Origin of the sequence: Pseudomonas bohemica, from assembly GCF_002934685.1 — a bacterium.
Lineage (GTDB): Bacteria > Pseudomonadota > Gammaproteobacteria > Pseudomonadales > Pseudomonadaceae > Aquipseudomonas > Aquipseudomonas bohemica.
The window spans coordinates 229,589-344,931 of the sequence record NZ_NKHL01000121.1; the positions used below are offsets into that span (position 1 = coordinate 229,589).

101 protein-coding genes and 4 pseudogenes (1 of these 105 cut by a window edge) are annotated in these 115,343 nt (G+C 58.4%); 48 read left to right on the forward strand and 57 right to left on the reverse strand.

All coding sequences use genetic code 11. From position 1 onward, the window contains the following. Positions 1 to 129: 129 nt before the first annotated feature. From CE491_RS28580 to CE491_RS28595, 4 genes and pseudogenes are all read left to right on the forward strand, one after another. Positions 130 to 1,005, forward strand: a pseudogene (locus CE491_RS28580) (transposase); the annotation flags it as partial. Positions 1,006 to 1,231: 226 nt separating this feature from the next. Beyond that, positions 1,232 to 2,746 (forward strand): IS21 family transposase, encoded by a 1,515-nt coding sequence (gene istA, locus CE491_RS28585; RefSeq protein WP_110951672.1) that lies wholly within the window; start codon positions 1,232 to 1,234, stop codon positions 2,744 to 2,746. A gap of 20 nt (positions 2,747 to 2,766) precedes the next feature. Beyond that, a complete protein-coding gene (gene istB / locus CE491_RS28590) occupies positions 2,767 to 3,522 on the forward strand; it encodes an IS21-like element ISPsy14 family helper ATPase IstB (RefSeq protein WP_110951673.1) in 756 nt (251 codons plus the stop codon). A gap of 114 nt (positions 3,523 to 3,636) precedes the next feature. After that, positions 3,637 to 4,155, forward strand: a pseudogene (locus CE491_RS28595) (transposase); the annotation flags it as partial. A gap of 314 nt (positions 4,156 to 4,469) precedes the next feature. Here CE491_RS28595 and CE491_RS28600 read toward each other — a convergent pair. From CE491_RS28600 to rpmH, 22 genes are all read right to left on the reverse strand, one after another. After that, positions 4,470 to 7,367, reverse strand: coding sequence for a DEAD/DEAH box helicase (locus CE491_RS28600; protein WP_110951674.1), 2,898 nt, complete (start codon positions 7,365 to 7,367; stop codon positions 4,470 to 4,472). A 747-nt stretch (positions 7,368 to 8,114) separates the two neighbouring features. Continuing rightward, complete coding sequence (gene glmS / locus CE491_RS28610; RefSeq protein WP_110951676.1) at positions 8,115 to 9,965, reverse strand: glutamine--fructose-6-phosphate transaminase (isomerizing); 1,851 nt, start codon at positions 9,963 to 9,965, stop codon at positions 8,115 to 8,117. 9 nt (positions 9,966 to 9,974) lie between these two features. Further along, on the reverse strand, positions 9,975 to 10,742 hold the full coding sequence (locus CE491_RS28615; protein WP_110951677.1) for a DeoR/GlpR family DNA-binding transcription regulator: 768 nt from the start codon (positions 10,740 to 10,742) through the stop codon (positions 9,975 to 9,977). A 267-nt stretch (positions 10,743 to 11,009) separates the two neighbouring features. After that, entirely contained in the window at positions 11,010 to 12,377 is a 1,368-nt protein-coding gene (glmU, locus tag CE491_RS28620) for a bifunctional UDP-N-acetylglucosamine diphosphorylase/glucosamine-1-phosphate N-acetyltransferase GlmU (protein WP_110951678.1), read from the reverse strand. 125 nt (positions 12,378 to 12,502) lie between these two features. Beyond that, positions 12,503 to 12,928, reverse strand: a complete 426-nt coding sequence (locus tag CE491_RS28625; RefSeq protein WP_110951679.1) for a F0F1 ATP synthase subunit epsilon — start codon at positions 12,926 to 12,928, stop codon at positions 12,503 to 12,505. Positions 12,929 to 12,972: 44 nt separating this feature from the next. Continuing rightward, positions 12,973 to 14,349 (reverse strand): F0F1 ATP synthase subunit beta, encoded by a 1,377-nt coding sequence (gene atpD, locus CE491_RS28630; RefSeq protein ID WP_110951680.1) that lies wholly within the window; start codon positions 14,347 to 14,349, stop codon positions 12,973 to 12,975. 28 nt (positions 14,350 to 14,377) lie between these two features. After that, positions 14,378 to 15,238, reverse strand: a complete 861-nt coding sequence (gene atpG, locus CE491_RS28635) for a F0F1 ATP synthase subunit gamma (protein WP_110951681.1) — start codon at positions 15,236 to 15,238, stop codon at positions 14,378 to 14,380. Between the two features lie 50 nt (positions 15,239 to 15,288). After that, positions 15,289 to 16,833: a F0F1 ATP synthase subunit alpha gene (atpA, locus tag CE491_RS28640; protein WP_110951682.1), complete on the reverse strand. Its 1,545-nt coding sequence runs from the start codon at positions 16,831 to 16,833 to the stop codon at positions 15,289 to 15,291. Between the two features lie 21 nt (positions 16,834 to 16,854). Further along, entirely contained in the window at positions 16,855 to 17,391 is a 537-nt protein-coding gene (locus CE491_RS28645) for a F0F1 ATP synthase subunit delta (protein ID WP_037016920.1), read from the reverse strand. Positions 17,392 to 17,403: 12 nt separating this feature from the next. Then, positions 17,404 to 17,874: a F0F1 ATP synthase subunit B gene (locus CE491_RS28650; protein ID WP_062386210.1), complete on the reverse strand. Its 471-nt coding sequence runs from the start codon at positions 17,872 to 17,874 to the stop codon at positions 17,404 to 17,406. A gap of 57 nt (positions 17,875 to 17,931) precedes the next feature. Next, a complete protein-coding gene (gene atpE / locus CE491_RS28655) occupies positions 17,932 to 18,189 on the reverse strand; it encodes a F0F1 ATP synthase subunit C (RefSeq protein ID WP_002555987.1) in 258 nt (85 codons plus the stop codon). 137 nt (positions 18,190 to 18,326) lie between these two features. Next, complete coding sequence (gene atpB / locus CE491_RS28660; protein WP_110951683.1) at positions 18,327 to 19,196, reverse strand: F0F1 ATP synthase subunit A; 870 nt, start codon at positions 19,194 to 19,196, stop codon at positions 18,327 to 18,329. A gap of 16 nt (positions 19,197 to 19,212) precedes the next feature. Continuing rightward, positions 19,213 to 19,620, reverse strand: coding sequence for a F0F1 ATP synthase subunit I (locus CE491_RS28665; protein WP_110951684.1), 408 nt, complete (start codon positions 19,618 to 19,620; stop codon positions 19,213 to 19,215). A 147-nt stretch (positions 19,621 to 19,767) separates the two neighbouring features. After that, positions 19,768 to 20,640, reverse strand: a complete 873-nt coding sequence (locus CE491_RS28670) for a ParB/RepB/Spo0J family partition protein (RefSeq protein WP_110951685.1) — start codon at positions 20,638 to 20,640, stop codon at positions 19,768 to 19,770. Positions 20,641 to 20,649: 9 nt separating this feature from the next. Next, on the reverse strand, positions 20,650 to 21,444 hold the full coding sequence (locus CE491_RS28675) for a ParA family protein (RefSeq protein WP_110951686.1): 795 nt from the start codon (positions 21,442 to 21,444) through the stop codon (positions 20,650 to 20,652). A gap of 18 nt (positions 21,445 to 21,462) precedes the next feature. Continuing rightward, positions 21,463 to 22,107, reverse strand: a complete 645-nt coding sequence (gene rsmG / locus CE491_RS28680) for a 16S rRNA (guanine(527)-N(7))-methyltransferase RsmG (RefSeq protein ID WP_199885285.1) — start codon at positions 22,105 to 22,107, stop codon at positions 21,463 to 21,465. After that, positions 22,104 to 24,002: a tRNA uridine-5-carboxymethylaminomethyl(34) synthesis enzyme MnmG gene (gene mnmG, locus CE491_RS28685; RefSeq protein WP_110951688.1), complete on the reverse strand. Its 1,899-nt coding sequence runs from the start codon at positions 24,000 to 24,002 to the stop codon at positions 22,104 to 22,106. The genes rsmG and mnmG overlap by 4 nt, the downstream gene beginning before the upstream one ends. A gap of 523 nt (positions 24,003 to 24,525) precedes the next feature. After that, positions 24,526 to 25,896 carry a tRNA uridine-5-carboxymethylaminomethyl(34) synthesis GTPase MnmE gene (gene mnmE, locus CE491_RS28690; protein WP_110951689.1) on the reverse strand — a complete coding sequence of 457 codons (1,371 nt, stop codon included), beginning with the start codon at positions 25,894 to 25,896 and terminating at the stop codon, positions 24,526 to 24,528. Positions 25,897 to 25,974: 78 nt separating this feature from the next. After that, on the reverse strand, positions 25,975 to 27,654 hold the full coding sequence (yidC, locus tag CE491_RS28695; protein ID WP_110951690.1) for a membrane protein insertase YidC: 1,680 nt from the start codon (positions 27,652 to 27,654) through the stop codon (positions 25,975 to 25,977). A 2-nt stretch (positions 27,655 to 27,656) separates the two neighbouring features. Beyond that, a complete protein-coding gene (yidD, locus tag CE491_RS28700; protein ID WP_110951691.1) occupies positions 27,657 to 27,902 on the reverse strand; it encodes a membrane protein insertion efficiency factor YidD in 246 nt (81 codons plus the stop codon). After that, positions 27,895 to 28,296, reverse strand: a complete 402-nt coding sequence (rnpA, locus tag CE491_RS28705; protein ID WP_110951692.1) for a ribonuclease P protein component — start codon at positions 28,294 to 28,296, stop codon at positions 27,895 to 27,897. Before rnpA ends, yidD begins: the two co-directional genes overlap by 8 nt. 16 nt (positions 28,297 to 28,312) lie before the next feature. After that, positions 28,313 to 28,447, reverse strand: coding sequence for a 50S ribosomal protein L34 (gene rpmH, locus CE491_RS28710; RefSeq protein ID WP_002551315.1), 135 nt, complete (start codon positions 28,445 to 28,447; stop codon positions 28,313 to 28,315). A gap of 585 nt (positions 28,448 to 29,032) precedes the next feature. Here rpmH and dnaA point away from each other — a divergent pair. The 11 genes from dnaA to CE491_RS28765 all read left to right on the forward strand — a co-directional run bounded on the left by dnaA (position 29,033) and on the right by CE491_RS28765 (position 45,456). After that, complete coding sequence (gene dnaA, locus CE491_RS28715) at positions 29,033 to 30,568, forward strand: chromosomal replication initiator protein DnaA (RefSeq protein ID WP_110951693.1); 1,536 nt, start codon at positions 29,033 to 29,035, stop codon at positions 30,566 to 30,568. A 35-nt stretch (positions 30,569 to 30,603) separates the two neighbouring features. Next, positions 30,604 to 31,707 carry a DNA polymerase III subunit beta gene (gene dnaN / locus CE491_RS28720; protein ID WP_110951694.1) on the forward strand — a complete coding sequence of 368 codons (1,104 nt, stop codon included), beginning with the start codon at positions 30,604 to 30,606 and terminating at the stop codon, positions 31,705 to 31,707. A 14-nt stretch (positions 31,708 to 31,721) separates the two neighbouring features. Beyond that, a complete protein-coding gene (gene recF, locus CE491_RS28725) occupies positions 31,722 to 32,825 on the forward strand; it encodes a DNA replication/repair protein RecF (protein WP_110951695.1) in 1,104 nt (367 codons plus the stop codon). 4 nt (positions 32,826 to 32,829) lie between these two features. Next, entirely contained in the window at positions 32,830 to 35,247 is a 2,418-nt protein-coding gene (gene gyrB / locus CE491_RS28730; RefSeq protein ID WP_110951696.1) for a DNA topoisomerase (ATP-hydrolyzing) subunit B, read from the forward strand. Positions 35,248 to 36,180: 933 nt separating this feature from the next. Beyond that, complete coding sequence (locus tag CE491_RS28735) at positions 36,181 to 37,341, forward strand: outer membrane beta-barrel protein (RefSeq protein WP_234407703.1); 1,161 nt, start codon at positions 36,181 to 36,183, stop codon at positions 37,339 to 37,341. Positions 37,342 to 37,425: 84 nt separating this feature from the next. Further along, positions 37,426 to 37,953 carry a polysaccharide biosynthesis/export family protein gene (locus CE491_RS28740; protein WP_110951697.1) on the forward strand — a complete coding sequence of 176 codons (528 nt, stop codon included), beginning with the start codon at positions 37,426 to 37,428 and terminating at the stop codon, positions 37,951 to 37,953. A 2-nt stretch (positions 37,954 to 37,955) separates the two neighbouring features. After that, complete coding sequence (locus tag CE491_RS28745; RefSeq protein WP_110951698.1) at positions 37,956 to 40,184, forward strand: GumC family protein; 2,229 nt, start codon at positions 37,956 to 37,958, stop codon at positions 40,182 to 40,184. A 91-nt stretch (positions 40,185 to 40,275) separates the two neighbouring features. Further along, the gene (locus tag CE491_RS28750; protein ID WP_110951699.1) at positions 40,276 to 41,667 is read left to right on the forward strand and encodes an undecaprenyl-phosphate glucose phosphotransferase; all 1,392 of its coding nucleotides are present in this window, start codon (positions 40,276 to 40,278) and stop codon (positions 41,665 to 41,667) included. A gap of 58 nt (positions 41,668 to 41,725) precedes the next feature. Further along, the gene (locus CE491_RS28755) at positions 41,726 to 43,084 is read left to right on the forward strand and encodes a lipopolysaccharide biosynthesis protein (RefSeq protein ID WP_110951700.1); all 1,359 of its coding nucleotides are present in this window, start codon (positions 41,726 to 41,728) and stop codon (positions 43,082 to 43,084) included. A gap of 80 nt (positions 43,085 to 43,164) precedes the next feature. Then, complete coding sequence (locus CE491_RS28760; RefSeq protein ID WP_110951701.1) at positions 43,165 to 44,106, forward strand: glycosyltransferase family 2 protein; 942 nt, start codon at positions 43,165 to 43,167, stop codon at positions 44,104 to 44,106. Between the two features lie 48 nt (positions 44,107 to 44,154). After that, complete coding sequence (locus CE491_RS28765) at positions 44,155 to 45,456, forward strand: hypothetical protein (RefSeq protein ID WP_110951702.1); 1,302 nt, start codon at positions 44,155 to 44,157, stop codon at positions 45,454 to 45,456. Here the strand turns inward: CE491_RS28765 and CE491_RS28770 are convergent. Then, positions 45,435 to 46,478 carry a glycoside hydrolase family 5 protein gene (locus tag CE491_RS28770; RefSeq protein WP_234407704.1) on the reverse strand — a complete coding sequence of 348 codons (1,044 nt, stop codon included), beginning with the start codon at positions 46,476 to 46,478 and terminating at the stop codon, positions 45,435 to 45,437. The two genes, CE491_RS28765 and CE491_RS28770, sit on opposite strands and share 22 nt — an antisense overlap. Before the next feature lie 212 nt (positions 46,479 to 46,690). Between CE491_RS28770 and CE491_RS28775 the strand changes: the two genes are divergently transcribed. Next, positions 46,691 to 47,413, forward strand: a complete 723-nt coding sequence (locus tag CE491_RS28775; RefSeq protein ID WP_110951704.1) for a WecB/TagA/CpsF family glycosyltransferase — start codon at positions 46,691 to 46,693, stop codon at positions 47,411 to 47,413. Between the two features lie 119 nt (positions 47,414 to 47,532). On the opposite strand, the gene CE491_RS28780 is transcribed toward CE491_RS28775, so the two are convergent. Next, positions 47,533 to 48,648 (reverse strand): acyltransferase family protein, encoded by a 1,116-nt coding sequence (locus CE491_RS28780; protein WP_199885286.1) that lies wholly within the window; start codon positions 48,646 to 48,648, stop codon positions 47,533 to 47,535. A gap of 272 nt (positions 48,649 to 48,920) precedes the next feature. Here CE491_RS28780 and CE491_RS28785 point away from each other — a divergent pair, with 272 nt between their 5' ends. Together CE491_RS28785 and CE491_RS28790 are read left to right on the forward strand one after the other, a co-directional pair. After that, positions 48,921 to 51,563, forward strand: a complete 2,643-nt coding sequence (locus CE491_RS28785; protein WP_110951706.1) for an MGH1-like glycoside hydrolase domain-containing protein — start codon at positions 48,921 to 48,923, stop codon at positions 51,561 to 51,563. 90 nt (positions 51,564 to 51,653) lie between these two features. Then, positions 51,654 to 52,841 carry an MFS transporter gene (locus tag CE491_RS28790; protein WP_110951707.1) on the forward strand — a complete coding sequence of 396 codons (1,188 nt, stop codon included), beginning with the start codon at positions 51,654 to 51,656 and terminating at the stop codon, positions 52,839 to 52,841. A 183-nt stretch (positions 52,842 to 53,024) separates the two neighbouring features. On the opposite strand, the gene CE491_RS28795 is transcribed toward CE491_RS28790, so the two are convergent. Genes CE491_RS28795 through glyQ form a run of 4 tightly spaced genes read right to left on the reverse strand, consistent with a single transcriptional unit; the run spans position 53,025 to position 57,418 of the window. Continuing rightward, positions 53,025 to 53,795, reverse strand: coding sequence for a lysophospholipid acyltransferase family protein (locus CE491_RS28795; protein WP_110951708.1), 771 nt, complete (start codon positions 53,793 to 53,795; stop codon positions 53,025 to 53,027). 56 nt (positions 53,796 to 53,851) lie between these two features. After that, on the reverse strand, positions 53,852 to 54,403 hold the full coding sequence (gene gmhB, locus CE491_RS28800) for a D-glycero-beta-D-manno-heptose 1,7-bisphosphate 7-phosphatase (RefSeq protein ID WP_110951709.1): 552 nt from the start codon (positions 54,401 to 54,403) through the stop codon (positions 53,852 to 53,854). Positions 54,404 to 54,419: 16 nt separating this feature from the next. After that, positions 54,420 to 56,474 (reverse strand): glycine--tRNA ligase subunit beta, encoded by a 2,055-nt coding sequence (gene glyS, locus CE491_RS28805; protein ID WP_110951710.1) that lies wholly within the window; start codon positions 56,472 to 56,474, stop codon positions 54,420 to 54,422. Beyond that, positions 56,471 to 57,418, reverse strand: coding sequence for a glycine--tRNA ligase subunit alpha (glyQ, locus tag CE491_RS28810; protein ID WP_081564596.1), 948 nt, complete (start codon positions 57,416 to 57,418; stop codon positions 56,471 to 56,473). The genes glyS and glyQ overlap by 4 nt, the downstream gene beginning before the upstream one ends. Positions 57,419 to 57,499: 81 nt before the next feature. Between glyQ and CE491_RS28815 the strand changes: the two genes are divergently transcribed. Both CE491_RS28815 and CE491_RS28820 read left to right on the forward strand, forming a co-directional pair. After that, positions 57,500 to 58,054, forward strand: a complete 555-nt coding sequence (locus tag CE491_RS28815; protein ID WP_110951711.1) for a DNA-3-methyladenine glycosylase I — start codon at positions 57,500 to 57,502, stop codon at positions 58,052 to 58,054. A 228-nt stretch (positions 58,055 to 58,282) separates the two neighbouring features. Continuing rightward, positions 58,283 to 59,170 (forward strand): lysophospholipid acyltransferase, encoded by an 888-nt coding sequence (locus CE491_RS28820; RefSeq protein WP_110951712.1) that lies wholly within the window; start codon positions 58,283 to 58,285, stop codon positions 59,168 to 59,170. 116 nt (positions 59,171 to 59,286) lie between these two features. On the opposite strand, the gene CE491_RS28825 is transcribed toward CE491_RS28820, so the two are convergent. The 5 genes from CE491_RS28825 to def form a co-directional block, all read right to left on the reverse strand. Next, positions 59,287 to 59,580, reverse strand: a complete 294-nt coding sequence (locus tag CE491_RS28825; RefSeq protein WP_199885295.1) for a tetratricopeptide repeat protein — start codon at positions 59,578 to 59,580, stop codon at positions 59,287 to 59,289. Positions 59,581 to 59,614: 34 nt separating this feature from the next. Next, the gene (gene trkA / locus CE491_RS28830; protein WP_110951714.1) at positions 59,615 to 60,988 is read right to left on the reverse strand and encodes a Trk system potassium transporter TrkA; all 1,374 of its coding nucleotides are present in this window, start codon (positions 60,986 to 60,988) and stop codon (positions 59,615 to 59,617) included. 72 nt (positions 60,989 to 61,060) lie between these two features. Beyond that, a complete protein-coding gene (gene rsmB / locus CE491_RS28835) occupies positions 61,061 to 62,380 on the reverse strand; it encodes a 16S rRNA (cytosine(967)-C(5))-methyltransferase RsmB (RefSeq protein ID WP_110951715.1) in 1,320 nt (439 codons plus the stop codon). Next, positions 62,377 to 63,336, reverse strand: coding sequence for a methionyl-tRNA formyltransferase (gene fmt / locus CE491_RS28840; RefSeq protein WP_110951716.1), 960 nt, complete (start codon positions 63,334 to 63,336; stop codon positions 62,377 to 62,379). Before fmt ends, rsmB begins: the two co-directional genes overlap by 4 nt. A gap of 134 nt (positions 63,337 to 63,470) precedes the next feature. Continuing rightward, complete coding sequence (def, locus tag CE491_RS28845; RefSeq protein WP_110951717.1) at positions 63,471 to 63,977, reverse strand: peptide deformylase; 507 nt, start codon at positions 63,975 to 63,977, stop codon at positions 63,471 to 63,473. A 155-nt stretch (positions 63,978 to 64,132) separates the two neighbouring features. Here def and CE491_RS28850 point away from each other — a divergent pair, with 155 nt between their 5' ends. From CE491_RS28850 to CE491_RS28860, 3 genes are all read left to right on the forward strand, one after another. Next, entirely contained in the window at positions 64,133 to 65,158 is a 1,026-nt protein-coding gene (locus CE491_RS28850) for a LysM peptidoglycan-binding domain-containing protein (RefSeq protein WP_110951718.1), read from the forward strand. A gap of 124 nt (positions 65,159 to 65,282) precedes the next feature. Further along, a complete protein-coding gene (gene dprA, locus CE491_RS28855) occupies positions 65,283 to 66,395 on the forward strand; it encodes a DNA-processing protein DprA (RefSeq protein WP_110951719.1) in 1,113 nt (370 codons plus the stop codon). Between the two features lie 39 nt (positions 66,396 to 66,434). Continuing rightward, complete coding sequence (locus CE491_RS28860) at positions 66,435 to 66,992, forward strand: L-threonylcarbamoyladenylate synthase (protein WP_110951720.1); 558 nt, start codon at positions 66,435 to 66,437, stop codon at positions 66,990 to 66,992. A 239-nt stretch (positions 66,993 to 67,231) separates the two neighbouring features. Here the strand turns inward: CE491_RS28860 and CE491_RS28865 are convergent, their stop codons facing one another. Further along, positions 67,232 to 68,209: an NADPH:quinone reductase gene (locus CE491_RS28865; protein ID WP_110951721.1), complete on the reverse strand. Its 978-nt coding sequence runs from the start codon at positions 68,207 to 68,209 to the stop codon at positions 67,232 to 67,234. A 226-nt stretch (positions 68,210 to 68,435) separates the two neighbouring features. Here CE491_RS28865 and hemF point away from each other — a divergent pair, with 226 nt between their 5' ends. Further along, positions 68,436 to 69,359: an oxygen-dependent coproporphyrinogen oxidase gene (gene hemF / locus CE491_RS28870; RefSeq protein WP_110951722.1), complete on the forward strand. Its 924-nt coding sequence runs from the start codon at positions 68,436 to 68,438 to the stop codon at positions 69,357 to 69,359. Next, positions 69,356 to 70,183, forward strand: coding sequence for a shikimate dehydrogenase (gene aroE / locus CE491_RS28875; RefSeq protein WP_110951723.1), 828 nt, complete (start codon positions 69,356 to 69,358; stop codon positions 70,181 to 70,183). Before hemF ends, aroE begins: the two co-directional genes overlap by 4 nt. A 111-nt stretch (positions 70,184 to 70,294) precedes the next feature. On the opposite strand, the gene choX is transcribed toward aroE, so the two are convergent. Next, complete coding sequence (gene choX, locus CE491_RS28880; protein ID WP_110951724.1) at positions 70,295 to 71,221, reverse strand: choline ABC transporter substrate-binding protein; 927 nt, start codon at positions 71,219 to 71,221, stop codon at positions 70,295 to 70,297. Positions 71,222 to 71,259: 38 nt separating this feature from the next. Continuing rightward, entirely contained in the window at positions 71,260 to 72,765 is a 1,506-nt protein-coding gene (betC, locus tag CE491_RS28885) for a choline-sulfatase (protein ID WP_110951947.1), read from the reverse strand. A 114-nt stretch (positions 72,766 to 72,879) separates the two neighbouring features. On the opposite strand from betC, the gene CE491_RS28890 reads away from it, so the two are divergent. Further along, the gene (locus tag CE491_RS28890; RefSeq protein WP_110951725.1) at positions 72,880 to 73,830 is read left to right on the forward strand and encodes a choline sulfate utilization transcriptional regulator; all 951 of its coding nucleotides are present in this window, start codon (positions 72,880 to 72,882) and stop codon (positions 73,828 to 73,830) included. Between the two features lie 156 nt (positions 73,831 to 73,986). Next, positions 73,987 to 74,319, forward strand: coding sequence for a DOPA 4,5-dioxygenase family protein (locus CE491_RS28895; RefSeq protein WP_110951726.1), 333 nt, complete (start codon positions 73,987 to 73,989; stop codon positions 74,317 to 74,319). Positions 74,320 to 74,445: 126 nt separating this feature from the next. Here the strand turns inward: CE491_RS28895 and CE491_RS28900 are convergent, their stop codons facing one another. The 3 genes from CE491_RS28900 to trpB form a co-directional block, all read right to left on the reverse strand. Beyond that, entirely contained in the window at positions 74,446 to 74,934 is a 489-nt protein-coding gene (locus CE491_RS28900; RefSeq protein ID WP_110951727.1) for an anti-virulence regulator CigR family protein, read from the reverse strand. Between the two features lie 126 nt (positions 74,935 to 75,060). Beyond that, positions 75,061 to 75,873, reverse strand: coding sequence for a tryptophan synthase subunit alpha (gene trpA / locus CE491_RS28905; protein ID WP_110951728.1), 813 nt, complete (start codon positions 75,871 to 75,873; stop codon positions 75,061 to 75,063). Beyond that, a complete protein-coding gene (gene trpB / locus CE491_RS28910) occupies positions 75,873 to 77,093 on the reverse strand; it encodes a tryptophan synthase subunit beta (protein ID WP_110951729.1) in 1,221 nt (406 codons plus the stop codon). The genes trpA and trpB overlap by 1 nt, the downstream gene beginning before the upstream one ends. Positions 77,094 to 77,216: 123 nt before the next feature. Between trpB and CE491_RS28915 the strand changes: the two genes are divergently transcribed. Further along, a complete protein-coding gene (locus CE491_RS28915; protein WP_110951730.1) occupies positions 77,217 to 78,116 on the forward strand; it encodes a LysR family transcriptional regulator in 900 nt (299 codons plus the stop codon). Here the strand turns inward: CE491_RS28915 and CE491_RS28920 are convergent, their stop codons facing one another. Beyond that, positions 78,117 to 78,443 carry a DUF883 family protein gene (locus CE491_RS28920; RefSeq protein ID WP_110951731.1) on the reverse strand — a complete coding sequence of 109 codons (327 nt, stop codon included), beginning with the start codon at positions 78,441 to 78,443 and terminating at the stop codon, positions 78,117 to 78,119. It abuts the gene before it with no gap. Positions 78,444 to 78,621: 178 nt separating this feature from the next. Here CE491_RS28920 and CE491_RS28925 point away from each other — a divergent pair, with 178 nt between their 5' ends. Together CE491_RS28925 and CE491_RS28930 are read left to right on the forward strand one after the other, a co-directional pair. Beyond that, complete coding sequence (locus CE491_RS28925) at positions 78,622 to 78,837, forward strand: dodecin (protein ID WP_110951732.1); 216 nt, start codon at positions 78,622 to 78,624, stop codon at positions 78,835 to 78,837. A 142-nt stretch (positions 78,838 to 78,979) separates the two neighbouring features. Then, positions 78,980 to 79,204, forward strand: coding sequence for a DUF1161 domain-containing protein (locus tag CE491_RS28930; RefSeq protein ID WP_110951733.1), 225 nt, complete (start codon positions 78,980 to 78,982; stop codon positions 79,202 to 79,204). A gap of 166 nt (positions 79,205 to 79,370) precedes the next feature. Here CE491_RS28930 and CE491_RS28935 read toward each other — a convergent pair whose 3' ends face one another. Further along, a complete protein-coding gene (locus tag CE491_RS28935) occupies positions 79,371 to 80,372 on the reverse strand; it encodes an LLM class flavin-dependent oxidoreductase (protein WP_110951734.1) in 1,002 nt (333 codons plus the stop codon). Between the two features lie 288 nt (positions 80,373 to 80,660). On the opposite strand from CE491_RS28935, the gene CE491_RS28940 reads away from it, so the two are divergent. Both CE491_RS28940 and CE491_RS28945 read left to right on the forward strand, forming a co-directional pair. After that, positions 80,661 to 81,092, forward strand: a complete 432-nt coding sequence (locus CE491_RS28940) for an OsmC family protein (protein ID WP_110951735.1) — start codon at positions 80,661 to 80,663, stop codon at positions 81,090 to 81,092. A 134-nt stretch (positions 81,093 to 81,226) separates the two neighbouring features. Then, positions 81,227 to 81,460, forward strand: coding sequence for a DUF1161 domain-containing protein (locus CE491_RS28945; protein ID WP_110951736.1), 234 nt, complete (start codon positions 81,227 to 81,229; stop codon positions 81,458 to 81,460). An 89-nt stretch (positions 81,461 to 81,549) separates the two neighbouring features. Here the strand turns inward: CE491_RS28945 and CE491_RS28950 are convergent, their stop codons facing one another. Next, positions 81,550 to 81,966 (reverse strand): PA0061/PA0062 family lipoprotein, encoded by a 417-nt coding sequence (locus tag CE491_RS28950; protein WP_110951737.1) that lies wholly within the window; start codon positions 81,964 to 81,966, stop codon positions 81,550 to 81,552. A gap of 108 nt (positions 81,967 to 82,074) precedes the next feature. On the opposite strand from CE491_RS28950, the gene CE491_RS28955 reads away from it, so the two are divergent. Further along, positions 82,075 to 83,142 (forward strand): aminopeptidase, encoded by a 1,068-nt coding sequence (locus CE491_RS28955; protein WP_110951738.1) that lies wholly within the window; start codon positions 82,075 to 82,077, stop codon positions 83,140 to 83,142. 91 nt (positions 83,143 to 83,233) lie between these two features. Here the strand turns inward: CE491_RS28955 and CE491_RS28960 are convergent, their stop codons facing one another. Continuing rightward, the gene (locus CE491_RS28960; RefSeq protein WP_110951739.1) at positions 83,234 to 83,884 is read right to left on the reverse strand and encodes an HAD family hydrolase; all 651 of its coding nucleotides are present in this window, start codon (positions 83,882 to 83,884) and stop codon (positions 83,234 to 83,236) included. 33 nt (positions 83,885 to 83,917) lie between these two features. Then, complete coding sequence (locus CE491_RS28965; protein ID WP_110951740.1) at positions 83,918 to 84,466, reverse strand: gamma carbonic anhydrase family protein; 549 nt, start codon at positions 84,464 to 84,466, stop codon at positions 83,918 to 83,920. A gap of 54 nt (positions 84,467 to 84,520) precedes the next feature. Between CE491_RS28965 and prlC the strand changes: the two genes are divergently transcribed. Continuing rightward, entirely contained in the window at positions 84,521 to 86,608 is a 2,088-nt protein-coding gene (prlC, locus tag CE491_RS28970; protein WP_199885287.1) for an oligopeptidase A, read from the forward strand. After that, entirely contained in the window at positions 86,605 to 86,892 is a 288-nt protein-coding gene (locus tag CE491_RS28975; protein ID WP_110951742.1) for a YheV family putative zinc ribbon protein, read from the forward strand. Before prlC ends, CE491_RS28975 begins: the two co-directional genes overlap by 4 nt. Positions 86,893 to 87,010: 118 nt before the next feature. Here the strand turns inward: CE491_RS28975 and CE491_RS28980 are convergent, their stop codons facing one another. Both CE491_RS28980 and CE491_RS30930 read right to left on the reverse strand, forming a co-directional pair. Continuing rightward, entirely contained in the window at positions 87,011 to 87,685 is a 675-nt protein-coding gene (locus tag CE491_RS28980) for a dual specificity protein phosphatase family protein (RefSeq protein WP_110951743.1), read from the reverse strand. A 163-nt stretch (positions 87,686 to 87,848) separates the two neighbouring features. Continuing rightward, entirely contained in the window at positions 87,849 to 89,486 is a 1,638-nt protein-coding gene (locus tag CE491_RS30930) for a PI-PLC domain-containing protein (RefSeq protein ID WP_234407705.1), read from the reverse strand. Between the two features lie 263 nt (positions 89,487 to 89,749). On the opposite strand from CE491_RS30930, the gene CE491_RS28990 reads away from it, so the two are divergent. The 3 genes from CE491_RS28990 to CE491_RS29000 all read left to right on the forward strand — a co-directional run bounded on the left by CE491_RS28990 (position 89,750) and on the right by CE491_RS29000 (position 93,544). Next, positions 89,750 to 90,808, forward strand: a complete 1,059-nt coding sequence (locus CE491_RS28990) for a PA0069 family radical SAM protein (RefSeq protein WP_110951949.1) — start codon at positions 89,750 to 89,752, stop codon at positions 90,806 to 90,808. Between the two features lie 334 nt (positions 90,809 to 91,142). Continuing rightward, positions 91,143 to 91,877 (forward strand): carbonic anhydrase, encoded by a 735-nt coding sequence (locus CE491_RS28995; protein WP_110951744.1) that lies wholly within the window; start codon positions 91,143 to 91,145, stop codon positions 91,875 to 91,877. 137 nt (positions 91,878 to 92,014) lie between these two features. Continuing rightward, entirely contained in the window at positions 92,015 to 93,544 is a 1,530-nt protein-coding gene (locus tag CE491_RS29000) for a SulP family inorganic anion transporter (RefSeq protein WP_110951745.1), read from the forward strand. Positions 93,545 to 93,695: 151 nt separating this feature from the next. On the opposite strand, the gene CE491_RS29005 is transcribed toward CE491_RS29000, so the two are convergent. Next, on the reverse strand, positions 93,696 to 94,352 hold the full coding sequence (locus tag CE491_RS29005) for a hypothetical protein (RefSeq protein WP_110951746.1): 657 nt from the start codon (positions 94,350 to 94,352) through the stop codon (positions 93,696 to 93,698). A gap of 313 nt (positions 94,353 to 94,665) precedes the next feature. Between CE491_RS29005 and CE491_RS31425 the strand changes: the two are divergent. Both CE491_RS31425 and CE491_RS29010 read left to right on the forward strand, forming a co-directional pair. After that, a pseudogene (locus CE491_RS31425) lies at positions 94,666 to 94,773 on the forward strand (heme o synthase); the annotation flags it as partial. After that, positions 94,770 to 95,402 carry an SCO family protein gene (locus CE491_RS29010; protein ID WP_110951747.1) on the forward strand — a complete coding sequence of 211 codons (633 nt, stop codon included), beginning with the start codon at positions 94,770 to 94,772 and terminating at the stop codon, positions 95,400 to 95,402. The pseudogene CE491_RS31425 and the gene CE491_RS29010, both read left to right, overlap by 4 nt. Positions 95,403 to 95,553: 151 nt before the next feature. On the opposite strand, the gene CE491_RS29015 is transcribed toward CE491_RS29010, so the two are convergent. The 3 genes from CE491_RS29015 to CE491_RS29025 form a co-directional block, all read right to left on the reverse strand. After that, complete coding sequence (locus CE491_RS29015) at positions 95,554 to 96,327, reverse strand: MetQ/NlpA family ABC transporter substrate-binding protein (RefSeq protein ID WP_110951748.1); 774 nt, start codon at positions 96,325 to 96,327, stop codon at positions 95,554 to 95,556. Between the two features lie 67 nt (positions 96,328 to 96,394). After that, complete coding sequence (locus CE491_RS29020) at positions 96,395 to 97,069, reverse strand: methionine ABC transporter permease (RefSeq protein ID WP_110951749.1); 675 nt, start codon at positions 97,067 to 97,069, stop codon at positions 96,395 to 96,397. Beyond that, positions 97,069 to 98,076, reverse strand: coding sequence for a methionine ABC transporter ATP-binding protein (locus CE491_RS29025; RefSeq protein WP_110951750.1), 1,008 nt, complete (start codon positions 98,074 to 98,076; stop codon positions 97,069 to 97,071). Before CE491_RS29025 ends, CE491_RS29020 begins: the two co-directional genes overlap by 1 nt. A gap of 363 nt (positions 98,077 to 98,439) precedes the next feature. Here CE491_RS29025 and katE point away from each other — a divergent pair. Then, positions 98,440 to 100,617 (forward strand): annotated as a pseudogene (gene katE / locus CE491_RS29030) (catalase HPII); the annotation flags it as partial. A 203-nt stretch (positions 100,618 to 100,820) separates the two neighbouring features. Here the strand turns inward: katE and CE491_RS29035 are convergent. The 4 genes from CE491_RS29035 to zur all read right to left on the reverse strand — a co-directional run bounded on the left by CE491_RS29035 (position 100,821) and on the right by zur (position 103,751). Next, a complete protein-coding gene (locus CE491_RS29035) occupies positions 100,821 to 101,534 on the reverse strand; it encodes a PA5502 family lipoprotein (RefSeq protein ID WP_110951752.1) in 714 nt (237 codons plus the stop codon). Positions 101,535 to 101,690: 156 nt separating this feature from the next. Continuing rightward, a complete protein-coding gene (gene znuB / locus CE491_RS29040) occupies positions 101,691 to 102,473 on the reverse strand; it encodes a zinc ABC transporter permease subunit ZnuB (protein WP_110951753.1) in 783 nt (260 codons plus the stop codon). Beyond that, a complete protein-coding gene (gene znuC, locus CE491_RS29045; RefSeq protein WP_110951754.1) occupies positions 102,466 to 103,269 on the reverse strand; it encodes a zinc ABC transporter ATP-binding protein ZnuC in 804 nt (267 codons plus the stop codon). Before znuC ends, znuB begins: the two co-directional genes overlap by 8 nt. Continuing rightward, positions 103,269 to 103,751, reverse strand: a complete 483-nt coding sequence (zur, locus tag CE491_RS29050) for a zinc uptake transcriptional repressor Zur (protein WP_110951755.1) — start codon at positions 103,749 to 103,751, stop codon at positions 103,269 to 103,271. Before zur ends, znuC begins: the two co-directional genes overlap by 1 nt. A 66-nt stretch (positions 103,752 to 103,817) precedes the next feature. Here zur and CE491_RS29055 point away from each other — a divergent pair, with 66 nt between their 5' ends. Beyond that, positions 103,818 to 104,741: a zinc ABC transporter substrate-binding protein gene (locus CE491_RS29055; protein ID WP_199885288.1), complete on the forward strand. Its 924-nt coding sequence runs from the start codon at positions 103,818 to 103,820 to the stop codon at positions 104,739 to 104,741. 231 nt (positions 104,742 to 104,972) lie between these two features. On the opposite strand, the gene CE491_RS29060 is transcribed toward CE491_RS29055, so the two are convergent. Together CE491_RS29060 and CE491_RS29065 are read right to left on the reverse strand one after the other, a co-directional pair. Next, a complete protein-coding gene (locus CE491_RS29060) occupies positions 104,973 to 105,923 on the reverse strand; it encodes a homoserine kinase (RefSeq protein WP_110951757.1) in 951 nt (316 codons plus the stop codon). 34 nt (positions 105,924 to 105,957) lie between these two features. Further along, positions 105,958 to 106,248, reverse strand: a complete 291-nt coding sequence (locus CE491_RS29065) for a DUF2782 domain-containing protein (protein WP_110951758.1) — start codon at positions 106,246 to 106,248, stop codon at positions 105,958 to 105,960. 74 nt (positions 106,249 to 106,322) lie between these two features. Between CE491_RS29065 and polA the strand changes: the two genes are divergently transcribed. Continuing rightward, complete coding sequence (gene polA, locus CE491_RS29070; RefSeq protein WP_110951759.1) at positions 106,323 to 109,088, forward strand: DNA polymerase I; 2,766 nt, start codon at positions 106,323 to 106,325, stop codon at positions 109,086 to 109,088. Between the two features lie 347 nt (positions 109,089 to 109,435). Here polA and yihA read toward each other — a convergent pair whose 3' ends face one another. After that, entirely contained in the window at positions 109,436 to 110,071 is a 636-nt protein-coding gene (yihA, locus tag CE491_RS29075) for a ribosome biogenesis GTP-binding protein YihA/YsxC (protein ID WP_093466666.1), read from the reverse strand. Positions 110,072 to 110,246: 175 nt separating this feature from the next. Here yihA and CE491_RS29080 point away from each other — a divergent pair, with 175 nt between their 5' ends. The 5 genes from CE491_RS29080 to CE491_RS29100 form a co-directional block, all read left to right on the forward strand. Next, positions 110,247 to 110,864: a c-type cytochrome gene (locus tag CE491_RS29080; RefSeq protein WP_110951760.1), complete on the forward strand. Its 618-nt coding sequence runs from the start codon at positions 110,247 to 110,249 to the stop codon at positions 110,862 to 110,864. A gap of 180 nt (positions 110,865 to 111,044) precedes the next feature. Then, positions 111,045 to 111,686: a thiol:disulfide interchange protein DsbA/DsbL gene (locus CE491_RS29085; protein WP_110951761.1), complete on the forward strand. Its 642-nt coding sequence runs from the start codon at positions 111,045 to 111,047 to the stop codon at positions 111,684 to 111,686. A gap of 6 nt (positions 111,687 to 111,692) precedes the next feature. After that, positions 111,693 to 112,574, forward strand: a complete 882-nt coding sequence (locus CE491_RS29090) for an endonuclease/exonuclease/phosphatase family protein (RefSeq protein WP_407681382.1) — start codon at positions 111,693 to 111,695, stop codon at positions 112,572 to 112,574. Then, complete coding sequence (locus CE491_RS29095) at positions 112,571 to 114,760, forward strand: GGDEF domain-containing protein (protein WP_110951763.1); 2,190 nt, start codon at positions 112,571 to 112,573, stop codon at positions 114,758 to 114,760. Before CE491_RS29090 ends, CE491_RS29095 begins: the two co-directional genes overlap by 4 nt. A gap of 99 nt (positions 114,761 to 114,859) precedes the next feature. Continuing rightward, positions 114,860 to 115,343: the 5' portion of an N-acetylmuramoyl-L-alanine amidase gene (locus CE491_RS29100; RefSeq protein WP_110951764.1), read on the forward strand. It continues 293 nt past the right edge of the window; 484 of the gene's 777 nt are visible here — the first part of the coding sequence; its start codon is at positions 114,860 to 114,862; the stop codon falls past the right edge of the window.

The window sequence follows — 115,343 nt, forward strand, 5'->3', positions numbered from 1 at the left end:
ATGCTCTGGCTGCTGCTTGTTGCCGAACCCTGCGACGCCGGTTGCAATCGGCCGATTCTGTTGAAAAAGTAGATCTCCTGCCTAGCCTGCGGCAAAATCAGGTCATCGGCCAGCGGGAGGATTCGCAGCATGATGGGACAACTGTCGAACGGACAAGAGAGACTGTTTTACTCGTTCAACATTGAAGATCACATCCCAGCCAATCACCTCCTGCGCAGCATTGATCGATGCCTCGATCTAAGCGATCTGCGCCATTATCTCGCCGATTTTTATAGCCCAATCGGGCGCCCGTCGATTGATCCCGAACTGATGATTCGCATGTTGGTGGTGGGCTACTGCTACGGCATTCGCTCCGAACGTCGGTTGTGCGAAGAGGCTCATTTGAACCTGGCGTATCGCTGGTTCTGCCGCTTAAGCCTCGAAGACGAAGTCCCCAATCACTCTACGTTTTCCAAGAACCGCCACGGTCGTTTTCGTGACAGCTCGCTGTTTCGCTGGCTGTTCAACGAGGTGCTGCGTCGGTGCATGGACGCGGGTCTGGTCAAAGGCGAAGGGTTTGCTGTCGACGCCAGCGTCATCAAGGCAGATGCCAGTCGGCAACGTGGCGTACCTGGCGATGAAGAAATTAACTGGCGCGATCCGTCGCTGAGTACTCGCGCCGTTCGTGAGTACCTAGATGCGCTGGATGATGAGGCTTTGGCCGAAGCACTGCCCAAGCGCCTGTCGCTGACTGATCCACTTTCTCGTTGGACCGCAGCGCCAGGAGGCCCAGCGTTTTTCGCCTACTCGACGAACTATCTGATTGATGTCGAGCATGGCGTGATCATGGACGTGGAGCCGACGCCAGCGCATCGAACCGCCGAGGTCGAGAGTACCAAGACCATGATTGAGCGGGTCGAAGAACACTTCGATATCAAGCCGGATCGGCTCATCGGCGATACCGCTTATGGAACCGCACCGATGCTGGCCTGGATGGTGGACGAAAAAGACATCGAGCCACATGTGTGGGGATTCCACGCGCACTTGGACACCCAGTCCACGAACACTTGGACAGCGATTCCACGCTGACTCGGACATCCATTCCACGGCCACTTGGACACTGATTCCACGAGCACTTGGACAGTGATCTCTCACTGATCCGACCCAAGCTCAGGCAGGCAGCCACGCAGAATTATTCACTACCATCGACCTCTTTTCTCCAAGCGAAGAGGTCGTCGTGGAGCGTATATCCATGCGTAAAATCCGAGAGGTACTACGCCTAAAGTTCGACGCCGGCCTGTCCGTGCGCAAAATTGCCATCAGCCTGCGCATCAGCAGCGGCAGTGCCGGTAATTACCTGCACCGCTTCAACGCTTGCGGGCTGACTTGGCCCACGCAGTTGTCGGACGCCGAACTGGAGCGCTGCCTATTTCCGCCAGCGCCGACGGTTCCCAGTGATCAACGTCCGATGCCTGATTGGGCATGGACGCACGCCGAGCTGCGCCGCCCGGGCGTCACCTTGGCCCTGCTCTGGCAAGAGTATCGACTCGCCCACCCGCTAGGCTTCCAGTACAGCTGGTACTGCGAGCACTACCGCCTTTGGGCCGCCAAGGTCGACGTGGTCATGCGCCAAGAGCACCGTGCGGGTGAAAAACTGTTCGTCGATTACGCCGGCCAGACCGCGCCGATCATCGACCGGCGAACCGGAGAAATCCGTCAGGCGCAGATATTCGTTGCCGTGCTGGGCGCCTCCAGCTACACCTTCGCCGAGGCCACCTGGTCGCAGCAACTGCCCGACTGGCTGGGCTCGCACGTGCGCTGCTTCATTTTTTTCGGTGGCACAGCGCAGATCCTGGTACCGGACAATCTACGCAGCGGCGTCACTAAGGCGCATCGCTATGAGCCCGATATCAATCCCAGTTACCGCGATTTAGCCGAGCATTATGGCGTAGCCGTATTGCCTGCTCGCTCGCGCAAGCCAAGGGACAAAGCCAAGGTCGAAGTCGGTGTCCAAGTCGTCGAGCGCTGGATCCTGGCGGTGCTGCGCAACCGCCAGTTCTTCTCGCTTGGCGAACTCAACACCGCCATCTCACTGCTGCTGGATCGCCTCAATCACAAGCCCTTCAAAAAGCTGCCCGGCTCACGTCGGTCAGCCTTCGAGGCCTTCGACCAACCGGCGCTGCAAGGGCTGCCGGAGCATGCTTACGTCTACGCCGAATGGAAAAAGGTACGCGTGCACATCGACTACCACGTCGAGGTCGACGGCCATTACTACTCGGTGCCGTACCAGCTGGTGAAGCACCAACTCGACGTGCGGCTCACCGCGCAGATCGTGGAGTGCTTCCACGCCAACCAACGTGTGGCCAGCCATCGGCGCTCGCCGCACAAAGGCCGCCACACCACCCAAACCGAGCAAATGCCCAAGAGCCATCGCGAACATGCCGAATGGACGCCGCAGCGCCTGATTCACTGGGCTGAACAGGCCGGGCCGAACACCGCTGGTGTCATCGCCTACATCCTCGAACGCCGAATCCATCCGCAGCACGGCTTCCGCGCCTGCCTGGGGATCCTGCGCCTGGGCAAACAGCACGGCGAAGAGCGGCTGGAAGCCGCTTGCCAGCGCGCGCTGGCCCTGGGCGCGTGCAGCTACAAAAGCCTGGAATCGATCCTGCGCCAAGGCTTGGAGCGGCTACCGCTGGCCCAGCAAAACCTGCCGTTACTGCCCGAAGAACACATCAACCTGCGCGGCCCCGGCTACTACCACTGACCTGAAACAGGAGCACCAAAATGCTGCCCAACCCAACTCTCGACAAGCTGCAAACCCTGCGTCTGCACGGCATGATCAAGGCGCTTGGCGAACAACACGCAACGCCTGACATCAACGATCTCAACTTCGACGAACGCCTCGGCCTGATGGTCGACCGGGAGCTGACCGAGCGCGAAGACGCCCGCCTGACCACGCGCCTCAAAGCCGCACGACTGCGCCACAACGCCTGCCTGGAAGACATCGACTACCGCAGTCCGCGTGGCCTGGACAAGGCCTTGATCCTGCAACTGGGCAGCGGCCAGTGGCTGCGCGACGGCTTGAACCTGATCATCGGCGGCCCAACGGGCGTGGGCAAAACCTGGCTGGCCTGCGCGCTGGCTCACAAGGCCTGCCGCGACGGTTACAGCGTGCGTTATCTGCGCTTGCCGCGCTTGATGGAAGAACTGGGCCTGGCCCACGGCGACGGGCGCTTCGCCAAACTCATGGCCGGCTACGCCAAGACTGACCTGCTGATCCTCGACGACTGGGGCTTGGCGCCGTTTACCGAATCGCAACGGCGCGACATGCTCGAACTGCTGGACGACCGTTATGGCAACCGCTCGACGCTGGTGACCAGCCAGATGCCAGTGGACAAATGGCACGCACTGATCGGCGATCCGACCTTGGGCGATGCGATCCTCGACCGGCTGGTGCATAACGCTTATCGGATCGAACTGAAGGGCGAATCGATGCGCAGACGCGCAACGAAATTGACGGCGACAGAGACTTCAGACTAACAATGCAAACCTGCGTCGCTGCGCTCCGACTGCCTGTCCAAGTGGATGTGGATCAGGTGTCCAAGTGAGCATGGAACGAGTGTCCAAATGATCGTGGACTGAGTGTCCAAGTGTCGTGGAATCCGCACACATGTGCCGGTATGGGACAAAACCGAGCGTAAGAACGACAGCCTCTCGATCAGCGATTTTCAATGGAATGAAGATGTGCAGGAATATCGTTGCCCCGCGGGGAATGCCCTGCGTAGCGAGTGGCGGGCCTTCAAGAACCAGCGCTCACATGTCACGAAAGCCGACACCATCATCTTCCGATCCCGGCAAACCGACTGTGCTACATGCTCAATGAAAGAGCGCTGCTGCCCGAACACTTCATTTAGAAAAATCGCACGCAGCGTCCATGAAGCAGCCCGCGATGTAGCGCGGCGAATCGCCAAGACACCTCAATACGTGTGCTCTCGCCACGAACGTAAGAAGGTCGAAATGTTGTTCGCTCACCTCAAACGAATCCTGAAACTGGATCGGTTGCGACTACGAGGAATGACCGGTGCGAACGACGAATTTACCTTGGCGGCTGCGGTACAGAATCTAAGAAGACTGGCAAAACTGACCTCACAAGGGCCGCCGGCCACGGGATAGGTACGCCCGGAAACAGCAAAAAACCTCAAATCAACCCACCGACCAAGCTGCAACGATCAACGCAGAACGAAAAAGCCACGCAACGTGGTGGATAGGTTCTGAGGTGAGGGACAACCTCGACATCTTCGAGCCTGAAATTCCGACTTTTTCAACAGAATCGGCCATAAGTAGTCAGTCGGAAACGTTCACGAAACCGTGGGCGATTCATCACAATTTTGAACGTCATCAAGATCGCCTAAGCACTAGATATAAAGCCTTCAGCCCTACTAGAAATAGCAGGGCTATAGGTCTCACAAATTTCTCTTAGAAACTAATCAATTATACAAACGAAATGGCAGATCTTCTGCGACGGCTTGCCCAGGAGTGCAGAGCCACTGCCACACTTGTTGTTGCGTTAGGCTTCCCTCGCACAATCGCAATAGAGCTTCACCCAAATCCCCGCTTTCAACTACGCTTAACCGGCCGCAGGATGCAATTTGTTGTGGCACACTCGGATCTACTCCGGGATGGCAAAGAGTCACGCAAAAACAATCTCTAAAGCCATGAATTTCGGAGGCCGCTAAAACTTCTACCGCTTTATTGTAATCGACAAGCTTATCTCCCTCTTTCGATTTTAGCTCGACCACAATCGAAGACGAATCGAAGAATTTGACTAGATAGTCGGGCGCGCCAGTTTTAGTCTTGTCATCTAATTTCTCAAACGCTACACCTAGCTGTACAAGCACCTGTTCGAACGCCACTTCAAACGCATCACCTTTTGCCTCATAATAGTTATCAATTAGAACCTTACTATCGCATCTGCTAGCTCGTTTTAGATGCCTAACAGACATTCGCTTCCGCTGGTCAACTTTCCAATCTCGACAAGCGTCTCGTACCCAATTTGCTTTAGCTTGCGCATTAGGCTTAGATTTTACAAAAGCTAAAATTCTTGCTGAATTCGCCTCAGGACTGCCAAGCATAAGCAATTGCGGCGTTGTGACTCCATGCTGCTTCAAGAGCAACATTTCATGCCTATACAGCTTTAAAGCACTACCCGCCGCAGATACCCCTGTCATCCAGAGAATGTCGTCCGGCAATCCCTCTTGGACTCTGTATGCTAATCTTCGAATGTAGCGCGTCAGCTTAGATATAGCGCGCAGCAAAGTATCATCCACTCTTAATTGTGGCGGACGAAGAACTGGCGGCACGCGCTTATCGGCGGCGGACATAGCTATCCCAGCTAAGCCCTGTAGGACCCAGGATAGGTTTCTGTTCATTTCTTTGACAGCGCCAGCACTCAGAGATTTAACTTCACGCTCAATTGCCCTGATCTCAACACCGCTAGTCCACTTCTGGCACAACCATGCCGCATTAGTAGGTACTGGATCAACTTGCCAAATTGATTCCATTAGATCATCTGCGAGGTGCTGCGCATCATAAATGGGATCTTTCAACTGATAAGGCAGGAACCGAGTAGGTTTAACTCCATTTCTCGGACGAAACTCAGGGCTGGATAAGCATGCGGAAAAGATAAGCATCTCTAGCCTGGACTTGAGATCCGCCGATTCAAGATGCCCAATGAGTTCTGCCAAATAAAGTGACTTCCTAGACAGAAAGTTGATTAAAAACACTCCAGTTTCAGGTAGCAAACCACTGAACCCGACCGCTCGCCCCACTGGCGTAGGGCTCAGGTCCCCACCAGATGTTTCAACGACGAAGCCAGCATCAATCAACCCGGCCAGAGCAACACCGACTTTACTCGGCCACGTCTTAAATGCAGTTAAGTTGTTATCTTCTTCCCTTAACGCACTGAACGTTGTGCAAACAAGCTCTTCAAGCTCGGCTCTGTTGTTGCACAACCCTGAAGATATCAGTTGCAGTGAAAGCTGACCAAACCTAGCAGGCACAATTCGCGCTTTGATTTCAGGAAGCTGCTCTATTGATAAATAACTTGTAGCTAATGCGCGTTGCGGCCCGGTACCAAAATATATTACACGCCCTTCTGCATGTTCAAACCCCATACGCCCAACCCGCCCGGACATGTTGTGAAACTCTGCGCTATCTATTGCGACATACTGCCTTTGCTGGCCGTCCCAACGTTCCCAATTAGCAAATACTGCTGCCCCTAGAGGGAAATTCACACCTGCTGCTAAAGTACTTGTAGCAAATACAACATCCAGCTTATTTTCTGACAAGTAACGTTCCACTACTCCTCGCTCTTCGTCAGTCAAATCCGCGTTATGACTCGCAACTCGGAGACCCAGTATCTTCGCCAACATCGTGTTAGCTGAAGTTTCAGGCAAGGTATCAAACTCTAACGACAGCTGTCCTTGATTACCCTTGTGGTACGAAGCTACAAAAGCCTCAGCAAGATCATAGGTATCTTGCTTTTTCATGCAAAAAACTATGATTGGAAGCGGTGGATTATCTTGCTTAAGCAGATATGTTAAAGCTGAAATCGTTTCCGCTTTAACTCCAGCAGGCAGTCGCTTGTCCGATTCCATCACATCAGGTTTCACACTGCTTACTGAATAAATCTGATCGCCAATCCAGCATTCATACCGTAAATGTTTCTCGCGCTTTTGCTCGAAAATAAGCTGAACCCGCAGCCAGTTCGCTAAGTCCTGGGCGTCCTTGCTTTTTAAAACTGCTGACAATCCTACAAACTGTTTCCAACCCGCGTTCCGCATAAGTGTTAAAAGGACTTCAACATTTTGCCCGCGGTTTTCGTCTCCCATCAGCTGAATTTCATCGCACACGACAATCGTATTTTGCATGCTTTTCGGCACCCCAGATGCCGACAGTAGCGCTAAATATTTTTCATATGTAGCAATTACCAGAGGAGCACTTAGAGGAGCCGCAGAATACTGTCCCGTGGCATCTTCGACGTAGTCCCCCGTGGCAATAACCATGGAAGCACCATCGCTCTCCAAATATCTGTCCAACAACAACGTTTTGAAGTCTTCAAATTTCTGCTTGGCCAGTGCGCGATGGGTCACCAAATAAACTGTTTTATTCCCAGCGAGCAGTCCTTCAGCAATAGCCCAGAGCCCAATTTGAGTCTTTCCCGTGGAGGTAGGGGAAACCACCAGCATGCTTTGTCCATGCGCCACGCCAGACTCCAACGCGAGGTACTGAACATCAGTGAGGGAAATCGCCTCCTCGGATCGATAGACCAACCCATCGGCCACAGATGCGGACAGACCGTGTTCTACTGGAAAGGTATCCCTCATGCCTAGCAACTCCTGTCATGCGTTTGGGTGCAAGCGCCCAGAGCAATCTGGGCGCCAAGTGTCCGAATCCGGCAGAAGCATACGTAGCATTAAATGGCCATATTGGCCATCCTACTAAGCGTCAGAGCGGCAATCTGGGAAAAGCAGGGCGGTAAAATGCATAGCCATATAATCTGTAACTACATAATTTTTAATAGAATTATACTGGATCATGTAGTGGATTCGCTTTCCCGGCCCTCACTTTGAATCGCTCTTAATTTCTCAGAGACTGAATAACCGATTCTGGCCGATTCTGTTGAAAAAGTCGGTCTGCCCAAACTGCCTGGTCATTGACTGGTGAAAACGCCCTTTTTGCACGTTGCTACGTGAAATCCGAGTCCAGAAGCCTCTGCCAAAAGTAAAGATTTCAATCTCGGACGCGTACTTTTCTGATACACAAACCATGGCCGACTTTTTCAACAGAATCAGCCGGAAGCAGCCTCCCCGGAAATTTTTCTCGCGCTGACAAACTCAGAAAACAGATTATGACTCTGCTAGATCAAGCTTCAAAATTGGGGTGAAGTCTAGGTCGAACAAAAGATCTGCGATCTGCATCCGCTTTGGTTCTTACGGACCTGAGTCGAACCTACGCCCGTTCAGCTTATTCGCCGCGTTAGGACCCTCGGCAGGGTCCAACGTTGGACACTTTGTATTTCACCAAGACAGTTTATATTTCGAAATTCCACAATTTCCCAACCTGTGGATAACTTATTCCACAGTGACCGATTTCGCCAAGTTACGCGGCTGGTCAACGTCAGTACCCTTGAGCACGGCGACATAGTACGACAGCAACTGCAGCGGAATGGTGTACAGGATCGGCGCCAGGGCATCGACGATGTGTGGCATCGAGATGACGTGGGTACCGGTTCCGTCATTCAGGCCGGCCTGCTCGTCGGCGAAGACGATCAGTTCGCCGCCACGGGCGCGCACTTCCTGGAGGTTGGATTTCAGCTTTTCCAGCAGCTCGTTGTTCGGCGCGACGGTCACCACTGGCATGTCGCTGTCCACCAGCGCGAGCGGGCCGTGTTTCAGTTCTCCTGCCGGGTAGGCTTCGGCGTGGATGTAGGAAATCTCCTTGAGTTTGAGCGCGCCTTCCATCGCCACCGGGAATTGCGCACCACGACCGAGGAACAGCGTATGGCTCTTTTCGGCGAACAGCTCTGCGACTTTTTCCACCGTGCTGTCCATCGCCAGTGCTTCGCCCAGGCGGGTCGGCAAGCGGCGCAGTTCTTCCACCAGTTCGGCCTCGACACCTGGCTCCAGCGAGCCCTGGACCTGGCCGACCGAGAGAGTCAGCAGCATCAGGGCGACCAGCTGAGTCGTGAACGCTTTGGTCGACGCCACGCCGATTTCCGGACCGGCCTGTGTCAGCAGCGTCAGGTCGGATTCACGCACCAGCGAACTGATGCCGACGTTGCAGATCGCAAGGCTGGCGAGAAAGCCCCCTTCTTTTGGAGAGCGCAGCTTGGCGTTGCGCAGGGCAGCCAGGGTGTCGGCGGTTTCGCCGGACTGGGAGATCGAGACGAACAGCGTGTCCGGCTGGACCACGACCTTTCGATAACGGAACTCGCTGGCGACTTCGACCTGACAGGGAATACCCGCCAGACCTTCGAGCCAGTAGCGAGCAACCATACCTGCGTGGTAACTGGTGCCGCAGGCGACGATCTGCACGTTGCGAACCTTGGCGAACAACTCGGCAGCCTGCGGACCGAATGCCTGCACCAGCACCTGCTCCTGACCGAGACGCCCTTCCAGCGTGCGTTGCACAACCTTTGGTTGCTCGTGAATTTCCTTGAGCATGAAGTGGCGAAATTCACCTTTGTCGGCCGCTTCTGCGCCTTCGCGGTACTGCACCACTTCACGCTCGACCGGCAAGCCCGCAGCGGTCCAGATCTGCACGCTGTCGCGGCGGATTTCGGCGATATCGCCCTCTTCCAGATACATGAAGCGGTCAGTGACTTGGCGAAGCGCCAGTTGGTCGGACGCTAGGAAGTTTTCCCCCAACCCCAGACCGACCACCAACGGACTGCCGCTGCGGGCCGCAACCAGGCGATCGGGCTGTTTGGCGCTGATCACAGCCAGGCCATACGCGCCGTGTAGCTCCTTGACCGTGGCTTTCAAGGCCGCAGCCAGGTCCGGAATGTCCCGCAGTTTGTGGTGCAGCAGGTGGGCGATCACTTCGGTGTCGGTATCTGAAGTAAATACGTAACCCAAGCCCTGCAGACGTTCACGCAGCGACTCATGGTTTTCGATGATGCCGTTGTGCACGACCGCCAGTTCGCCATTGGAAAAATGCGGATGGGCGTTCTGCTCGGTCGGCGCACCATGGGTGGCCCAGCGCACATGGGCAATGCCCAGACGGCCGGCCAGAGGATCGCCAGCCAAGGATTGCTCAAGCTCGTTGACCTTTCCGACACGGCGGCGACGCTCGAGCACACCGGCGTTGCTGAACAGCGCCACACCCGCGCTGTCGTAGCCGCGGTATTCCAGGCGCTTGAGGCCTTCCAGCAGGATGGCAGTGACATTACGTTCAGCGACGGCGCCGACAATTCCACACATGGTCTTCTCCTAGGAAACAGCGGCGCAGATCAACGTAACGCCGCGAGCCTGAATTTGTTCGCGAACCTCATGGGGCAGGCGATCATCGGTGATAAGGGTATGGACGCTGCTCCACGGCAGCTCCAGGTTGGGGATCTTGCGACCGACTTTGTCGGCGTCGACCATCACGATCACTTCGCGGGCGACTTCAGCCATTACCCGGCTCAACCCCAACAATTCGTTGAAAGTCGTAGTACCGCGCTGCAAATCGATGCCATCGGCGCCAATGAACAATTGATCGAAATCGTACGAACGCAGCACCTGTTCGGCGACTTGGCCCTGAAAGGACTCCGAATGCGGGTCCCAAGTACCACCAGTCATCAGCAGCACCGGCTCATGTTCCAGTTCGCCCAAAGCGTTGGCCACATGCAGCGAGTTGGTCATCACAACCAGACCCGGCTGCTGCCCGAGTTCGGGAATCATCGCGGCAGTCGTACTGCCGCTGTCGATGATGATCCGCGCGTGCTCGCGAATGCGGGCGACAGCAGCACGGGCAATGGCCTGTTTGTAGCGAGATACCGGGTGGCCGGGTTCGCCGATCAGCTCCTGTGGCATCGGGACCGCCCCGCCGTAGCGACGAAGCAGCAGCCCGTTGCTTTCCAGTGCAGCCAGATCCTTGCGAACGGTGACTTCGGATGTTTCGAAACGTTTGGCCAACGCATCCACACTCACTTCGCCCTGTTCGTTGAGCAGGGCGAGGATATTATGGCGACGCTGCGGAGTATTACGTTTCGACATGCTGACCTTAAGTTTCGTTTCGAAAGATAATTACGGAAATGGAAACCTATCGAAAGATATTCGTCAAGGGACAGGGTTCATTTTTTGTAGCCAGTGAACGCTGTCGCAGCACGGCTTCCCAGTGGGGCGAGTGTGTCCCCAAGCTTTGAGCCATGCGGCCCGCGTCAAGTACTCAGCTTTCTGGATAAAGCCAAGCCTGGCGTGCGATGCCTGAATCTGGGCTGAATGCTGATATTGCGCACCAGCCAGACTCAGTTGTGGATAACTTCAGTCCTTTTGGATTTTCACCGGGCGTTTCCAGCCATCGATATTGCGCTGGCGGGCGCGGGCCACGGCTAGTTGCTGCGTTGGGACATTTTGATTGATGGTGGAGCCCGCAGCGGTGGTGGCGCCAGATGAGATATCCACAGGGGCTACCAAGGAATTGTTGGAGCCGATAAACACATCTTCTCCTATCACCGTCCTGTGTTTGTTGGCGCCGTCATAGTTACAAGTAATCGTCCCCGCACCGATATTGGTATGCGCGCCGATCACGGCGTCTCCCAAGTACGTCAGGTGACCGGCCTTGGCGCCCTCGCCCATTTCGGCGTTTTTCAGCTCGACGAAGTTACCCACATGAGCTCGAGGCCCTAGAACGCTGCCCGGACGCAGCCGAGCAAATGGGCCTGCATCCGCGCCTTCGCCGACAATCGCGCCTTCGAGATGACTGTTGGCCTTGATGATCGCCCCTTTGCGCAATGTGCTGTTCTTGATCACACAGTTTGGGCCGATAGAAACGTCGTCCTCGATGAGTACATGGCCTTCGAGAATCACGTTGATGTCGATCATGACATCTCGGCCGACGGTCACTTCACCGCGAACATCGAAACGCGCGGGATCACGCAGGGTCACGCCAAGGGCCATCAGGCGGCGAGCTTCGCGCAATTGATAGTGACGCTCCAGCTCGGCAAGTTGCTTGCGATCGTTGGCGCCCTGCACTTCCATGGCATCCAGAGGCTGTGCGGTGGCTACGGTTAGACCGTCGCTGACCGCCATGGCTATCACGTCGGTCAGGTAATACTCGCCTTGGGCGTTGTTGTTCGAGAGACGGCCCAGCCAGTCGGCCAGCCGTTTGCCAGGCACTGCCAGAATGCCGGTGTTGCCTTCCTTGATGGCTTTCTGCGCTTCGCTGGCATCCTTATGCTCGATGATGGCGCTGACGCGATTCTCGGCGTCTCGCACGATACGGCCATAGCCGGTCGGGTCTTCGAGGTTGACGGTCAGCAGGCCCAGTTGTTGGTTGTTGACCAAAGTCAGCAGCCGGTGCAGGGTCTCGACTTCGATCAGTGGTACATCACCGTAAAGGATCAGCACCGTATCTGCACTCAGCTGCGGAACAGCTTGGGCGACTGCGTGGCCGGTGCCCAGTTGCCTGTCCTGCAACACGAAGTTCAGATCATCCGCCGCAAGGCGTTCGCGGACCAGATCTGCGCCGTGACCGATTACCACCTGAATGCTCTGCGGCGAAAGCTGACGCGCGCTGTGGATCACGTGGCCCAGCATGGAGTTGCCGGCAACCGGGTGCAGAACCTTGGGCAAGGCAGAACGCATGCGGGTGCCCTGACCGGCGGCAAGAATGACGATATCGAGAGACATGAGGGGATTCCAGGCGAGCGAGCCGCAGCATAGGCTGGGCTGGTGATTCAGGAGTAAAGAGCCGAAAAAGAAAAAGGGTAGCCGAGGCTACCCTTTTACTCAATCGCGCATCGGAGTCGCCGACCTTAGCCGCCGAACTTCTTGCGAATTTGCTGAACGGTGCGCAGCTGGGCTGCGGCCTCCGCCAGACGTGCAGCTGCAGATCCGTAGTCGAAATCTGCGCCTTTCTCATTCAGGGCGCGCTCGGCCGCCTTTACGGCTTCCTGAGCAGAGGCTTCGTCCAGGTCAGCAGCGCGTTGCACGGTATCGGCAAGCACTTTGACCATGTTCGGTTGAACCTCAAGGAAACCACCGGAGATGTAATACACCTCGGCTTCTCCACCCTGCTTGATCAGACGGATCGGACCCGGCTTCAGATCAGTGATCAGCGGCGCGTGACCTGGAGCAATACCGATATCACCCAGGTTACCGTGTGCAATCACCATCTCGACCAGACCGGAGAAAATCTCTCCTTCCGCGCTGACGATATCGCAATGGACTGTCATAGCCATTTGCTTGCCTCAACCTGATTAGCGCCCGTCGCCGAGCGCCTGGATTACAGTTTCTTGGCTTTCTCGATCGCTTCTTCGATGCCGCCGACCATGTAGAACGCCTGTTCTGGCAGGTGGTCGTAGTCACCAGCGAGGATGCCTTTGAAGCCAGCAATGGTGTCTTTCAGGGAAACGTATTTACCCGATGCACCGGTGAATACTTCAGCCACGAAGAACGGCTGCGACAGGAAGCGCTGAATCTTACGAGCGCGGGATACCAACTGCTTGTCGGTTTCCGACAGCTCGTCCATACCCAGGATCGCGATGATGTCTTTCAGCTCTTTGTAGCGCTGCAGAACGTATTGAACGCCGCGAGCGGTGTCGTAGTGGTCCTGGCCGATAACGTTCGGGTCCAGCTGCCGCGAAGTCGAGTCCAATGGATCGACCGCCGGGTAGATACCCAGGGAAGCGATATCACGGGACAGAACGACGGTGGCGTCCAAGTGGGCGAAGGTGGTCGCTGGCGACGGGTCGGTCAGGTCGTCCGCTGGTACGTATACCGCCTGGATCGAGGTGATCGAACCTTCTTTGGTCGAAGTGATGCGCTCTTGCAGCACGCCCATCTCTTCAGCCAGAGTCGGCTGGTAACCTACTGCCGAAGGCATACGGCCCAGCAGTGCGGATACTTCTGTACCGGCCAGGGTGTAACGGTAGATGTTGTCGACGAACAGCAGAACGTCGTTACCTTCGTCACGGAATTTCTCTGCCATGGTCAAACCGGTCAGAGCGACGCGCAGACGGTTTCCCGGCGGCTCGTTCATCTGGCCGTAAACCAGTGCCACTTTGTCCAGAACGTTGGAGTCCTTCATCTCGTGGTAGAAGTCGTTACCCTCACGAGTACGCTCACCCACACCGGCGAACACAGAATAACCGCTGTGCTCGATGGCGATGTTACGGATCAGCTCCATCATGTTTACGGTCTTGCCGACACCGGCACCACCGAACAGACCAACTTTACCGCCTTTGGCGAACGGGCAGACCAGGTCAATAACCTTGATGCCGGTTTCCAGCAGGTCGTTGCCGCCTGCCTGGTCAGCGAACGAAGGTGCTGGACGGTGAATGCCCCAGCGCTCTTCGGTGTCGATCGGGCCAGCTTCGTCGATTGGGTTGCCCAGAACGTCCATGATCCGGCCCAGAGTCGCTTTACCGACCGGTACGGAAATGGCTGCGCCAGTGTCGACAACGTCCAGACCGCGCTTCAAGCCTTCGGTGGAACCCATCGCAATGGTACGAACTACGCCGTCGCCCAGCTGTTGCTGAACTTCCAGGGTAGTTTCCGCGCCTTGTACTTTCAGCGCGTTGTAGATGCTCGGTACGCTGTCGCGTGGAAATTCCACGTCGATCACGGCGCCGATGATTTGAACGATACGTCCGCTACTCATTAGCTGGATCCTCTGAATATTTGAACCGTTAAACCGCGGCAGCGCCGCCGACGATTTCCGAGATCTCTTGGGTGATCGCTGCCTGACGCGCCTTGTTGTAGATCAGCTGCAAATCGCTGATCAGGTCACCGGCGTTGTCAGTGGCGTTCTTCATCGCGATCATCCGCGCGGCTTGTTCAGCTGCGTTGTTCTCGACCACCGCCTGGTAGACCTGCGACTCCACGTAACGGACCATCAAGCCGTCCAGCAGCTCTTTGGCGTCGGGTTCGTACAGGTAATCCCAGTGGTGCTTGAGTTCTTGATCCTGGGTGGCGACCAACGGAATCAACTGCTCGACCGTTGGTTGCTGAGTCATGGTGTTGATGAACTTGTTGGATACCACGGACAGGCGGTCAATACGGCCCTCCAGGTAGGCATCCAGCATCACCTTGACGCTGCCGATCAAATCGTTGATCGACGGCTCTTCGCCCAAGTGGCTGATCGCAGCGACGACGTTACCGCCGAAGTTGCGGAAAAACGCCGCACCTTTGCTGCCGACCACGCACAGATCGATCTCTACGCCGTTTTCACGGTTCTTCGCCATGTCCTTGACCAAAGCCTTGAACAGGTTGGTATTCAAGCCACCACACAGACCACGGTCACTGCTTACCACGATATAACCGACGCGCTTCACTTCGCGGTCGATCATGAACGGGTGCCGGTATTCCGGGTTAGCGTTGGCGAGATGACCAATCACCTGGCGGATGCGCTCCGCGTAAGGACGGCTAGCAGCCATGCGCATTTGAGCCTTGCGCATTTTGCTGACCGCCACTTTTTCCATGGCGCTGGTGATCTTTTGCGTGCTTTTGATGCTCGCAATCTTGCTGCGAATCTCTTTTGCGCCTGCCATGTAACACCTATCAGGTTAGCAAGCGGGAGCCTCGCGACTCCCGCTGCGGCTTACCAGGTTTGGGTGGCCTTGAACTTCTCGATACCGGCTTTGAGGCCAGAATCGATTTCGTCATTGAAGTCACCCTTCACGTTGATCTTTGCCAACAAATCGGCGTGATCGCGGTTGAAGTAAGCAATCAGCGCTTGTTCGAAGCTGCCGACCTTAGCGATTTCAACGTCGGTCAGGAACCCACGCTCAGCGGCATACAGCGACAGCGACATGTCAGCGATCGACATTGGCGCATATTGCTTCTGCTTCATCAGCTCGGTAACGCGCTGACCATGCTCAAGTTGCTTACGGGTCGCTTCGTCCAGGTCAGAAGCGAACTGGGCGAATGCCGCCAGTTCACGGTACTGAGCCAGAGCGGTACGGATACCACCGGACAGCTTCTTGATGATCTTGGTCTGAGCGGCACCACCCACACGGGATACCGAAACACCGGCGTTCACAGCCGGACGAATGCCGGAGTTGAACATGGCCGATTCCAGGAAGATCTGACCGTCGGTGATGGAAATCACGTTGGTCGGAACGAACGCGGAAACGTCGCCAGCCTGGGTTTCGATGATCGGCAATGCGGTCAGGGAACCGGTTTTACCGGTCACTGCGCCATTGGTGAACTTCTCTACGTACTCTTCCGAAACGCGGGATGCGCGCTCCAGCAGACGGGAGTGGAGATAGAACACGTCGCCTGGGTAAGCTTCACGACCTGGTGGGCGGCGCAGCAGTAGGGATATCTGGCGGTAAGCCACAGCCTGCTTGGACAGATCGTCATAAACGATCAGCGCGTCTTCACCGCGGTCACGGAAGTATTCGCCCATGGTGCAACCGGCATAAGGAGCCAGGAATTGCAGCGCAGGAGATTCGGAAGCACTGGCAGCCACGATGATGGTGTTGGCCAGAGCGCCGTTTTCTTCCAGCTTGCGAACCACGTTGGCGATGGTCGATTGCTTCTGACCGATCGCTACGTAAACGCAGAAGATGCCGCTGTCTTTCTGGTTGATGATCGCGTCGATCGCCAGAGCGGTTTTACCGATCTGACGGTCGCCGATGATCAGCTCGCGCTGACCACGGCCGACAGGGATCATGGCATCGACAGCCTTGTAGCCAGTCTGTACAGGCTGGTCTACCGACTTACGCCAGATAACGCCCGGAGCAACTTTCTCGACCGCATCGGTCTCGGTGTTGTTCAGGGGGCCTTTACCATCGACAGGGTTACCCAGTGCGTCGACAACGCGACCCAGCAGTTCCTTACCAACCGGAACTTCCAGGATGCGGCCGGTGCACTTGGCGCTCATGCCTTCGGCCAGCGAGGTGTACGCGCCCAGTACTACAGCACCTACGGAGTCTTGCTCCAGGTTCAGTGCCATACCGTAGACGCCGCCCGGGAACTCGATCATTTCGCCGTACATAGCGTCGGCCAGACCGTGAATCCGCACGATACCGTCAGACACGCTGACGACAGTGCCTTCGTTGCGGGCTTGGGAGGCTACATCGAGCTTGTCGATGCGGCCCTTGATGATTTCACTTATTTCGGAAGGATTGAGTTGCTGCATTGCTCTGCTGCCCCTTCAAACTCAAGATTTCAATGCTTCGGCTAGTTGCGCGAGTTTGCCGCGAACTGAGCCATCGATAACCAGGTCGCCGGCGCGGATGATGACACCACCTATCAGGGCAGCATCCTCCGCAGCGTGCAGGCGCACTTCCCGGCCGAGCCGTGCACTGAGAACCTTGGCGAGTTTGTCTTGCTGTTCTTGGTTCAATGCGAAAGCACTGGTGACATCCACATCTACCGATTTTTCCTGCTCGGCCTTGTACAGCTCGAACAGTTCGGAGATCTCCGGCAGAAGCTGGAGACGGTCGTTTTCAGCAACGACGTGGATGAAATTCTGTGCCTTGGCATCGAACTTGTCGCCGCACACTTCAATAAAAGTGGCGGCCTTGTCTGCGCTCGTCAGTCGCGGGGCCTTGAGCATGCGCTGCATTGTGTCGTCTTGCGACACTGCAGCAGCCAGGCCGAGCATGGCTGACCAATTGGCCAGCTGCTGGTGGGCCTGGGCATGCTCGAAGGCTGCCTTAGCGTAAGGTCGGGCCAACGTGGTCAGTTCTGCCATGATCGCCCTCGCTTAGATTTCTGCAGCCAGTTTGTTAACCAGCTCCGCGTGCGCGTTTTGATCGATTGTGGCACCCAGGATCTTCTCTGCGCCGTTGACTGCCAAGCTACCCAGTTGGGCGCGCAGCGCGTCTTTGACGCCGTTCAGTTCCTGCTCGATCTCGGCCTGAGCCTGAGCCTTGATGCGGTCAGCATCGACACGGGCCTGTTCACGGGCTTCGTCGACGATCTGAGTACCGCGTTTCTTGGCTTGCTCAATGATTTCAGCTGCCTGAGCCTTTGCTTCGCGCAGTTGCTGACCCGCTTTATCTTGGGCCAGTTCCAGGTCGCGAGCTGCTCGGGTGGCAGCGTCCAGTCCATCCGCGATCTTCTTCTGACGTTCGTGCAAAGCCGCGATGACCGGAGGCCACACGAACTTCATGCAGAACAGCACAAAAATGAAGAACGCAACGGACTGGCCAATCAGGGTTGCATTAATGTTCACGCCAACACCTCGCTCGTTCGTTGTCCATCACACCAATCAACTCGAAAATTCGAGCGATTAGCCAGCGAGTTGACCAACGAAGGGATTCGCAAAAGTGAAGAACAGAGCGATACCAACACCGATCATGGTTACGGCGTCGAGCAGACCAGCCACGATGAACATTTTAACTTGCAGCATTGGAACCATTTCTGGTTGACGCGCAGCGCCTTCCAGGAATTTACCGCCCAGCAGGCCGAAACCGATTGCAGTACCCAGTGCGCCCAGGCCGATCAGCAGTGCAACAGCGATAGCAGTTAGACCAACTACAGTTTCCATCTTTCCTCCCGACTTTTACGTCGTATTGGTTAGGTTTTTTTAGATTAAAGCGGTAAAACAAAATCGTTTCTTACATCAAGCCCTCGCGGGCGCCCCCTCATCGCAATGAGGGGATCATCAGACACGCCAGGCGGGTCTTAATGGTTATCTTCGTGAGCCATCGACAGATAGACGATGGTCAGCATCATGAAGATGAACGCTTGCAGGGTGATGATCAGGATATGGAATACAGCCCACGCCCATTGCAGAACCACGCCCAGACCGCTCAGCCAGAGCAGGCCGCTGCCGAACATGACGGCGATCAGGATGAACACCAGTTCGCCCGCATACATGTTGCCGAACAGACGCAAAGCCAGAGAAACCGGTTTGGCGATCAGAGTCACGAATTCAAGCAGGAAGTTCACAGGAATCAACAGCGCCTGCACGAATACGTTCTTGCTGCCGAACGGATGCAAGGTCAGTTCACCAATGAAACCGCCGATGCCCTTGACCTTGATGCTATAGAAAATGATTAGTGCGAAGACCGACAGCGCCATACCGATCGTTGCGTTAGGGTCGGTAGTCGACACGGCACGGAACGGGATGTGGTGGTCGCCGGAAATCATCACGGCCAGCTGTGGTATCCAGTCGACCGGCACCAGATCGACTGCGTTCATCAGGAATACCCAAACGAAAATAGTCAGCGCCAGTGGAGCGATGACCGCGCTACGACCGTGGAAGCTGTCTTTCACGCTGCCATCGACGAATTCGATCAGTACTTCAACGAAATTTTGCAATGCACCTGGCTGACCGGAGGTCGCTTTTTTAGCGGCCAGGCGGAAAATCAGGACGAAGATCAGACCCAGCGCTACCGACCAGCCGAGAGTATCGAGGTGGAAAGCCCAAAAGCCCATTTCTTTTGCTTCTGCTGCTGAATGCGCGAAGCCCCAAGTGCCGTCAGGCAAATGACCGAAGGTCAAGTTCTGCAAGTGGTGCTGGATATAGCCCGAAGCTGTTTGCTCTGCCATGGTTGCCTCAAACGCCCTAAGGTCTCAAAAGTCTTGTTCTCATTAGCAGGGGTGCGAACCAGCTGACCAATTGGGTCAACATGAACACGCCGAATACCGCCAGCGGGGCCAGCGGCTTCACACCTGCGAAGGTCAGTGCAAACAGCACTGCCGTGAAAATCAGTTTGCCCGCCTCGCCGGCGTAGAACGACCGAACGATGGCTTGCGCAGCCCTGGCACCGGAATACCGGAACGCCTTATGGGCAAAGTACAAATTGGGCAGCCAAGCTATCAGGCCTCCGCATAGCCCTGAGTAACCCGCTACGACTCCGTGCCACTGCCAAAGCGTCAAAGCAGACAGTAGCAGGACAATCAGTTGCGCCAGCAACACCGGGAAAACAGCCAGACGATGGAATGGCAGGCGGTTTGGCGTGCGTGTCTCCATCACATGGGGCTCCTCGTATGCCAGCCGCCAAAATCAATAACTTGGCATAATTTGTGCCGACAAAATGCGCGCAGAGTATAGGGGCGGTTCAGCCCCTATTCAACTGCCGGGTAGTGATTTCCGACTACGCGCTACGCATCATTTGTTTCAGCGGATGTGGGCGAGGACACCCTGCAACTCGTCCAGCGAGTTATAGCGGATCACCAGTTGGCCTTTTCCCTTCTGACCATGGCGAATCTGCACCGCAGAGCCTAGGCGCTCGGCCAGACGCTGTTCGAGACGGCTGATATCCGGGTCGACTTTGGTAGGGGCGACAGCCTCCTGCTTGCCACTCAACCACTGGCGTACAAGTGCTTCAGTCTGGCGCACGGTGAGTCCGCGTGCGACAACATGTCGCGCCCCTTCAACCTGCCGGTCTTCCGGCAAGCCGAGCAAAGCGCGGGCGTGACCCATTTCCAGATCACCATGGGACAGCATGGTCTTGATCACTTCAGGCAGCGAAATCAGCCGCAGCAGGTTTGCCACGCTGACACGAGACTTACCCACAGCCTCCGCGACCTGTTGCTGGGTCAGCTGAAATTCCTGTTGCAGACGCTGCAGCGCTATGGCCTCTTCGATAGGGTTGAGGTCTTCGCGCTGAATGTTCTCAATGAGCGCCATCGCAATGGCAGCCTCGTCCGGCACATCACGCACCATCGCCGGGATGGTTTCCATGCCGGCTTGCTGACTGGCACGCCAGCGACGTTCACCGGCAATGATCTCGTAGCGGTTGTCGGCGACCGGGCGCACCACGATCGGCTGCATGACACCTTGCGCCTTGATCGAGTTGGCCAATTCTTCCAGCGCCTGCGGGTCCATGTCCCGGCGCGGCTGGTATTTGCCGCGCTGGATCAGGTCCAGCGGTATGTGTTGCAGCTCACGCTGGTCGGCCTTGACGGCCTGTTCTTCCAGCGTACTGACGGTGGGACTGCTCAGAAGTGCGTCCAGCCCACGTCCGAGTCCTCGTTTCTTGACGGCCATGGGATTTCCTTAAGTAGGCTGGGCGGCGGCGCGGGTACCGCGACGTTGACGACGAACCATCTCGCCGGCCAGAGCCAGGTAAGCCAGGGCGCCGCGCGAAGTCTTGTCATACGCGAGTGCCGGCATGCCGAAGCTTGGCGCCTCGGCCAGACGGATGTTGCGCGGAATCACGGTGTCGTACAACTGATCGCCGAAGTGTTCCTTGAGCTGCGCGGACACATCATTGATCAGACTCAGGCGCGGATCGTACATGGTCCGCAGCAGGCCTTCGATCTTGAGCTGTGGATTAAGTAGTTCAGCAATGCGCTTGATGTTATCCACAAGGTCGCTCAACCCCTCCAGCGCGAAGTACTCGCATTGCATGGGGATGATCACGCCATCGGCGGCGACCAGTGCGTTGAGCGTCAGCATCGACAGCGACGGTGGGCAGTCGATGAGAATGTAATCGTAGTTTTCGCGAATCGGCGCCAGAGCAGTGCGCAGGCGGGACTCTTTCATTTGCATTTCGAGCAGAACGACTTCGGCGGCGGTCAGGTCGCGGTTGGCCGGCAGCAGTTGATAGCCGCCGTGCTCGGAAAAATGCATAGCCTGGTTGAGGTCGCATTCCCCGATCAGCAAATCGTAGACCGAGTGCTCCAGCGCGTGTTTATCCACACCGCTGCCCATGGTGGCGTTGCCTTGAGGATCGAGGTCGATCAACAACACCCGACGCTTGGTTGCGACCAGCGACGCTGCGAGGTTGATGCAGGTGGTGGTCTTACCCACTCCCCCTTTTTGGTTCGCTATCGCGAATACCTTAGCCATTCTTGCGTGTGTTCCCTGTCATGCCGTGCGGCGCAGTATCAGCAGATGCCGTTGACCTTGGCAACCGGGTACGGCCAAGGCTTGCGCGCTTTCCAGATGAAAATCTGCGGGCAATGCTACCAGTTCGTCCGCAGGATGCAGACCTTTCATCGCCAGCCAGCGCGTTTGGCTGTCACCCATATGCCGAGTCCATTGGGTAAAGTCTTCAAGACTGCTGAATGCGCGAGAAATGATACCGGTAAAGGGTACTGTCGGCTGGAACGCTTCTGCGCGGCTGTGGATAACTTCCAGATTGTCGAGCTTGAGTTCGAGTTTGACCTGAGTCAGAAACCGGGTTTTCTTGCCGTTGCTGTCCAGTACCGAGACTTTCATGTCCGGAAACAGGATTGCCAGTGGAATGCCCGGCATGCCGCCGCCACTGCCCACGTCCAGCTGTCGGTTACCCTCGATGAAAGGTACAACGCTCAGGCTGTCGAGCAAATGGCGTGAAACCATCTCGTCGGGATCGCGCACGGCGGTCAGGTTGTAGGCCTTGTTCCACTTGATGAGCAACGACAGGTAGCCCAGCAGCTGGCTGTGCTGGGCTTCGGTCAACTCGACGCCCAGTTCCCGGGCGCCGAGGGTCAACTCTTCTGCGTGCTGCGGGGTGACCATAGAACTCAAGCGCTTTGCTCCAACTGACGGCCCGCGCCGCGTTTTTTCAAATGAATCATCAATAGCGAAATGGCTGCCGGAGTAACGCCGGGTATCCGCGACGCCTGCCCAAGGGTCTCTGGACGAGTTATCCCCAGCTTGCCTTGGATCTCTTTCGACAGGCCGGAGATCCGGGTGTAATCGATGTCCTGCGGCAACTTGGTGTCTTCGCTGGCGCGCAAACGGGCGATTTCATCCTGCTGACGGTCAATGTAACCAGCATATTTGGTCTTGATCTCGACCTGCTCGGCGACCTGCGGATCGATCGAGCCATTGCCTGTCAGTGCAACGAGACTTGCGTAATCCACTTCCGGACGGCTCAGCAAGTTGAGCAGATTGTATTCATGGGTCAGCGGTGTGCCGAAATGCGTGGAGACGGCATCGCCCTGTTCGGTGCCCGGACGAATCCAGGTGGACTTCAGACGTTGCTCCTCCAGCTCGATGCCTTCACGCTTGGTGCAGAAAGCTGCCCAGCGCTCGTCGTCGACCAGACCCAGTTCGCGGCCTTTTTCGGTCAGGCGTAGGTCAGCGTTGTCTTCTCGCAGGATCAGGCGATATTCGGCACGGGAAGTGAACATCCGATACGGTTCCTGAGTACCGAGCGTAATCAGGTCATCCACCAGTACACCGATGTACGCCTCGTCACGGCGCGGGCACCAGCTTTCCTTGCCCTGTGCACGAAGCGCGGCGTTGGCACCGGCGAGCAAACCTTGCGCACCGGCTTCTTCGTATCCGGTAGTGCCATTGATTTGTCCGGCGAAGAACAATCCGCCAATGACCTTGGTTTCCAGGCTGTACTTCAGGTCGCGAGGATCGAAATAGTCATACTCGATCGCGTAGCCGGGACGCACTATATGGGCGTTTTCCATCCCGCGAATCGAACGCACGATCTGCAACTGCACGTCGAATGGAAGCGAAGTCGAAATACCGTTCGGGTACAGCTCGTGGGTGGTCAGGCCTTCAGGCTCGATGAAGACCTGATGGCTTTCCTTGTCGGCAAAGCGATGGATCTTGTCTTCGATCGATGGGCAATAGCGCGGGCCGACCCCTTCTATCTCTCCCGCAGCGGAATACATCGGCGAACGATCAAGGTTGGCGGCAATGATTTCGTGAGTGCGGGCATTGGTGTGGGTAATCCAGCAACTCACTTGACGCGGATGCTGTTCTTTCGATCCCAGAAACGACATGACCGGAATCGGAGTATCACCCGGTTGCTCTGTCATCACCGAAAAGTCCACCGATCTTCCATCGATACGCGGGGGTGTACCGGTTTTCAGGCGACCGACCCGCAAAGGCAGTTCTCGTAAGCGACGAGCCAATGCAATGGACGGTGGATCACCCGCACGACCGCCAGAATAGTTCTGCAGACCGATGTGGATAAGTCCACCCAGGAAGGTGCCAGTGGTCAAAACCACCGAGTCGGCCATGAAGCGCAGCCCCATCTGAGTCACAACGCCGCGTACCTGATCCTGCTCGACGATCAGGTCATCGCACGATTGCTGAAATATCCACAGGTTTGGCTGATTCTCGATGATTTCGCGAATGGCTGCCTTATACAAAATGCGGTCGGCCTGGGCGCGCGTTGCACGCACTGCCGGACCTTTACGGCTGTTCAAGACACGGAACTGAATCCCGCCTTGATCGGTTGCGGTAGCCATCGCACCGCCGAGCGCATCGATCTCTTTGACCAGATGACTCTTACCGATGCCGCCAATAGCAGGGTTGCAGCTCATTTGGCCGAGGGTTTCCACGTTATGCGTGAGCAGCAGGGTTTTTGCACCCATGCGTGCAGACGCCAGTGCTGCCTCGGTACCGGCATGACCGCCGCCGATGACGATCACTTCAAAACGGGAAGGGAAATCCACCACGCACCTCGTGCCTGTTAATGGGGGGAATAGGAAATTGGCGGCAAGTATAGGGACTTCGCCCCCCTGAAAGGAACCTTTTGCGCAAAATTTAACCAGCTGTGGATGAATGGCGATTAAAGAAATTAAAAAGAAAGAAATTTATAAGATCTTTGTTTTTATGTTTATTTTTAGAGAGGCTTATTTCTGTGGATAGATTTATGTAACCCTTTATTCACGTGTTGTACAGAGATTCAAAAGTCTGTGACCAAGTGCACAGGAGTGCATTGGATAAGGTCCTTAAGCCTGTGGATTAAACCATTAGTTATCCACAGGAGCGTTTATCCTCAGGCGGCGGGACTACTTATCAACTGAGCTGAGCTTCGGTTACACACAGGGCTTATTTTCGCATTTCGAGCCGTGAGCAAAAGAAGCACGCACGCAGACGCCGCCTGACGTTTTGTGAGACGCAGACGGGCGGAGCAGAAGATGAAAGAAAGGCAGGTCGCGAGGAAATGATCTGCCTTGTGGGCGATGGGAAGGCTTATTTGCCGATGCAGAAGCTGGAGAAAATGCGCCCAAGCAAATCATCGGAGCTAAAAGCGCCGGTGATTTCTCCCAGGAATTGCTGAGCCAGACGCAGATCTTCTGCGAGCAGTTCGCCGGCGCCAGCCAGAGTCAGTTGCGAACGACCATGTTCCAGGGAAGCGCTGGCCTTGTGCAGCGCTTCCAGATGTCGCCGACGGGCGCTGAAGCTGCTTTCGGAAGTCTGTTGATAACCCATGCAGGCTTTCAGGTGTTCACGCAGCAGCTCGAGGCCCTCGCCTCCGGCTTTGGCGCTCAGGTTGATGGTGACGTGGCCATCTGCGCTTATCTGTAAGCCGGCCAGATCACCGCTGATGTCGGTTTTATTGCGAATCAACGTGACGTGAGCAGGATCGGGGCGCTCTTCAAGAAACTCAGGCCATAGCCCAAAGGGATTCACCGCCTCCGGAGCCGTCGCGTCGACCACCAGCAAGATCCGGTCGGCTTCGTTAATGGCCTTGAGCGCGCGTTCGACGCCTATTCTTTCCACGTGATCCTCGGTATCGCGCAGCCCTGCGGTGTCTACAACGTGAAGCGGCATGCCATCGATGTGGATATGTTCACGCAGTACATCGCGCGTAGTTCCGGCTATCTCAGTGACAATCGCTGCTTCCCGTCCTGCCAGTGCGTTAAGCAAACTGGATTTGCCGGCATTAGGACGTCCAGCAATTACCACCGTCATGCCATCACGTAGCAGCGCGCCTTGATTGGCTTCGCGCAAGACTGTGGACAACTGCTCGCGCACGTCATCGAGCATGCTCAATACGTGTCCATCGGCAAGGAAGTCTATTTCCTCCTCTGGAAAGTCAATTGCCGCTTCCACGTAGATGCGCAACTTGATCAGCTTTTCGGTCAGGTTATGTACACGCAGCGAAAAAGCCCCCTGCAGCGAGCGCAATGCATTACGCGCGGCCTGTGCAGAACTGGCTTCGATCAAGTCGGCGATGGCTTCTGCCTGAGCCAGATCCAGCTTGTCGTTGAGAAACGCGCGTTCGCTGAATTCACCCGGCCTGGCCAAGCGGCTGCCGAGGTTTACACAGCGCTGCAGCAGCATATCGAGGACGATCGGGCCGCCGTGTCCTTGGAGTTCCAGGACGTCCTCGCCGGTGAAAGAGTTCGGTCCTGGGAAATACAGGGCGATTCCTTCATCGATGACCTGCGCGTTTTCATCCTGAAACGGGCCGTAATGGGCATACCGGGGTTGCGGAAGTTTACCGAGGATTGCCTGTGCAGCCGTGGCAGCTAGCGGGCCTGAGATACGCACAATACCGACGCCACCTCGTCCTTGTGCGGTGGCGATGGCAGCGATGGTTTCACGAGGGACATTCATGGTCCGGCTCCCGAATAACTAACAGATAGCAAAACGCCCCACGAGGGGGCGTTCTGAATTACTTATTCACAGAGTAGATCAGGCCGCGGCTTTCTTGGCCTTCGCCTCGATACTACGGGTGATGTACCACTGCTGAGTGATAGACAGCGTGTTGTTCACAACCCAGTACAGCACCAGACCAGCCGGGAACCACAGGAAGAAGAAGGTAAAGATGATTGGCATCAGCTTCATCACCTTGGCCTGCATCGGATCTGGCGGAGTAGGGTTCAGACGCTGCTGGATGAACATGGTTGCGCCCATGATGATCGGCAGAATGAAGAACGGATCCTTGATCGACAGGTCGGTTATCCACAACAGCCAAGGTGCTTGACGCATTTCAACGCTTTCCAGCAGTACCCAGTAAAGCGACAGGAACACCGGCATCTGAACGAGAATTGGCAAGCATCCACCCAGTGGGTTGATCTTCTCTTTCTTGTACAGCTCCATCATTGACTGCGAAAGCTTCTGACGATCGTCGCCATGCTGCTCTTTCAGCGCCGCCAGACGCGGGGCAACCGCACGCATACGGGCCATCGATTTGTAGCTGGCCGCCGACAGAGGGAAGAAAAGCCCCTTGATCAGCATGGTCAGGAAGATGATCGACCAGCCCCAGTTGCCTACGATGCTGTGGATATGTTGCAGCAGCCAGAAGATAGGCTGAGCAATGAACCAGAGAATGCCGTAGTCCACGGTCAGTTCAAGACCTGGGGACAACTCTTTCAGCACGGCCTGACTTTTCGGACCTGCGTAAAGCGTAGTGGTCGTTTCAGCCTTGGCGCCCGGTGCGACAGTCACTGCAGGACCAGTGAAACCGATGATGTAGTTACCGGCACTGTCCTTTCGGGTGGTCACGGTGTTGCTGTCAGCCTTGTTCGGGATCCATGCGGTCACGAAATAGTGCTGCAGCCAGGCGACCCAGCCACCTTGAACGGTGTCTTTGACCGAGCCTTTGTCGATGTCCTTCATCGAAACCTTTTTGTAAGGTTCCGAAGGTGTCCACATGGCGGCACCCAGATAAGTGGCGGTGCCGGTGGCGGTGGTCGACGATGGATCCGCGCTTGCATCGCGTTTCAGCTGCGCGAACAGGTTGCCGTTCCAGGCCTGAGCGCTCTGATTATCGATCAGATAGCTGACAGTCAGGTCATACAGGCCACGCTTGAAGGTAAAGCGCTTGATGTAGTTGACGCCGGCGTCACTGAATTTCAGATCCACGACCAAGTCGTTCTGGCCATCGGCCAGTTGATAACTTTTCTGCGCGGAGACGTAAACCGGACGTCCCGTTGCCCGTGCATCAGGACCATTGGCGCCAGTCAGACCGCTTTGTGCGAGAAAAGTACGCTCGCCACCGTTGTCGAACAGCTGGAATGGAATCTCGGGATGGTCTTGACGACGTGGATAAAGTGGCAAGCGAAGCTGCACCACATCACCACCTACCGGGTCGATTTCCAGGTTCAATACGTCGGTTTTCACCTGAATCAGGTCTTTGCTGACCGCTACCGGGATTTCGGCAGGAGCAGAGACTTCACCTGTAGCACTTGGTACGTCTGCATTGGCGGCAGTTGTACCTTGCGGGGTGTCAGGGAGAGCGGATGTATTGGTGTTGGCGGCAACATTCTGAGTCGGCAGGGCAGCCTGACCATAGTCCTGGTTCCATTTCAGGACACCGACATAGGTCACGATTGCCAGGGCGACGATCAGGATTGTGCGTTTGATATCCATGATTACTCGGCCATCGAAGAGGAACGGGAGGTGGGAGCGGGTGGAACCGGGTCGAAACCACCGGGATTCCACGGATGACAGCGACCCAAGCGGCGTACGGTCAGCCAGCCGCCGCGTACCAGGCCATGATTTTCAATGGCTTCGTACGCATAGCAGGAGCAACTGGGGTAGAAACGACAGTGACTGGCCATCAGGGGACTAATGGCATAGCGGTAAAACTGGATCGAAACGAGCGCCAGTTTACGCATCAGGACTGTCTACCCCCGCAGTTTCGGTTTTGACTTCTGAAGTTGGTCGGCTGCGCGCCAGACGTTTCCAGAGCTTGCCGAAATGCTGAATCAATTCGGGGTTTTCAATATCACCCAAGCCTTTTCGCGCGACGACCACGATATCCCATCCAACAAGGTTGTCCTGGTGGAGACGAAACGATTCGCGCATCAGGCGTTTCAAGCGATTGCGCTCGACGGAGAGCTTTACGCTCTTCTTACCGATCACCAGTCCCAGACGGGCGTGATCAAGGTCGTTGTTGCGCACAAGGAGCAGGAGATTTTTCCCCGGAACCTTGCCGGCGGGGGAGTCAAAGACTGCCTTGAAATGCCGGGGTGTCAGCAAACGCTTTTCCCGACTGAAGTCCTGACTCACCACCTGTGCCGATTAATCAAACTGCCAGACGCTTACGGCCTTTGGCGCGACGACGCGACAGAACTGCACGGCCGTTTTTGGTAGCCATACGAGCACGGAAACCGTGGGTACGGGCGCGCTTGATGGTGCTCGGTTGGAAAGTACGTTTCATGGTGTGTTACCTGGTTCGTCCACAACGGGCCGGAATGACCCCGTTTTAAGAGAGCGGGGATTCTAGAGAAAGCAAGCTCGCAGGTCAATTTCCAACCAGCGTTTCGTGCATTTACTTCTTACAGGCATTCCATGCCCCTTTTGGCCCTCGCCTGGTTAGGGCTTCGAGCTTAGACATAGAAATAAAGAAGGAAAGTATTTAAAGCTTTTCTGTAAAGCTTATAAGAACTATACAAGCCCGTATCTGTGGATAACCTCATATAGCCCTTAAAATACGGCATGTACAGAGAATCGAAAGTCTGTCGACAAGCCGTGCTGCCCCTGTGCTGCACCTTCGGAAAACCTGTGCACGAAAGTGGATGTTATCCACAGGCGAGTTGTCCACAGATCTCAGCCTTGGGTTATGCAATGGGGCCAGCCCCGGTTATCCACAGAGCTTATGGACATGCCATCTGTCGGCTTTTATTCCCATAAGATCTTGATTTTGAGACGACTGTTAGCCTCCCACATGTGGATAAGTCCGCTGCGGCTGGTTACAATGGCGCTTGTTTTTGCCTCACCGGCTTTCGAAACTTAGGGGATATCCGTGTCAGTGGAACTTTGGCAGCAGTGCGTAGAGCTTTTGCGCGATGAGCTGCCTGCCCAGCAATTCAACACCTGGATCCGTCCGCTACAGGTCGAAGCCGAGGCCGATGAGTTGCGTGTTTACGCGCCTAACCGGTTCGTGCTCGATTGGGTAAATGAAAAGTACTTGGGACGTCTGCTCGAGCTATTGGGCGAACATGGTCAAGGCATCGCGCCCGCTCTTTCCTTATTAATAGGCAGCAAGCGCAGCTCCGCTCCCCGGGCGGCCCCCAATGCTCCGCTGGCCGCAGCGGCTGCCGCTTCCCAAGCTGCTCAGAACTCTGTCACCCACAGCGTGCCCTCGCCTGCGCCGATCGTTGAGCCGACCTCTGCTCCGGCTCCGGTCTTGCAAGCTACTCTGGATGTTGATGACGAGCCTTCGCGTGCCAGCTTCGATCCCATGGCAGGGGCGAGTTCGCAACAGGCGCCTGCGCGCGCTGAACAACGTAATGTCCAAGTAGAGGGCGCCCTCAAGCACACCAGCTACCTGAACCGGACGTTTACCTTCGAGAATTTCGTCGAAGGTAAATCCAACCAACTGGCGCGCGCGGCTGCATGGCAGGTCGCGGATAACCCCAAGCATGGTTATAACCCGCTCTTCCTTTATGGAGGCGTAGGCCTGGGTAAGACTCACTTGATGCATGCTGTGGGTAACCATCTGCTCAAGAAGAATCCGAACGCCAAGGTGGTTTACCTACACTCCGAGCGTTTTGTCGCGGACATGGTCAAGGCGCTGCAGCTGAATGCGATCAACGAGTTCAAGCGCTTCTACCGCTCAGTCGATGCGTTGCTGATCGATGACATTCAGTTCTTCGCCCGTAAGGAGCGTTCGCAGGAGGAGTTTTTCCACACCTTCAACGCCCTGCTCGAGGGCGGTCAGCAGGTCATCCTAACCAGTGACCGCTACCCTAAGGAAATCGAAGGGCTCGAAGAGCGTTTGAAATCGCGTTTCGGCTGGGGCCTGACCGTAGCGGTCGAGCCGCCAGAGCTTGAAACAAGAGTGGCGATTCTCATGAAGAAAGCGGATCAGGCGAAGGTCGAACTTCCTCATGATGCCGCGTTTTTCATTGCACAGCGCATACGCTCCAACGTGCGTGAGCTCGAGGGTGCGCTCAAGCGCGTCATCGCTCACTCGCACTTTATGGGGCGTGACATCACCATCGAGCTGATTCGTGAGTCGCTCAAGGACCTGCTGGCGTTGCAGGACAAGCTGGTGAGTGTGGATAACATTCAGCGCACAGTCGCTGAATACTACAAGATCAAGATCTCCGACCTTTTGTCGAAACGTCGTTCGAGATCGGTCGCGCGGCCGCGGCAGGTGGCGATGGCGTTGTCCAAGGAACTGACCAACCACAGTCTACCGGAGATCGGCGACGTGTTCGGTGGACGTGACCACACGACCGTGCTTCACGCATGCCGCAAGATTAATGAACTTAAAGAATCCGACGCGGATATCCGCGAGGACTACAAGAACCTGCTGCGTACTTTGACTACGTAATGCCAGCGCAGCTTATCAAGGCAAGGGACTAGACCATGCATCTCACCATTCAACGCGAAGCCCTGTTGAAACCCCTGCAACTGGTCGCCGGCGTTGTCGAACGCCGCCAGACCTTGCCGGTACTGTCTAACGTATTGTTGGTCGTCGAAGGGCAGCAGTTGTCCCTGACCGGTACCGACCTGGAAGTCGAACTGGTGGGTCGAGTGCAGTTGGAAGAGCCGGCCGAGCCGGGCGAAATCACCGTACCTGCGCGCAAGCTGATGGACATCTGCAAGAGCTTGCCCAACGACGCGCTGATCGATATCAAGCTTGATGAGCAAAAACTGGTGGTCAAAGCCGGTCGTAGCCGTTTCACGCTTTCGACCCTTCCCGCCAACGACTTCCCGACCGTGGAAGAAGGTCCTGGCTCGCTAACGTTCAATCTGATTCAGAGCAAACTGCGCCGTTTGATCGAGCGAACCAGTTTCGCCATGGCGCAGCAGGATGTTCGTTACTACCTCAATGGCATGCTCATCGAGGTCCAGTCCGGCGTTCTGCGCGCAGTAGCGACCGACGGCCACCGCCTGGCGATGTGTTCGATGGCTGCGGAAATCGAACAGGCCGATCGTCACCAAGTGATTGTTCCACGCAAGGGTATTCTCGAACTCGCACGTCTGCTCACAGAGCAGGATGGGTTGGTCAGTATTGTCCTGGGTCAACACCACATTCGCGCGACCACTGGAGAGTTCACCTTTACCTCCAAACTCGTCGATGGCAAATTCCCGGATTACGAACGTGTACTGCCTAAGGGCGGAGACAAGTTGGTTGTTGGAGACCGTCAGGCTTTGCGCGAGGCGTTCAGCCGTACAGCGATTCTGTCCAACGAGAAATACCGTGGCATCCGCCTGCAACTGGCCAGCGGTCAGTTGAAGATTCAAGCCAACAACCCGGAGCAGGAAGAGGCCGAAGAAGAGATCAGCGTCGATTACAACGGCGGTTCGCTGGAGATCGGCTTCAACGTGAGCTACTTGCTCGACGTCCTGGGGGTGATGACCACTGAGCAAGTGCGTTTGATCCTGTCTGATTCCAATAGCAGCGCGCTAGTGCAGGAGTCCGGTAACGACGACTCGGCTTACGTTGTCATGCCGATGCGCCTGTAATCAGCAGCCACTAGATGTCTCTCAGTCGCGTCTCGGTCACCGGGGTGCGCAATCTGCACCCGGTGACCTTCTCTCCTTCTCCCCGTATCAATATTCTTTATGGCGCCAACGGCAGTGGGAAAACCAGTGTCCTGGAGGCCATATATCTGCTTGGCCTTGCTCGCTCGTTTCGCAGCGTTCGCCTGCAACCTGTCATCCAGTACGAGCAACCCGCTTGCACGGTATTCGGCCAAGTTGAGCTCGCCGAGGGTGGCCATAGTAACCTCGGCATTTCCCGAGATCGTCAAGGCGAGTTTCAGATTCGAATCGACGGCCAGAACGCCAGGAGCGCCGCTCAACTGGCAGAGACCCTGCCGCTGCAATTGATCAATCCGGACAGTTTCCGCTTGCTCGAAGGTGCGCCGAAGATCCGTCGGCAGTTTCTGGATTGGGGAGTGTTCCACGTGGAACCTCGCTTCATGGCCACTTGGCAGCGTTTGCAGAAGGCCTTGAGGCAGCGGAACTCATGGCTTCGGCATGGTACACTTGACGCCGCTTCGCAGGCGGCCTGGAACCGCGAGCTATGCCAGGCCAGTGACGAAATCGACGAATTTCGTCGGGCGTATATCAAGGCTTTGAAGCCTGTCTTCGAGCAAACTCTGAGCGAGCTCGTTCAGCTTGAAGGTCTGACCCTGAGTTACTACCGCGGCTGGGATAAAGAAAAAGACCTGAGCACAGTGCTCGCCTCATCCCTATATCGCGACCAGCAGATGGGTCACACCCAGGCAGGGCCACAACGCGCGGATCTGCGCTTGAGGCTTGGGGGCCATAACGCTGCAGATATCCTTTCACGCGGCCAGCAGAAACTGGTCGTCTGCGCACTGCGCATCGCGCAAGGACATCTGGTCAGTCAGGCTCGACGCGGCCAATGTATTTATCTTGTCGATGACCTGCCATCGGAGCTCGACGACAACCACCGCAGCGCACTGTGTCGCTTGCTGGAAGAATTACACTGCCAGGTTTTTATTACCTGTGTAGATCATGAATTGTTGAGGGAAGGCTGGCAAACGGAAACGCCAGTTGCTTTGTTCCACGTGGAACAGGGCAGTATCACCCAGACCCACGACCATCGGGAGTGAATGCATGAGCGAAAATCAAACGTACGACTCGTCCAGCATCAAAGTGCTGAAAGGACTTGATGCCGTACGCAAGCGTCCCGGTATGTACATCGGCGATACGGACGATGGCAGCGGTCTTCACCACATGGTGTTTGAGGTGGTGGATAACTCTATCGACGAAGCTTTGGCTGGCCATTGCGACGACATCAGCATCATCATCCACCCGGACGAATCAATCACCGTCCGCGACAACGGTCGCGGTATTCCGGTCGACGTGCATAAAGAAGAAGGCGTGTCCGCCGCTGAGGTCATCATGACCGTGCTGCACGCTGGCGGAAAGTTCGACGACAACTCCTACAAGGTATCCGGTGGTCTGCACGGTGTAGGCGTTTCGGTAGTGAACGCACTGTCAGAAGAATTGAATTTGACCGTTCGCCGCAGTGGCAAAATCTGGGAACAGACCTACGTTCACGGCGTGCCTCAAGAGCCGATGAAAATCGTCGGCGACAGCGATAGCACTGGTACCGAGATTCACTTCAAGCCATCCGCAGACACCTTTAAGAATATCCACTTCAGTTGGGACATCCTTGCCAAGCGAATTCGTGAACTGTCCTTTCTTAACTCTGGTGTCGGTATCGTCCTCAAGGACGAGCGCAGCGGCAAGGAAGAGTTGTTCAAGTATGAAGGTGGTCTGCGTGCGTTCGTTGAATACCTGAATACCAACAAGACGCCGGTCAACCAGGTATTCCACTTCAACATACAGCGCGACGACGGTGTAGGTGTCGAGATCGCTCTGCAGTGGAACGACAGCTTCAACGAGAACCTGTTGTGTTTCACCAACAATATTCCTCAGCGCGACGGCGGTACTCACCTGGTGGGTTTCCGTTCCGCACTGACGCGTAATCTGAACAACTACATCGAGCAGGAAGGTCTGGCGAAGAAGCACAAAGTCGCGACCACCGGCGATGACGCTCGTGAAGGCCTTACTGCGATCATCTCTGTAAAAGTGCCCGATCCGAAGTTCAGTTCGCAAACCAAGGATAAGCTGGTTTCTTCTGAGGTGAAGACCGCAGTCGAACAGGAGATGGGGAAATACTTCTCCGACTTCCTGCTGGAAAACCCGAACGAAGCCAAGGCTGTTGTCGGCAAGATGATTGATGCCGCACGTGCCCGGGAAGCTGCGCGTAAAGCACGCGAGATGACGCGTCGTAAAGGTGCGCTGGATATCGCTGGCTTGCCGGGCAAATTGGCAGACTGCCAGGAAAAGGACCCTGCCCTTTCCGAACTGTATCTGGTGGAAGGTGACTCTGCTGGCGGTTCCGCCAAGCAGGGTCGTAATCGCAAGACTCAGGCGATCCTGCCACTCAAGGGCAAGATTCTGAACGTTGAGAAGGCCCGCTTCGACAAGATGATTTCCTCTCAGGAAGTGGGCACCTTGATCACGGCGCTGGGCTGCGGCATCGGTCGCGAAGAGTACAACATCGACAAGTTGCGCTATCACAACATCATCATCATGACCGATGCTGACGTCGACGGTTCGCACATCCGAACCCTGCTGCTGACCTTCTTCTTCCGTCAGTTGCCGGAACTGGTCGAGCGCGGCTACATCTACATCGCGCAGCCGCCGCTCTACAAGGTCAAAAAAGGCAAGCAAGAGCAATACATCAAAGACGACGAGGCCATGGAAGAGTACATGACACAGTCGGCCCTGGAAGACGCGAGCTTGCACTTGAACGAATCTGCCCCTGGTATTTCCGGCCCTGCGCTGGAAAAACTGGTTAACGACTTCCGTATGGTCATGAAGACGCTCAAGCGTCTGTCGCGTCTGTACCCACAGGAACTGACCGAGCACTTCGTGTACTTGCCGCCGGTGTCGATGGAGCAACTGTCCGATCACGGTGCGATGCAAGAGTGGCTCGCCAAGTTCGACGAGCGTCTGCGCGTTGGCGAGAAGTCGGGCCTGGTCTACAAGGCCAGTCTGCGCGAAGACCGTGAACGTAACGTGTGGCTGCCTGAGGTCGAGTTGATCTCCCATGGCCTGTCCAACTACGTCAAGTTCAACCGCGACTTCTTCGGCAGTAACGACTACAAGACCGTTACCGCTTTGGGGCTGCAAATCAGCACTCTCCTTGAAGAAGGTGCCTACGTACAGCGCGGCGAGCGCAAGAGGCCGGTCACCGAGTTCAAGGAAGCTCTGGCATGGCTGATGGCCGAAAGCACCAAGCGCCACACGATTCAGCGCTACAAAGGGCTAGGTGAAATGAACCCGGATCAATTGTGGGAAACCACGATGGACCCTGCTGTGCGTCGCATGCTAAAGGTCACCATCGAAGATGCGATTGCTGCCGATCAGATCTTCAACACGCTGATGGGCGATGCTGTAGAACCGCGCCGCGATTTCATCGAGGCTAATGCGCTGGCGGTATCCAACCTCGATTTCTAACAACTGTAGGCTCGCAGAAAAGCTGTTTTTTCATGAATAGATGAGCGGTCAGGCCTGTAACCAAGGTTGCCCGGTCACCGTAAAGCCCGCGAAAAAGCGGGCTTTTTTTTGCCCTGATTTCGTTCTCCTTGCGGGCGACGGACACCCATATGGCCCGGTCAGTCTGGTACCTCGATCCCTTCATAGCGAGCCGTCTCTGACGCTGAACCAAAAAGCTCCAGATCAAGCTGGATCGACTCTTGGACGATGCCCGAAATCAGCAATAACCTTAAATTCACAATTCGTGAGTCATTTGTTCCACGTGGAACATCAATGGCTGTCTTAATATTGGACACCACGTGGCTCAAATTTTGAACAAGTGACAACCTCTACAACTAAGACAGTTCCCAAAATAGCCCTGCCAACTAGAAAGTTGTATTGCCGGATTTACAGTCGAAAATCCGACCGTCTCGCGTTCATTACGGGCCCGTAGACCGTTTGTCGATAGACTCCCACAAGTCACAAACCTCAAGCATACTCAGGCTGTCGAGCGATGCCGTCGGAGGTAGAACCTTTGCCCCGGCGCACCCAATGGTCGTCGATGTAGTCCCCCGGATGCGACAAAAGTCGTGACGGTTTCAAGCAGTCGTCGGTTGTCCGTGCGCCCCCGCCTTACGCATGGTTGATGTGAAAATCTCTTTTTTGGTTTGCCACTTCCGAGGTACCTCGGTGCGGTAGCCATACCAAAATTTTTGTTCCTGCCTGTGGTACCGCTGCCAGCGGCTAACGCCGTCGTGCAGTACGCCATCTGCCCTGCTCCAAGCCCGGGCAATGACTGGCTAAAAATTCCCTATTTCCAGACGCGTCCGATCGAAGATGTTCCGGACGGTTGCGTCTTCGCTTTGCGCCATTCCATGTCCATTTTTTGGCCCAGTCGCGTGAAAGGATGTGTGAATGATCAATCGGAAAAATCTGCTGATGTTGCTCGTGGTCGTACCTTTTCCTATGGTCGCGATGGCCGGTAAACCTCAGAGCGTTGAAGTGGGCGGCTTCGACTTCACTCCTACGCTCAAGGTCAGCGAGTTCTACGACGATAACTTTCGGACCCTGCCGAACCATGAGCAATCCTCCTGGATTACTTCCGTACGCCCGACGTTTTTGCTTGAAACCCAGACGCGCACCAGTGGTTATCAACTGGAATACGCGGTCGATAGCCGAACCTATCAGGACCACGCCGATGCCGATCATGTCGATCAGGCGCTGACGGCAAGAAGTGTCATGGAGTTCGATGCGCGCAATCGGCTGAACTGGGAACTGGGCTATCGCCGTGCGGAAGACACCGTGCAAACTGCAGAGCCGCGTGAGAACGATAAATACACGCTGAAGAACGGCAAGCTCGGCTACATCTATGGCGCCAGGACAGCCATGAATCAGATCGCGGTCTCGGCCGAGTATCAGGAGCTGCGCTACCGCAACAGCGGCACGCTCAACGATGACAAGGAACACGACACCACCACGTACATCGGCACCTGGTTTCATCGCCTGGGCGGTCAGACCCGGACACTGCTGGAGCTGCGGCACAGTGATTTTGATTACGTGCTCGCCAGTAGCCCACGCAACAGCACAGGCGACGCGGCGCTGGTTGGAGTCACGCGCGACATTACCGCCAAGCTCAGTGGCAGTGTGCGCGTTGGCTATGAGCGAAAGAATTTCGACAACAGCGACGTCAACGATTACAGCAGCCCGACCTGGGAGACCAACGTCGAGTACAAACCACGCACCTACTCGACGTTCTCTATCAACGCGCGCAAAGCGTTCGAGGAAGGCGACGACGGAGCCAACACCGTTCACGACACCAGCACCCGCCTCGGTTGGCGGCACACCTGGACACCCTGGATCGCCACCGATCTTCATTACCGCTACGCCGACCTTGAATACCTGGGTGTGGGTGGGCGCGACGACAAGCTAAATACCTATGGCGCGTCAGTCATCTATTCACCCACCCGTTGGGCCGAAGTCTCGCTGGGCTACCAGCGCTGGAAAAACGACTCTGATCTAAGCGACCAGACCTATACCCGCAACGTGTACATGCTCACCGTCGCGTTGAGCCTCTGAGCCGTTGCAAGCCTGATGTTCGCCCACGCGATAGTTCGAGAGGGTTTTGCGTAACCCGTTTCACTCTGGAAGGGAGGTACTCAAATGTCTATTCGTCACATCCTCATCGCGGTGGCGTTGCTGGTCACCAGCGCTTCGGCGTTTGCTGAGGCACAGTACCGGCTGAGTTCCGGAGACACCATCGCCGTCAACGTTTTCGGAGAAAACGATCTCACCTTCAAGGAGATCGTGCTCAATGACAACGGGGCGTTCAGCTATCCGTTTCTTGGGGAAGTTGTGGCGAAAGGGCTGACCCCGGCGCAGGTTGAACAGCAGATCACCAGCAAGCTCAAGGGTGGCTATCTGGTTGACCCGCGAGTCTCTGTCAGCGTGCTGAAATACCGACCCTTCTTCATCGGCGGTGAGGTCAAGCTGCCTGGCGGTTATCCGTTTCAGCCGGGCCTGACGCTCGATCGTGCGATTGCGCTGGCCGGCGGACTGACGGAACGGGCGTCGGACAAACGCATCAGCCTGGTTCGCGGCTCCGATCCGAAACGCAATGAGACCAAAGCGACACTCAACACCTTGGTTGAGCCGGGTGACACCATCAACATCGATCAGGGGTTCTTTTGATCATGGGACAGATCAGCATCAGCAGAAAAAACGAATTTCCGCGTTACGCCACAGGCATGCCTGAGGAAGACCGGGACTTCATCGATTCGCGCAAGATCGGGCAGACCCTGTGGGCGAGCAAGTGGAGCATTCTGGCGATCACTCTCCTAGCCATCGCAGTGGCTGCGGGCCTGATGCAGACCGTGACACCCATGTATCGCGCAGTGTCATCGCTGGTAGTTGAGCCCAAGGGGATGTCGGTCATCACCTTCCAGCCCCCTGCCGACCCGACCAACCCGACCAGCGATTATCTGCAGACTCAGCTCAGCCTGATCCAGAGTCGTGGCGTGGCCGAGCGTGCGGTCCGGCAACTGAACCTAACGTCGCATCCCGAGTTCGACCCGCGCCAGCGTCCGTATCTCATGACGCGTTTGAAAGCGATGGTGTCCGCGATCTGGCCCGGCATGTTCCCCGCTACCTGGAGCAAAGGCGAGCCACTGACGCAAACCCAGGTGTTCGACGCTGCCGTGGCTGAGTTGATGGAGCACACCTCGGTGGGTTCGGTGGGCAAAAGTCAGCTGGTCACGATCGGTGTCACCCTTGAGGACAAGCAGACCGCTGCCGCTGCCGCCAACGCGTTGGCCCATGGCTATCTGGACAGCCGGCTCGACGCGCAAGTGAATGACTCGCTCAATGCCAGCCGCTGGATGGACACCCGAGTGGTCGAATTGCGCACGCAATTGCAGGAGGCCGAAAACAAGCTCCAGACTTATCGCGATGCCGAGGGTTTGGTGGATGTGGGAGGAGTGACGACGCTCACCGCCAATGAGCTGTCCAAGACCAGCGACCGCATGATCGATGCTCGCCGGGAGCGTGCCGAAGCGCAGAGTCAGTACCAGCAGGTGCAGTCGATCAGCGGCAAAAGCGCTGGCCAGCTATCGACCATCCCGGCGGTTATCAACAACCCAGTGGTTCAGCAATTCCAGGCGGACGTCGCCAAGGCTCAGGCCAAGGTCGATGAGTTGTCGAAACGCTATGGCGATCTGCACCCGAAAATGATCGCTGCTCGCTCCGATCTGGCAGCGGCCAAGGCCAGCATGGCGACTCAGGTGAATCAGGTCGTCGCGGGCTTGCAGAACAACTATCAATTGGCGCAGGCAAACGAAAGTGCGCTGCGGTCGTCGGTAAACACCAGTCGCGCGCAGATCCAGGACATCTCGCGTAAGGAGTTCAAGCTGCGCGAATTGCAACGCGATGTGGACAGCAACCGCTCGCTGTATGAAACCTTCGTCAATCGCCTGCGGGAAACCACCGCGACAGCCGACCTGGGGTCCACCAATGCACGCATCGTCGACGAAGCCATTCCACCGCTGCTGCCGAACATGCCGCGCAAATCGCTGATCCTGTCGATTGCGGCAATATTGGCGTTCGGGTTCGCCTGCGGTCTGTCGCTGATTCGCGACTCGCTGAAGAACACCGTCAAATCCAGCGACGATGTAGAAAAGAAACTTCGCCTTCCAGTGTTGGGCGTGGTTCCTTTGCTGCAGAAGAAAAATCGCGCGCGCATCGCCCGGCAGTTCGAACACAACGACGACTCGGCCTTCAGCGAGGCCATCCGCACAGCGCGAACGGGTGTCATGCTCAGTGACATCGAGGCACGGCGCCATGTAGTGGTGATTACCTCCTCTGTGCCCGGTGAAGGCAAAAGCGCGATTGCCGTGAATCTGGCATGCGCCCTGGGACGGCTCGAACGAGTGTTGCTGATCGAAGCTGATCTGCGTCGGCCGACTCTGGCGAAGAACCTTGGCTTGAGCAATGCCCAGGTTGGGCTGGCCAATCTGGTCAACGGCAGCGCGCGCAGTGGCGAGTGCATTCAGCAAGTAGGCGACATGGACGTCCTGCCTGCCGGCGCTGTGCCGTCCAATCCGCTGGAGTTGTTGGCGTCACCACGATTCAGCAGTTTCCTGGACTGGGCCAGACAGCGTTACGACCGCATCATCATCGATTCCCCCGCGAGCCATTCGGTCAGCGATGCGGCGCTGTTGTGCGCGCTGGCCGATGCGGTGCTGTACGTCGTCAAGTCGGACAGCACCGCCACTCCGGTGGTGCAGCGAGGCGTAGGGCAGTTGCTGCGCAATCGCGCGCCGGTGATTGGCGTGATCCTGAATCAGGTCTCGGCAGTGAACCTGCGCTACGACCATCAAAGCTATTACGGCTATCTGCCAGGCGAGGCTTATCAGGCAACGGTGTAACGGAACAACAGCGAATGTCGCTAAAGGAAACCATCAGCTCAGCCTGGGCAATGAATTACAGGCCATGCGACGAACGCTTGGGAGTATTACCATGCTTGCTCGACGCTTACATCCTTCGGTCAATCGAAGGGGCTTGACGTTCTGGGCCCAGTGGTCAACTGCCACGGTCCTGTCCAACCTGACCGTTTGCTTTCTGGTCTTTGATCGCTTCGGTTACATCTCAACCGAATACCGGGTCCTCATCCTCCTGGGGATGCTGGCCTCGGTGCCCATCTACTCGGCGTTGCATGTCTACCACAAGCGCTATGGCTACGCTCCGGGCCTGCTGCGACTGCTGGCCGGTTGGCTGGTGCTGATGGGTGCATTGTCCACTGTCGTACTGGTTTGCCTGGACTACGCCGATCTCGACCAGGAGCTGCTGGCGAAGATGGTCGTGTTTGGCTTCCTGGCGCAGGCGTGCAGCTACGTGCCGCTGCGCTATCTGACCAATCTTCACGCCCGCTGGCTGCGCGATGAGCGCACGGCGCTGATCGTCGGCACCTGTCCACTCGCCTACAGCCTGGCGCAGCAATTGCGCGAACGGGTTCCGGTGCTGGGGATGGTTTCCACTGGCGATGACGTGGTGCACGCTCCGGACGAGGACGATTTGCCGGTTCTCGGCGCCCTGCCCGATCTCGATGATCTGGTAGCGCGCAAGACCATCCGGCGCGTGTACATCGCCATGCCGTTGAGCAAGGCGGCGCAAATCGAGGCCATTTACCTGGCGCTGCTCGACCTCAATGTCGACGTGGTGTGGATCCCGGACTTCAGCAGCATGATGCTGCTCAATCAATCCATTTCGCAGATCGAACATTTCCCCGCAATCTACCTCAACGAGACCCCGCTCAGTTCGCATCCGGCGGCAGCCTTGGGCAAGGAATTATTCGACCGCGCAAGTGCGCTCATCGCGCTGATCATCCTGTTCCCGGTGATGGCTGCAGTGGCCGTTGCCGTAAAACTTTCGTCGCCCGGCCCAGTGTTCTTTCGCCAGCCAAGGCACGGCTGTAACGGACTGATCATCATGGTCTGGAAGTTTCGCTCCATGCGCGTGCATGACGATACGGTAGTCAAACAGGCTACGCAGAATGATTCGCGGGTCACACGAGTCGGCGCATTCATCCGCCGCACATCCATCGATGAGTTGCCGCAGTTGATCAACGTGCTGCGCGGTGAAATGGCGCTCGTGGGACCACGCCCTCACGCTGTCGCCCATAACCACTATTACGGCGACAAGATCATCGCCTACATGGCACGGCACCGGATCAAGCCCGGCATCACCGGTTTGGCGCAGATCAGTGGCTTGCGTGGCGAAACCGAGACGCTGGAAAAAATGCAGCAGCGCATCGAAAAGGATTTGGCCTACATCAATCACTGGTCGCTGTGGTTGGATATCAAGATCCTGATGATCACGCCTTTCACCCTGTTCTCACGCGGCATTTATTGAGTATCCGCTTGGCGGCCAACCCGGTAGCGGCATGGCGTCTATACACGAGGAGATGGGCATGGCAGATCCCGAGTTCACCGCGACCGGCTTGCCCGGCACGGGATGGCGCGGCACGCTCCGACAGATATGGCAGGCGCGGCTGGTGCGCAACATCATCACCACGATTTCCGGCAGCGCGGGCGCTCAGGCGATCAACCTGGCGCTGATACCGGTGATCATGCGCATCTATGGCCCCGAGGCCTTCGGTGTGGTCGGCACCTTTCAGAGCCTGACTATCATCCTCATCCCGTGGTGTGCACTGACCTATCCGATGGCGATCGTGCTGCCACAGTCCGAGCGCGATGCCCGCGGGCTGATTCGCTTGTCGTTGTTGATGGCCGTTGCAATTTGCGGGGCCGTTGCGCTGCTGTTGTACGGCTGGGGCGAACAGACGTCACACGTATTGGGGATCGATCTGCTGATTCCCTACCTGATGTGGCTGCCAGTGGTCATGTTCAGCTCGGCCGTGCTGGAGATCACCCAGCAGTGGCTTTATCGAAATCAGAGCTTCAGCCTCACCGCGCGGGCCGCCACGTTTCATGCCCTGATCTACAACGCCACGCGCAGTGGCGCTGGTCTGATCTTGCCGACTGCGCCGGTTCTGGTGATCACCAGTTCGCTTTACTACGTTATCCACAGCACGCTGTTGTTGGTCGGCATCCGTTTGCGACGCGAGCCGAGCCTGTTCGCCCGCGGCCCGCACACGCCCGATCAGCCGCGCAAAAACCTGCGGCAGCTGGCAGCTCAATACCGTGACTTCCCGTTGTTCCGTGCGCCGCAGGTGTTGATAAACGCCTTGTCGGTGCACATGCCGACGCTGGTGCTGGCGTCGGCATTCGGGGCGGTCCCGGCCGGGTTTTTCGCCCTGTGCCTGCAAGTGCTGGCAATGCCGAGCAACTTCATCGGCAAGGCGGTTGGCAGCGTTTACTACCCACGCATCACCCAGGCCATACATGCTCGTGAAGCCGTCACCGGTTTGCTGCTGCGCGGCGTGATGGGCATGTCATTGGCAGGTCTTGTGCCCTTCGCTGCACTGGTGATCGCGGGGCCGTGGATGTTCGATCTGGCGTTCGGCGGCCAGTGGCATACCGCTGGGGAATACGCACGGTGGCTGGCGATTTCCGAGTTCGCCGGTTTTATCGGTGGGCCTTGTCTGGTGGCGATACCCGCGTTGTCGTTGCAGAAGACTTTTCTGGTATTCGAAGTGGTCAGCACCAGTCTGCGGATTTCGGCGGTGCTCATCGGCGCCTTTTTCTTCAAGGATGCGACGGCCGTGGTCATGGCTTTCGCAGCGGCCAACGTGCTGATCAATTTATCGATGATCGTGATTGTGATGATCGAGGGACGGCGCTGGCATCGCCGTCGTTCGCAGCCTTGACCCTGATTTAGAAAACGGTTTTTCCGAATTGGGCGGCAGCTACGCCTGTCGTTCTCTCATCCCTCTTGAGGCTCTGCACCATGAATACTGAAAAGGTCTGCGCGATCATCCTCAACTGGAACGGCGCCGAACAGACACTCGCCTGCATCCGCTCGCTGGAAGCCAGTGGCACGATCGCTGTGATCATCATCGATAACGACTCCCATGCTGCCGATTATAAAAAGCTGCTGAGTTACATGGTCGAGCAGGACGCCGCCGATACGCTCATTACCACCCAGGAAGAGATCGGCCACGAGGCGCGTCGATATTCCCGGTGCCTGATCAGAAACAATGGCAATCACGGCTATGCCGGCGGCAACAACGTCGGCATCGATTACGCGACGCGCGCCGGGTATGACTACTTCTGGATTCTCAACAACGACATCACCGTCGAACCCGGCGCGCTGGAGACGCTGCTCGACACCATGCACAGCGATCCACAGTGCGGCTTCAGCGCCTCGGTACTGGTCTACGCCGACAATCCGCAGATGGTCCAATGCGTGGGCGGCGGCACGGTTTACCCGTGGTTGGGCAAGACCAGGCTGATCGGCAAGAAAGCTGAACGTGCGCAGCTGGCGCAACTGAATCTTCCTACACCGGATTACCTGATGGGGGCATCGATGTTGGTGTCGCGTCGGGTCGTCGAGCAGGTCGGCCTCATGGATGAGCGCTACTTCATGTATTCCGAAGAGGTGGACTGGCAGCGACGTGCCGCCACCCGCGGCATTACCTGCAAAGTCGCGCTGAACAGTTTCGCCCGTCACGGCGACAGCGGCAGCACCAAGGGCAAAAGCCACCTGTTCCACTTTTATCGCAACCGCGCGGCGATCATGTACAACCGCAAATTCCACTCCACGACCTGTTGCGTGGTGTCATCGCTGGCGCTGGCGTCCATCACCGTGTTGCAGAACGGCTCCAGTCCGAAAAACATTCGTTACGGCTTGAAGGGCATCAGCGAGGGATTCGCCTTTTCCTGGCGCTGAGCATCGTCCCCCTGCCCTGTCTGGCTTATTTCATGAAGGTACTGCGTCGTGATCAGAACGCTTTTTTCCTACCGGACTCTGTTGTTCATCCTGCTGTTCCTGAACTCGGCGTGTCTGTTTTTGACCGACAACAAAAAAGCCGGGCTGCCCTACCTGCGCGAGATGTTCATCATCGCGGTCGTAGTGTCCGCACTGGCGTTACTGGTGGTGTGGAGGCGCGCCCATCAATCCAGGGCCGCCTTGTGGATCGTGTGTTTTGGTCTGCTGCTGCCGCTGTTGTCGGCGTTCCTGGCCGATGCCAGGTTCGGTCAACCGATACTTTTCGGCCTGCTCGAAGAACGTCGCAGCTTTCTGTATCTGCTGTTCTTCCCGGCGTTGTTGCTGATGATCAAGGCTCGGCCGACGCAAGGAGAGCTGGAGCGATTTTTCCTGATCTCGGGACAGGCATGCGTGCTGATCGGCTATCTGTATTACTTCGGTGTGCTGCCGGAAAACAACGACGTCGCGTTCAACGTCGATGACAAGGACTACGGGCTCAATCCGCTACGACCCAATCGTTTCAGTATCGGCGCGGCCTATGTCAGCGTCTGCGCCTACATGCTGATGTATCGAATCCGACGCGCGTACTCGCTGGGCTCCGTCCTGCTGTTGCTGCTTTTCGCCTCCTATCTGTGGCTGGTGCTACAGACCCGCAACACCATGTTGATGTGGGCGCTGGGCGGTATCTGGATCTTTCGCAATCGGTGGGGCGTGCTGCTCAAAAGCGGCATTGCGGTGATCGGCATCGTGCTGGTGGCGTATTTCATCGCGCCGGATTTCTTCGGGGACCAATACCAGCAGTTCAATGCGTTGATTGGCGAAGCCACGACGGAAGGCGGCGTGCGCGTGACCACGTCGGACATTGTCCTGCGCGAGGTGCCGCAGAATTACTACGTCGGCATGGGCGCCTTGTCGTTGCAGTGGCAGAACGGCTTCGCGCGGCTGTACAACGCGTACTTTTACTTGTCCGACGTGGGCCTGCTTGGCGTGTTCTATCGCTTCGGCTTTCTCACCCCGATCATCGTATTGTTCTACTACGCCGGTTACTGGCGAATCATGCGCAAGTGCCGGCGCAAAGGGGATGTGCTCGCCGCCTTGCAGCTGGACTTCACGCTCAACGCGCTCAACTTTTTCTTCTCCACTTCGATCATGTACGGAGGAGAACTGGCTGGCCTGGCGCTGGCGGCATTCGTCTACTTCGCCCGTACGGCGGCGATCAGCAACGAATCGACGGCGTATCAGTCACCGCCTGGGCAAGTATTCCCTTCCGCTTCAGCCGCAGCGCTGACTCAGCGCCGCGCAGGACCGTAAGTTTCGCATCTGGCCGTGTCGACGTACTTGGCGAGCACACGCCATTGTGGGCGGTCCTGTCCGTCAATCGGCTCCAGGTTCATCGGCTCGCGGCCCCAGCTTTCGCCGGAAGACCAGTAGGCCAGCGGCACGCAATACGGCTGCAGGTAGTTGAGTAGTCGATCAGCCGCTTCGGCCCAGCGCGGGTCGTTGTCGGGGAAGCCCATTTCGCCGATCTGCCCTCGCTTGCCGTTCTTCTGCAGCCATTCGATGAAAGGCTTGGCGCGGTTCACGCCGATTTCCGGATCGATGGGCAGATTGGCGGAATCCGTGTAGGTGCCGCTGCCGTTGCGATCCAGATATAAGTGTGCCGAAAACACCAGATTGTTCGCCGGGTCCTGCAATGCCAGCAAGGCATTATTGTTCGTTGGCCAACGCTCGGCGCTGGACCAGTCGCGACCCTCGACAATGATCAACCGCTTGCGGTCGACCTTGCGAATCGCGTCGATGCCCGCCTGAGCCGCCTGCGGCCAGATGGCATCGGAATCGTCGTGGGGTTCATTCATCAAGTCATAGGCATACAGCGCTGACGCGTCATGCCAGCGCTCGGCAATGCGTTGCATCAACTGACGGTAATGATCGACGGAAACCTGGCGGCTGCCGATCACCTGCTGTCGATACCGAGCATAGTTATGCACATCGATAATCACGCCGATGCCTTGCTGGCTCGCCTGCACGAGCATCTTGTCTATCAACCCGGCATATGTGGCATCGAGGCCATCGCCCAACTTTGGCTGTAAGCGTTCCCACTTCACTGGAAACCGCACCGTGCGGATGCCCTTGGCTTTCCAGCGAGCGAAATACCCCTCGCTGGGGAAGAAGTAGTGCGTCCCGTTTTCTCCGGGAAACACGCCCTCCGAAGACTCTGCCCCCGAAACGTTGATCAGCACCATGGGCAGGGTCGAAGCCTGGACGTTGACGTACATCCCCTGAAAGACCGTCAGCGACAAGCTGGCCAACACCGACTTGCGCAACCAACTCATAGCGCGACTCATCCTCGCCGTCTTTTCACCACGTAAGACTCCCGGACGGAATTCGTGTTGTTCAAGCAACGCGGGCGTTTCGCCTGCCTGCTCGTTGCGTCGCTCCCGATGCTTACCGCTGGTACCCGAGAGGGTCGCATACGCCGTTATCACGCTGACGCTCAGCGCGGTTCGGCACTGCACGCGATTATTCATTAGCAGGAGCCCGCCCTATGAAAGCGTTTGGAATCGAGTTTTATCGTGGACGACAAAGGGAGCTCATCGACGAGCTGATCAAACTCACTGACGCACCTTTCAAGTACCTGGTAACCGCCAACGTCAATCACATCGTACTGCTCGAGCATGACGAGCAGCTTCGCGAAGCCTATCGCTATGCGGGGCATCGTCTGTGCGACAGCCGCGTGCTGTATCCGGTGCTTCAGCGTTTGAACACAGGCATCGCCGAGCCGATCCCCGGCAGCACCCTCACCCGCGCCATGATGAACATCGCCCAGCTCAGGCAGTGGCCGGTGACTGTGCTGGGGTGTGACAGAGACGTCATCGCCACTCTGAAAAGAAGCTACCCGGCGGTGACCTTTCATCACTACAACCCGCCCATGGGATTCATTGATGATCCGCAGGAGGTCGAGCGCTGTATCGATTTCATCCAGCTACAGCGTTCGCGCATGACCGTCTTCTCGGTCGGCTCGCCCCGCCAGGAGGTACTTGCCTGCGCGGTGTTCAAGCGTGGTGGTGCCACCGGCATCGGTCTGTGTACGGGCGCTTCGCTGATGTTCCTTTCGGGTAGGGTCAGGCGCGCTCCGCTGTGGGTCCAGCGCCTGTCGCTGGAGTGGCTGCATCGGTTATGCACAGAGCCCAGGCGCCTGGGTCGACGTTATGCGGTGGACGCCTACCGGATACTGCCGATCATCGCTCGGCAGTTTCGTAATCGTTAGAGCGGCTGATTTTTTTATTCAAAGGCGCGCCTTTCGACATGGTCGTTGTACTTAAGCATTTCACAAAAAGCGTTTCACAAGAGCCCTGGCCGGTGCGAATCGTCCGGGGTTTTTGCGTTTCAGGCGGCGCCCTTGCCCATCGCTGCCCAATACGCCTTCACGCCGTTGAACGAGTTCGCGATCTGCGCGGCGAATACGTGCCGCTTCGACATCGCCGGCTTTTCGATGCAATGCCAGGAGAACACTGCCGCAATCAGCACAATCGGAAACGCCACCAGCGTCATACTGATCGGCCCGATGCCTTTGACCTGGTGCGCAAGGATTTCCTGCACCGGGAAAGCATAAATGTAGACCCCATACGAGTAATCGCCCAGTCGGTTGTAACGGTTGACCAGGCTGTTGGTGGCGAACCCCAGGTAAAAAATCAACCAGGTCCACGCAGCGACGAAGCACTCAAAGAAATACGGCTTCTGATACGACCAGGCCGCGAGCGCTGCAAGTGGCAGAAACCAGACGAAACGATGCTGGATGTGCTGCCGGTAGCGGTACAGCGTCATGCCCAGCACGAACGGTAGGCTCCAGGTGAAGAAAAATTCCACGAGGGGCATCCCGGTCATCAGCGTGGTGTTCGCCGACATGACCTTGAATGCGACGTAGTCGATGGCGTAGACCAGCAGAAATACCGCAAAGCGACGGCCTTTGCCGTAGAAGGCAAACGCGCCAAGCCCGCCGACCAGCACGTACAGGGTCACTTCGTAGGACAGCGTCCATAACGAGCCGTTGATGCCGGGCCAGGGATTGTCCTCGAACAGGCCTGGCAAATGAAATTGCATGTTGAACAGCATCAGGTTTTTGCTCAGGTAACTGTAAATTGCGCTCGAGCGGAAATATTCCACGGTGCCCAGTGTCGTAAAGATCGGTCCGATCAGAAACACGCTCAGGAGCAGCACCAGTGTCAGGCCCGGATAAATACGCAGGAAGCGCGCCGAGAAGAAATCAATGGAGCTAGGTGCGCGGTCTTGGCTCAGGGAAATGAAGAAACCCGAGACGCAGAAAAAAGTGATCACGGCCAGTTCGCCCAGTGACAGGTCGAGCCAGTCAGACAGCGGCTCCACAGCCGCACTGCCTTGCGACAGTGGATAACTGTGCGAGACCAGCACGGCGGTGGCGGCGAGCATTCTGATCAGGTTGAAGTTATTGTTTCGTCTGGACGCTAGATCACCCAGTGTATTCATACCGCCTCCGCGCAAACTCAGGGCAACCACATTTCGATTCATTCACTGCTGTGATGTCTTGCGTGCTCAATGACGCGTAATACCGAAGAGGCTTTCGTTGTACCCGACGTTGAAACCATACACCGGCCCTGTACAGCGTCTAATTGCCATCGCTAATCGGCTTATGAATAACTCGGTTGCCAAAAAATTGACCACAGGCGGCGAACGATAGATTTTTCCGCAAACGTCGCCGGTTTTCATCCGTTCTGACATTGTTATTTCTGGAAGTGAACATGCCTGCCGACTCAGCCAAAACGACATTGCAGCAAACCACCGAGGGTTTACGACTTGAAGGAGGCGCCACCGCGCAATGGCGCGAATGGGGGCCGTATCTCAGTGATCGTCAGTGGGGCACCGTGCGCGAGGATTACAGCGCCGATGGCGAGGCCTGGGATTATTTTCCTCACGACCACGCGCGCAGTCGTGTGTATCGCTGGGGCGAGGACGGGCTGGCCGGTTTCTCGGACAAGGCGCAGCACTGGTGTCTGGGGCTGGCGCTGTGGAACGAGCGAGATGCCATTCTCAAGGAGCGGCTGTTCGGCCTGAACAACGCCGAAGGCAATCACGGGGAAGACGTCAAGGAGCTGTATTTCCACGTCGACGGTGTGCCGAGCCACGCCTACATGCGCATGCTCTACAAATACCCGCACGCGGCGTTTCCCTACAGCGATCTGGTCGAGGAGAACGCGCGTCGAGGCCTTGACGACCCTGAATACGAAGTCCTCGATACCGGCGTCTTCAACGACAACCACTATTTCGACGTCAGCATCGAATACGCCAAGCACACGCCGGACGACATCTTCATGCGGGTGACAGTGGTCAATCGCTCGGACCGTTTTGCGCGCCTGCATGTGCTTCCGCAATTGTGGGCGCGGGATATCTGGAGCTGGGGGGCGCAAATCGAACGTCCTGCCCTGTCGCTTGTGGATAACCGGGTCACGGCGCGGCACCCTTCTCAACCCACCAAGGAGGCGACGGCGTGGGGGCACGAACCCTGCGAGTGGGTGTTCTGCGAGAACCGCACCAACACGCCGAAGCTGTTCGGTAAGCCGAGCGCCGGGCCATTCAAGGACGGCGTCAACGACTGGCTGCTGGCTGGCAACTCTGATGCAATCCGCCACGACTCGGGTACCAAGGCGGCCGCGCATTTTGTGATGACGCTTAAAGGTGGCGCCTCGCAGGCGGTTTATCTGCGTTTCGCTCCGGCCGGTTCTGCACATGTGAATGCCAGAGCGCTGTTCGAGCAACGCCGCAACGAGGCCGACGAGTTTTACGGCGCCTTGCAGCGCAAGCTGGAAGACACCGACGCACGCAACGTTCAGCGTCAGGCGTTGGCCGGGTTGCTCTGGTCCAAGCAGCTGTATTACTTCGACGTCAAAACCTGGCTCGAAGGCGATCCCGGACTGCCTCCGCTACCCGTTGAACGCTCGCACATTCGCAACAACGAGTGGCGGCATCTATATAACTTCGACATCGTGTCGATGCCGGACAAATGGGAATACCCCTGGTACGCCTCCTGGGATCTCGCGTTCCAGGCCGTGGCTTTCGCCTTGATCGATGTCGACTTCGCCAAGGATCAACTGCTGCTGTTGGTGAAGGACCGCTTCATGCATCCCAACGGCCAGTTGCCAGCCTACGAGTGGCGCTTCGACGACGCCAACCCGCCGGTGCATGCGTGGGCCTCGTGGCGTGTCTACCAAATGGAAAAGGCGCAGAAGGGTCAAGGCGATGTGGTCTTTCTCGAGCGGGTTTTCCACAAGCTGCTGCTGAATTTCTCGTGGTGGGTCAATCGCAAGGACGCCGAAGGACACAACATCTTTCAGGGCGGCTTTCTGGGCCTGGACAATATCGGCCTGTTCGATCGCTCGGCCGCACTGGCCCCCGGTTATCAGCTCGATCAGGCAGACGGCACGGCCTGGGTCGCCGGTTACGCGCTGGACCTGATGCGTATTGCGCTGGAACTTGCGCAGCACAACGAGGTGTACGTCGATATCGCGGTCAAATTCTTCGAGCACTTCCTTTATATCGCCGGCGCCATCAACGAAGTCGATCAGAATGAAGTCGAAGGGCTGTGGAACGATGAGGATGGATTTTTCTACGACGTGCTGCATCGTCCGGACGGCCAACGCGAATCGGTAAAACTGCGCTCGTTCGTGGGATTGATCCCGCTGTTTGCGGTGCGCGTGCTGGAACAGCGCGAACATGAAGGTCTCAAGGATCTGCGCGAACGTTTATTGGCGTTCCTGCATCACCGGCCTGATCTGGCGGCGCTGGTTTCGCGCTGGACCGAACCTGGCAAAGGCAATCGCCTGCTGCTGGCATTGTTGCGCGGCCAGCGGACCAAGGATCTGATCAAACGCATGCTCGATGACAGCGAGTTCCTTTCGCCGTACGGCGTGCGTTCGTTGTCGCGCCACTATGGCCAGACGCCGTTCAGCATGCAGATCAATGGCAACACGCTGTCCGCGGATTACGAGCCGGCGGAATCGAGCTCGCGTCTGTTCGGTGGCAATTCCAACTGGCGTGGGCCGGTATGGATGCCGCTGAACTACATGCTGATCGAATCTTTGCGTGAGTTTCATCGCTACTACGATGAGAACTTTTCCGTCGAATACCCCAGTGGTTCTGGCTATCTGGCGTCGCTTGAGGAAGTGGCTGACGGACTCAGCGGCCGCATAAACAGACTTTTCCTACGCAATGAAGAAGGCAATCGGCCTTCCATGGCCGGTTATCCACAGCTTGAAATAGATCCCGAGAGCCGAGACCTGGTGCTGTTTCACGAATACTTTCATGGCGAAAACGGCCGTGGCCTCGGGGCCTCGCACCAGACGGGATGGAGCGCGTTGGTTGCCCTCCTGCTTCAACCGAAAGAATAGAATCGCGGGTCGCTTACGGGGGCCGGTCTTGCTACATCAGCGACGGCCTCCATGCATAAGGACAGAGACGGGCCAAGGAGCTGTTGCCGGATGTCGCTTCGCAAATACCAAAGAGTGCTGGCTATCCCTCGGGTGCTGCCAGCCACGTTGTTCATGTTCGTCGCCGGTTTGCCGCTGACGATCATGACCCTCACGCTTAGCCTGCATGTGCTCAACGAATTGGGCCGTGGCTACTTCGATGCCGGGATAGTCGGGACTGCCACCGCGCTGGGTTTTGCCGTGGGCTCGCCATTGCTGGGGCGCATGATCGATCGCCATGGTTTGCGTCCGGTGGTGGCCGTCTGCGGAACATTATCCACAGTCGCCTGGCTGTTGCTGCCATTGGTGAGTTACTCGGTTTACGTCTGCCTGGCGTTTGTCGCTGGCATGTTCACAGTGCCGACCGGTTCGCTTGCGCGACAGTTCGTCGCCAGCCTGGTGCCTGAAGACAAACGCCGTCCGGCCTACTCCCTGAACATGATGTTGATGGAATTGGGCTTCGTCATCGGACCCGCAACCGGCATCCTTCTGATCACACGCTACTCGGCAACGGCCACCATCGTCGGTATCGGCGTGTGGCGGGCACTGTCGTATATCGTGCTGTACAAGCTCAATTGGCCTACGCGCTCCCTTGATGAGGTCGCCCAGGACCCGAATCGTGTCAGGCCCAAATTGCGCACATGGATGAGCGGGCGTTTGCTGGGCGTGATGTTCGTCAGCGCTGGGGCGTTATTCGTGCTTTACGGCACGGAGTTGGCGCTGATCGCGGTGCTGCGCAGCAACGGTGAGATTGCGTTCACCGGCTATGTGATCGCTGCCATGTCGGTGGCGTCCATCGTCGGCGGTTTCATTCACGGCATCGTTCACCGCTCCTGGTCGCAGACGCGGCTCGCATTGGCGATGAGCCTTTTGCTGTTGCCGGTCGCTCTGTTCGATCAGGTGTGGTGGTGGCTGATGCTGGCGTTGTTGCCGACCAATCTGCTGTGTACGCCGACCCTGGCCGCAGGCTCCGAGGCCGTTGCCAAACTGGCGCCTGCCAGCGTGCGCGGTGAGGTGATGGGCTTGCACGATTCGGCCTACCGAATCGGTCAGACCCTCTCCGCGCCATTGGTGGGCTTGGCCATCGACAGTCTGTCGCCGGCTATGGGATTCGTCGCGGCGGCGTTGGGCGGGCTGGTGCTGATTGCGATGGCAGGGTTATGCAATCTGTGGATATCAGCTCAGAAACAGACAGCGTAGAAATGACATCGGTCTTGGCCAGGGAGGCTCAAGACCGGTGTTTTGAGGGCAGATGATTGCTCGTAAGAAAAACTTATGCACGTTTTTGGTTCGATAATCGCCGTCAGAAATAAGTAAATAAATTAAATAGTTAGCGGTGTTTATCAGGAACCTCACACATTTGGTGCACAGGTTATCCACAATTCACGCCGGTGATTTTTCGGGCGTGGCTGCAGGCACGGCTGGTGAGCCCAGCGCCTTCTGCGTCGCTTCGTTCCAGGCCGACACGCGGTCATTGAGTGCGGCGATGGCGCGGGGGCCTGAACCCTCGGCATACATCGGCTCGCCAATCACCACTTCGATGGTGCCCGGCTTCTTGCCCCAGCCTTCCTTCGGCCAATATCGGCCGGCGTTGTGAGCAATCGGCAGGACTGGCAGTTCGGCATTCACCGCCATAGCCGAGCCGCTGCGTGAGAACTTGCCGATCTGTCCGTAGGGCACCCGGGTGCCTTCAGGGAAAATCAGCACCCAAACGCCATCCTTGAGCAGTTCGTCACCCTTCTTCGCCACCACCTTGAGCGCGGCTTTCGGGTTGTTGCGGTCAATGGCGATCGGTCGCAGCATCGCCATCGCCCAACCGAAGAACGGGACGTACAGCAGCTCACGCTTGAGCACTTGGCTTAACGGCTGGAAATATGCCGACAGGAAAAACGTCTCCCAGGTGCTCTGGTGATTGGAAACGATCACGCAGGGCGTCTTGGGCACGTTCTCCTGGCCTGTGACATTGACTTTGATATTGAGGAACACCTTCGTCAGCCAGACCGCACACCGACACCAATAAACGTTGATGAAGCGATAACGAATACGGAAAGGCAGGAAAGGCGCAATGAAGAAACTCAGCGAACACCACAGCAGGGCGGTGGTGCCCAACAGCAGGTAAAAGATGAAGATCCTGATGGCCTGCACTATCGACATAGCTGCTTTTACCGTTACGGGCAGTGCCCGGATTGAGCGTGCCGCTGGACGACCGGTCAGCCGTTCAACGAGGCGCTGTTGTGGATAATTTCTGCGGCAACCGCCGCCAGATCGTCAAAAATCAACGTTCCCGCGGGCAATGGCATGCTCCGCGTCTTGGTTCCTTTGCCCGTCATGACCAAAACAGGTTGAGAGTCGACGGCTATCGCCGCCTCCAAGTCACCCTTGCTGTCACCGACGAACCAGATTCCGCGCAAATCCACCGAGTAATGGCGGGCGATGGTGCGCAACATGCCCGGTTTGGGCTTGCGGCAGTCGCAACCCTGATCCGGGCCATGAGGACAGTAGACAATCAGACCAACCTCGCCGCCGTGCTCCGCCACCCGTTCACGCAAACGTGCGTGCATGGCGTCAAGGGTGGCCAGGTCGTAATAGCCACGGGCAATGCCCGACTGGTTGGTAGCGACCGCCACCGTCCAGCCGGCCTTGCTCAATTGCGCAATCGCCTCGATCGAGCCGGGGATCGGAATCCACTCTTGCACCGACTTGATGTACGCGTCGGAGTCTTCGTTGATCACTCCGTCCCGATCGAGAATCAGCAGCTTCAAATCATCCGCTCCGGCATCAGCTCAACAGGGAAATGTCAGCGACACCGAGGAACAGATTGCGAAGACGGGCCAGCAACGCGTAACGGTTGGCTCGCACGTTGGCGTCTTCAGCGTTGACCATCACGGCTTCAAAGAAGGCATCCACAGGCTCGCGCAGCGCTGCCAGACGGGCCAGCGCTTCGTTGTACTGACGGTTGGCCGACATGGGCGCCACGGCCTGGTCTGCTTGCTGAATCGCCGAGTACAGCGAGAACTCGTTGGCATTGTCGAAGTACTTCGGCTCGACGGGCTGGGCAATGCTGCCCTCGGCCTTGCCCAGCAGATTCGAGACGCGTTTGTTGACGGCGGCCAGTGCAGCGGCCTCAGGCAACTTGCGGAAGGCCTGTACGGCTTGCACGCGCTGGTCGAAGTCCAGTGCCGAACCCGGTTGCAGGGCACGCACCGACAGGTAGACCGACACGTCGACGCCTTCGTCTTCATAACGCGCCCGCAGGCGGTCGAAGATGAACTCCAGCACTTGCTCAGGCAGGCCGGCAGGTTTGACCTTGGCACCGAACTGAGCGACTGCGAACTGCACGGTCTTGATCAGGTCCAGGTCCAGCTTCTTCTCGATCAGGATGCGCAGGATGCCCAGCGCTGCACGACGCAGTGCGTAGGGGTCCTTGCTACCGGTTGGCAACATGCCGATGCCGAAAATGCCGACCAGCGTATCGAGCTTGTCGGCGATGGCCACGGCAGCGCCAGTCAGAGTGCTTGGCAGTTCAGCGCCAGCGCCGCGGGGCATGTACTGCTCGTTCAACGCCAGTGCGACGTCTTCCGGCTCGCCGTCAGCCAGTGCGTAGTAGTAACCCGCCACGCCCTGCATTTCAGGGAATTCGCCGACCATCTCGGTCGCCAGGTCGCACTTGGACAATAGACCTGCACGGCCCGCGCGCTGAGCGTCGCCGCCAATGCGCGGAGCAATGAACGCGGCCAGTTTGGAAACGCGCTCGGCCTTGTCGAAAACGGTGCCCAGTTGAGCTTGGAACACGACGTTCTGCAGACGCTGGTTAAAGGTTTCCAGCTTCTGCTTCTTGTCTTGCTTAAAGAAGAACTCGGCGTCGGTCAGGCGTGGGCGAACGACTTTCTCGTTCCCCAATACGATCTGCGACGGGTCCTTGCTCTCGACGTTGGCCACGGTGATGAAGCGCGGCAGCAGCTTGCCCTCGGCATCCAGCAGGCAGAAATACTTCTGGTTGTCCTGCATGGTGGTGATCAGGGCTTCCTGCGGTACTTCCAGGAAACGTTCCTCGAACGAGCAAACCAGCGGCACCGGCCATTCAACCAGCGCGGTCACTTCATCGAGCAGCGCAGGCGGCACGATTGCGGTGCCTTCGTGCTGGCTCGCCAGCTCTTCGACACGCTTGCTGATCAGCTGGCGACGCTCGTTGAAGTCCGCCAGAACGTGGGCCGCGCGCAGGTCACTGGCGTAGTTGGCCGGCGAGGAAATGCGCACGTTTTCCGGGTGATGGAAACGATGACCACGGGATTCGCGGCCAGCGGCCTGGGCGAGGATGGTGCAGTCGATCACCTGATCGCCGAACAGCATCACCAGCCATTGGGTCGGCCGCACGAACTCTTCCTTGCGCGCACCCCAGCGCATGCGCTTTGGAATAGGCAGGTCGTTGAGCGAGTCTTCGATGATAGTTGGCAGCAAGCTCGCGGTCGGCTTGCCGGCGATGCTCTGGCTGTAGCGCAGTTTCGGGCCGCTCTGATCGATTTCGCTCAGGTCGACGCCGCACTTCTTGGCGAAGCCCAACGCCGCCTGAGTCGGGTTGCCGTCGGCGTCGAACGCGGCTTGACGTGGCGGGCCGTCCAGATTGACGCTGCGGTCCGGTTGCTGAGTTGCAAGCTCGGTGATCAGCACAGCCAGACGACGCGGCGCTGCATAAACCTGCTTGGCGCTGTAGGTCAGACCGGCAGCCTGCAGGCCTTTTTCGATACCGGCCAGGAACGCATCGGCCAGGGTGTTCAATGCTTTGGGTGGCAGTTCTTCGGTGCCCAATTCAACCAGGAAATCTTGAGCACTCATTGTGCAGCCTCCAGCTTAGCTAACACTTCGTCGCGAATATCGGGGGCGGCCATCGGGAAGCCAAGCTTGGCCCGGGCCATCAGGTACGCCTGGGCCACGGAGCGAGCCAGCGTGCGTACGCGCAGGATGTATTGCTGACGTGCAGTCACGGAAATCGCGCGACGGGCATCCAGCAGGTTGAAGGTGTGCGAGGCCTTGAGGACCATTTCGTAGCTTGGCAGCGGCAATTCAGCTGCGATCAGGCGCACGGCTTCGCTTTCATAGAAGTCGAACAGTTCGAACAGCTTCTCGACATTGGCGTGTTCGAAGTTGTAGGTCGATTGCTCCACTTCGTTCTGGTGGAACACATCGCCATAGGTCACTTTGCCGAACGGGCCATCGGTCCAGACCAGGTCGTAGACCGATTCCACGCCTTGCAGGTACATCGCCAGACGCTCGAGGCCATAGGTGATCTCGCCAGTCACCGGATAGCACTCGATGCCGCCCACTTGCTGGAAATAGGTGAACTGAGAGACTTCCATACCGTTGAGCCAGATTTCCCAGCCCAGGCCCCAGGCGCCCAGGGTTGGCGATTCCCAGTTGTCTTCAACGAAACGCACGTCGTGGACCAGCGGGTCCAGGCCGACATGCTTGAGCGAACCCAGGTACAGCTCCTGGAAATTGTCCGGGTTGGGTTTGAGCACCACCTGGAACTGATAGTAGTGCTGCAGGCGGTTAGGGTTCTCGCCATAACGGCCATCGGTAGGACGACGGCTCGGTTGTACGTAGGCGGCGTTCCAGGTTTCCGGGCCGACGGCGCGCAGAAACGTGGCAGTGTGGAAAGTGCCGGCGCCCACTTCCATATCGTAGGGCTGAAGTACCACACAACCTTGCTCAGCCCAGTATTGCTGGAGGGCGAGGATCAAGTCTTGGAAGGTACGCACGGCTGGCGTAGGCTGGCTCACGAAATTCACCTGTACTGGGGGCTGCGATTTAAAGAGCGGGAGTATACCCGATTCGGCAGCGCCTCCACCCTTGGGAGCCCTATGCCACGCTGCTTTTGGTGCAACGAAGATCCGCTTTATATGGACTACCACGATCAAGAGTGGGGTGTGCCGTTGCGCGACGCGCAGATGCTGTTCGAGTTTTTATTGCTCGAAGGGTTCCAGGCCGGCCTGTCATGGATCACCATTTTGAAAAAACGCGCACGGTACCGCGAGGTGATGTACGACTTCGACGTGCGCCGGATCGCGGCCATGACCGACACGGAAATCGAAGAGCTGATGCTCGAGCCCGGCATCATTCGCAATCGCCTCAAACTTAACGCTGCGCGCAAGAACGCCCAGGCCTGGCTGCGTCTTGAAGATCCAGTGGCGTTTGTCTGGTCCTTCGTGGATGGCACGCCGAAGGTGAACCATTTCAAGGACCGCAGCGAAGTCCCTGCCATCACCCCTGAGGCCGAAGCAATGAGCAAAGCGTTGAAGAAAGCCGGATTCACCTTCGTCGGTCCGACTATTTGCTACGCGTATATGCAGGCCACGGGGATGGTCATGGACCACACCGTCGATTGCGATCGGTATGCGCAGTTGGTCGGAGCGTGAGGCCCAGTGGATCATCCGCTGGGTGCAGACTTCTGTGGGAGTGAGCTTGCTCACGAAGTGGCCGATACATTCAACGTATCTCCAGCGGCTGGATTTACGTCTTCGTGAGCAAGCTCACTCCCGCAGGGATTTTCCGTGTTCCTGAAAAGGTGGTGCGTGCGGATGTTGGGAGGCGATCATTTAGCGCGAATGGTTACAATGCCCGCCTCATCTATTCAGGAGTGATCTGTGGATAAGTTCAAAGGCGCCATGATGGTCGGGGCGTTGCGGCTGTTTGCCCTGTTGCCTTGGCGCGCCGTGCAATGGGTCGGCACCGGTATCGGCTGGCTGATGTGGAAGCTGCCCAATCGTTCTCGCGAAGTCGCGCGTATCAACCTTTCCAAGTGTTTTCCCGAGTTGAGTTCTGCCGAGCTTGAAGCGTTGGTCGGTCGCAGTCTGATGGACATCGGCAAGACGCTGACCGAGAGCGCCTGCGCCTGGATCTGGCCTGCTCAGAAATCGATCAATCTGGTGCGCGAAGTCGAAGGCCTGCAGGTGCTGAAAGACGCGCTGGCTTCCGGCAAAGGCGTGGTTGGCATCACCAGTCACCTGGGTAATTGGGAAGTGCTCAACCACTTCTATTGCAGCCAGTGCAAACCGATCATTTTCTACCGTCCGCCCAAGCTCAAGGCGGTGGATGACTTGCTGCGCAAACAGCGCGTGCAACTGGGCAATCGCGTGGCGGCGTCGACCAAGGAGGGCATTCTCAGTGTCATCAAGGAAGTGCGCAAAGGCGGTTCGGTAGGCATTCCGGCCGATCCGGAGCCAGCGGAGTCTGCAGGAGTTTTCGTGCCCTTCTGCGGGACCGTGGCGCTGACCAGCAAATTCGTCCCGAACATGTTGGCCGGTGGCAAGGCGATGGGTGTGTTCCTGCACGCGATGCGTCTGGAAGATGGTTCGGGGTACAAGGTGGTCCTGGAAGCCGCGCCGGAGGACATGTACAGCACCGACACCGAAACCTCGGCGGCGGCGATGAGCAAAGTAGTGGAGAAGTACGTGCGGGCCTATCCGAGCCAGTACATGTGGACCATGAAACGCTTCAAGAAGCGGCCCGAGGGGGAGAAGCGCTGGTACTGAGTTCCTCCAGCCGCCATCGATCAAACCGTAGGAACGCGCTTGCCCGCGAAGGCGTTATGTCAGTGACAAATATTTTCGACTGACACACCCCTTCGCGGACGAGCGCGCTCCTACAGCTATTCAGCATTGCGATCGAGTTTTTTCAGAAATACCGTCATTTCCTTCTCGGCTTGCTTATCGCCGTGGCCGATCGCAGCCTGGATGCCCTCTTCCCACGCCCGGCGAGCCTGCGCAGTATCTCCTGCCGCCAGCCACGCCTTGCCCAACAACTTCCACGCCGCCGAATACCGGGGGTCGAATTCCACGCAGCGTTGCAGGTGCTCGGTCGCTCGGGCAGGATCTCCGGCATCCAGATAGCCCTTGCCCAGACCGAAGCGCAGTAACGCGTTGTCCATGCCTTTGGCGAACATCTTTTCCAGTGATTCGAGCACGCGGATTCTCCCTTTAGAAAAAGCTCAGCCCCACCTGAAACAGTCGCTCGACGTCGCGAATATGCTTTTTATCCACAAGGAACATGATCACGTGGTCGCCGGATTCGATAACGGTGCTGTCGTGGGCGATCAGCACCTGATCGGCTCGTGTGATCGCGCCGATGGTAGTTCCGGGTGGCAGGTTGATGTGCATGACCGCATTGCCGATCACCTTGCTCGACTTGGCGTCGCCGTGGGCCACGATCTCGATGGCCTCCGCTGCGCCGCGACGCAATGAGTGAACGCTGACGATATCCCCGCGCCGCACATGAGCCAGCAAGGTGCCAATGGTTGCCAGCTGCGGGCTGACCGCGATATCGATCTCGCCGCCCTGCACCAGATCCACATAGGCCGGGTTGTTGATGATGGTCATGACCTTTTTTGCGCCCAGTCGCTTGGCCAGCAGCGAAGACATGATGTTGGCCTCGTCGTCGTTGGTCAGGGCCAGGAACAGATCGGCGTTGTCGATGTTCTCTTCCATCAGCAGGTCGCGGTCCGACGAGCTGCCCTGAAGGACGACCGTGTTGTCGAGAGTGTCTGACAGATAGCGGCAGCGCGCCGGATTCATCTCGATGATCTTGACCTGATAACGGTTTTCGATGGCCTCGGCCAATCGCTCGCCAATCTGCCCGCCCCCGGCAATGACGATGCGTTTATAGCTGACGTCGAGCTTGCGCATTTCGCCCATCACCGCGCGAATATCCGCCTTGGCGGCGATGAAGAAGACCTCGTCATCGACTTCGATAACGGTATCGCCTTGAGGAATGATCGGACGATCGCGCCGGAAGATGGCTGCTACGCGGGTATCGACATTGGGCATGTGCGTGCGTAGTTGGCGCAATTGCTGGCCCACCAGGGGACCACCGTAATACGCCTTTACCGCGACCAGTTGCACTTTGCCCTCTGCGAAGTCGATGACCTGAAGCGCGCTCGGGTACTCAATCAAGCGCTTGATGTAGTTGGTCACGACCTGCTCGGGGCTGATCAGCACGTCCACCGGAATGGCGTCGTTGTCGAAGAGACCAGCGCGGGTCAGGTACGCCGATTCTCGCACGCGGGCGATCTTGGTCGGGGTATGGAACAGGGTGTAGGCGACTTGGCAGGCGACCATGTTGGTTTCGTCGCTGCTGGTAACGGCGACCAGCATGTCCGCGTCATCCGCGCCCGCTTGGCGCAGCACGGTCGGAAACGAGCCTCGGCCTTGAATGGTGCGGATATCCAGGCGATCACCCAGCGCGCGCAGGCGATCCGGATCGGTGTCCACCACGGTGATGTCGTTGGCCTCGCTGGCCAGATGCTCAGCCAGCGTGCCGCCAACCTGTCCTGCGCCGAGAATGATGATCTTCAATCAGCCTCTCCTTGGAAATTCCGGTGATCTGCAAACCTGTAGGAACGCGCTTGCCCGCGCCTACAGTGGGTTTCACCCTGCCGCAATCTTGATCAGCTTCGCGTAATAGAACCCGTCATGCCCGCCTTCCTGTGCCAGCAACTGCCGGCCGTGGGGCTGTTTCAGGCCCGGTGGCGGGTTGCCGTTCTGGCCCGCGATGTCCAGTTCCCGTGCTCCCGGCGTGCGCGCAAGAAAGGCGCCGATCACTTCAGTGTTTTCGGTCGGCAGTGTCGAGCAGGTGGCATACAGCAGGATGCCGCCCACTTGCAGCGTCGGCCATAGCGCGTCGAGCAGTTCACCTTGCAAGGTCGCGAGCGCAGGAATGTCATCGGCCTGACGCGTCAGTTTGATGTCCGGGTGACGACGAATCACGCCGGTGGCCGAGCAGGGGGCGTCGAGCAGGATGCGCTGGAACGGCTTGCCGTCCCACCACTGATCGGTGGCGCGGGCGTCGGCGGCGATTAGTTCGGCGCTCAGACCCAGGCGGTCGAGGTTCTCCTTGACCCGCACCATGCGCTTGGCTTCCAGATCCACCGCGACCACGCCGGCCAACGCCGGCTGCACTTCCAGCAAATGACAGGTCTTGCCGCCCGGTGCGCAGCAGGCGTCCAGCACCCGCTGACCCGGCGCCAGCTCCAGCAGATCGGCGGCCAGCTGCGCAGCTTCGTCCTGCACGCTGATCCAGCCTTCGGCGAAACCCGGCAGCGAGCGAACATCACCCGGCTCGGTCAAGACGATGCCGTCCTGGCTGAACGTGCTCGCGGTGGCGGCAATGCCTGTGTCTTGCAGCAATTGAAGGTATTGGTTACGAGTTTTATGTCGGCGATTGACCCGCAGAATCATCGGCGGATGCGCGTTATTGGCAGCGCATATCGTTTCCCAATGCTCGGGCCAAGCAGCCTTGAGCGCCTTCTGCAGCCAGCGCGGGTGGGCGGTGCGCACAACCGGGTCATGCTCCAGTTCGCTCAGCAGCGCTTCGCCTTCACGTTGCGCTCGACGCAAAACCGCGTTGAGCAAGGCCTTGGCCCAGGGCTTTTTCAGCTTGTCTGCGCAGCCGACGGTCTCACCGATCGCCGCGTGAGCAGGAATGCGCGAATAAAACAGTTGATACAGGCCGACCAACAGCAACGCCTGGACATCGTTGTCGGCAGCCTTGAAGGGTTTTTGCAGCAGCTTTGCGGCCAGCGCCGACAGTCGAGGCTCCCAGCGCGCGGTGCCGAACGCCAGATCCTGAGTCAGCCCGCGATCGCGGTCCTCGACCTTGTCCAGCTGTGTCGGCAGCGAGCTGTTCAGCGAGGCCTTGCCGCTGAGTACGGCGGCCAGCGCCTTGGCGGCGGCCAGACGCGGGTTCATTGTGCGTCCGCCATTTGACCCAGCACCGTGCCCGTCGCGAACTTCTCACGACGGCTGTTGAACAGGTCAACGAAGTTCAGCGGTTTGCCGCCGGGAAGTTGCAGACGAGTGAGGCGCAGCGCGTTCTGTCCACAGGCCACGATCAGGCCTTCCTTGCTGGCGCCGAGGATCGTACCCGGCTCGCCGTGGCCTTCAGAGACCTGCGCGGCCAGCACTTTCAGCGCTTCGCCGTTGAGCGTGCTGTGGCAGATCGGCCAAGGATTGAAAGCCCGCACCAGACGCTCCAGCTCATCGGCCGGACGCGTCCAGTCGATCCGCGCTTCGTCTTTATTGAGTTTATGGGCGTAAGTGGCGAGGCTGTCGTCCTGCACCTCACCGACCAGCGTACCCTCCGCCAGCCCGGCAATGGCTTGCACCACAGCAACCGGACCCAGCTCGGCCAGGCGGTCATGCAGCGTGCCGCCAGTGTCTTCGCCAGTAATCGGAGTGGTGACCTTGAGCAGCATCGGGCCGGTGTCCAGCCCTGCCTCCATGCGCATCACGGTCACGCCACTTTCGGCATCCCCGGCCTGCACCGCGCGCTGGATCGGCGCCGCGCCCCGCCAGCGAGGCAGCAGCGAGGCGTGACTGTTGATGCAACCCAGGCGCGGAATATCCAGCACCACTTGCGGCAGGATCAAACCGTAGGCGACTACCACCAGCAAGTCGGGCTTGAGCGCCGCGAGTTCGGCCTGTGCCTCGCAGGCACGCAGGGTCGGCGGTTGCAGCACCGGGATGTCGTGTTGCAGGGCGAGTTGCTTGACCGGGCTTGGCATCAGCTTTTGGCCGCGGCCCGCCGGGCGATCGGGCTGGGTGTAGACCGCGATCACCTCATAAGAGCTGTCGAGCAGGGCTTTGAGGTGTTCGGCGGCAAATTCCGGGGTGCCGGCGAAGACGATGCGCAGTGGCTCAGTCATGGGCTTCTCGTTGGGAAATATGACTGTAGGAGCGCGTTTGCTGCGCTAACGCTGTGTCAGGCGACGAATGCGTCAGAGACAGATCGCGATCACGGGAAAGCGCGCTCCTACAAAATGGACGGGGGATTACTGAATCAAGCGTTCTGCTTGTGCTGTTTTTCCAGCTTTTTCTTGATCCGGTCACGCTTGAGATTAGACAGGTAGTCGACGAACAGCTTGCCATTAAGGTGATCGCATTCGTGCTGGACACACACGGCGAGCAGGCCTTCGGCGATCAGCTCGTAGGGCTGGCCGTCTCGGTCCAGCGCTTTGACCTTGACCCTTTGCGGGCGGTCGACGTTTTCGTAGAAGCCCGGAACGGACAGGCAGCCTTCCTGGTACTGATCCATCTCGTCGGTCAGCGGTTCAAGCTCCGGGTTGATGAACACCCGTGGCTCGCTGCGATCTTCCGAGAGATCCATTACAACCACACGCTTGTGTACGTTAACCTGCGTCGCGGCCAGACCGATGCCAGGCGCTTCGTACATGGTTTCAAACATGTCGTCGACCAACTGGCGAATGCCGTCGTCCACGGCAGCCACCGGCTTGGCGATGGTGCGCAGGCGCGAATCGGGAAATTCGAGAATGTTTAAAATGGCCATATACGTAAGAGCTGCACTTGTAGGGTAAAGTCAAAATCGGCTGCTAGGCTGTGGACGTCACAAGCGGGCAGCCCTGTAGGTTTTACGAAAAGTGGCTGCGCTCAGCCAAGACTCAATGTTTCACGCGAAGCCAACATGATAAAGGGATTCACTGCATGAGGAAATCACTACTCGCCCTGCTGCTGTTGGCCGCGACAGGCCTTGTTCAGGCGCAAGTACAACTCAGGGAAGGCCATCCAGAGAGCTACACCGTTGTCGCCGGTGACACGCTTTGGAACATTTCCGGCAAGTTTCTGAGCGAGCCTTGGAAGTGGCCGCAGCTCTGGAGGGCCAATCCGCAGGTGCATGACCCGGATCTGATCTATCCAGGCGATACCCTGAATCTGATTTATGTGGACGGTCAGCCGCGGATCGTCGCCACCCGCGGTGAATCCCGAGGCACCATCAAATTGTCACCGCGTGTGCGCAGCACGCCGATCGCCGATGCGATCCCGACCATTCCCCTGGGCGCGATCAACGCATTTCTGCTGAACAACCGCATCATGGACACCCCCGAGCAGTTCGATGACGCGCCTTACGTCGTGGCCGGCAACGGCGAGCGCGTACTCAGTGGCGCAGGTGATCGCGTTTACGCGCGCGGCACCTTCAGCCCGGATCACGTGTCGTACGGCATCTACCGCAAGGGCAAGACCTATATTGATCCTGAAACCGATGTGCCGCTGGGCATCAATGCCGACGATATCGGCAGCGGCGAAGTCGTAGCCACTGAAGGCGATATCGCGACCTTGCGGATGCAGCGCTCCACTCAGGAAGTTCGCTTGGGGGATAGGCTGTTCGTCAGTGAAGAGCGCGCGATCAATTCCACGTTCGTACCCAGCGAGCCGACGCACGAAATACATGGAACGATCATCGACGTCCCCCGCGGTGTCACGCAGATCGGCGAGTTCGATGTGGTGACGCTGGATCGCGGAAAGCTGGAAGGGCTTGCCGAGGGCAACGTGCTGGCGATCTACAAGTCCGGCGAAACGGTGCGTGACCGTATCACGGGTGAGCAGGTGAAGATTCCCGACGAGCGCTCCGGCTTGCTGATGGTGTTCCGCACGTACAACCATCTGAGCTATGCGATGGTTTTGCATGCGACACGATCTTTGGCGGTCAGCGACAAGGTGCGCAATCCGTAATGCTATGTATCAGCTCCAAAACGCTTTTTCCCACCAGCGTGCTTCACTTACCTAAACGTTGTTAACAGAGTTATCCACAGAGTTGCCCACCGTTTGAGGTGGCCGCAGGATCAAGGAAGATCTTATGCCGTTGTTCGAAAAAGCCGGGCAGTCGCCTGCCGAGCTGGAGGCGCGTCTGCGTCTTCATCGATTGCCCGAGATCGGTCCGAAGCGTTTCCAGACCCTCATCGACGCGTTCGGCAGCGCGTCTGCCGCACTCAGCGCGCCGGCCTCCGCCTGGCGTTCGTTGCGTCTGCCAGCAGCCAGCGCCGATGCGCGGCGCAGCCCGGATGTGCGCGATGGCGCCAGCGCGGCGATGGCCTGGCTAGAGCGTCCGGACCAGCATTTGCTGATGTGGGACGACCCTGACTATCCGGCGCTGCTTGCCGAAATCCCCGACCCGCCTCCCCTCTTATTCATTGCCGGCAATCGCTCTTTGCTCGATCGCCCACAGTTGGGAATGGTCGGCGGTAGACGCGCTTCCAAGCCTGGACTGGACACTGCGACTACCTTCGCCCGAAGCCTGGCGGGAGCCGGATTCGTCGTCACCAGTGGCTTGGCGTTGGGTATCGACGGAGCGGCGCATCAGGGCGCGCTGGACGTAAAAGGGGCCACGATTGGGGTGCTCGGCACAGGGATCGAAAAATTTTATCCAAAGCGGCACCGTCAGCTTGCGGCGAACATGATCGCTCATGGCGGCGCGGTGGTTTCGGAGCTTCCTTTGGACGCTGATCCCCACGCCAGTAATTTCCCGCGACGCAACCGGATCATCAGCGGCCTGTCACTCGGCGTGCTCGTGGTGGAAGCCAGCGTTGCCAGCGGATCACTGATCACCGCGAGGCTCGCCGCAGAGCAGGGCCGCGAGGTGTACGCCATTCCGGGGTCGATCCACCATCCCGGTGCTCGCGGGTGTCATCAGCTGATTCGTGAGGGCGCGGTGCTGGTCGAGACGATCGATCACATTCTCGAGGCCTTGCAGGGGTGGAAAAACCTGCCGCCCTGCAATGAGGCTGTACAGAGTTCGGCGAAACCCGCTCACCCGCTGCTGACCTTGCTGCACGCCGCGCCGCAGACCAGTGAAGCCCTGGCCGCCAGCAGCGGTTGGCCGCTACCCAAAGTGCTGGCGGCGTTGACCGAACTGGAACTCGACAGCAGCGTGGCTTGTGAGGCTGGACGATGGTTTGCCCGGGCGCGCTGAGGTTAAACTGCCTGCCAGCGTTAAATCGGAGAGCGAACGATGGTCAGCAGTTGGCGTGTGCAACAAGCCGCACAAGAGATCCGGGCCGGAGCGGTAATTGCCTATCCAACCGAGGCGGTCTGGGGACTGGGATGTGATCCCTGGAATTTCGAGGCGGTTTACCGCTTGCTGGCGATCAAGCAGCGGCCGGTGGAAAAAGGCCTGATCCTGATCGCCGACAACATTCGTCAGTTCGATTTTCTGTTCGAGGACTTCCCCGAATTGTGGATCGATCGTATGGCCAGCACTTGGCCGGGGCCTAACACCTGGCTGGTGCCACATCAGGGCCTGTTGCCGGACTGGATCACCGGTGGTCGCGACACCGTGGCACTGCGCGTCAGCGATCATCCGCAAGTGCGCGAACTGTGCGCGTTGACCGGGCCGCTGGTTTCCACCTCCGCCAACCCCACCGGCCGCCCTGCCGCCCGCTCCCGGTTGCGGATAGAACAGTATTTCCATGGGCAACTGGATAGGGTTCTGAACGGCGCCCTCGGCGGACGACGCAACCCGAGCGTGATTCGGGATCTGGTGACGGCTGAGGTGGTGCGGGCGGGTTGAGATTTGCTGCTAATTTGCTCCCATTTCTGGCCGACAGGCTGGCGCGGATTCGCTTTTGATTCTGGCCAAAGGCCGTAGCAGCAAGCTTGCTCGCTAATCTGCCGGGCACCGGCAGCAAAAAACCGGATACCTCGGTGTGTCAGATAAACCGCAATTGCAGAGTCTGCTGCCGCTTCACGGCAGGTCGCTGGCAAGCCAAGCTCATGCGCCCGCCGGGCAGAAGCGGGATCAGTGAAGCCTCACGGCACCAGAATGATCGACCCCGTAGTACGTCGGGCGGATAGCTCGGTGTGCGCCTGAGCTGCATCTTTCAAGGCGAATTTCTTGATGTCGTCGACCTTCACCTTGCCGCTGCTGACCATCGCAAACACCTCGTCAGCCATCGCCTGTAGCGTTTCCGGGCTGTTGGCGTATGAGCCTAGCGTCGGGCGAGTGACGTAGAGCGAGCCCTTCTGCGCCAGAATGCCCAGGTTCACGCCCGCCACGGGGCCTGAGGCGTTACCGAAGCTGACCAGCAAGCCGCGCAATTCCAGGCAATCCAGTGACGTTTCCCACGTGTCTTTGCCGACGCCGTCGTACACCACCGAGACTTTCTTGCCGTCAGTCAGCTCAAGCACGCGCTTGGTGACATCCTCTTTGCTGTAGTCGATCACTTCCCAGGCGCCGTTGGCTTTGGCATGCGCGGCTTTCTCGGGAGAGCTGACGGTGCCGATCAGCTTCACGCCCAACGCATTGGCCCATTGGCAGGCGATGGAACCCACGCCACCGGCGGCGGCGTGGAACAGGATGATTTCTTCAGGGCGAATTTCGTAGGTCTGGCGGAACAGGTACTGCACCGTCAGGCCCTTGAGCATGATCGCGGCGGCCTGTTCGAAGCTGATCTCGTCCGGCAGTTTGACCACGTTCGCGCCCGGCGCGAGGTGCAAGTCGGCATAGCTGCCCAACGGTCCGGTGCCGTACGCCACGCGATCGCCGACCTTGACGTGCGTCACCTCTGCGCCGACGGCTTCGACCACCCCCGAGCCCTCATTGCCCAAGCCTGACGGCATCGAAGCAACGGGATACAGGCCGGTGCGGAAATAGGTCTCGATGAAATTGACGCCAATCGCTTTGTTGCGCACGAGCACTTCTTTCGGACCGGGTTTGGCCGGTTCGAAATCAACATACTCGAGGACTTCAGGGCCGCCGTGGGTGCGGAACTGGATACGCTTTGCCATTTGCTTTCTCCGTCATGGATCGAAACTGCTGGAACAAAACCGGGAGTGCGAAAGGCTTCTATCGGACTCCTTCGTTTGGTCTTCGTCAACTGCGGCGCGGGTCAAGCCGGTGTATGCTACGCGCCACTTTCAGGACGTCGTTCAGGCTTGCAGCGGTTTGCCGCCGGCAAGCGGCGTACGCAACGACGCTCAAAAATACCGGTTCACGTTATTTCAGGGTACTGCCATGTCCTTTCGCACCGATGCCGTCAAAGCCTATCTGCTGGATCTGCAAGACCGGATCTGCGCCGCTCTGGAGCAAGAAGACGGCAGCGCCCGCTTCGTCGAAGACGCCTGGCAGCGCCCGGCCGGTGGCGGCGGTCGCACTCGGGTAATCGAAAACGGCAACGTCATCGAAAAAGGCGGGGTCAATTTTTCCCACGTTTTCGGTGCGGGCTTGCCGCCTTCGGCCAGTGCCCATCGTCCGGAACTGGCCGGCCGTGGCTTCGAAGCCCTCGGCGTCTCGCTGGTGATGCATCCGCATAACCCACATGTTCCGACCTCCCACGCCAACGTGCGTTTCTTCATCGCTGAAAAAGAAGGTGAAGAACCGGTCTGGTGGTTCGGCGGCGGCTTCGATCTGACGCCCTACTACGGCGTCGAGGAAGACTGCATTCACTGGCACCGCGTCGCCGAGCAGGCCTGCGCGCCGTTCGGAGCTGACGTCTACCCTCGTTACAAAGCCTGGTGCGACCGGTATTTCCACATCAAGCATCGCAACGAGCCACGCGGTGTGGGAGGACTGTTTTTCGATGACCTGAACGAGTGGGATTTCGACACCAGCTTCGCCTTCGTGCGGGCCATTGGTGACGCATTCGTCAATGCTTATCTGCCGATCGTTCAGCGCCGCAAGGCCACGCCTTACACCCCGCAACAGCGCGAGTTTCAGGAGTTCCGCCGGGGTCGCTATGTGGAATTCAATCTGGTCTACGACCGCGGCACGTTGTTCGGGCTGCAATCGGGTGGTCGCACTGAGTCGATTCTGATGTCGCTGCCGCCGCAGGTCCGTTGGGGATATGACTGGAAAGCCGCGCCGGGCAGTGAAGAGGCGCGTCTGAGCGAATATTTCCTGCAGAATCGCGACTGGCTGGCCGAGGACGCGCAGCAATGACCGATCAATACGTGGTTTTCGGTAACCCCATTGCCCATAGCAAATCGCCGCTGATTCATGGTCTGTTCGCGCAGCAGACCGGACAGGCGCTGAGTTACCAGACTGCATTAGCGCCGCTGGACCGCTTCACGGCATTCGCCAGACATTTCTTCGAGACCGGTCGTGGCGCCAACGTCACGGTGCCGTTCAAGGAAGAAGCCTATCGACTGGCCGATCAACTGACCGAACGCGGTCGTCGCGCTGGGGCTGTGAACACCCTCGCCCTACAGGCAGATGGCAGTCTGTTGGGTGACAACACCGACGGCGCCGGGCTGGTGCGGGATTTGAAGGTCAATCACGGCGCCACGCTCAAGGACAAGCGTATTCTGCTGCTGGGCGCCGGTGGCGCTGTGCGTGGCGCCCTGGAGCCGCTGTTGTCCGAGGAGCCGCATGTGCTCGTGGTCGCCAATCGTACGGTTGAGAAGGCTGAGCAGTTGGCGCAGGAATTCGCTGAGTTGGGGCCGATCCTGCCCGCCGGATACGACTGGCTGGACGAGCCGGTGGACATCATCATCAATGCAACGTCGGCGAGTTTGTCGGGCGAATTACCGCCGGTCTCGCCAAGTCTCATTCTGTCAGGCGAAACCTTCTGCTACGACATGATGTACGCCAAAGAGCCGACCGCGTTCTGCGGGTGGGCCAGGGAGCATGAAGCCGGGCAGGCGGTCGATGGGCTGGGGATGCTGGTAGAACAGGCCGCCGAGGCGTTCTTCCTGTGGCGCGGTGTACGCCCGGATTCAGCGCCGGTGCTGGCGGAATTGCGGCGGTTGATGGCTCAAGCCTGACGGTAAACCACCTGTAGAAGCGCGCCTGTCCGCGATTGCGATGTGTCATCCGACGCCGATGTGTCAGGACGAGCGCAATCGCGGGCAAGCGCGCTCCTACAGTTCATCTACTCACAACTTGGCCTTGACCGCCGCCAGTGCGTCCTTGTCGTCAATGGTCTTCACGCCGTCGAGCCATTTGTCCAGCACCGCCGGGTTGGCCTTGATCCAGGTTTTCACCGCCTCGGCATTGCTGACTTTGGTGTCCACCACGTTCTTCATGATGGTGTTTTCCATGTCCTGGGTGAACGTCAGGTTGGAGAACAGTTTGGCCACGTTCGGGCAGGCGTCGGCGTAGCCTTTGCGGGTCACGGTGTAGACGCTGCCGGTATCGCCGAAGTACTTCTCGCCGCCCTTGAGGTAGCGCATGCCCTTGATCTGCACGTTCATCGGGTGCGGAGTCCAGCCGAGGAAGACCACGAACTCATTCTTCTTCACGTCACGCTGCACTTCGGCCAGCATCGCCTGTTCGCTGGATTCGACCAGCTTCCACTCGCCCAGGTCGAATTCGTTCTTCTTGATAATATCCTGAATCGATGTGTTGGCCGGAGCCCCCGAGCCGATACCGTAGATCTTCTTGTGGAACTTGTCGGCGAATTTGTTCAGGTCGGCGAAGTTATGCACGCCCGCGTCATAGACGTATTTGGGGACCGCCAGGGTGAATTCGGTGCCTTCCAGGTTCTTGGCATACTGCGTCACATCGCCTGTGGCGACGAACTTGTCATAGAAGCCCTGCTGCGCCGGCATCCAGTTGCCCAGGAAAACGTCCAGCTGACCGTCCTTGAGACCACCATAGGCAATCGGCACTGCCAGCGTATCGACCTTGGCCTTGTAGCCCATGCCATCGAGCAGAAAGCTTGCCGTGGCGTTGGTTGCAGCAATGTCGCTCCAGCCTGGATCGGCCATTCGAACCGTACTGCAGCTTGCGTCAGCGGCGTATGCGACGACGCTGCTCAAGCTCATCACCGCAACCGCCAGCGTCGTGAACAATTTCTTCATGGAGTGCCCCTTTTTGGTTTTCTAGGTGTTGGCAGGGTTCAAGGTTGTGGATAACGAGCCTTGCGCTCCAGATCGTCCAGATCGATATGGTTGCGCATGTATTGCTGACTGGCGTCTACCAGCGGCTGGTGATCCCAACTCTTCAGCTTGCCGCGGGCCAGCGACTCTGCGACGAAACGCCGCCGACGCTGGCTGGCGAGCACCTGATGGTGTATCGCCGGAATGTCCCACTTGGCCTTTGCCTGGGCCAGGAACGCGTTGAACAGGTCGCGATGAGCCTCGGATTGGCTCAATTCTTCCTGCTCTTTCGGATCGTTGTACAGGTCATACAGCAGACATGGGTCCTGTTCCGAATAGATGAATTTGTAAGCGCCGCGACGAATCATCATCAGCGGGCTGTGGGTGCCTTCAGCCATGTACTCGCCGAACACTTCGTCATGACCTTCCTCGCCTTGCAGATGCGGCAACAATGAGCGGCCATCCAGCGGCAGCCCGGGTTCCAGTTCGCCTTCAGCCAGCGCGACGAATGTCGGCAGCAGGTCGGCGGTGGACACAGCGGCCTTGACGCGACCGGCCTTGAATTGCCCCGGAGCGTACACCAGCAACGGCACGCGAGCGGACATTTCAAACCAGTGCATTTTGTACCAGAGGCCACGCTCGCCCAACATGTCGCCGTGATCGCCCGAGAACACGATGATGGTGTCTTCGGCCAAACCGGTGTCTTCCAGCGTCTTCAGCAGCTTACCGACGTTGTCGTCGATATAACTGCACGCGCCGAAGTAAGCACGGCGGGCGTCGCGAATCTTGTGTTCCGGCAACGGCTTGTCCCACAGGTCGTAGACCTTTAGCAGACGCTGTGAGTGCGGGTCCTGATCCGCCTGGGCTGGCGGCGTGGGCGGTAGCGCAATGTCGCCATCGCTGTAGAGGTTCCAGTACTCCTTGGGGATGGTGTATGGATCGTGTGGGTGGGTCATCGACACAGTCAGGCAGAACGGCTGATCGCCATCCTCCCGCACGTGATCGAACAGGTACTGCTGGGCCTTGAACACCACCTCTTCGTCGAAATCGAGCTGATTGGTGCGCACGCATGGCCCGGCCTGCAGCACCGACGACATGTTGTGGTACCAGGTCGGGCGCACGTGCGGCTCGTCCCAATTGACCGCCCAGCCGTAGTCGGCTGGATAAATGTCGCTGGTCAGGCGCTCTTCGTAACCGTGCAACTGATCGGGTCCGCAGAAATGCATCTTGCCTGACAGCGCGGTGCGATAACCCAGACGGCGGAGGTAGTGGGCGTAGGTCGGGACATCGGCGGGGAAGTCGGCCGCGTTGTCATAGGCGCCGATCTTGCTCGGCAATTGACCGCTGACCAGGGTAAAACGCGACGGTGCGCACAGTGGGCTGTTGCAATAGGCGGCGTCGAACACCACGCCTTCTGCAGCGAGGCGGCTCAAATTCGGCATTTTGATTGGAGATGAGGCGTAAATCGGCAACATCGGCGCGGCCATTTGATCGGCCATGATGAAAAGAATGTTCTTGCGCTTCATGTCTTCGCGGCATTCCATAGTGAATATTTATGCGAAATTGCTGTTCCAGAGGATGGGACCCATGGCTTCAGCGGTAAAGCCCATTAAACGCAATGTGTAGGATAAGCCAGGCTTATGTTTATCACTCTTGGTGACATGTCGTTGGATCTGCTGCGCGGTTTCGAGGCGGCCGCGCGATTGCGTAGTTTTACAGCGGCCGCCATTGAACTGGGTACCACTCAACCGGCCATTAGCCAGCAAATCAAAAAGTTAGAAGAACAGCTGGCAACGCGCCTGTTCGATCGCATCTATCGCGGCATCGAACTGACCGACGCCGGGGAAATTCTGTTCAACCATGTGCAGGCCGGATTGCAGTCGATGGATGCCGGGCTGAGCCTGATTACCGAGCAGCATCAGCATGAGGTGCTACAGGTTGCGACAGACTTCGCCTTCGCCGCGTATTGGCTGATGCCGCGCCTGTATCGCTTCCACAAGGACAACCCGGACGTCGATGTCAGCCTGGTGACCAGCGAGCGCAGCCACAGCATGTTGCGCGCCGATATCGACGTCGCGGTGTTGTTTGGCGACGGTCGATTCAAACAGGGAGAAAGCCACTGGTTGTTCAGCGAGGAAGTGTTTCCGGTGTGCAGCCCCAAGTTGCTCGCCGGGCGCGAATTGCCCTTGCCCACCGAGGCGTTGAAGGAGTTCGCGCTGCTGCATCTGCGCGGTGAAGGCGGCAATAACTGGTTCGACTGGGGCGGCGTTTTTCGCGCCCTGAACATCGCGCAGATGCCTGCGCCGGGCCAACTGCGATTCGACAATTACACACTGCTGATTCAGGCAGCGATTGGCGGTCAGGGCGTGGCGATCGGTTGGCGGCATCTGGTTGATGATTTGGTGGAACAGGGCTTGCTTTGTCGACCTATCGAAGCGACGGCCATCTCCGCTTACGGCTATTACATCGTCCTGCCGCAGCGAAAAAGACGCGTGCAGATTGTGCAGCGCTTCGTCGATTGGTTAAAAAGTGAGCAGGCGTCGAGCGGGGAATCGTTGGTAGGCAAGCCGCTGCCCTCAATTGCGGTGTAAATCATCGCCATTTTTCTGCGAACGAATGCGCTTCAAACGACAAAATTCTCTGCCGGGGTTTCCGCATTCCTCATGGCAATTGATCCGGGACTGTGGATAACTCTTACTCTTTGAGACTAGCAGCAAGTGCCGCTGTTACTGCCTAGGAGACCGGACATGGCATCTGTCGAGGGCTATCACGCCCATGTTTATTTTGATGCGCAGATGATCGAGCAGGCGCGGGCGCTGTGCGAGAGCGTGGCGGCGAAATTCGATATTCGTATGGGGCGCGTACATGAGCGTCCAGTCGGGCCACACCCGGACTGGAGCTGCCAGCTGGCGTTTTCTCATTCGCAGTTCGCCGAGGTGATGCTGTATTTGGCGCTCAATCGCAATGGGTTGGTGGTGTTTACGCATCCGCTGACCGGCGACGATCTGGCCGACCACACCGAGCACGCGATCTGGATGGGCGGGGTGCGGGAGTTGAATGTGGGGATGTTCAGAAAGTGACAACGACCGTGTAACCCCCGTAGAAGCGCAGAAGCGCGCTTGCCCGCGATTGCGGTGTGTCATCCGACGCCGAGGTGTCAGGACATCGCCATCGCGGGCAAGCAGGCTCCTACAGTTGGAAATGCCTTAGTTCAACACGCCATCCAGAATCTCGTAGACGATCCCGCTGCCAATCGCGACCAGTGCAATGTCCGGGCCCAGGCGGCGCCATTCGTAGCCGTCGTAACGCGGCAGATACTGCTGCGAGCGATCATCCAGACGACGACCGTAACCGCGTGGCAACGGCTGGCCTTTGGCGATATGCACGTTCGGTGGCAGCGGTTGGCCCCGACCGATAGTTTCGCGATGTTCCTGGATAGTTCGGCGAACGTCACTGAAATCTTCCGGCGGACGCCCGCCGCGACGATCATCGCCACGATTGTCCGCACGTTGGTCGTTACTGCGGTCATTGCCACGATTGCCCTGCGGGCCGCGTTGAGAATTCTGATCCTGATGCTGACCGGGGCTGCGATCGTCATTGCCGCCACGTTGATCTGGCGGCGCAGCGTGGACCAGCGCACTGGCGCCGATCATCAACACGCCCAACCCTGTGATCAAACGATTCGAGACTTTCATGTAGCGCGCTCCTGAGCAAATTCGAATCAGCAAAAAAGGGGCAGAACGTAGGTCCTGAACCCCTTTGCTGTACTGCTTAGTCTACCGACCAAAGACTTAGATTCCTCTGTATCAGGAACTTTACCTTCAGGACACACGTGCCTTACGAACGCCTTCGGCCAACTCCGAGCACAGCTTCAGTACGTTGCCGACTGCCTCGTCCGGCGACTGCGCATTGGCGATGTGATCGATCAGTGCCGAGCCGACGACCACGCCGTCTGCCACGCGAGCGATGGCTGCGGCCTGCTCTGGCGTACGAATCCCGAAACCGACACTGATTGGCAGATCAGAGTGACGACGCAGGCGCGCCACGGCTTGCTTGACGTGATCGATGGTGGCCGAGCCAGCACCGGTCACACCGGCGACCGAGACGTAGTAGACGAAACCGGAACTGCCGTTGAGCACGGTGGGCAGGCGGTTGTCGTCGGTGGTCGGCGTGGTCAGGCGGATGAAGTCCAGACCGGCGTCCTGCGCAGGGTCGCACAACTCGCCGTTATGCTCGGGCGGCAGGTCGACCACGATCAGGCCATCGACGCCCGACTCATGAGCTTCGGCGATGAAACGCTCGACACCGTAGTTGTGGATCGGGTTGTAGTAACCCATCAGCACCAGTGGCGTGGTGCTGTCTTGCGCCCGGAACTCGCGCACCATTTGCAGGGTTTTCGCCAGATTCTGTTTGGCGTCCAGCGCGCGAATGTTGGCCAGCTGAATCGCTGGGCCGTCGGCCATCGGATCGGTGAAGGGCATGCCCAGCTCGATCACATCGGCACCGGCTTTGGGCAGACCCTTGAGGATCGCCAGCGAGGTGTCATACGCCGGGTCGCCTGCGGTGATGAAGGTCACCAGGGCGGCGCGGTCTTGTTCTTTCAGCTCGGCAAAACGGGTTTGCAGGCGGCTCATCAATGTTTCTCCTGCTTGGACAGATCCAGGTGGTGCATGACGGTTTGCATGTCCTTGTCACCGCGGCCGGACAGGTTGACCACCATCAGGTGATCTTTTGGAAGCGTCGGCGCGCGCTTGAAGACTTCAGCCAGGGCATGGGCGCTTTCCAGCGCCGGGATGATGCCTTCCAGACGGCAGCACTGATGGAACGCGGCCAGGGCTTCATGATCGGTGATCGAGGTGTATTCGACACGACCGATGTCGTGCAACCAGGCGTGTTCAGGGCCGATCCCTGGGTAATCCAAACCTGCGGAAATCGAGTGCGCGTCGATGATCTGGCCATCGTCGTCCTGCAGCAGGAAGGTACGGTTGCCGTGCAGCACGCCCGGCACGCCGCCGTTCAGGCTGGCTGCGTGCTTGCCGGTTTCGATGCCGTGACCGGCCGCTTCGACGCCGATGATGCGCACGGTGGTGTCATCCAGGAACGGGTGGAACAGGCCCATCGCGTTTGAACCCCCGCCAATGCACGCCACCAGGCTGTCTGGCAAACGGCCTTCCTGTTCTTGCAATTGCACGCGGGTTTCCTTGCCGATCACGGCCTGGAAATCACGCACCATTGCTGGGTAAGGATGTGGACCGGCAACGGTGCCGATCAGGTAGAAGGTGCTGTCGACGTTGGTCACCCAATCACGTAGCGCTTCGTTCATCGCGTCTTTCAGGGTGCCGGTGCCGGCAACGACCGGGATCACGGTGGCGCCCAGCAGTTTCATGCGGAACACGTTCGCCTGCTGGCGCTCGATGTCGGTGGTGCCCATGTAAATCACGCATTCCAGACCAAAACGCGCGGCTACGGTGGCAGTGGCCACACCGTGCATGCCTGCGCCGGTCTCGGCGATGATGCGTTTCTTGCCCATGCGCCGTGCCAGGAGGATCTGGCCGATGCAGTTGTTGATCTTGTGCGCGCCGGTGTGGTTCAGCTCTTCGCGCTTGAGGTAGATCTTGGCGCCGCCACAGTGCTCGGTCAGACGCTCGGCGAAATACAGCGGGCTTGGACGACCGACGTAGTCGCGCTGGAAGTAGGCCAATTCCTTGAGGAATGCAGGATCTTCTTTCGCCACTTCATACTCGCGGTTCAGGTCGAGGATCAGCGGCATCAACGTTTCGGCGACATAACGACCGCCGAACGCGCCGAACATGCCGCGGGCATCTGGGCCGTTCCTGTATTGGGTCTGGGTCATGGTGAAGACCTCCGAGGTGACGAATGGATTAGCCGTTGAGGCAGTGGACACACTTTAACCAGCGTCATGAGCAATGAAAACCGATAAGATCGCCGTGACCTGTCAGAAAAAATCACAGATATCATGAGCCGAGATCTTCCCCCGTTGAACGCCTTGCGTGCCTTCGAAGCCACGGCCCGCCTGAACAGCGTCAGTCGGGCGGCGGAACAGCTGCACGTTACCCACGGCGCCGTCAGCCGTCAGTTGAAAGTGCTGGAAGAGCACTTGGGTGTGGGCCTGTTCAGCAAGGATGGCCGCGGCATTAAACTCACAGATGCCGGTGTCAGGTTGCGCGATGCGAGCGCTGAAGCGTTCGACCGCCTGCGCAGCATTTGCGCCGAATTGAGTCAGGGCAGTACCGATGCGCCGTTTGTGTTGGGCTGTTCGGGCAGCCTGCTGGCGCGCTGGTTCATTCCGCGATTGGGACGTTTGAATGCCGATCTACCAGACCTGCGTCTGCATTTGTCAGCAGGTGAAGGTGATCTCGACCCCCGGCGGCCGGGTCTGGATGCGCTCCTGGTCTTCGCCGAACCACCCTGGCCTGCCGACATGCAGGTCTACGAGCTGGCAAGCGAACGCATCGGGCCTGTATTGAGTCCCCGTTTCGGGCGATTCGAGTCATTGCGTCATGCGCCGCTGAAAGCGCTGATCAGCGAGCCGCTGCTGCAGACCATGTCACGCTTGCAGGCCTGGCCGAGTTGGGCGAAGCAGAATGGAATCGATCCCGACGCACTGAGGTACGGTCAAGGGTTCGAGCACCTGTATTACTTGCTGGAGGCCGCTGTTTCGGGCCTTGGAGTCGCCATCGCGCCTGAACAACTGGTGGCCGATGACCTGAAGGCTGGACGCCTCGCTGCGCCATGGGGTTTCACTGAAACCCCGGCGCAACTGGCGTTATGGGTACCTAAACGTGCCGCCGACGGGCGTGCGCAGCAGCTGGCGCGATGGCTCAAGCAGGAGCTGGAACGTTCAGGTCAGGCTTGATCAGTTGGCGCGTTTACACAGCAGATAGGCTGCCAACAGACCAATTGCACCCACGGCGACACCGGCTGTGGTCCAAGGGTGTTCCTGAGCGTAGTCACGAGTGGCCACGCTGGTTTCGCGGGTCTTTACTTTGACGTCTTCGTAGACATCACTCAGCAGGCTGCGCGAATGGCTCAGCGCGCTTTCAGCGTTGGCTTTGAGGGTCTTCAGGGTTTTGCGCGACTCGTCCGAAGCGTCCGACTTCAAGCTTTCCAACGACTTGAGCAGACTTTCGATCTCAGCTTCCATACTTTGCAAAGACGCTTTACGGGATGACGTGAATGCCATGATGTGACTCTCCTGCAGTGATGAGTGGCGTGTGTTGATTCCGACTACAGGGTTTTCAGAAAGTGCAGTGCGGTTTCGAAGAGCCTTTATTTATGAACTTTTAGGGGCTTTCCACGCCAGACGTAGAGAGCAAATTCGCTGCTACGCTCCCATTGAAGACCATTTGAGGAGAACTGCCATGTCTGAACATCACACCTACAAGCTGCTTGAACTGGTCGGCTCGTCGCCCACCAGCACCGATGACGCGATTCAGAATGCCATCGCTCAGGCGGCGGAAACCGTGAAATTTCTGGAGTGGTTCGAAGTGCTGGAAACCAGAGGTCACATCAAGGATGGCAAGGTCGCGCATTTTCAGGTGACCATCAAAGTGGGTTTCCGCATCGACAAGAGCTGATGAACTTTTGAACTGGCTGAATGCCACAACCTTCGCTATACATACCGCGCTGTCGTGAATTCGACGCGAGGCTTGTGTGATCGGGCCGCTTCTTTCCAGCGGCCTTTACGCTTGAAAAGCGCCAGACGAGGGAGTGTGACCGATGAAGAAGATTCTTTTAGCGGTAGGATTGTTGAGCATTGCGGGCACCACCATGGCAGCCGGGAGATCGTGCGATGACGTGAAGGCGGACATCGACGCGAAGATCAAGGCCAGGGGCGTAGCGTCCTATACTCTGGATGCCGTGGATAAAGGCAGCGCCGCCGATGGCAAGGTTGTCGGCACCTGCGAAGGCGGCACCAAGGAACTGGTTTACAAACGCGGCTGATCTGGCCCGTTGCAGGAAAAAACCGACGCATCTGGCGTCGGTTTTTTTGTGCGCCGCGTGAACCCTGTAGGAGCTTGTCCGCGATGGCGACCGACCCGACACATAAATGTCGGATGACGCGCCGCAGTCGCGGGCAAGCGCGCTCCTACAGCGGCTCAGGTGCTGATCAGCCCCGCGCGACCTGCGCCAGAATCTCATACGAGCGCAACCGATCGGTATGCTCGTACATGTCACAGGTGAAGATCAGCTCGTCAGCGTCGGTCTGCTCCAGGAGCACATCCAGCTTGGCCCGGATCTTTTGCGGCCCACCCACCATTGCAATGCCAAAGAAGTCCATCACCGCTTCGCGCTCATGGGGCAGCCATAAGCCTTTCATGCTTTCAACCGGCGGCTTCTGCATCAGGCTTTGTCCGCGGATCAAACTGAGGATGCGCTGGTAGACCGAAGTCGCCAGATATTCAGCGCGCTCGTCGGTATCGGCAGCGGCCAGTGGCACACCGAGCATCACATAAGGCTTATCGAGCACCGCCGAGGGCTGGAAGTGGTTGCGATAGACACGAATCGCCTCGTGCATGAAGCGCGGCGCGAAGTGCGAAGCGAAGGCGTATGGCAAGCCGCGTTGCCCCGCCAATTGCGCACTGAACAGGCTTGAGCCCAGTAGCCAGATCGGCACGTTGGTATTGGTGCCTGGCACAGCGATCACCCGTTGATGGGCTTGGCGCGGGCCCAGGTAACTCATCAGCTCCGCGACATCGTCCGGGAAGTCGTCGGCGCTGCCGGAGCGTTCACGGCGCAAGGCGCGAGCCGTCATCTGATCGGAACCCGGAGCGCGGCCCAGACCCAGGTCGATACGGCCGGGATAGAGGCTGGCCAGGGTGCCGAACTGTTCGGCGATCACCAGCGGTGCGTGGTTGGGCAGCATGACGCCGCCCGAACCCACGCGAATGGTCGAGGTGCCGCCCGCCAGATAGGCCAGCAACACTGAGGTCGCTGAGCTGGCGATGCCGTCCATATTGTGGTGTTCGGCAACCCAGAACCGGTTGTAACCCCATTTCTCGACGTGTTGAGCCAGGTCCAGCGAGTTGCGCAGCGATTGCGCCGCGCCTTTGTCTTCGCGAACCGGCACCAGGTCGAGGGTGGAAATCTTCACATCAGCTAAGCGTTTCATAGGCCGTGGTGGATCCTCTTGGGGGCTTGGTCGGGCGCCCAAAGCTTCAAGGCGCGAGAGCATAACCTGCGTTAAGCCTAAATAGTTGCGTTAAGGCTCTAGGATAAGGCCGGATTTTCAGGTTGCAATGGGGAAGCGGAAATTTCCTACTAATTTAGTCGGATTTGACATTGCATGAAGTCGGCAAATGACCGCTGATGTAAGACCCGTGGAACTAACTTGCCTCTACACTCCTCAGACTTTTGGTCCATGTGCGAGTTAATCGCGCTCAATTCATGAGGAGACATCATGAGCATCGTCAAGAAAGCGTCCGCCCACTGGGAAGGTGACCTGAAGTCAGGCATCGGTAGCATCTCCACCGAAACCGGCGTCCTGCGCGAAGCGCCATATGGCTTCAAGGCTCGCTTCGAAGGCGGCAAGGGCACCAACCCGGAAGAACTGATCGGCGCGGCCCATGCCGGTTGCTTCTCCATGGCCCTGTCGATGATCCTCGGCGGCGCAAATCTGAAGGCCGAGAGCATCGATACCCAGGCTGAAGTCACCCTTGACCAGGACGGCGAAGGGTTCTCGATCACCGCTGTGCATCTGATCCTCAAGGCCAAAGTGCCGGGCGCGACCCAGGCGCAGTTCGATGAACTGACCGCGAAAGCCAAAGAAGGCTGCCCGGTTTCCAAAGTGCTGAACGCCAAGATCACGCTGGATGCCACGCTGGTCAGCTGATCTTGCACTGACCACATGACTTCGATGGCCCGCACATGCGGGTCATCTGCATTTCAGGGGTGTGAGAACCGGTGGCGGCAAATAATGTCAGATGCAGGGCCGATGCGTTTCGCGCGGCATCGAAGGAGTCGAGCATGAAACGTTTAGCCACTACCCTGATCCTCAGTGCACTGACCACCAGCGTGTTCGCCGCTCCCAAACCTTGCGAAGAGCTGAAGGCCGAAATCGAAGCCAAGATCCAGGCGCAGAACGTCAGCTCCTACACGCTGGAGATCGTCGGAAATGATGAGGCCCAGGACCCGAACATGATCGTGGGCACGTGCGACAACGGCACGAAAAAGATCATTTATCAGAAGAATGATCGCTGACTTTCAAGCTTCTGCCGAAGGCGTAGGAGCGCAGCTTGCTTCTACGTCCCGGGGCAGAGTCAAAAGCCATTGCAGTGGTAGTCAGCCTCTCAAGGAATACAAAAAATCTGCCCTTCTTCCGCCAGTACCTTGCGCTGTTCATCTCGCAATTGTGCGTCGATGCTATTGGCGATATGGCGCACGTCCAGGCGATAACGGTGCCCGGCCTCGAAGTGGTCATAGTCGATGGTGACGTAGCAGGTCAGCTCGTTATAGATATCCATCGACAGTCCCAGCCCGCCTGGCGCGTATTCATAGTCGTAACGTACTTCCAGCTTGTGCCTGCCCGGCGTCACCTGAAAATAGCGGCCATCTTCCGTGCGCACGCCATCGAGCTTATCGGCCATCAGCGTCTTACCGGTGAAGGTATGCAGATCGACCCAGGCCTGCTGCGGGTCCACCGCGGGCAGCGGGCCGGCGCATCCGGCCAGCAGACTCAGGGCAATGATTGACAGGGGCAGGCGCATGACAGACTCCGCATTCAGGCAGATGACAATGATGGTTGCGTCATGGACCGGCTCTGCGGCATAACGCTGGCGGTGGCAACTCTTGTATTTCGACGTTAAGGCCGCTGCATGAATCGATTGAACATTTTGTGGTTGCGGCGCGGCTTGCCGATGCTGGCGATTTTACTCCTCAGCGGTTGCTCCAGTCTTTCCTATTACACGCAGTTGGCAAGCGGTCAGCTGGCCTTGTTGCGAGCTCGTGAACCGGTCGCGGACGTGATTGCCGATCCGCAGCGCGACCCCAAACTGCGTGATCATCTACGCAACTCTCAGCAGGCACGGGAGTTCGCCAGCCAGCACTTGCATCTGCCGGACAACAAAAGCTATCGCCTGTACGCCGACATCCATCGCCCCTACGTAGTCTGGAACGTCTTCGCCACTGGTGAATTTTCCCTTGACCCGGTGACCCATTGCTTCCCGATTGCCGGCTGTGTCGCCTATCGCGGCTACTACAACCAGGGCTCCGCCCGGGGCGAGGCGGCATTGCAGAAGCTCAACGGCAAGGACGTGTATGTCAGTGGCGTCGAGGCGTACTCGACGCTTGGCTGGTTCAACGACCCGATCATCAGCTCGATGATGAACTGGGGTGATGAGCGGCTGGCGACGCTGATCTTCCATGAGCTGGCGCATCAGCGCTTTTATGTGAAAGATGACAGCGAATTCAACGAGTCCTACGCCACGTTCGTAGAAGAAGAAGGCACCCGGCAATGGCGTGCGGCGCGTGGGCTGCCTGCCGAGAGTGCATCGTCCGAAACCCAGCGGCGCGATCAACTGACGCAACTGGTGCTCGGCACGCGTGATCGTCTCAAAGCCTTGTACGCCGAACCTCTGACGCCAGAGGTGATGCGTCAGCGCAAAGCCGGAGAGTTCGAGCGCCTGCGCAGTCAGTACCGGCTGCTGCGCGACAGCCAATGGGGTGGCGATAAGCGCTTCGACAGCTGGGTTTACGCGTCGATGAATAACGCACGGCTGCTGCCGATCGGACTGTATGACCAGTGGGTGCCGGCATTCGAGAGGCTGTTCAAGCAGGTCAACGGTAATTGGCCTGCGTTCTTTGCGGCGGTTGAGAAGATGGGTGGGTTGCCCAGGGATCAGCGAAAGGCGGCATTGGAGCGGTTGGCGAAACCCTGCGCCTGAACCCCAACTGCAGGAGCGCGCTTGCCCGCGATTGCCGTGCAGCTGACGACGATTTGTTAGCCCAATCGCGGGTATGCCCCACAAGTTGCTTTTAGGTCTTGAGAAACGCCCGATGCAGCGCTTTCAACGATTCAAAATGATAAGTCGGCGCTTTGGCCTGCAACTCTTCACGGCTGCCGAACCCGTACCCCACTGCCGCCACATCCAACCCGTTGCGCTTGCCGCCGATCAAATCGTGTTTGCGATCGCCGATCATCAACGTCTGCTTCGGATCGAGTTTTTCCTCATCCAGCAGATGCCGAATCAGCTCGACCTTATCGGTGCGCGTGCCGTCCAGTTCGCTGCCGTAGATCAACTTGAAGTGCCGGGCGAAGTCGAAATGCCGAGCGATTTCATGGGCGAACACCCAAGGCTTGGACGTGGCGATAAACAGCGTGCGACCCTGATCAGAGAGCAGATCGAGCAGCTCGAATACGCCATCGAACACCAGATTTTCATACAGCCCCGTGACCTTGAAGCGCTCGCGATAGAAACCCACCGCTTCCCAGGCCTTGGCCTCGTCAAAGTCATACGCGCGCATGAATTGCTGCAACAGCGGCGGGCCGATGAAGTGTTCGAGCCGGGTGATATCGGGTTCGTCGATGCCCAACTTGCTCAAGGCGAACTGGATTGAACGGGTGATGCCTTCCCGTGGATCGGTCAGGGTGCCGTCCAGGTCGAACAGAATATTCTGGTAATGCATGTTTTCTCTCATGTGCAGCTACGAATAACCGGCTCAGCAGGGTTTGTCGAAACCTTCGGCCAGATGCTGATCCTTGAGCTTCACGTAGTTGCTCGCGCTGTATGGGAAGAAAGCGATCTCCTTCTCGGTCAGCGGGCGCACCTGCTTGACCGGACGACCGACATACAGAAAACCGCTTTCAAGTCTTTTTCCCGGCGGAACAAGGCTGCCCGCGCCGATAATCACTTCATCCTCGACCACCGCGCCGTCCATGATCGTGCTGCCCATGCCGATCAGGATCCGGCTGCCGACGGTGCAACCGTGCAGCATGACCTTGTGACCTATGGTCACTTCGTCGCCGATCAACAGCGGGAAACCGTCCGGATTGAAGGGGCCGGCGTGGGTGATGTGCAGCACGCTGCCATCCTGCACGCTGGTACGAGTGCCGATACGGATGCGGTGCATGTCGCCGCGAATCACCGTCAGCGGCCAGACCGAACTGTCGGCACCGATTTCGACATCACCGATGACAACCGACGAATGATCGACAAAGGCCCGTGCGCCAAGGGCCGGCGTGTGATTCTGGAACTTGCGAATAGCCACGATAGGTTCCTTCTCTGGTGCAGATAGCTGCGGTCAGCGCCGATTGTAATTAAGATGCTCAAGTGTTTCTTCCAGCCAAGGTGCCGAACCGTGAGCGCGAACAACCCTCTTTTGCAATCGTACGACCTGCCACCTTTCTCGGCGATACGCGCCGAGCACGTAAAACCTGCCATTGACCAGATTCTCGCCGACAATCGCGCTGCGATTGCCGACATCCTCGCCAAGCAAGGCAAGCAGCCCACATGGGCCGGGCTGGTGTTGGCGATGGACGAGTTGAACGACCGCCTGGGCGCCGCCTGGAGCCCGGTCAGCCACCTGAACGCCGTGTGCAACAGCGCCGAACTGCGCGAGGCCTATGAATCGTGCCTGCCAGCGTTGAGCGCCTACTCTACCGAAATGGGCCAGAACCGCGAACTGTTCCAGGCTTTCGAAGCCTTGGCCAACAGCCCCGAAGCCGCCAGCTACGACGTGGCGCAGAAAACCATTCTGGAGCACTCGCTGCGTGATTTCCGTCTGTCGGGTATCGACCTGCCGCCCGAGCAGCAGAAGCGTTACGCCGAAGTGCAGAGCAAGCTGTCCGAGTTGGGCAGCCAGTTCTCCAACCAGTTGCTCGACGCCACTCAAGCGTGGACCAAACACGTTACCGACGAAGCTGCTCTTGAGGGTCTGACCGATTCGGCCAAGGGGCAAATGGCGGCAGCCGCCCAGGCCAAGGGCCTCGACGGCTATCTGATTACCCTGGAATTCCCGAGCTACTACGCGGTGATGACCTATGCCCAAGACCGCGCGTTGCGTGAAGAAGTCTACGCGGCGTACTGCACCCGTGCTTCGGACCAAGGCCCGAACGCGGGCAAGAACGACAACGGCCCTGTGATGGAACAGATCCTCGACTTGCGTCAGGAACTGGCCAAACTGCTGGGCTTCGCCAGCTTCTCGGAGCTGAGTCTGGCGACCAAGATGGCTGAATCCAGCGATCAGGTGCTGAGCTTCCTGCGCGATCTCGCCAAGCGCAGCAAGCCCTTCGCTGCGCAGGATCTACAGCAGCTCAAGGCTTACGCTGCCGAACAGGGTTGCCCGGATCTGCAAAGCTGGGACACGGGTTTCTATGGCGAAAAATTGCGAGAACAGCGCTATAGCGTCTCTCAGGAAGCCCTGCGCGCCTACTTCCCCATCGACAAGGTATTGGGCGGCCTGTTTGCCATCGTGCAAAAACTGTATGGCATCGAAATCGCCGAGCAGAAAGGCTTCGACACTTGGCACCCCGATGTTCGCTTGTTCGAAATCAAGGAAAACGGCCAGCATGTCGGCCGCTTCTTCTTCGATCTCTACGCACGCGCCAACAAGCGTGGCGGTGCCTGGATGGATGGCGCCCGCGATCGCCGCCGTACATCCGGCGGTGCCCTGCAGAGCCCGGTGGCCAACCTGGTCTGCAACTTCACACCGGCATCGCCGGGCAAGCCTGCCTTGCTGACCCACGACGAAGTCACGACGCTGTTCCACGAGTTCGGCCATGGCTTGCATCATCTGTTGACCCGCGTCGAACACGCTGGTGCCTCGGGCATCAACGGCGTGGCCTGGGATGCGGTCGAGCTGCCAAGCCAGTTCATGGAAAACTGGTGCTGGGAGCCGGAGGGGCTGGCGCTGATTTCCGGCCATTACGAAACCGGCGAACCGTTGCCTCAGGATCTGCTGGAGAAAATGCTCGCGGCGAAGAATTTCCAGTCCGGTCTGATGATGGTGCGTCAGCTGGAATTCTCACTGTTCGACTTCGAACTGCACGCCACTCACGGCGACGGCCGTACCACGCTGCAAGTGCTGGAAGGCGTGCGCGACGAGGTCTCGGTAATGCGTCCGCCGGCGTACAACCGCTTTCCCAACAGCTTCGCGCACATCTTCGCGGGTGGTTACGCGGCGGGCTACTACAGCTACAAATGGGCTGAAGTGCTCTCGGCTGACGCTTTCTCCAGGTTCGAGGAAGACGGTGTGCTCAATGCCGAAACCGGTCGTGCTTTCCGCGAAGCGATTCTGGCCCGCGGTGGTTCCCAGGCGCCGATGGTGCTGTTCGTCGACTTCCGCGGACGCGAGCCTTCGATTGACGCACTCTTGCGCCATTCCGGCCTGAGTGAGGATGCGGCAGCATGACGGATACACCGCATGTGATTACCAAGAAACGCTTCATCGCCGGGGCTGTCTGCCCGGCGTGCAGCGAGCCTGACAAGTTGATGATGTGGAGCGAAGACGACGTTCCGCATCGCGAGTGCGTGCATTGCGGGTATTGCGATACGCTCAACGCCCAGGGTCAGTCGATCCCGAAAGAACTGGGCACACGCGTCAACAAGGCTCCGGTAAAACCGGCTGGGCCGAAGGTGCAGGGTGTGCAGTTCTTCCCGAATCCGAAGCTGAAAAAGCCGGTTGATCCGAGCTGATCCAGGCGCTATCTCTCTGTAAGAGTGCGCTTGCCTGCGAATGGCGTGGTGTCAAACGGCGAGTTTTTCGCCGGTACGCCACCATTCGCGGGCAGGCGCGCTGCTACCGACTTGGCTTTTACAACCGCCACAAAATCGTCTGAACCCCCACCACGTCTGTCTGCTGAAACCAGCCCTTGATCGCGCAGCCGGCAAGCGCGCTAGTGCTACATGCGCCGCTGTTGAGGGCAGTTTTCAGGGCGCCAACGTCGACCTTGTTGATGTAATCGATGCTGTGCTTGAGGCTGTCTTCATCGCCGTAGCCGCCGTGTTCCATCTCGTCGAGTGCAGCCTGTTTGCTCCAGCCCTGCACAACGATCCGGTACATCGCTGCCACCAGCCCGGTGCGGTCCAGCCCATGCTTGCAGTGCATGAGCACCGGGCCTTTTTCCTGGGCCGTCTGGATCGCGCGCAGGCTTTGAATGATGTCCGCGTCATCGACATGTACGGTCTGCAACGGGATCTGGATCTGCGTCACCGACGGGTCTGACAGCCATTTGCTGTCGCTTTCCTTGATGAGATCCACCACGGTCACCACGCCGAGTTTCTTCAGCAGCGGCTGGGCATCGGCGTCGGGCTGGCGACTGCGATAAAGCGTCGGAGTCATCTGGTACAGATTGTAATGCGGGTCGATCGACTGCGCCCATTGGCTGGGGCGCGATCCTGAGGACGGCGAGTCATCAGCCTGAGCCAACGCGCAAACAGAAAGCGCCATCAGTGTGGCGACCAGCGAAGCGATCAATCGAAGGCGCATCGAGTCTTACCTTGGGCGCTAGCGGTGGAGAGGATGCGGCGAGTCTCTATGGGCCGAGGTCAAGGCGATGTGAGGCAGATGTCAAAACTTCGTGAGACCGGGGCTTCTGACAGGCTTTCTGAAGGCAGGTCCGGGGGCACGTCTGAACCGCCCCCGGGATGGCTTATCGGCTGCCGTAGAAGTAGCCAAAAGAAATCTTTCCATCAATACCCTTGCTGTGGTTCGTCACTTTCACATGCTGATCCTGGTACGAACGGTCAAAGCTTGGGATAACCACAGGCGCTGTGATGTCCCGCCGCACGATGACGTGCGTTCTGCCTTGACCGAAGTTGCCATCCGGATGGCCGGTCAACGTGAATTCCGTTCCCGCTTTGGCTTTGATTATTCTGGCCGAGCGGATCTCGTCATTCGAGCAGCCGAAGCCGTTACTCCTCATCTTCACGTTGTGGGCGTAATGAAACGGCACGACGCAGTCCAGGTTCTGTGTCGCGTTATTGCCTTCGTACATGGCAATGGATGCATCTGAAAAGTCGGCGGGTGTGATTCCAACTTCCACGCGAGAGACTTTGCCCGCCAAACCGTTGTTACGGACATAAACCGCTCGATAAGCGTCAGTGGTTAGGCTTCGTTCCAGAGAGCCGATGACCACTTTTTCATTGATACTGATGTCTCGTATTACATCGATGATGAGGTGGTCGTCTTCACGGTTGCCGTTCGCACTGTCGAGGAGCGTGATGCGCGTGCCTTTATCAATGCCTGACAGCGAAAGGGACCGGGCTTCATCATTTTCGCATCCGTTCGCTGGCAGCTTCAGGGTTTGGGCTCGACGGGGAATAACGCATACGGTATCGCCTTCCGTATTGGCATTGTTCTGTTCCCAGAGGTAAATGCCGCCCTGGCTCAGCGCCTGGGTGTAAGGGAGAGTATCGCCATTGCGATAGTTATTGATGCCGATGAAGTTGGGTGTGGTGCCGCAATTTGCCGTGCGGCGCATCAGCCAGGTCAGGTTGTTATCGTATTTGGCCGAATCCGGAATGGTCGATGTCGCGTAATGAAACTGATTCATCAGAAACAGGCGATTCCACTGCTTACCCGTGCGTGCATCCACTTTGGCGGTTGAGAGCGGCAGGCTGGCCCACCGGGTCGGACAGGAAAAATCGTGTGTGGCCAAAACGCTGGAAGCCACTGCCCCCAAGGTCTTCCAATGGTTTTGCACAAGCCAGTCCTGGTCAAAAAGCACCTTGATGCGCCGTCCGTTCACGGTGTAAGTACCTGCGACTTCGGATTTGTCAGTGAACATAATTAGACGTTGATTTTTTTGCGCCATCTGCCTACGCGTGGGCCAGTTGCTGGCGGGAAAGTCATCGGGATCGAACGCTACATCGGCCACTTGAGGAAAACTGTTCAAGAATCTCTGGAGTTGGTCGCGGGTAACGTAGGTTTCCAGGAAAAGCGTGACGAGTTCACTGCCGTTGTTGAGGAAAGGCAGAATTTCGTTGCCGAGCTGATTGGCGAAACTGCCATAGCAGATCGTTTTATGACAGACCCGAATGGCGTCACGGTCTGGATATTTGTCATCGTGATAAAGATCCAGCATGAACCCACGAACGCCGTCGTTCAGCTGCTGCGGAATTTCCCTGAGGTTCTGGTTTATCTTTTCATATGAGTTGTGAGTGGTGACCCAACTGAGTTGGTCAAAAGGCAAGTCTTTCTGAGCGAGAGGATGAGCGGTCGCATTGGCTGTGATGAGTAAGGCAAGAAGGCCGCCGAAGAGGCCGGCGCATCTTTGAAGTCGGTTCATGTTTGAAATCCTTTTCATTCAATCAGCGCTTCGTGCGCTGAGGCTGTTTCATGGGTGACCTCTTTGCTGGAGGTGGGCGAGAGTATCAGCGGGATATCTGAAACCGGCTATGAGCAAACTTGCTGGAATTGTTACCTGGCTTGAGGCGTCAGTCCGCTCGCGCGCAGACCGCCTGTCCGAGGGTGTGCGAAGCAGGTGCCTGGCTCTGGAACGCCCGCAGTGGGTGCGATACTGTATGCATGAACAGTTATCCAGAGGCGCGCATGTCTATTCCATTGCCCCCGCGTGGCCGCGGCACCGCGACCAATCCGCACAATCGTTTTGCGCCGAATCGCTCGGTGGCCGAAGACGACGGCTGGTATCAGGAGGTGCCGGTGACTCAGGGCACCACCGTTACGCTGGAGACGGCCAAGACCATCATCGCGCGCAACTCCTCGCCTGATATCCCGTTTGATCGTTCCATAAATCCTTATCGCGGCTGTGAGCACGGCTGCATTTATTGTTACGCGCGGCCCACCCATGCCTATTGGGACATGTCGCCGGGGCTGGATTTCGAAACCAAACTTATCGCCAAGACCAATGCCGCTGCCCTGCTCGAACAACAGCTGTCCAAACCCGGCTACAGCGTGGCGCCGATCACTCTGGGCGCCAATACCGATCCTTATCAGCCAATCGAGCGTGAGTACAAACTCACGCGCGCAACGCTGGAGGTGCTGCTGCGCTATCGTCATCCGGTGACGATCATCACCAAGGGCTCGCTGATTCTGCGTGATCTGGACCTGCTGGCTGAACTGGCGAAGCTGAATCTGGTCTCGGTGTTCATCAGCTTGACGTCGCTGGACGATGAGCTCAAACGTATTCTCGAACCGCGGGCGGCGGCGCCTAAAGCGCGATTGCGGGCGATTCGGGTGCTGCGAGATGCCGGTGTACCGGTAGGCGTGTTGTTGGCGCCGATGATCCCGATGATCAACGACATGGAGCTGGAGAAGCTCATGACCGAGGCCAAGGCCGCTGGGGCGCTCAGTGCGAGCTACGTGATGCTGCGACTGCCGCTGGAGGTCGCGCCGCTGTTCGAGGAGTGGCTGCAGGCGCATTACCCGCAACGCGCCGAGCATGTGATGAGTCTGGTCCGGCAAAGTCGTGGCGGCCAAGTGTACGACAGCCGGTTTGGCTCCAGGATGCGCGGCGAGGGCGTCTTCGCCGAGTTGCTGGCGCAACGCTACAGTATTGCAGTGAAGAAACTCGGCCTGAACCATCGCGAGAGCTTCAGACTGGATTGCGAGGCGTTCTGCCCACCGGGCGGGCAGATGTCGTTGTTGTGACTCGGGCGGCGTCTTAAATTGAAACACCTGCAGCGCAGCCCGCCTTTGTAGCGGTACGGGTTACCGGAGGTAGCGAGCTCGCAGGCGCGGCCGCCGGCAAGCTGTGCTACAGGAGCCGCTGGACGCTGGCCTGGGCTAGGGCTTTGGATTTTCTTAAGCCAGAGCCGCGAGCTAGAGCGATGCATTCAGTTTCAATTAAGTTTTTATCGCTAAGGTATTTCGCAAGTGACCGGCTGGTCGCGCACGGATGGAATTGTCCGTCATGCCAGAAAAAGGTGGGACATCCACGGGAATCACTGGAAACTCCACTTCAATCCGACAGAGAGGATGAGACATGAGCAACAGGGAGAAACAACCGCAGGCGCAGACGACTCAAGCCCCGGCCAAAACTGAATCCGCCGAAGCGGCGTTGCAGCACATCGTCGACGGCTTCAAACACTTTCGCCATGACGTCTTCCCGCAACAGGAAGAGCTGTTCAAGAAGCTCGCGACGGCCCAACACCCGCGAGCCATGTTCATCACCTGCGCCGACTCGCGCATCGTTCCCGAACTCATCACCCAAAGCTCGCCGGGCGATCTGTTCGTCACCCGTAACGTAGGTAATGTCGTGCCGCCGTACGGCCCAATGAACGGCGGCGTTTCCACCGCAATCGAATACGCGGTGCTTGCGCTGGGCGTGCAACACATCATCGTCTGTGGACACTCCGATTGCGGCGCCATGCGCGCAGTGCTCAACCCCGACACGCTGGAGAAGATGCCGACCGTCAAAGCCTGGCTGCGTCATGCCGAAGTCGCCAAAACCGTGGTGCAGGACAACTGCAGCTGCTCCGGTGAGCATGAAACCATGCACGTACTCACCGAAGAGAACGTCATCGCCCAGTTGCAGCATTTGCGCACTCACCCTTCGGTTGCATCGAAACTGGCGAGCGGTCAGCTGTTCATCCACGGCTGGGTCTACGACATCGAGACCAGCGAGATCCGCGCCTACGACGCTGAGCAGGACGGTTTCCTGCCATTGGACGGCGATAACAAGATCCCGATGGCGACCCTCCCCCGCGGTCGTTATTGAAGACCGGCTGACCGCAGCGAGACACCCGTGAAGCTGCGGCACCACTGACGGTTCCAACCTCATTCAAGCTCACAGCGGCCGCGCCTTGCGTGTGCCGTAGGGCGTTGTCACGTCTGAAGAATCTCCGGAGAGTGGTCATGGCTACTACAGATCTCAAATCATTATTGCCACGGGAGCTGCTGGCTTCCGTGGTGGTGTTTTTGGTGGCCTTGCCGCTGTGCATGGGAATCGCGATCGCATCCGGCATGCCCCCGGCCAAAGGACTGGTCACCGGCATCATCGGCGGCATCGTGGTCGGGTGGCTGGCCGGCTCGCCTTTGCAGGTCAGTGGCCCGGCCGCGGGACTCGCGGTCTTGGTGTTCGAGCTGGTACGCGAACACGGCATGGCGATGCTCGGGCCGATTCTACTGCTGGCAGGCGTGCTGCAGTTGCTGGCCGGGCGTCTCAAACTTGGTTGCTGGTTCAGGGTGACGGCGCCCGCCGTGGTCTACGGCATGCTGGCGGGAATTGGCGTGCTGATCGTGTTATCCCAGGCTCATGTGATGTTCGACAGCGGCCCCAGACCCTCGGGGCTGGATAACCTGATTGCCTTCCCGCAGACGCTGTTCGGTGCGATCGGTCCGGGCAGCGGCATGCAAGCCGGAATGCTGGGCCTTGGCACTATTGCGGTGATGTGGATGTGGGAAAAGCGTCGGCCACACGCGTTGCGATTCGTGCCGGGCGCCTTGCTTGGCGTGGGTATCGCCACTGTGGCGAGCCTGGCGCTGAGCCTAGAGGTCAAGCGGGTCGAAGTCCCGGCCAATCTCGCTGAAGCCATTGACTGGCTCCGCCCGGCAGACCTGCTGAATCTCGCGGATCCGTCGATCCTGATCGCAGCCATTGCCGTGGCCTTCATTGCCAGCGCCGAGACGCTGCTCTCGGCGGCCGCCGTGGATCGGATGCATGACGGCCAGCGTTCGAATTTCGACAAGGAGCTCAGCGCTCAGGGTGTCGGCAATATGCTCTGCGGTCTGGTCGGTGCACTGCCGATGACCGGTGTAATCGTGCGCAGTTCGGCCAACGTGCAGGCTGGCGCCAAAACACGATTGTCGGCGATGTTCCACGGGCTTTGGTTGCTGGCGTTCGTGCTGCTGCTGTCCAGCGTGCTGCAGAGCATTCCGGTGGCAAGTCTGGCCGGCGTGCTGGTTTATACCGGCATCAAGCTGGTGGACCTCAAGGCGCTGCGTGGGTTGGGACGTTATGGCCGCATGCCGATGTTCATCTACGGCGCCACGGCGAGTGCAATCATCCTCACGGACCTATTGACCGGCGTACTGATCGGGTTCGGTCTGACGCTGCTGAAACTGGCGCTGAACGCATCGCGGCTGAAGATCAACCTGGTGGACCTCGAAGCCGCGGGCGAGATGGAGCTGCGTCTGAACGGTGCGGCGACTTTTCTCAAGGTGCCTGCGCTGGCCCAAGCCCTGAACAGCGTTCCGGCAGGCACTACGCTGCACATGCCGCTGGGCAACCTTAGCTATATCGACCACTCCTGCCTTGAACTGCTGGAAGAATGGGGCCGCGCCAACGCTGCGCAGGGCTCGAGATTGTTGCTGGAGCAACGCTTGCTCAGGCGGCGTGTCGAGGGGCGGATTCGGACGTCGATTGGTGGGGCGGCGTTGCATTGATGGTTGAATAACCTGATCTGACCTGCGATCACCTTGTGGGAGTGAGCTTGCTCACGAATGGCCTGTACATCCACAGCAGATATAACGTCTGGACGTCAGCCTTCATGAACAAGCTCACTCCCACACGTGTCGCATCGCCCCCATGAGATCTTTAGCGTGTGTCCTTCGAACATTCCATCTCAAGCCCGACCCCCAGTTGCCGGGACAGGCTCGGCCAGCGTTTCCACGCAGCTTCTGTATCCGGACTGGCGAGTTGCTCGCGGTACGCTTCAACGGACTCCAGCGAGAAGCTGTCTTCGTTCAGCATTTCGTCGATCGCGTGGTGCACCACCTCGTCCAGTTGGTTGGCGAACTCTTCGCCGATCAATTGATGCGCAATGACGCTGGCCACCGTGGTGTTCACAGGGATCAGTGGCTGACCGAAATGCACGATGTACAAATCATTCACCTCCTCCACCAGGCGGTGCGCCAGGTATGCCTCGTCCAGCAGGCTGTCGAGGCCTTCATGGCCAGCCATGATCGCTGGCGGCGCGCTGAAGAACTGCTCGGCGATTTTCAGTACGGGTTTGATCTGATCCTCGATGCCTGCTTGCAACGCCACATCATGGGCGGCATCCAGCAAGTCCGGTACCTGTTCGATGTAAGCGATGACGAAACGCGCCAGCACGCCCCGCGCGTCGACGTCGGGGAGATGAATAGCAGGGTGCAGATGGGGAAGTTGTAATTCGAGTTGGCGCAGTAGCTGGCCGGTCTGGGTCTCGTGTTCTTGTGCTCGGGTGATCTGCTCGCGCAACGCGGCGGTGTTCATGAATGCTCCATAAGGCAATAAAACCAGGCTGTCATTATAGGAAGTCATACGTTAGCTCGCTTATTAAGACGGCTAAGACGTAATTGTCATAACAGCGTCATGGTTATGTGCATCAGCTATTAAAAGGCCACTTTCCTGCTTTGCGCCCGATATTTCTTACCAAATGCACGTACGCATCGCTCTAGTCCGCGGATCGCTTACCAAGACGTGTGACAGCCCAACAGCCCCCATGAGCTGCGTTTGGAAACCGGCTCCCCCCGCTTCTGGCAATAGGCTCATGTGCTGCTGCGCCTGGAACCCCATCGTTGAGCGCGGGATTCCCTTTCTGCCCAGGGTGTTGGTGTTGTACCGTGGCAGCCGGCCGCACGCCGCGATCAACATCGCGCTGCTTATAGATCACTACCTGATGTTGAATCAATGACCCGAACCCAAAAAACCGTTTTCATTCTCGTGGCTATCGTCGCGCTGGTGCTGGGCCTGACCGTCAACCGCGTACTCTCCGGCAAGGGCCAGGGCGACCAGACCGCGTTGATCGACGCCGGGGTGATCCTGCTCCCTCAGAGCCGCGAAGTGCCAAGCCTGAAACTGACGGATCAGGACGGCCAACCGGTGTCGCTGGACGCATTCAAGGACAAGTGGACGCTGCTGTTTTTTGGCTACACCTTCTGCCCGGACATCTGCCCGACCACCCTCGCTCAGTTGCGCCAGATCAAGAGTGAGCTGCCTAAAGATGCCGTGGACAAGCTTCGTGTGGTGCTGGTCAGCGTCGACCCGAACAGGGATACGCCGCAGCAATTGAAAACGTATCTGGGCTACTTCGACAAACAGTTCGTGGGCCTGACCGCGCCGGTGGAGACCATTCAGAAACTGGCCAATGCGTTGAGTATCCCGTTCATTCCCGCCGATACCAGCAAGCCGAACTACACCGTCGACCATAGCGGCAACCTCGCCCTTCTCGGCCCCGACGGCAGACAACGCGGCTTCATCCGCGCGCCGTTGAACAACCAGAAGCTGGTGGCGCAATTGCCGGCGTTGGTGGAGAGAAAGTGAGAACGGCGCAGCCTTAGCGCCTGGCCTGGATCATTTGTAGGAGCGCGCTTGCCCGCGAGAGCGTTTGTCCGGACACCATTGCGGTGCCTGAACTGATGCACTCGTGGGCAAGCGTGCTCCTACAATAATTCGGCCTGTGCGAGCCGTGTGATCAGAACGCCGGAACCACAGCACCTTTGTACTTGGTCTCGATGAACTGCTTGGTTTCCGGGCTGTGCAGCGCGGCGACCAGCTTCTGGATGGCTGGCGAATCCTTGTTGTCTTCGCGGGTGACCAGGATATTCGCGTAAGGCGATTCCTGACCTTCGATGATCAGCGCATCCTTGGTCGGATCGAGCTTGGCAGTCAGCGCGTAGTTGGTGTTGATCAGCGCCAGGTCCACCTGGGTCAGCACACGCGGCAGGGTCGCCGCTTCCAGCTCGCGGAATTTCAGATTTTTCGGGTTCTGCTGCACATCGCTCGGTTTAGCGGTGATGCTGGTCGGGTCTTTCAATGTGATCAAACCGGCCTTGACCAGCAGCAGGAACGCGCGACCTTCGTTTGTCGCATCGTTCGGCAGCGCCACCGTCGCCCCGTCAGGCAGATCCGCGAGGTTCTTGAGCTTGTCCGAATACGCGCCGAAAGGCTCGACGTGAACCTTCGCCACGCTCACTAAATGCGTGCCCTTGCCCTTGTTGAATTCATCCAGATACGGCTGGTGCTGAAAGAAGTTGGCGTCCATGCGCTTCTGATCGACCTGCACGTTCGGCTGGATGTAATCGTTGAAGACCTTCACGTTCAGCGTTACGCCTTCCTTGGCCAGTGTCGGCTTCACGAACTCGAGGATCTCGGCGTGCGGCACCGCGGTGGCAGCGACGTTCAGGGTTTCATCGGCGTGGGCGGACAGCGCGGCCACCGCAGCGAATATGGCCAATAGCTTCTTCATAAACATTTACTCCTTGTAGCGCTTGCCAGTTGGCGCGCGCTGGCCGGCCAGTGACCGGCGAATTCAGTTAACGATGTGAAAAGTGCGCGACCAGCCTGTCACCCACTGTTTGCAGGATCTGCACCAGCACCAGCAGCAATACGACCGTCACGAACATCACATCGTTCTGGAAGCGCTGATACCCGTAACGAATCGCCAGGTCACCCAAGCCGCCCGCGCCCACGGCACCGGCCATGGCCGTGAACGACACCAGCGCGATTGCGGTGACGGTGATCGCCGCCAGAATGCCCGGTCGTGCTTCAGGCAGCAGAGCCTTGACGATGATTTGTCGGGTGGAGGCTCCCATCGCCTGAGTCGCTTCGATGATCCCGCGATCCACCTCGCGCAGCGCGGTTTCAACCAGTCTCGCGAAAAACGGCGTGGCGCCCGCGATCAGTGGCGGCAGCGTGCCGAGAATACCCAGCGAGGTGCCGGTGATGATCTCGGTCAGCGGCATCATCACAATCAGCAGGATGATGAACGGCAGCGCCCGCAGCATGTTCACGATCAGGCCAATGGTCGCGTAGACCGGCTTGTTCTCGAGCAACTGACGCGGCGAGGTAAGGAACATCAACACGCCAAGCGGCAGACCCAGCAGCACGGTGAAGGCCAGGGAAATGCCAAGCATGATCAAGGTATCGCCAGTAGCGACCCAGATTTCATACCAGTCGACGTTGGAAAAGAGCGTGGCCAGAGTTTCCATCAGCGCAGGATCTCCATGTGAACGTCAGCCGCCGTGAAGCGTGCGAACGCGGCGTCCATATCGCCGCCGGTGATGGCCAGCGTCAGTTGCCCGTAGGGAGTGTCCTTGATGCGGTCGATACGACCGGCCAGGATGCTGTAGTCCACGCCCGTTTCCCGAGCGACGGTACCCAGCAATGGCGCGTAGGTCGCTTCTCCCTGGAACGTCAGACGCACGATGCGGCCCTGCACGTGGGCGAAGTCGCTGTTTATGTCGTTCTCGTCGACCTGCTCGTCTTCCTGCACGAAACGGCGAGTGGTCGGGTGCTTGGGATGAAGGAACACATCGGCGACAGCGCCTTGCTCGACGATCACGCCGGCGTCCATCACTGCCACCTGATCACAGACACGACGAATCACGTCCATTTCGTGAGTGATCAGCACGATGGTCAGCTTCAGCTCACGATTGATCTCGGCCAGCAATTGCAGAACCGAGGCGGTGGTCTGCGGATCGAGTGCGCTGGTGGCCTCGTCGCACAGCAGGATCTTCGGCTTGGTCGCCAGAGCGCGGGCGATGCCGACGCGCTGCTTCTGGCCACCAGACAACTGCGCCGGGTATTTCCTGGCGTGGTCCGACAGACCAACCCGCGCCAGCAACTCGGCCACTCGCTGATCGATCTGTGCGCGGGACATATCCCCGGCCAGGGTCAGCGGCATGGCGACGTTATCGGCCACAGTCTTGGAAGCCAGCAGATTGAAGTGCTGGAAGATCATCCCGACCTGACGGCGAAAGGCGCGCAGGCCATCGGCGTCCAGTGCGGTGACATCGACGTCATCGACCAGGATCTTGCCGCCGCTTGGGGCTTCCAGGCGGTTGATCAGGCGCAGCATGGTGCTTTTACCAGCACCGGAATGGCCGATCAGACCAAACACCTGGCCGTTTTCGACCCGCAGGCTGGTGGGGTGCAGAGCGGGAATTTCCCTGTCGGCAACCCGATAGGTTTTATGGACGTTTTGAAACTCGATCACGTAGCGAACCTTGTGGGGGCGCGGTAGAAGTTCAGCGTGAAAAACCTCAACGCTGCTGGGCGATCAGTGAGCAGAGCCGCTTATCGCCTCGGCTGGATAAACCGGGCGCGCATTTTAGCCTGTCGGATCGGCGTTGGGCCCGCAATTCTTAGCATTTATTTAGCGGGCTATCTGCCGAACGGTCATAACGCGCAAAGGAGCAACGTTAGACCAAAGGTTTGAAAAAATACGGAACGGCTATTTTTATCTTCAGTCACTACATAAGCGCCGAAATTTTCCCTGTTTGTTGTCGGGGAAATCCCTGCTTAACGAGCTCATACCGATTTTTCCCCGCGAAGAACGAGAAAAGAGCCGCCTGAACCGAGGAGTTTTTGTCCGATGGCTACGAAGAAACCTACTGCGCCTGTGAGCGCGACACCCAAGAGCGAACTGGCAGGCACCGACACGCTCGATCGTGGCAACACCAACGAGAAGCTCGACAGCCTTGAGCAATTTCGCTCCGACGCGACCGGCCAGGCCCTGCGCACCAACCAGGGCGTGAAAGTCTCCGATAACCAGAACACCCTGAAAGTCGGTAGCCGCGGACCCTCGCTGCTCGAAGACTTCATCATGCGTGAAAAGATCACGCACTTTGACCATGAGCGTATCCCGGAGCGTATCGTGCACGCTCGCGGTACGGGTGCTCACGGTTACTTCCAGAGCTATGAGAATCACTCGGCGCTGAGCAAGGCTGAATTTCTGCGCGATCCGGGCAAGAAAACCCCGGTATTCGCACGCTTTTCCACCGTTCAGGGGCCGCGCGGCTCGGGCGATACGGTGCGAGACGTGCGCGGCTTTTCTGTGAAGTTCTATACAGGCGAAGGTAACTACGATCTGGTCGGCAACAACATGCCGGTGTTTTTCATTCAGGATGCGATCAAGTTTCCTGACTTCGTGCACGCCGTAAAACCGGAGCCGCATAACGAGATTCCTACAGGTGGTTCGGCGCATGACACCTTCTGGGACTTCGTTTCGCTGGTACCGGAGTCTGCGCATATGGTGCTATGGACCATGTCCGATCGCGCGATTCCGAAAAGCCTGCGCACCATGCAGGGCTTCGGGATTCACACGTTTCGCATGATCAATACCGAGGGCAAATCGACCTTCGTTAAATTCCACTGGAAACCCAAGTACGGCACTTGTTCGCTGCTGTGGGACGAGGCACAGAAGCTGGCCGGTAAGGACACCGATTACCATCGCCGCGATCTGTGGGAGTCTATTGAGTCGGGTGATTATCCGGAGTGGGAACTGGGCGTGCAGATCGTCGCGGAAGAGGACGAGCACAAGTTCGATTTCGACCTGCTTGACCCGACCAAAATCATCCCCGAAGAGATGGTCCCGGTCACGCCGCTGGGCAAGATGGTGCTCAACCGCAACCCGGACAACTATTTCGCCGAAACCGAACAGGTCGCGTTTTGCCCCGGTCACGTGGTGCCAGGTATCGACTTCTCCAACGACCCGCTGCTGCAGGGGCGTCTGTTTTCCTACACCGATACGCAGATCAGTCGACTGGGCGGGCCGAACTTTCACGAGATCCCGATCAACCGTCCGGTATCGCCGAACCACAGCAGCCAGCGTGACGCGCAACATCGTATTACGATCGACAAAGGCCGCGCCTCATACGAGCCTAATTCCATCGACGGCGGCTGGCCGAAAGAGACCCCTGCGGGTCCTGAAGACGGTGGCTTCGAGACCTATCAGGAGCGCGTCGAGGCTCATAAAGTGCGCGAGCGCAGCCCTTCGTTTGCCGACCACTTCTCCCATGCCACGCTGTTTTTCAACAGCATGAGCGAGCACGAGAAGGAGCACATTATCGCGGCGTATAGCTTCGAGTTGGGCAAGGTGGAACGTGAGCACATTCGTGCGCGTCAGGTGAATGAGATTCTGGCCAACATCGACCTCACCCTGGCCAGCCGCGTTGCTGCGAACCTTGGGCTGCCTGCGCCGAAAGGCCCTACCGTCAAGGCGCAGAAGACTGGTAAGCCAACCGTCGACAAGTCGCCGTTGCTGAGCCAGGTGAATCTGCTGTCGGGTGATATCGCTTCTCGCAAGGTAGCGATTCTTGTGGCCGATGGCGTCGACGACAAAGCCGTGGCGGCCATGAAGGCTGCGCTGGAGGCCGAAGCGGCTCACGCCAAGGTGCTTGGTCCGACCTCCGCTCCGGTGAAAACCGCTGGCGGGAAGACGTTGGCAGTGGATGCGTCAATCGAAGGCCTGCCTTCAATTGTCTTCGATGCGGTGTTCATCCCAGGTGGCGCGGCGTCGGTCAAGGCGCTGAGCGGCAACGGTGTTGCGCTGCACTATGTGCTTGAGGCCTACAAACACCTCAAGGCCATTTCCTACGCAGGCGATGCGAAGGAACTGATCGATTTGCTGCGTCTGGAAACCGATGCCGGCTTGCTCGCGGTCTCGGACAGCAAGTCGTTCGCGGCCTTCTTCGATGCGATCAAACAGCATCGCGTGTGGGCGCGTGAGCCGAAGGCCAAGGCTATTCCGGCTTAAGAACGGTCTGATCGGCGCGGATTGCGCGTCGGTCAGTTTCAGTTTGTAGGAGCGCACTCGCCTGCGATGGCGTCCATCCAGGCGTTGCGATGTGGCTGGCACGCCGTTATCACGGGCAAGCGTGCTCCGACAAAATACCGTATTGGTCCAATAAAAAAGGCGCTGTCCGCGAGGGCAACGCCTTTTTTATGATCAAAAATCGATCAGAGCTTTGCGGGTTTCAGAATGATCTGGGCGGGCTCGCTCTTCTCGATCTCACGCTGGATCTGCAATTCGAAATCCGGATTGATCTTCGTCACACGCTTAGTCAGCAGCGTTGCCAGCCAGGGGTAGTCGTCGGTACGGGGCACCTGAACGGTCACGTCGCAGTTGAACGCCGTCACGTCCGCCGCGATGTCGTTCAATTGACGACGCAATTGCTTCGAATCGGTGATCTTCAGCGCGATGGTCGTGCTCTCGACACTCGGGTCGATGATCCTGGCGGTGCGTTTGGCCTCGGCAGCACGCAGGTCGGCTTCGGCCTTGTCGAGTTCAGCCTTGCGCGCATTGGCGATCGCGCCATTGACGCCGCTGGTCAGCGCCGGCGCTTTTGGCATCAGCGCACGAGCCCGGCTTAGCGCGGTAGCTGCTGCATTGACGTCGCCTTTTTGCAACACGATTTGACTGCGGCTCAGGTAGGCCTCGGCCAGTTGACGCTGGTACTGCTCCAGACGCGGATCGTCGGCGTTCTTGCTCTGAAGAGCGGCGAGCTGATCTTCGGCGGTGGCCAATTCGCTGCTGGCGATATTCTGTTCCAGCTGCTGGTAAGCGTCGGGTGCCGCGGCTGGGGCGGGCTGTTCGACGGGCTTGCTTTGGCAAGCGCCCAACAGGATGGAAAATGCAGCAAGCAGCAGATAACGGGATGCGAACGGCTTCATTCCTGCGATTCTCTATTTGCGCAAAAAACGAGCAAGTCTACACATAAGTGGCTTGCTCCGAAAATAACTGATCACCATCGGGGCACTGGTTCGAATCATTGCACATTGCCGCCATTCAATGATTGCCGAGTATGACTCTGGTTCCCACCCAAGGTTCTACCGCTTGGGCAAAAGGAAGCTGAGTAGGAACAGCCCAGCGGCGCAGACCACAATCGACGGGCCCGCCGGCGTGTCCTTGTACCACGACAAGGCCAGTCCGCCGCAGACCGCGAGGATGCCGATCACGCTGGCCCCGAACGCCATTTGCTCCGGCGAGCGGGCGTGACGCTGTGCCGCAGCGGCGGGAATGATCAGCAGGGAGGTGATCAGCAACACGCCGACGATTTTCATCGCCACGGCAATCACCACGGCGATCAACAGCATCAGCGTCATGCGCAGCGTCGCGACCGGCAAACCTTCAACGGTTGCCAGTTCTTCGTGCACGGTGATCGCCAGTAGCGGACGCCACAGCGCGCAGATGAACACAAGCACCCCCGCGCTACCACCGAGAATCCACGCCAGATCGGTGGGGCTAATGGCCAGCAGATCGCCGAACAGATAACCCATCAGGTCGATGCGCACTTCGCGCATGAAGCTCAGCACCACCAACCCGAGAGACAGCGTGCTTGGCGCGAGAATCCCCAGCAGCGTGTCCGAGGCCAGCGGCTGGCGTTGTTGCAGGGTCACGAGAAGAATCGCCAGCAGCAGGCAGCCGACGGTCACTGCGATAGCGGGGCTGATGTCCAGCAAGAAGCCCAGCGCCACGCCGAGCAGTGCGGCATGGGACAGGGTGTCACCGAAATAGGCCATCCGCCGCCAGACCACGAATGAACCCAGAGGACCGGCCACTACTGCCAGAGCGAGGCCTGCGAGCAAGGCATAGAGTAGAAAATCAGCCATGCTTGCAGCTGTCCCCGTGGTCATGATTGTGAGTATGAGGTTGGTCGTGGGCAGGCGCTGCGGGTTGGCAGACCGCGCCGTGCAGGTCGTGGGCATGGTCGTGATGGTGGTGATAGATCGCCAGGCTCGGAGCGTTCCGGCCGAACAACTCGACGAACGCCGGATCGTTGCCGACCTGCTCGGGATGACCGGAGCAGCAGACGTGGCGATTCAGGCAGACCACCTGATCGGTGGTGCTCATCACCAGATGCAGGTCATGGGACACCATCAAGACGCCACATTGGTAGCGGTTGCGAAGTTGGGTAATCAGCGCATACAGCTCGGCCTGTCCGGCCACATCGACGCCCTGCACAGGCTCGTCGAGCACCAGTAACTCAGGCTTGCGCAGCAGCGCGCGGGCCAGCAAGACCCGCTGCATCTCGCCCCCGGAAATGCCCTGTAACGGACTGTCGATGACTTTTCCGGCGCCGACCTCCCCCAACGCAGCCAGTGCGGTGTTGCGGTTGACACCCGGCACCAGACGCAGGAAGCGCAGTACGGACAGCGGCAGCGTGGGATCGACTTGCAATTTTTGCGGCATGTAACCGACGCGCAGCTTCGGTTTGCGCCAGACATCCCCGGAGTCGGGTCTGAGCAGCCCCAACACAGCGCGCACCAGCGTGGTCTTGCCCGCGCCGTTAGGGCCGATCAGGGTGACGATTTCGCCAGAAGTGACATTCAGCTGAATATTTTCCAGCACGCTCTGGCCGGCACGAGTGACGTTGACGTCCTTCAGGCGGATCAGTGCGTCGCTCATCAGGCGGCCTTGCAGCCGGCACACACCCCGACGACTTCGACGGTCTGTGTCTCCACCGCGAAGCCGACCTCGTTGGCTGCGCTGACAATGGAGGCGCTGATCGCTGCGTGCTGCAGCTCGATGGCGGCATGGCACTCACGGCAGATCAGGAATTGGCCCTGATGCGCGTGCGTCGGGTGATTGCAGCCTGCAAATGCGTTGAGCGAGGCGATGCGGTGCACCAGACCGTTTTCCAGCAGGAAATCCAGCGCGCGGTACACGGTTGGTGGCGCAGCGCGGCGGCCGTCCTCTTCGCTCAGGACAGCCAGGATGTCGTACGCGCCCAGCGGCTTGTGACTCTGCCAGACCAACTCCAGCACACGACGACGCAGAGCGGTCAGACGCAGGCCTTTACCGGCGCACAATGCATCGGCTTCAGCGAGTGCGCTGTGCACGCAATGGGAGTGATCGTGGGGGCGACTGGCCAGTGGTGTTTTAGACATGGGCGGCGACGGCTTTTGTGAGAGACGTTATTATGTTACCCGTTCCTGCCCCCATGAGTGGTCATCGTGTCCCGACTTTTTTTACTTTTTGTCGTTTTTATCACCGGATTCTCCGCAATTTCCCCCGCCCAGGCCGACGTTCGTGTACTGACCAGCATCAAGCCCCTGCAACTGATCGCCGCGGCTGTGCAGGACGGCGTGGCGGTGCCGGAAGTGTTGCTGCCGCCGGGCGCTTCGCCGCATAACTATGCACTGCGCCCATCCGACGTACGGCGTGTGCAGGAGGTCGATCTGCTCTACTGGATCGGCCCGGACATGGAAACGTTCCTGCCCCGAGTGCTGACTGGCCGGAGCAAAGCCTCAGTGTCTGTTCAGTCGCTGCCAGGCATGCATTTGCGTCATTTCACCGCCAATGTCGATCACCACGACGATGGCGATGAAGATGAGCACGACCACGATCACCGCCCCGGCAGCGTCGATGCGCACCTGTGGCTGTCTTCGGTAAATGCGCGGGTGATCGCGGCGAAAATGGCGGCGGACTTGAGCCAGGCCGATCCTGTCAATGCTGCGCGCTACGAAAGTAACGTCAAAGCCTTCGACGCCCGGCTGGACACACTGGATGCACAGATTACACAACGCTTGGCAGGCATCTCGGACAAGAAATACTTCGTGTTCCATGAGGCCTTCGATTATTTCGAAGAAGATTATGGGCTCAAGCACGCCGGTGTGTTCGCGGTCAGCAGCGACGTCCAGCCCGGCGCGCAACACGTCGCCGCCATGCGCGCGCGGTTGGCGGAGTACGGCAAAACCTGTGTATTCAGCGAGCCGCCCTTACGCCCACGTCTGGCCGATACCTTAAGCGCCGGTTTACCGGTAAAACTGGCTGAGCTGGATGGTTTGGGCGGGTACACGCCGGCCACAGCGCAAGGCTATGAGCAGCTGTTGCGCAAGCTGGCGGATGATCTGGCGGGGTGTCTGGAGAGTTTGTGACCAACGATGATCTGTAGCAGTCCGGCTTGCCGGCGGCGGACTTGAAATCGCTACCGCCGGCAAGCCGGACGGCTACAGATCATCTGTGTGCGCTGAAGATTCAAGGCGTCGCACAAACCTGTGGGAGTGAGCTTGCTCACGAAGGCTGCATTCCAGACGCCACATGTGCTGTGAATGTACTGGCCTCTTCGATGAGCAAGCTCACTCCAACAGTTGTGGAAAATCTAGCGTCTACAACGCAAACGGCAGCGGAATGTGTGTTTCCTGACGCTGTTCCAGGCGTTTGCGGAATTCCGATGGGTCGTGGATGAGCACGTCCTGCCCGGCAAAGGTCTCGGCAGCGATCAGGCGCGACAGCCAGAACCTCACGCAGCCTACGCGCAGCATCGTCGACCACAGCTCAGCCTCTGTCGCCGTGAACGGGCGCAATCCCGCATAGGCACCCAGCAGCGCGCGAGCCCGCGGCGCGTCGATCTTGCCGTCTTCGAACGAACACCAGTCATTCACGGCAATCGCCACGTCATACAGCATCGGGCCGGAGCAGGCGTTGTAGAAATCGATCACGCCGGTCAGGTGCGTGCCCTCGAACAGTGTGTTGTCGCGAAACAGGTCGGCGTGCACGTTGGCGCGCGGCAAGGCCATGATCCGCGCCTTCTGCCGCTCGATTTCCTCCACCGAAGCCTTCAGCAACGCGCCTTCGGCCTCCGCCAGATGCGAGATGAAGTTGCTGCCTTCCTTCAGCATCCAGTCCAGCCCGCGGTCGGTCCGGCGCTCGATAGTTTTTTCGCGAGTCGCCAGGTGCATGTGCGCCATCAGTTCGCCGATCTGTGCGCAGTGTTGGGTATTCGGCTCGGTGGGATGCTTGCCCGACAGGCGCGGTTGCAGTAGCGCAGGTTTGCCCTTGAGCTCACGCAGCGCCTGGCCGTCAGTGGTGCGCAGCGCGTAAGGCACTGGCAGCTCGGCGTCGTGCAGCACGTCCAAGAGTTCGATGAAGAATGGCATCTCCTGCACAGGGCCGCGCTCGACCAGTGTCAGCACGAACTCGCCCTGTTCCATGCTGATGAAGAAGTTGGTGTTTTCACTTCCGGCTGCGATGCCCTGGAAATCACGCAGTTGGCCGAGCCCGTATGGGGCGAGGAAAGCTTCCAGCTCGGGCCGAGCCAGGGGAGTAAAAACGGACATATGAACACTGCCAGCAAAAGGTGAATGTAGGGCGTTACCAGCTGAATAATACCCATTGGGGAATCAGCATGTCCGGTTGATCCGAACGAATGAATTGACCGCTGGTGCCGTCAGCACGCACCAGATAGTACGGTTTGCCATGTTTGGGCGTGATTTTTACTGCGTAGACGAAACCGTTGGCCTTGTATTCCTGAATGAAATTGTCGCCATCCTTGCCGATCGTGACGTCAGGTTCGGGCGAAGGCGCATCGTCCTCTGCCGCCAACGCCATCAGCGGGCAAGCAGCCAACACGCTGACCAGTAACAGGCGATTTGGCGTGCGCATGATAACCTTGTTCCTTTGTCGTCAACGGTCCTCGCATTCTAGCGCCGACCCCGCCGAAAAGGTTGATCCCTCACATGAGTCAAGCGCCTCTCGTCCTGGTGGACGGTTCTTCTTATCTATACCGCGCCTTCCACGCGCTGCCGCCGCTCACCACGTCCAAGGGCCTGCCAACAGGTGCGGTCAAAGGCGTGCTGAACATGCTCAAGAGCCTGCACAAGCAGTATCCTGACAGCCCGTTCGCGGTGGTCTTCGACGCCAAGGGCGGCACGTTTCGCGACGAGATGTTCGCCGAGTACAAGGCCAACCGCCCGAGCATGCCCGATGACATGCGCGTACAGATCGACTTCCTGCACAAGTGCGTACGAGGTCTGGGCTATCCGCTGCTGTGCGTTGAAGGTGTCGAAGCCGATGATGTGATCGGCACCCTGGCGCGCAGCAGTGCCGCCGTTGATCGTCCGGTAATCATTTCCACGGGCGACAAGGACATGGCGCAGCTGGTCGACGGGCACATTACCTTGGTCAACACCATGACCGGTAGCGTGCTGGATGTGGCTGGTGTGAAGGAGAAATTCGGCGTCGGTCCTGAGCACATCATCGATTATCTGGCCCTGATGGGCGACAAGGTCGACAATATTCCCGGGGTTCCCGGCGTGGGCGAAAAAACTGCCGCTGGTTTGCTGTTGGGCATCAATGGCGGCTTGAAGGAGCTTTACGACAACCTCGACAAGGTACCGAGCCTGGCGATTCGCGGCGCCAAGTCGCTGCCCGCCAAGCTGGAAGAGCACAAGGACATGGCGTTCCTGTCCTACCAGTTGGCGACCATCAAAGTAGATGTCCCGCTGGACATCGAACTGGACGCCCTGCACTGCGGCGAGCCGGATCGCGAGGCTTTGCTGGCGCTCTACACCGAGCTTGAATTCAAAAGCTGGATCAACGATCTGCAGCGTGAGGCCAAGCAGGAAGGGAGCGAGATCGCGCCCCTCGAAGAGCCAGCTCCGATCATCGAGGCCAAGTACGAACTGATTCTGGAACAGACGCAGTTCGACGACTGGCTGAAAAAACTCCAGGCCGCCACGCTGTTCGCATTCGTGGTGCAGAGCAACGGCACCGATGCCCAGCGCGCGCAGATCGTCGGGCTGTCGTTCGCCATCAAGACCCACGAAGCCTGTTACATCCCGCTGACCCACTCCTACATGGGCGTGCCACAGCAACTGGATCGCGACGCGGTGCTCAAGGCGGTCAAGCCAATGCTGGAGGATGCGAGCAAGATCAAGGTGGGTCAGCACGCCAAGTTCGCTATCAACTTGTTGGCCAACTGCGCCATTGATGGCGATCAGGAGCAGGGAATCGCTGTGCAGGGCGTCAAGTTCGACACCATGCTCGAATCCTATGTGCTCGACTCGACCGCGACCCGCCATGACCGAGACAGCCTGGTTGCGAAGTATCTGGATCACACGCCGGTCAACTTCCAGGATATCGCTGGCAAAGGCGCCAAGCAGCTGAGCTTCGACCAGATCGCGCTGGAACAGGCCGGGATCTATGCCGCCGAGGAAGTCGACCTGACGCTGCGCCTGCATGAAACCTTGCAGGCCAAACTGGCCACGACCCCAAGCCTGCAGCCTGTGCTGAGCGACATCGAAATGCCGTTGATGCCGGTCTTGGCACGCATCGAGCGTCAGGGCGCGTTCGTAGACGCCAAATTGCTGGGCATTCAGAGCGTCGAGCTGGGCAACAAGATGACCGAGCTTGAGCGCGAGGCGTTCGCCATTGCCGGGGAAGAGTTCAACCTCGGTTCACCCAAGCAGCTGGGCGTGATCCTCTACGAAAAACTGGGCATGCCGATCATCAGCAAGACCGCCACCGGCCAGCCTTCTACGGCCGAAGCGGTGTTAGCGGAACTTGCCGAGCAGGACTTTCCGCTGCCCAAAGTGCTGATGCAGTACCGCTCGATGAGCAAGCTGAAAAGTACCTACACCGATCGCCTTCCCGAGCAGATCAACCCGCGCACCGGGCGGATTCACACGTCCTATCATCAGGCCGTGGCTGTGACCGGACGCCTCTCGTCCAGCGATCCGAACCTGCAGAACATTCCGATTCGCACCGCTGAAGGTCGCCGGATTCGCCAGGCCTTTGTTGCGCCGAAGGGCTACAAGCTGCTGGCGGCGGACTACTCGCAGATCGAACTGCGGATCATGGCGCATCTGGCCAAGGACGAAGGCTTGCTGCACGCTTTCCGCAACGATCTGGACGTGCACCGCGCGACGGCGGGTGAGGTATTCGGCGTGGAGCTGGCGGGGGTTACCAATGACATGCGTCGCAGCGCCAAGGCCATCAACTTCGGCCTGATCTACGGCATGAGCGCATTCGGGCTGGCCAAGCAGATCGGTGTCGATCGCAAGCAGTCCCAGGCCTATGTCGATCGCTATTTCGCCCGTTATCCCGGTGTGCTCGATTATATGGAGCGCACTCGCACTCAAGCCGCCGAGCAGGGTTACGTCGAGACCATCTTTGGTCGTCGCCTTTACCTGCCGGACATCAACGCCAAGAACCAGGCCCTGCGCAAAGGCGCCGAGCGCATGGCGATCAACGCGCCGATGCAAGGCACCGCCGCTGACATCATCAAGCGCGCCATGGTCGCCGTGAACGGCTGGCTGGAATCGTCAGGCCTGGACGCCCGCGTCATCCTTCAGGTGCACGACGAACTGGTGCTGGAAGTGCGTGACGATCTGGTCGAGCAGATCAGCCAGGACATCCGCGTGCATATGAGCAGCGCTGCGCAGCTGGACGTGCCGCTGCTGGTGGAAGTGGGTGTGGGGAATAACTGGGATGAGGCGCATTGATCAGTTTTTGATCAATCTGCAGCTGCGTCTGTAGGAGCGCGCTTGCCCGCGATAGCGGTGTATTAGAGACGCTGTGGTGTCTGTCACAGCGCTATCGCGGGGTCAGCACACTCCTACAGGCTGAGCCCGGAATCAAAACCAATCGGCGCGAGCGGCATTAAATTTCCCCGGTTTTTGAACTTCTGCGGCCAAAGCCCGGTCAGAGTTTGCGAATGGCTGACGTAGCCATTCATGCTCCTATGTTGTGTTAAGTGTTGGCAGATATCCGGATCCCTCCCTAGAGGTCTGGACTTAGACCCCGAACTTCCCCTCCCCATATGAAGTCCGGGGTTTTTTTTGCCTGCGATTCAGGCCGCGGGCGCCTTGTCCTCCAGTTCCATCCAGTCGGCGAGCACGGTGTACGCCTCTTCCAGGCCCATGCGCTTGGGCGCCGAGAACAACTGGATGGTCACGGTATCGCCCCAACCCTTGCGGATTTCCGACTGCACTTTGAGCAGCGTGTTCTTGGCTGCGCCGAAGGTCAGTTTGTCGGCTTTGGTCAGCAGAATGTGCATCGGCATGCCGCTGGCGATGGCCCAATCGAGCATCAGCAGGTCGAAGTCGGTCATCGGGTGGCGGATGTCCATCATCAGAATCAGACCTTTGAGACTCTCCCGACTGCCCAGGTAAGCCTCCAGGTGACGCTGCCAGTGCTGCTTGAGCGGAATCGGCACTTTCGCGTAGCCGTAGCCAGGCAAGTCGACCAGCCGACGATCGTCGTCCAGACTGAAGAAGTTCAGCAGTTGCGTGCGTCCAGGGGTTTTCGAGGTGCGCGCCAGGCTGGCGTGGGTCAGGGTGTTCAGCGCGCTGGATTTACCGGCGTTGGAGCGACCAGCGAAGGCCACTTCGAAACCTTCGTCATCCGGGCATTGGTCGACTTTGGCGGCGCTGAGCATGAACTTGGCTTGTTGGCACAAACCGAGGATCGGGTTCTTGAGTTGCATGGGATATCCGGTGAGGGCGTTGCGAAAGTGGTGCGGCAACGGGGTGTCGTTTTCCGTTCGATGGACGCAAGTATATATTGCCGCAGATTTCGTGTGTGCCTTGTCCCGCCCGCGGGTGACGTTCACAGAACGTCTGACTAACCTCAAAGCAACAGTAAACGTAATGGATCAGCCGATGAACAAGCTGTTGGTGAGTCTCTTTCTGCTCCTGGGAGTCGTTGCCCAGACGCGAGCCGCCGATGCAGTCGTGGGAGATCCCCTCGTCGGGCAGGCAAAAACCGCAGTCTGTGGTGCCTGTCATGGCCCGGATGGTAACAGCATGGCACCCAATTTCCCGAAACTGGCCGGACAGGGCCAACGCTATTTGCTCAAGCAACTGCATGAAATCAAGGACGGCAAGCGCGTAGTTCTGGAAATGACCGGCATGCTGACTCCCTTCAACGATCAGGATCTGGCCGACATCGCAGCCTGGTTCGCCAGCCAGAAAGGCAGTGTCGGCGCCGCCGATGCCAATCTGGTCGCAAAGGGCGAAGCGCTGTTTCGCGGCGGCAAGCTGGACCAAGGGATGCCCGCTTGTACCGGCTGCCATTCCCCCAACGGCGCAGGCAATGCAGCCGCAGGCTTTCCTCACTTGGGCGGCCAACACGCCGACTACGTAAAAAAACAACTCACGGCCTTCCGTGAAGGTGAGCGCACCAACGATGGCGACACCATGGTCATGCGCACCATTGCCTCCAAACTCAGCAACAAGGATATCGACGCATTGTCGGCCTACATACAGGGTCTGCATTAACGCGGGATTAAGGCTAAGGCATTGATTCAGAGTGACTCGGCGACTCGCTCAGGCGGGCCAAAAAGGGTAGCGAACGGCTGCCCTTTTTTGTGCGCGCAAGCGTTACACTTGCGAACTCGTATCACCCCGTCCGGTCCAACTGCGGCCGTCGAGGTGACTTTTCATGCCCAGGAGTTAAGCATGCGTAATCTGATTCTCAGCGCCGCTCTGGTGTTTACCAGCCTGTTCGGTCTGACCGCCCAAGCTGCAGAGCCAATCGAAGCCGGCAAGCAATATGTCGAGCTCAAGAGCGCCGTTCCGGTCGCCGAGCCAGGTAAGATCGAAGTCGTCGAAATGTTTTGGTACGGCTGTCCGCACTGCTATGCCTTCGAGCCGAACATCAATCCATGGATTGAAAAACTCCCGGCCGACGTTCATTTCATCCGTATTCCAGCAATGTTCGGCGGCCCATGGGATGCCCACGGCCAGTTGTTCATCACTCTCGACACCATGGGCGTGGAAAAGAAAGTCCATACCGCCGTGTTCGATGCCATCCAGAAAGGCGGCAAGCGTCTGACCGATCCGAACGACATGGCTGATTTCGTGGCCACAGAAGGCGTCGACAAGACCAAGTTCCTCGAAACCTTCAACTCGTTCGCTGTGAAGGGCAAGATCGCCCAGTACAAGGAGCTGGCCAAGAAGTATGAAGTCAGCGGCGTTCCGACCATGATCGTCAACGGCAAATACCGTTTCGACCTGGGCACCGCCGGCGGTCCTGAGCAGGCGCTGGATGTGGCCGATCAGTTGATCGCCAAAGAGCGCGCGACGCTGACTGCCAAGTAAGCGCCGATCATGACGCGCTGGGGTATTGAACGCACCGTTGCCCGGCATATCCCCAAGGTCAACGAGCGCCATCTGCAGGAAACCGGATTGCCAGCCGATGGTCGGCTCCGGTTACTCAGTTTCAACATTCAGGTGGGCATCAGCACCGAGCGTTACCGCCATTACCTGACCCGTGGCTGGCAGCATCTGCTGCCTCACAACGGTCGGTCCGGGAACCTGCAAAAGATCGGCAACCTGCTCAACGACTATGACCTGGTCGCGCTGCAGGAAGCCGATGGCGGCAGCCTGAGATCGGGCTATGTCAATCAGGTCGAACACCTCGCTCAGCTCGGGTCGTTTCCGTACTGGTATCAGCAACTCAATCGCAACCTCGGACGTTTTGCCCAGCACAGCAATGGCGTGTTGAGTCGCCTACGGCCTTGGGACATCGAAGATCACCCTTTGCCAGGCCCCTCCGGTCGCGGCGCGATTCTGGTCCGTTTTGGCGAAGGCGAAGACGCACTGGTCGTGGTGGTCATGCATCTGGCATTGGGTGCGCGTACACGAACCCGCCAGCTGGCCTACATCCGCGAGCTCATCGGCGGCTACAAACATCAGGTGCTGATGGGTGACATGAACACCCATGCAGCGGACCTGTTGGAAACCTCTCCCCTACGCGATCTGGGCCTTCTCGCGCCACAGATCGAAGCGACATTTCCCAGTTGGCGCCCGCAGCGTTGTCTGGACCATATCCTTTTGAGCCCCACCCTGACCCTTGAAAAAGTGCAGGTGCTGGCTCTGCCCATCTCCGATCATCTGCCGGTTGCGGTGGAGATTCGCTTGCCGGCCTCATTAATGGGTGACTCCCTGCCGATAACAAGCCCATCTCCCCGTGAGCCCTCGGAATGAGCGACGAAGCCCAACGCTGGAAAGAAAAGTACCTCAAGAGCATCGAGCAGCAAGACAAACTCGAAAAGCGCTGGAATGACCGCCTGGACTTATTGCGGCGCGGTCTGGTGCGCAGCAGTCTGGCGGCCGAGGGGGCGGACAGAGCGGTCGATCAGTGTATGAAGGAAATGCGCGAGATCGTGCGCAAGGACGATATGGACGCAGGTCTCGCAGCCTTGATCCCGCGCCTGGAAAAGGCCGTGCTGGATTCGGAGCAGCGACGCGAGCAGCGCGTCGAGCAAATGGGGACGGCGCTGACGGCGTTGGTGGCCCAACTGCAATCGCTGCCATTGCCTCGGGAAGTTGCCAAACCGCTCAAGCGCTTCGCCAAGAATCTCGAAGACCGTGTGAATCAGGCCCTTGAGTTGCCGCTGCTGCTAAGCGAACTGAGCGGCCTGCAGGGGCAGGCGCTGTCCCAGCTTGAGCACCCGGAAGAGGCTGCTCGTCCGGGGTTCCTGCAGCGTTTGTTTGGTAGCCGGGATGGCGCCGAGGAAGCTGGCAATCCTGCGGCTGCTAACCCCGAGATAGATTTTTCGAAGCCTGTCGCGCTCACCACGGCACTTGTGGATGAGGAGGATCAGCCGTCGCCGGCGCCCCAGGCTGCGCAATGGGCCAATGAGGCGCCGGCGGCTGAAACCACGATCAACGCCGAGAAGCCTGTCGTCCGCGCTGTCCCTGCGGCGCCTGTTGAAACGCCCGTTCCTGCGATCAGCGAAACGGCATCGGTAGCTGAACTTGTCACAGCGGCCTACACCCCCCCACCCGTTGCCGAAACCGAAGCCAGCGAGCCTCTGCCTGCCGCGCAGTCAAAACCGGTCGAGCGCGTGGAGCCCGCCGCGACGGAATCCCAAGCTGAGCCGGCGAAAGCCGTGGAGTCTTCAGACGCTGCAGCCTTGGCCGAGGCCGAGCCAGCAGATACCCGCATCGAAGCAGTTCAGCTGGACGAGGAGCAGGCTATCGAGAACGCCGAAGCTGAAGCGGTAGAGAACCAAGCTGCGCAAGAGGCAACCGAAGGCGAGGCTTGCGTTGAAGACGCCGCCGAGGGCGAGGCCGATAGCGAAGAAGAGGGTCCGTACGCCCTGCCTTCTTCTCCTGAGCCAAGCTACAGCTCGGTCGCTGCGCACATTGAAGACACGCTGCTGGGACTGCTTAACGACCTGACCCTGCCAGAGCACCACCGCCCGCAAGCCGAAGCTATGCGCGCCCGACTGGAGCATGGGCTGAACTGGTACGAACTGCTGCCGATTCTCGAAGATTTGACCGTGCTCATGCTGGCAATCACTGACAGCGGCCAACATGAGTTCGAGCTGTACCTCAAGCAATTGAACGAGCGGCTGGAGTCCTTTCAGGCCAACCTGCAAGCCGCCAGCGACGATCACGCAGGCCAGCACACGGCGTCGCGAGTGCTGAACGATCAGCTACGCGAACATGTAGGCGATTTGCAGAGCAGCGTGCAGGATGCGGCCGATCTCGGCAGCCTGAAAATGGTGTTGGAGACCCGTCTGGAAGGTTTGCTCAGCACGATGGACGAACACCAGAAGCAGCGTGACGAACGCGAGCAGGAGGTTGCTTTACGGTTGCAATCCCTCGCCAGCCGTGTGGCGACGATGGAGCAGGAAGCGATAGGCGTCCGCGCGCACCTGGAAGAGCAACGGCAGAAAGCGTTGAGCGACACCCTCACCGGGCTGCCCAACCGTGCAGCCTGGAACGAGCGACTTGAGCACGAAGTCGAGCAGCTGCAAAAACGTCGCTCCAGCCTGTTGCTGGGGATTCTCGATCTGGACCATTTCAAGCGCATCAACGACGGCTATGGGCATCTGGCGGGCGACAAGGTATTGAAGATCGTCGCCTCGCAGCTGAAAAAACGCTTGCGGGGGTCGGACTTCATCGCGCGTTTCGGTGGCGAAGAGTTCGTTGTGCTGCTTCCGGATATGCAGATGGCTGACGGGCTCGTTCTGCTCGAACGCCTGCGCGAAACCGTCGAGCGGTGTCCGTTCCACTTCAAGGGCGAGCCAGTGACGATAACGGTGTCGATGGGCATCACCACGTTCAGACCCGGCGAGCGTAGCGATATGGTGCTCAAACGCGCGGATCAGGCCCTGTATCGCGCCAAAGACGCAGGTCGCAACCGCATCGAGCAGGGGTAAGGACAGCAGCGCAGTGTGACGCGGGCCGGTCGTAATTTTGGGCGTCGGGCTGGCATTACGTTACACTGTTGCATTACTTGCCTATGTGTTCTGCCTTTTATGAAGTCTTACTACGCGCTTTTCCTCGCCCTGCTGCTGACGGCCTGCTCCAGCGGGCCGAAGCTGGATACCAGCCATCCTTCCGTCAATTACGACAGTCGCGCGCAGTTCGTGGTGCTGCATTACACCTCCGCGTCGCTTGAGCGTTCGTTGGCATTGCTGACCCACGGCGAGGTGAGCGCGCATTATTTGATCGGTGATGGTCCGGCGACGACCTATAAGCTGGTGGACGAGAGCCAGCGCGCGTGGCATGCCGGGGACAGCGAATGGGACGGCCGTACGTGGCTAAACTCCAGCAGCATCGGCATCGAGATCGTCAATCCTGGTTACCGTGACACTCCCACCGGCCGCCTGTGGTACCCCTACAGTGAAGCGCAGATAGGGTCGCTGATCGTGCTGCTCAAAGACATCGTCAAGCGCAATAAAATCGAACCGCGTCATGTGATTGGTCACAGCGATATCGCGCCTCTGCGCAAACTGGATC

Excerpts from the sequence above, each read along its gene's own strand:
- istA (WP_110951672.1), top strand. The coding sequence starts at position 1,232 with ATGCGTAAAATCCGAGAGGTACTACGCCTAAAGTTCGACGCCGGCCTG.
- istB (WP_110951673.1), top strand. The coding sequence starts at position 2,767 with ATGCTGCCCAACCCAACTCTCGACAAGCTGCAAACCCTGCGTCTGCAC.
- CE491_RS28600 (WP_110951674.1), bottom strand. The coding sequence starts at position 7,367 with ATGAGGGATACCTTTCCAGTAGAACACGGTCTGTCCGCATCTGTGGCC.
- glmS (WP_110951676.1), bottom strand. The coding sequence starts at position 9,965 with ATGTGTGGAATTGTCGGCGCCGTCGCTGAACGTAATGTCACTGCCATC.
- CE491_RS28615 (WP_110951677.1), bottom strand. The coding sequence starts at position 10,742 with ATGTCGAAACGTAATACTCCGCAGCGTCGCCATAATATCCTCGCCCTG.
- glmU (WP_110951678.1), bottom strand. The coding sequence starts at position 12,377 with ATGTCTCTCGATATCGTCATTCTTGCCGCCGGTCAGGGCACCCGCATG.
- CE491_RS28625 (WP_110951679.1), bottom strand. The coding sequence starts at position 12,928 with ATGGCTATGACAGTCCATTGCGATATCGTCAGCGCGGAAGGAGAGATT.
- atpD (WP_110951680.1), bottom strand. The coding sequence starts at position 14,349 with ATGAGTAGCGGACGTATCGTTCAAATCATCGGCGCCGTGATCGACGTG.
- atpG (WP_110951681.1), bottom strand. The coding sequence starts at position 15,238 with ATGGCAGGCGCAAAAGAGATTCGCAGCAAGATTGCGAGCATCAAAAGC.
- atpA (WP_110951682.1), bottom strand. The coding sequence starts at position 16,833 with ATGCAGCAACTCAATCCTTCCGAAATAAGTGAAATCATCAAGGGCCGC.
- CE491_RS28645 (WP_037016920.1), bottom strand. The coding sequence starts at position 17,391 with ATGGCAGAACTGACCACGTTGGCCCGACCTTACGCTAAGGCAGCCTTC.
- atpE (WP_002555987.1), bottom strand. The coding sequence starts at position 18,189 with ATGGAAACTGTAGTTGGTCTAACTGCTATCGCTGTTGCACTGCTGATC.
- atpB (WP_110951683.1), bottom strand. The coding sequence starts at position 19,196 with ATGGCAGAGCAAACAGCTTCGGGCTATATCCAGCACCACTTGCAGAAC.
- CE491_RS28665 (WP_110951684.1), bottom strand. The coding sequence starts at position 19,620 with ATGGAGACACGCACGCCAAACCGCCTGCCATTCCATCGTCTGGCTGTT.
- CE491_RS28670 (WP_110951685.1), bottom strand. The coding sequence starts at position 20,640 with ATGGCCGTCAAGAAACGAGGACTCGGACGTGGGCTGGACGCACTTCTG.
- CE491_RS28675 (WP_110951686.1), bottom strand. The coding sequence starts at position 21,444 with ATGGCTAAGGTATTCGCGATAGCGAACCAAAAAGGGGGAGTGGGTAAG.
- mnmE (WP_110951689.1), bottom strand. The coding sequence starts at position 25,896 with ATGAATGTCCCTCGTGAAACCATCGCTGCCATCGCCACCGCACAAGGA.
- yidC (WP_110951690.1), bottom strand. The coding sequence starts at position 27,654 with ATGGATATCAAACGCACAATCCTGATCGTCGCCCTGGCAATCGTGACC.
- yidD (WP_110951691.1), bottom strand. The coding sequence starts at position 27,902 with ATGCGTAAACTGGCGCTCGTTTCGATCCAGTTTTACCGCTATGCCATT.
- rpmH (WP_002551315.1), bottom strand. The coding sequence starts at position 28,447 with ATGAAACGTACTTTCCAACCGAGCACCATCAAGCGCGCCCGTACCCAC.
- dnaN (WP_110951694.1), top strand. The coding sequence starts at position 30,604 with ATGCATCTCACCATTCAACGCGAAGCCCTGTTGAAACCCCTGCAACTG.
- recF (WP_110951695.1), top strand. The coding sequence starts at position 31,722 with ATGTCTCTCAGTCGCGTCTCGGTCACCGGGGTGCGCAATCTGCACCCG.
- gyrB (WP_110951696.1), top strand. The coding sequence starts at position 32,830 with ATGAGCGAAAATCAAACGTACGACTCGTCCAGCATCAAAGTGCTGAAA.
- CE491_RS28735 (WP_234407703.1), top strand. The coding sequence starts at position 36,181 with ATGATCAATCGGAAAAATCTGCTGATGTTGCTCGTGGTCGTACCTTTT.
- CE491_RS28740 (WP_110951697.1), top strand. The coding sequence starts at position 37,426 with ATGTCTATTCGTCACATCCTCATCGCGGTGGCGTTGCTGGTCACCAGC.
- CE491_RS28745 (WP_110951698.1), top strand. The coding sequence starts at position 37,956 with ATGGGACAGATCAGCATCAGCAGAAAAAACGAATTTCCGCGTTACGCC.
- CE491_RS28750 (WP_110951699.1), top strand. The coding sequence starts at position 40,276 with ATGCTTGCTCGACGCTTACATCCTTCGGTCAATCGAAGGGGCTTGACG.
- CE491_RS28755 (WP_110951700.1), top strand. The coding sequence starts at position 41,726 with ATGGCAGATCCCGAGTTCACCGCGACCGGCTTGCCCGGCACGGGATGG.
- CE491_RS28760 (WP_110951701.1), top strand. The coding sequence starts at position 43,165 with ATGAATACTGAAAAGGTCTGCGCGATCATCCTCAACTGGAACGGCGCC.
- CE491_RS28770 (WP_234407704.1), bottom strand. The coding sequence starts at position 46,478 with ATGAGTTGGTTGCGCAAGTCGGTGTTGGCCAGCTTGTCGCTGACGGTC.
- CE491_RS28775 (WP_110951704.1), top strand. The coding sequence starts at position 46,691 with ATGAAAGCGTTTGGAATCGAGTTTTATCGTGGACGACAAAGGGAGCTC.
- CE491_RS28780 (WP_199885286.1), bottom strand. The coding sequence starts at position 48,648 with ATGAATACACTGGGTGATCTAGCGTCCAGACGAAACAATAACTTCAAC.
- CE491_RS28785 (WP_110951706.1), top strand. The coding sequence starts at position 48,921 with ATGCCTGCCGACTCAGCCAAAACGACATTGCAGCAAACCACCGAGGGT.
- CE491_RS28790 (WP_110951707.1), top strand. The coding sequence starts at position 51,654 with ATGTCGCTTCGCAAATACCAAAGAGTGCTGGCTATCCCTCGGGTGCTG.
- CE491_RS28795 (WP_110951708.1), bottom strand. The coding sequence starts at position 53,795 with ATGTCGATAGTGCAGGCCATCAGGATCTTCATCTTTTACCTGCTGTTG.
- glyS (WP_110951710.1), bottom strand. The coding sequence starts at position 56,474 with ATGAGTGCTCAAGATTTCCTGGTTGAATTGGGCACCGAAGAACTGCCA.
- CE491_RS28815 (WP_110951711.1), top strand. The coding sequence starts at position 57,500 with ATGCCACGCTGCTTTTGGTGCAACGAAGATCCGCTTTATATGGACTAC.
- CE491_RS28825 (WP_199885295.1), bottom strand. The coding sequence starts at position 59,580 with ATGTTCGCCAAAGGCATGGACAACGCGTTACTGCGCTTCGGTCTGGGC.
- rsmB (WP_110951715.1), bottom strand. The coding sequence starts at position 62,380 with ATGAACCCGCGTCTGGCCGCCGCCAAGGCGCTGGCCGCCGTACTCAGC.
- fmt (WP_110951716.1), bottom strand. The coding sequence starts at position 63,336 with ATGACTGAGCCACTGCGCATCGTCTTCGCCGGCACCCCGGAATTTGCC.
- def (WP_110951717.1), bottom strand. The coding sequence starts at position 63,977 with ATGGCCATTTTAAACATTCTCGAATTTCCCGATTCGCGCCTGCGCACC.
- CE491_RS28850 (WP_110951718.1), top strand. The coding sequence starts at position 64,133 with ATGAGGAAATCACTACTCGCCCTGCTGCTGTTGGCCGCGACAGGCCTT.
- dprA (WP_110951719.1), top strand. The coding sequence starts at position 65,283 with ATGCCGTTGTTCGAAAAAGCCGGGCAGTCGCCTGCCGAGCTGGAGGCG.
- CE491_RS28860 (WP_110951720.1), top strand. The coding sequence starts at position 66,435 with ATGGTCAGCAGTTGGCGTGTGCAACAAGCCGCACAAGAGATCCGGGCC.
- CE491_RS28865 (WP_110951721.1), bottom strand. The coding sequence starts at position 68,209 with ATGGCAAAGCGTATCCAGTTCCGCACCCACGGCGGCCCTGAAGTCCTC.
- hemF (WP_110951722.1), top strand. The coding sequence starts at position 68,436 with ATGTCCTTTCGCACCGATGCCGTCAAAGCCTATCTGCTGGATCTGCAA.
- aroE (WP_110951723.1), top strand. The coding sequence starts at position 69,356 with ATGACCGATCAATACGTGGTTTTCGGTAACCCCATTGCCCATAGCAAA.
- choX (WP_110951724.1), bottom strand. The coding sequence starts at position 71,221 with ATGAAGAAATTGTTCACGACGCTGGCGGTTGCGGTGATGAGCTTGAGC.
- betC (WP_110951947.1), bottom strand. The coding sequence starts at position 72,765 with ATGAAGCGCAAGAACATTCTTTTCATCATGGCCGATCAAATGGCCGCG.
- CE491_RS28890 (WP_110951725.1), top strand. The coding sequence starts at position 72,880 with ATGTTTATCACTCTTGGTGACATGTCGTTGGATCTGCTGCGCGGTTTC.
- CE491_RS28895 (WP_110951726.1), top strand. The coding sequence starts at position 73,987 with ATGGCATCTGTCGAGGGCTATCACGCCCATGTTTATTTTGATGCGCAG.
- CE491_RS28900 (WP_110951727.1), bottom strand. The coding sequence starts at position 74,934 with ATGAAAGTCTCGAATCGTTTGATCACAGGGTTGGGCGTGTTGATGATC.
- trpA (WP_110951728.1), bottom strand. The coding sequence starts at position 75,873 with ATGAGCCGCCTGCAAACCCGTTTTGCCGAGCTGAAAGAACAAGACCGC.
- trpB (WP_110951729.1), bottom strand. The coding sequence starts at position 77,093 with ATGACCCAGACCCAATACAGGAACGGCCCAGATGCCCGCGGCATGTTC.
- CE491_RS28915 (WP_110951730.1), top strand. The coding sequence starts at position 77,217 with ATGAGCCGAGATCTTCCCCCGTTGAACGCCTTGCGTGCCTTCGAAGCC.
- CE491_RS28920 (WP_110951731.1), bottom strand. The coding sequence starts at position 78,443 with ATGGCATTCACGTCATCCCGTAAAGCGTCTTTGCAAAGTATGGAAGCT.
- CE491_RS28925 (WP_110951732.1), top strand. The coding sequence starts at position 78,622 with ATGTCTGAACATCACACCTACAAGCTGCTTGAACTGGTCGGCTCGTCG.
- CE491_RS28930 (WP_110951733.1), top strand. The coding sequence starts at position 78,980 with ATGAAGAAGATTCTTTTAGCGGTAGGATTGTTGAGCATTGCGGGCACC.
- CE491_RS28935 (WP_110951734.1), bottom strand. The coding sequence starts at position 80,372 with ATGAAACGCTTAGCTGATGTGAAGATTTCCACCCTCGACCTGGTGCCG.
- CE491_RS28940 (WP_110951735.1), top strand. The coding sequence starts at position 80,661 with ATGAGCATCGTCAAGAAAGCGTCCGCCCACTGGGAAGGTGACCTGAAG.
- CE491_RS28945 (WP_110951736.1), top strand. The coding sequence starts at position 81,227 with ATGAAACGTTTAGCCACTACCCTGATCCTCAGTGCACTGACCACCAGC.
- CE491_RS28950 (WP_110951737.1), bottom strand. The coding sequence starts at position 81,966 with ATGCGCCTGCCCCTGTCAATCATTGCCCTGAGTCTGCTGGCCGGATGC.
- CE491_RS28955 (WP_110951738.1), top strand. The coding sequence starts at position 82,075 with ATGAATCGATTGAACATTTTGTGGTTGCGGCGCGGCTTGCCGATGCTG.
- CE491_RS28960 (WP_110951739.1), bottom strand. The coding sequence starts at position 83,884 with ATGCATTACCAGAATATTCTGTTCGACCTGGACGGCACCCTGACCGAT.
- prlC (WP_199885287.1), top strand. The coding sequence starts at position 84,521 with ATGCTCAAGTGTTTCTTCCAGCCAAGGTGCCGAACCGTGAGCGCGAAC.
- CE491_RS28975 (WP_110951742.1), top strand. The coding sequence starts at position 86,605 with ATGACGGATACACCGCATGTGATTACCAAGAAACGCTTCATCGCCGGG.
- CE491_RS28980 (WP_110951743.1), bottom strand. The coding sequence starts at position 87,685 with ATGCGCCTTCGATTGATCGCTTCGCTGGTCGCCACACTGATGGCGCTT.
- CE491_RS30930 (WP_234407705.1), bottom strand. The coding sequence starts at position 89,486 with ATGAACCGACTTCAAAGATGCGCCGGCCTCTTCGGCGGCCTTCTTGCC.
- CE491_RS28990 (WP_110951949.1), top strand. The coding sequence starts at position 89,750 with ATGTCTATTCCATTGCCCCCGCGTGGCCGCGGCACCGCGACCAATCCG.
- CE491_RS28995 (WP_110951744.1), top strand. The coding sequence starts at position 91,143 with ATGAGCAACAGGGAGAAACAACCGCAGGCGCAGACGACTCAAGCCCCG.
- CE491_RS29000 (WP_110951745.1), top strand. The coding sequence starts at position 92,015 with ATGGCTACTACAGATCTCAAATCATTATTGCCACGGGAGCTGCTGGCT.
- CE491_RS29005 (WP_110951746.1), bottom strand. The coding sequence starts at position 94,352 with ATGAACACCGCCGCGTTGCGCGAGCAGATCACCCGAGCACAAGAACAC.
- CE491_RS29010 (WP_110951747.1), top strand. The coding sequence starts at position 94,770 with ATGACCCGAACCCAAAAAACCGTTTTCATTCTCGTGGCTATCGTCGCG.
- CE491_RS29015 (WP_110951748.1), bottom strand. The coding sequence starts at position 96,327 with ATGAAGAAGCTATTGGCCATATTCGCTGCGGTGGCCGCGCTGTCCGCC.
- CE491_RS29020 (WP_110951749.1), bottom strand. The coding sequence starts at position 97,069 with ATGGAAACTCTGGCCACGCTCTTTTCCAACGTCGACTGGTATGAAATC.
- CE491_RS29035 (WP_110951752.1), bottom strand. The coding sequence starts at position 101,534 with ATGAAGCCGTTCGCATCCCGTTATCTGCTGCTTGCTGCATTTTCCATC.
- znuB (WP_110951753.1), bottom strand. The coding sequence starts at position 102,473 with ATGGCTGATTTTCTACTCTATGCCTTGCTCGCAGGCCTCGCTCTGGCA.
- znuC (WP_110951754.1), bottom strand. The coding sequence starts at position 103,269 with ATGAGCGACGCACTGATCCGCCTGAAGGACGTCAACGTCACTCGTGCC.
- zur (WP_110951755.1), bottom strand. The coding sequence starts at position 103,751 with ATGTCTAAAACACCACTGGCCAGTCGCCCCCACGATCACTCCCATTGC.
- CE491_RS29060 (WP_110951757.1), bottom strand. The coding sequence starts at position 105,923 with ATGTCCGTTTTTACTCCCCTGGCTCGGCCCGAGCTGGAAGCTTTCCTC.
- CE491_RS29065 (WP_110951758.1), bottom strand. The coding sequence starts at position 106,248 with ATGCGCACGCCAAATCGCCTGTTACTGGTCAGCGTGTTGGCTGCTTGC.
- polA (WP_110951759.1), top strand. The coding sequence starts at position 106,323 with ATGAGTCAAGCGCCTCTCGTCCTGGTGGACGGTTCTTCTTATCTATAC.
- yihA (WP_093466666.1), bottom strand. The coding sequence starts at position 110,071 with ATGCAACTCAAGAACCCGATCCTCGGTTTGTGCCAACAAGCCAAGTTC.
- CE491_RS29080 (WP_110951760.1), top strand. The coding sequence starts at position 110,247 with ATGAACAAGCTGTTGGTGAGTCTCTTTCTGCTCCTGGGAGTCGTTGCC.
- CE491_RS29085 (WP_110951761.1), top strand. The coding sequence starts at position 111,045 with ATGCGTAATCTGATTCTCAGCGCCGCTCTGGTGTTTACCAGCCTGTTC.
- CE491_RS29095 (WP_110951763.1), top strand. The coding sequence starts at position 112,571 with ATGAGCGACGAAGCCCAACGCTGGAAAGAAAAGTACCTCAAGAGCATC.